Raw genomic sequence first — 111,423 nt, forward strand, 5'->3', positions numbered from 1 at the left:
TCACCGGCGCGGCACGCCGTCGCGCCATTCGCCCCAGTGCGTGACGATGTCCTGAACGAGCGGATTGCCCGCGCGGTACAGGTTTTCGGTCGCCGGGGCGAAGCGTCGGCCACTACGGCATATTTGTGCCGTAGTCACTGCACCAGTGTAGCGACACAATTGGTGACGTTATCCAAGGTCAATCCAGCGACCAAGTCGCATCCATGCCCGATACAGCGATTGACACGAGCTGATTAGTCTGCCGGTCGCGCTTGCCGTCGTAGTCGATGGTCGATCGGCTGCATATTGCATGTCCAGCGGGCTCAATCCAGATCATCACGCCGGTTGAGCCAGCGAAAGGTTGCTTGTTCGCCGCAAGAACCCGCCGTCTTTCCCACCTTCCATTCACACTTCCCAATACTCATTCGTTGCATCGACCGAAATCTGGTACACCTTCGGTCCTACTTCAGGCACTTAGCATCAGCACTCCAAATGATATCCATATGGAGAGTGCCTATGACAACATCGCCACTGCCTGGTGTATCTCTCGATGGACCACCCATCTGTCCGAACATGACGGACGCGGCGTTCAGGAAACGGATGCTCGAATTGCGGGACGAAGCAGTCGAGATCACACTGCGACGGCGCAGGGAACTGATGCTCTGGAACCCGGCCACGGAAGCACGAGTGATCGAGTGGTTCGGCTCGGCAAATAGCGATACAAGACGCAGACTTACTTCAGGGCTCGACGCCCTCGCCAGGGTGATGGCCACGCTCGGGCCAGAAAATTTCGTCCGCATCGGTTCCGATGCCGACCGCGCAACAGGATGTCTTCCAAACATGAAACATCTCGACGCCGAGGTCGCGCATGTCTGTCGCTCCGACACCGCAACTCATACAATCGCCATCAATCTCCCGTTCTGCTCGCTACCCGAGCGATCAGCCGGGAACCTCTCCTCGCAGCAATTGACCATCGTTCACGAATGCGCGCATTTTGCAGACACTTTCGACGCGGGCGACCATCCAGCGGCATACGGTCGACGGGCCAGCGCCCAGTTCGCGAAACGCTACCCGGGCATGGCGATCGGTAATGCAGACAACATCGCGTGGTTCATTCTGGCACGTTGAATCGGAGCAACTCATGCGACGTGCCCTCTCTGTCATATTCGGCGCCCTCCTGTCACTCCCGATACAGGCCAATGCGTGCAAGGTCCTGTTGACCGACAGCATGGAACTGCCGCTGAATTCGACCGAAATCGCCAACAGCGACAGACTCTCCGTCGTCAGACACTACCTGACCGCCAGGGAATGGACGCGCGAAGGGGCGGCGGTCTCGATCGACGCGACGGCCTACGATTGGGAAAGCCGCCCTAATCAACTCGCGCGGCAACGCGGTGCGCAGATGAAATCGTTTCTCGTGCAACTCGGAATGTCGCCCGACGACATTTACATCGACGAGCGAATCGTGTCGCGCAGGAACGGCAAGCTCGATCCCGATGACAGGAAGCAGCTTTGGGTCCAGTTCGTCCCGAAATGCCCGCCTGCGGGCTGTCAGAGTCGTTGCAACTCGGCAGGTACGCCCGGTGTCGCCAGTCATGCACCGACACCCGAAATGCCGGGGCCCGAGCCCGACTCGAGCCGCTTTTCATGCGGCGACAGTCGGGAACCCACGTCGGCACGTTTCGTGACAACGGAGCGCTGGACCGCACGCACGCGCAACCAGACCTTGCTTTTGCGAAATCAAGACCACCGGCTGCTAACGCATACCTGCTACCGGATCAGCACCAGTGCCACGCAATACATCGGCATGACGGACGAGCACGGTGAGACTGCGCCCATGCAGCTATTGGGGCCGGAATATACGCGCATCGAACTCAAACTCGCGCGCCCCGGCCCGTGATCCTCCGCAGCCGGTCCCGCGGGCCCCAATCCGGTCGCTCCAGGCGATATCGACTCGCCCGGAGCCCGGCCACGCGTGAATGATCGAGTGACTCCAGCGCGGCGCTACCCCCTCACCGGCGCGGCACGCCGTCGCGCCATTCGCCCCAGTGCGTGACGATGTCCTGAACGAGCGGATTGCCCGCGCGGTACAGGTTTTCGGTCGCCGGGGCGAAACCACCCTGGTCCGCATAGTTCAGCAGATTGTCCGCGCTCGTCTGCCCTGCATACGGCCGGTCGAAATCGGAACCCGTGCGCAGCACCGCGACGCGCGACAGGTCGACCCGCTTCACGCTCGCCGCGCGCTTGAGCGCTTCATACGTCGCGTTGTCTTCCTGCGCGGTCATGCAGTAGGTGCCCTTGCCGTCGGTGAGGATCTTGGTCCACTGGCGCGCGCGCTCGCCGATCAGCGTGCCCGAGAACCACGTATTGCCCGATGACGTGTCGCACTGGATCACCGTCGGCGGCCGATTCGCCGGCGCATACGTGAACTTCGCGCGCGCGGCCTGGGCCTGCGCGCTGTCGGCGAGCACGACGTTGCGCGACAGCGCATACGCGGCATCGGTCAGCTGCGGGTTGAGCTGGAATACTTCGGTGCGGTAGTCGGGCGGCGGCTTGTCGTTCGGGCTCTTCGTATTGATGCCGAGAAAGCCGGTATTCCAGCCTGCTGGAATCTCGCGCGCATCGAGTTCCCACTGCAGGCTGAAGTCGACCAGGTATTTCGACCAGGCGGCGGAACCGACCGTGCCTTGCGCGGGGTCGACGCCCGCGATGCCCGACACGAGGAAGTACGTGCGGCGCAGGTCGAAACGCTGCGAGAACGTGAGCGCCATGATCGTCGCGGACGCGTTCGCGTAGCCCATGCCGGTCGTCACCACGCACACGTCCTGCTTGTTGCAGTGAACGGCCGGATAGTCGGGCGACAGGCCGGGCACGGTGATGTCGCGCCACGGGCCGAGCCGGTCGAGCCATGCCTGGCCTTCCGGACCGAACATCGTGATGATCATGACCTTGACCGGGCGGCCCTGTGCACCGGTCTCGGCGAATGCAGCGTTGCCCCCATCGTTGCCCTGGTTGTTCTGCGCAATCGACGGCGCGGTCGCACAGGCGGCAAGCGAGAATGCAGCTGCGGAAAGGATGGAGCGAGTCAGCATCGGCGTTCCTTGTTTCGGTGATGTTGGGTGAGAACGGCTCTCGGAGACTGCGCGAGGGAGTATAGAACGCGTGTGTGCGATGCGGAACCCGACTACGAAACGGCGGGCGGTGTGCGCGACTCCAGGATTCGCATGAAACGCGGACGGGATCGACATGCGCGCCGCGCAATAACATCAGGAATACTATCTGATCGACCGACGCACGAGTCGACGTCGATGCGAATGACTGGATGCAAACCACGACGAGCCTTGTGTTTCTCGATCCACGGCCCGAACAGGAAATCGTTCATCGGTCGTCGATGCCTTCGAGGGAAGGCATCGATTCTAGCGACCGACAGCGATCCAGCGTGAAAAAAACCGCGTCAGGCGACGTCGACGCGCGCGGGCCCGTCCACCATCTCGCCGATCACGGCCGCACGGTCGAAGCCGTCGGCGCGGAAGCACGCGAGCACGTCGTCGACGGCATCCGGCGCGCACGCGACCAGCAGGCCGCCGGACGTCTGCGGATCGGTCAGCAGCGCCTGCGCGACGGGCGGCAGCCCGTCGGCGAGCCGCACGTCGGCGCCATACGCGGCCCAGTTGCGGCCCGATGCGCCGGTGAACACGCCGTCGGCGACGAACGCCTCGACGCCCGCCAGCCACGGCAGCGATGCGTAATGCACGCGTGCGGTCAGCTTCGCGCCGCGCGCCAGTTCGAGCGTATGGCCGAGCAGCCCGAAGCCCGTGACGTCGGTCAGCGCATGCACGCCCGGCAGCGCGGCGAGTTCGGCGCCCGGCCGGTTCAGCTTGGTGGTCGTCGCCACCATCTGCGCGTAGCCCGCGTCGTCGAGCTGGTTCTTCTTCAGCGCGGCCGACAGCACGCCGACGCCGAGCGGCTTGCCGAGCACGAGCACGTCACCCGCGCGCGCGGCCGCGTTGCGCTTCACGCGCGACGGATGCACGACGCCGATCGCCGCGAGCCCGTAGATCGGCTCGACCGAATCGATCGAATGGCCGCCCGCGACCGGAATGCCGGCATCCGCGCACACCGATTCGCCACCGCGCAGCACGGCCGCGATCGTCTCGTGCGGCAGCACGTTGATCGGCATCCCGACCAGCGCGAGCGCGAGAATCGGCTTGCCGCCCATCGCGTAGACGTCGGACAGCGCGTTGGTGGCCGCGATGCGGCCGAAGTCGAACGGATCGTCGACGATCGGCATGAAGAAGTCGGTCGTCGCGACGATCGCCTGCTCGTCGTTCAGCCGATAGACGGCCGCGTCGTCGGAGGTCTCGGTGCCGACCAGCAGGTCCGGGAACAGCGCGGGCGGCGTCGCCCGCTTCAGCAGCTCGGACAGCACGCCCGGCGCGATCTTGCAGCCGCAGCCGCCGCCATGCGACAGGCTCGTTAGGCGCGGAACGGCGGGCGGGGTGAGGGGGGCTTCGGTCATCGTCGGCATCCGGTGAATAACAACGTTCTATTATCGACAATTCCGCGCGAGCGCGCCCGGCACCCACATAATTGACGCCGCCCGCCCTCGTCCGCTCGCTCATTCATGGATCACCTGTTCATCGGCCTCGTGCTGTGCTCCGCCCTCTTGCACGCGATCTGGAATGCATTCCTCCACGTGAGCGAAGACCGTCTCGTCCAGCTCGGCACGATGTCGCTGCCGTATCTCGCGTTCGGCATCGCGGGCGTTGTACTGCTGCCCGCGCCAGCGCCCGCCGCGTGGCCGTATGTCGCGGCGTCGGCCGTGCTCGAGGTCGCGTACTGCTTCACGCTGGCGCGTGCATACCGCAACGGCGAGTTCGGGCAGATCTACCCGATCGCGCGCGGGATCTCGCCGCTGCTCGTATCGGTGCTGGCGCTCGCGATGCTGCACGAGCGACCGACGCCGTTCGGCTTCGCAGGCATTGCGCTCGTGTCGTTCGGCATCATGTCGCTCGCGTTGCGGCGCGGCTTCCGGTTCTCCGGCGAAGGCGTGCCGTACGCACTGCTCACGGGCGTGTTCATCGCCGCGTATTCGATCTGCGACGGCATCGGCTCGCGTGTGTCGGGCAGCGCACTCGGCTATATCGCGTGGGTTTATCTGCTGTGGAGCGTGCCGCAGCTCGTGCTGGTGTGCGCGATGCGCGGCGGCCCGCGCGTGGTGTTCGGTTCGCGCGCGTCGCTGCGGCAAGGCGCGATCGCCGGCACGATCTCGCTCGCCGCCTATGGAATCGTGATTCTCGCGTACCGGCATCTGCCGGTCGCGACGGTATCGGCGCTGCGCGAGACAAGCTCGATCTTCGCGGTCGCGATCGGCTGGTTCGTGATGCGCGAGCGGCCCGGCGCGCAGCGGCTCGCCGCATGCGCGCTGGTGGTCGCGGGCGCGGCGTTGATCCGGCTTTGACGCGCGTGCGTACGCCCTCAGGAAGGACCGGCAGTCACGGCAGGTCCGGTGCACTCGGCAGTCGGGCCGTTGTGTGCTTGCAGCCGAGGTTTTTCCAGGCGAGGCAATTGTCTCCACACCGCGGAGACAATTGCCCTGGACCTGCTTGAAAACGCTGATCCATATCGACTCCCTCTCATACGTGACTTTCGCATCGCGCTCTGCCGTCTCGAGCGTGGGTCGTCACCTCAACTGCCGCACACGTCAAGCCGCCGCAATCATCCCGTCGAACGCCCGCTCGTCGATCGCCTCGGCCAGCGTCGCGAACGCCGTCGCGATCTCGTCCTCCGGCACGCACGCATAGCCGAGCAGCAACCCCGACGCCGCGCGCTCGCGCTCCGCGTAGTAACCGGACAGCGGCCGCACGACGATGTTGCGTTCGAGCGCGGCCTGCGCGACCGCGCGATCGTCGACCCCGTCCGGCAGCCGCGTGACGAGATGCAGCCCCGCATCGCTGCCGAGTGCCTGCAGCGTGTCGCCGTAGCGGCGCGCGACCGCATCGAGCAGCACCTCGCGGCGCTGCCCGTACAGCGTGCGCATCTTGCGGATATGCGACACGAAGTGCCCTTCCGCGATGAACTCGGCGAGCACCGCCTGCTGCAGCAGCTGCCCTTCGCGATACAGCTCGGCGCTCGCGGTCGCGAAGCTTTCCGCGAGCGGCTCCGGCGCGACCAGATAGCCGACCCGCAGCCCCGGGAACAGCGTCTTGCCGAAGCTGCCGACGTAGATCACCTGCCCGGCCGTATCGAGCCCCTGCAGCGACGCGAGCGGCCGGCTGCCGTAGCGGAATTCGCTGTCGTAGTCGTCCTCGATGATCCAGCAGCCGTGCTGGCGCGCGTATTCGAGCAGCATCCGGCGCCGCGCGAGGCTCATCACCATCCCGAGCGGATACTGGTGCGACGGCGTGACGAGCATCAGCTTCGGCGGCTCGGCGAGATCGGCGGCCGACGGCGCGATCCCTTCGTCGTCGACCGGAATCGGCCGCGTGGTCAGCCCCGACACGTTCAGCACGCTGCGCACGCCCCAGTAGCACGGATCCTCGGTCCAGATCGCGTCGCCCGGATCGGTCAGGAGCCGCACCGCGAGGTCGATCGACTGGTGGATCCCGGTCGTGATCACGATCTGCTCGGGTGTGCAACGCACCGAACGCGACGTGCGCAGGTAGTCGGCCAGCGCCTCGCGCAGCAGCGCGAGCCCGCCGCCCGGCGCGTAGGTGAGCAAATCGGGGCGCAATCTCCGCCAGTACTTGTTGTGCAGCCGCGTCCACACGCGCGCCGGAAAGCGCGACACATCGGGCACGCCGGGCATGAACGCGCCACCCTGGCGCTTCGACACGCCCGCGCCCTCGACGAGCCGCGTGCCGCGCGCCGACAGCCGCCGCGCGGACGATGGCGCCACCGCCGGGCCGGCGGCCGGGTCGGGCGACGCGCCGACGATCTCGTCCGGCGCGCTGTCGGCGACGAACGTGCCGCGCCCCGTCGCCGAGTTCACATAACCTTCGAGCGCAAGCTGTTCGTAAACCTGCGTGACCGTGTTGCGGGCGATCCCGAGCTCGGCCGCCAGCAGCCGCGACGACGGCACGCGCGTGCCGGCCGGCAGTTCGCGCGACAGGATCGCCTGCTGCAGCAGCCGGTGCAGCTGCCGGTAGATCGGCTGTTCGCCGCCGCGCACGAGGCGCTGCGCCAGCCAGTCCGACAACACGCTTGCGCGCATGATTGGCTCCTGAATATTTATTGAAATGGCTCTGATTGCCAGAGCCAAATGTGATTATAGTCGCCTCCATGGGCTGCCAATGCGGCCGATTTTTATCCCACCGGACAGAACATCAAGGAGATGACCGTGAAGAATGCCGACCTGCAGGCCCGCAAGAACGCCGCCACCCCGCGCGGCGTCGGCGTGATGTGCGATTTCTACGCAGCCCGCGCCGAGAACGCGGAGCTGTGGGATGTCGAAGGCCGCCGCTTCATCGATTTCGCCGCCGGCATCGCGGTGCTGAACACGGGCCACCGCCACCCGAAGATCGTCAAGGCGATCGCGGATCAACTGAACAGCTTCACGCACACCGCTTACCAGATCGTCCCGTACGCGTCGTACGTCGAGCTGGCGGAAAAGATCAACGAACGCGCGCCGGGCGACTTCCCGAAGAAGACCGCGTTCTTCACGACCGGCGCCGAAGCCGTCGAAAACGCGATCAAGATCGCGCGCGCCGCGACCGGCCGGCCGGGCGTGATCGCGTTCTCGGGCGGCTTCCACGGCCGCACGATGATGGGCATGGCGCTGACCGGCAAGGTCGCCCCGTACAAGCTGAACTTCGGCCCGTTCCCGGGCGACGTGTTCCACGCCCCGTACCCGAACGCGCTGCACGGCGTGACGACGGCCGACTCGATCAAGGCGATCGAGATGCTGTTCAAGGCCGACATCGATCCGAAGCGCGTCGCCGCGATCATTTTCGAACCGGTCCAGGGCGAAGGCGGCTTCAACCCGGCGCCGGCCGAGTTCGTGCGCGCGCTGCGCAAGATCTGTAACGAGCACGGCATCCTGCTGATCGCCGACGAAGTGCAGACTGGCTTCGCGCGTACCGGCAAGCTGTTCGCGATGCAGCACTACGACGTGCTGGCCGACCTGATCACGATGGCGAAGAGCCTCGCGGGCGGCATGCCGCTGTCGGGCGTCGTCGGCCGTGCGGACGTGATGGACGCAGCGGCGCCCGGCGGCCTCGGCGGCACCTATGCGGGCAACCCGCTGGCCGTCGCGTCGGCGCACGCGGTGCTCGAGATCATCGACGAAGAGAAGCTGTGCGAACGTGCGACGCAACTCGGCGACGTGCTGAAGGCGAAGCTGAATTCGCTGCAGGCCGACGTCCCGCAGATCGCCGACGTGCGCGGCCCGGGCGCGATGATCGCGGTCGAGTTCCTGAAGCCGGGTTCGGGCGAGCCGGACGCGGAATTCACGAAGCGCGTGCAGACGCGCGCGCTCGAGCACGGGCTGCTGCTGCTCGTGTGCGGCGTGTACTCGAACGTCGTGCGCTTCCTGTTCCCGCTGACGATCCCGCAGGCCGTGTTCGACGAAGCGCTCGTGATCCTCGAGGAAGTGCTGAAGGAAACGGTCGGCGTGCCGGCCTGAGTTCCGGTCCACGTCAACCGAATGCGCCGCCGCCGTCGTCAGGACGGCGGCGGCCTTTTTATCCGTCATTTTCAAGGCAGGCGATTCATATGAGCACCGTTCAGGAAACCCTGGCACTGAAAGATCCGTCGCTGTTCCGCCAGCAGGCGTATGTCAACGGCGAATGGCAAGGCGCGGCGAACGGCGAGTCGTTCGAGGTCCGCAATCCGGCAACCGGCGGCCTGCTCGGCACCGTGCCGGCGATGGGCACGGCCGAGACGCGCCACGCAATCGAGGCCGCGAACGCCGCATGGCCGGCATGGCGCAAGAAGACCGCGAAGGAGCGCGCGGCGATCCTGCGCAAGTGGCACGACCTGATGATGGAAAACGCCGACGACCTCGCGCTGATCCTGACCACCGAGCAGGGCAAGTCGCTCGCCGAGGCGAAGGGCGAGATCGGCTATGCCGCATCGTTCCTCGAGTGGTTCGCGGAGGAAGGCAAGCGCGTGTACGGCGACACGATCCCGACGCCGGCGAGCGACAAGCGCATCGTCGTGACGAAGGAAGCGATCGGCGTGTGCGCGGCGATCACGCCGTGGAACTTCCCGGCGGCGATGATCACCCGCAAGGTCGGTCCGGCGCTCGCGGCAGGCTGCCCGATCGTCGTGAAACCGGCCGAGGCGACGCCGTTCTCGGCCCTCGCGATGGCCGTGCTGGCCGAACGCGCGGGCGTGCCGGCCGGCGTGTTCAGCGTCGTCACCGGCGACCCGAAGGCGATCGGCGGCGAGCTGACGTCGAACCCGATCGTGCGCAAGCTGTCGTTCACCGGCTCGACGCCGGTCGGCCGCCTGCTGATGTCGCAATGCGCGGCGACGGTCAAGAAGGTGTCGCTGGAACTCGGCGGCAACGCACCGTTCATCGTGTTCGACGACGCCGATCTCGATGCCGCCGTGCAGGGCGCGATCGCATCGAAGTACCGCAACAGCGGCCAGACGTGCGTGTGCACGAACCGCTTCTACGTGCACGAAGCCGTGTACGAGCAGTTCGCGCAGAAGCTCGCGGCAGCGGTCGGCCAGCTGAAGGTCGGCCGCGGCACGGAGCCGGGCGTCACGCAGGGTCCGCTGATCAACGAAGCGGCCGTGCTGAAGGTCGAGGCGCACATCGAGGACGCGCTCGCGAAGGGCGCGACCGTCGTGACGGGCGGCAAGCGCCACGCGCTCGGCCACGGTTTCTTCGAGCCGACTGTGCTGACGGGCGTCACGCCGGCGATGAAGGTCGCGAAGGAAGAGACGTTCGGGCCGCTCGCGCCGCTGTTCAAGTTCGGCAGCGACGACGAGGTGATCCGCCTCGCGAACGACACCGAGTTCGGTCTCGCCGCGTACTTCTACAGCCGCGACATCGGCCGCGTGTGGAAAGTCGCCGAAGCGCTCGAGTACGGGATGGTCGGCGTGAACACGGGCCTGATCTCGAACGAAGTCGCGCCGTTCGGCGGCGTCAAGCAGTCGGGCCTCGGCCGTGAAGGCTCGCACTACGGCATCGACGACTACGTCGTGATCAAGTACCTCTGCCTCGCGGTCTGACGGTTCGGGGCCTGGCGCTTCGGCGACAGGCCCTGACCGCCCGGCCGGAACCGGGCGGTCACGACGCGGGCCGGTACCTCCTCTCCGCCGTGCCCGCGTCACCTTGCCGTGCGCGATGTCGCACCGCTCTGCGCGCCCGATGTCGATCGCCGCATCCGCCGATACGTCATATCGCGCGCGAATTTCGTTCAAGTCTCACTTCGTTGCCAGCCGCCAGATCGAGCGCTCCACCTCGATCCGGTTTGCACGCGCATGAATACTTCACCCCACGGCCCCGTATAAGCAGAGTCAGCGCACGCAGGTACCGCTACAGCCGGTTGTGCCGTAACACACATTAACAGTCGTCGGCATGACATACGGGCGGACAACCGCCCAACCGCGTTCTGCTCGATCCCCTTCGTCTCAGCCTCGATGATCGTTTCACATCATCAACTTTTGTCGGATTCCAAAATACAACTCGTACTCGTTCTATAGACAGAAAAAATCTTACTGCCCACTGTCTATAGCTCGTCCATACACAAGGTATCCGAGTCCATGGAAGAGGAATATGCGGCCTGCCCTTACTTTCTTCACTCGTCGATCCGGCTTTACGCGATGGTGCAGCAGCTACACACGCCGCCGCCCGATATACCCGACTCGATCGATCCGACGTATAGCGGCAACATGCAAATGATCTGCACGCGCGATCCGTTCATTTGCACCTATCTCTCTCCACTTGACGCGGTCATAGGCTCGAGAGCGCTCGCGCGCGACGATGACCACTATTGGCCGATCGATTTTCAACAAGTCGATACCCGTCGCTTCATGGAACAGCATGGCCGGCTACTGGTCGCCGTGAACTATGCATACGGGGCGACCAATGGACGTCTGGTCGTTTCCGATGCAGGGCATCCCTTGATGGTCTACTTCGCTTCGTCATTTGATGTGCCTGTCGCTCGACGTGGCCATTTCGCGATCCGCTTCGCCGATAACGTGGCCGAGCAGATCGAAACAGCCCATCTGCGTGCCGGGCTATCCACGTTGAGTGCGACGCTGGACTCGATGCACGAGTGGACCGCCGAGCAAATAGCCGATGCAGAAGCCGAAGCATTGGCGCGCACGCCGCGGACCATCGCCGTTGAAGATGCCGCGATCGATCAGTACGCGATTTATGACCCGGAGTCAGCCGATTGGGTCGTTACCAACTTCGATTGAGGACATAGCCATGAGCCGACGAGCGATCAGGAACGGCGACGCGACGACTACCGATGGAATCGTCATCGCGGGCACCGCAAGCATATTCGTGAACAACAAGCACATTGCCCTGGACGGCGACAAAGCGACATGCGGAAACTGCGAGGGCATGTTTCCGATAGCAGGAAGCGCGGTATCCGTTGTCGGTAGCGGACGTGCCGTAGCCGTCGAAGGCGACGCGGTACTTTGTCCCTGCGGGCAAAACCTTTTGGTCGCGGGAAACGACTGCACGTTTTTCATTGGCGGGGATGGCGGTCATGACTCGGCGCGGCCCTTCACCGGTTATCCGGCATTCGCACCCACGCGGTACGCGCCTGCATCGGACATTCACGACGATCAATTCGTGATCCGCGACGTGAGGACGAAGCAACCTTTAAGCAACGTGCGCTATTCGATCAAGGATCGATCCGGGAACGTGCTTGCGTCCGGCGTGAGTGATCGGCACGGCTGTACCGTGCGCGTGCGAACCGAACGCGCGCGGACGTTGCAGCTTGTAATCGAGGACTGAAACGATGGGAAACCAAACTATCGTCGCCGAGACGACAACAAACACCATCGTGGGATCACGGACATTCGCGGATGTTGACTTGCGACCGATCTGCGAAAACATGACCAACTCGGAATTCCGCAAGGTTTTTGCCGTGGCGCAAGGGCGCGCGGTTGACCGATTGACGATCCGCATTGCTGACTTGCAAAAGTGGTCGGAGGTCGACAAGGGTCGGGTATTCAAGTGGTTCGGTCGAAACGACGAGCGCACGCGTATGCACCTACTCACCGGCCTAACGAAAGTGCTTGCCGTGGTTCGAGCATTCAACGAAAACAATGTGGTTCGAAGCGCCAGCGCTGGCGATCTTGCGACGGGTTGCACGCCTCACCCACGAGGAACGACGAACGAAGCCGCCCACGTATGCGCGCCGGACACGGCAACACATACGATCGCCATCAGTGGGCGATTCTGCACGATGCGCCCGTGGACAGCGAACGCTGATTCACACGTGTCAACTATCATTCACGAAGCCACCCATTTTCACGACACCATGTCGTCAACCGATGATCAATACACGATTACCCCCTTGCTCCCCGGTTGGGGACGTTCAAACCCTGACTTGGCAATCAACAACGCCGACAGCATCGCGGGCTACGTCGTTGACATTGAATAAATTCGTCACTGCCGTCACGCTCATGTTGAGCTGCGCACATACGGCATTCGCGTGCGATGGTCCGTCGAACATGCCCGGTTGGGATTTCGATGTTCGATTCGACAACAATTCAAGCGACATATCCACCTCCGAACTGACAAAGCTTTCCGTATGGTCGAACGACATGCGCAATCGCTTCCGCATTGTCGATGTGGTGTCAGTTGTCGGATTAGCCGAACCGACGGAACGAAACGCGCAACAGCTTGCGCACAGACGTGCAGCGAACGTTAAGGGCGCGTTAGATCAATTTTTGATTCGGGGCGAACGAAATTCGATGATCTCGCGAATCTACAAATTGCCGTTTCCCGCGAGCGAATTCGACGACAATGGGCGACGCGTCGAGATCACGTTCGGTCCCGGATGCCCTAACCACTGTTGCCCGAATCTGAATCCCATACCCAGGGCAAAATGAGGTAGCACGCCCCTCCAAGGCGGCCCGCATAATGCGGGCCGCCTTCCTCCTGCCGCCCCCTTCCCCGCTCATCACCGAAACACGTTCACCGCATCCACAAGCCGCGTCGCCTGCTGCTTCAGGCTTTCCGACGCGGCCGCGCTCTGCTCGACCAGCGCCGCGTTCTGCTGCGTGATGTTGTCCAGATGCACGACCGCCTGGTCGACCTGCGCGACCCCGGTGCTCTGCTCGGCCGTCGACGAGCTGATCTCCGCGATCAGGTCCGACACGCGCTTCACCTGCGTGACGATGTCCTCCATCGTCTTGCCCGCGCCGTCGACGATCCGTGCGCCCGATTCGACCCGCTCGACACTCGCGCCGATCAGTGTCTTGATTTCCTTCGCCGCGTTCGCGCTGCGTTGCGCGAGGGCCCGCACCTCGCCGGCGACCACCGCGAAGCCGCGCCCCTGATCGCCCGCACGCGCCGCCTCGACCGCCGCGTTCAGCGCGAGGATGTTGGTCTGGAACGCGATGCCGTCGATCACGCCGATGATGTCGGAAATCTTGTGCGAACTCGCCGTGATGTCGCTCATCGTCGTGACGACTTCGCTCACCGCCCGTCCGCCGCGCTCGGCCGCCTCGCTCGCCGAAACCGACAGCTGGTTCGCCTGCAGCGCCGTCTCCGCGTTGCTCGATACGGTGGCCGTCATCTCGGCCATCGACGCGGCCGTCTGCTGCACGCTGGTCGACGCCTGTTCGGTGCGCGCGCTCAGGTCGTTGTTGCCTTGCGCGATCTCGTTGCTCGCGCGTTGCACGTTGTGCACCTGCTCGCTGACGTCGTCGACGAGCCAGCGGAACATCAGCCCGAGCTGGTTGATCGTACGCAACGTCATGCCGATCTCGTCGACGCGGTTCATCGCCACGCCGGTGCGGCTCTCGCCGGTCGCGACGCGCAACGCCTGGTCGCGCAACTGAATCAGCGGACGCACGATCTGCGCGTCGAGCCACAGGCCGGCCGCCACCGCCACACCGACCGCCGCACCGGCAAACGCCGCGAGCCCGCCGCCGGTCAGCCCGCACGCCCACCCCGCGCCGACGACGGCCGGCGCCAGCACGCACAGGGTCGAATGAACGCGCGCGCGCACCGACATCGTCTGGAACAGCGACGCGACACGCATCAGCCCGGTACGGACGATCAGCCCCTTGTGGAAACGGCGATTGCCGGCCTTGCCTTCGCGGAACGCGCGATACAGCGCGTCGGCCGCCGCGATCTCGTCGCGCGACGCCTTGGTGCGCACCGACATGTAACCCGTCGGCTGCCCGTTGCGCATCACCGGCACCGTATTCGAACGGACCCAGTAATGATCGCCGTTCTTGCGACGGTTCTTCACGAGCGCGGTCCACGGTTCGCCGTTCTTCAGCGTCGCCCACATGTCGGCGAATGCCTCCTTCGGCATGTCCGGGTGCCGCACGACGTTGTGCGGCTGACCTTCGATCTCCTCGGGGGAAAATCCGCTGACCTGAATGAACGCGGCATTCGCGTACTTGATGTAACTGTCCGCGTCGGTGGTCGACATCAGCGTCGCGCCGTCGGGAAAATCGAATTCGCGTTGCGTGACAGGCTGGTTATTGCGCATGGTGTGGAGTTCCCAGGTTGCGGATCTTGGCGTCCGCTTGTGGATTGAACCGAGACCGTCCGCATCGCGGTCGTCCCGCATGCGTTCGATCAGACTCCTGCGCTTTCGGCAAATCCGGCGAAAACATTATGCCGGCTTCGGGTAAATATGCATGAATTTCGCATCATCTTGATCCAGCCGAACATTTTGTTTATATGTAAATAAAATCCAGCTTTATCAAATACTTGCGCCATCAATCATCTGACCATTCCGGCGCTTGTTCCGACGGGATTCACGAATCGATCTGGAATCGAGAATGCGAATCTCTCTCGTTTAATTCATGTAAATCGAAACGAAAATCGGGGATTTCGCCGCCTTGCCCCGATTTGCTTCGCGTTGCCTCGCAGTGGCGGGAGCGCGCCCCCGACGATCACCGAAACACGTTCACCGCGTCCACGAGCCGCGTCGCCTGCTGCTTCAGGCTTTCCGACGCCGCCGCGCTCTGCTCGACCAGCGCCGCGTTCTGCTGCGTGATGTTGTCCAGATGCACGACCGCCTGATCAACCTGCGCAACCCCGGTGCTCTGCTCGGCCGTCGACGAGCTGATTTCCGCGATCAGATCCGACACTCGCTTCACCTGCGTGACGATGTCCTCCATCGTCCTGCCTGCATCGTCGACCCGCCGCGCCCCCGACTCGACCCGCTCGACACTCGCGCCGATCAGTGTCTTGATTTCCTTCGCCGCGTTCGCGCTGCGCTGCGCGAGCGCCCGTACCTCGCCGGCGACCACCGCGAAACCGCGCCCCTGTTCGCCCGCGCGCGCCGCCTCGACCGCCGCGTTCAGCGCGAGGATGTTGGTCTGGAACGCGATGCCGTCGATCACGCCGATGATGTCGGCGATCCTGCGCGAGCTGTCGGTAATGTCGTTCATCGTCGTGACGACTTCGCTCACCGCCTGCCCGCCGCGCTCGGCCGCCTCGCTCGCGGACACGGCGAGCCGGTTCGCCTGCATCGCGGTCTCCGCATTGCTGTCGACGGTGGCCGTCATCTCGGCCATCGACGCGGCGGTCTCCTGCACGCTCGACGCGGCCTGTTCGGTGCGCGCGCTCAGGTCGTTGTTGCCCTGGGCGATCTCGTTGCTCGCGCGTTGCACGTTGTGCACCTGCTCGCTGACGTCGTCGACGAGCCAGCGGAACATCAGCCCGAGCTGGTTGATCGTACGCAACGTCATGCCGATCTCGTCGACGCGGTTCATCCGCACGCCGCGGCGGCTTGCGCCGGTCGCGACGCGCAACGCCTGGTCGCGCAACTGAATCAGCGGACGCACGATCTGCGCGTCGAGCCACAGGCCGGCCGCCACCGCCACACCGACCGCCGCACCGGCAAACGCCGCGAGCCCGCCGCCGGTCAGCCCGCACGCCCACCCCGCGCCGACGACGGCCGGCGCCAGCACGCACAGGGTCGAATGAACGCGCGCGCGCACCGACATCGTCTGGAACAGCGACGCGACACGCATCAGCCCGGTACGGACGATCAGCCCCTTGTGGAAACGGCGATTGCCGGCCTTGCCTTCGCGGAACGCGCGGTACAGCGCGTCGGCCGCCGCGATCTCGTCGCGCGGCGCGCTGGTGCGCACCGACATGTAGCCCGTCGGCTGCCCGTTGCGCATCACCGGCACGGCGTTCGCGCGCACCCAGTAGTGATCGCCGTTCCTGCGGCGGTTCTTCACGAGCGCCGTCCACGGTTCGCCGTTCTTCAGCGTCGCCCACATGTCGGCGAACGCCTCTTTCGGCATGTCCGGGTGCCGCACGACGTTGTGCGGCTCGCCGACGAGTTCGTCGGTCGAGAAGCCGCTCACATACGCGAACGTCGTATTCGCGTATGTGATGATGCTGTCCGCATCGGTGGTCGACATCAGCGTGACGTCGTCGGGAAATTCGAATTCTTGTTGGGTGACAGGCTGGTTGTTGCGCATGCAGGGCTCCGAAAGGCGGATCCGGCTGCAGGATCCGCGCAGCGCGAAAATCACGCTCAGTAGCCGAAAAACGGTTTATCGCTTTACGACGGTCTCGTCCTTGCTGTCGGCACCCTCCGGAAAAACCTTAATCCGGAAGCGCATGAAAGATCGAATTCGGTCATCTGCATGATTTCGATCAAGTCATCCGGCGATAATCACATCCGACGCTTTGCGAAAGTGAACCGATGCTTTATGGAATAACCCCGCGCAACGAGCCAATCTGCGCAGCCGTTGCGCGCAGCGAAACGACTCTGCCTGATCTGCTCCATTCGACCGGCATTTGAACTCGATGAAAAAATCCCGGCTGCAATTGAATCGGCCGCCCCGGAATACGGCACGGCCTGCGCATGACGGCGATAGACACGATCAGGCCGCGCTTTTCCGCGATCGCGACACGATGCGCGTTCCGCAAACGCACGACATGCACAACATGCGCGGCGCCGCAGCAGGCACGCGGCCGCCCCCACCCGACCACACGCAACGCGCTGCACACCGGACCACCGCATGACACGCCGCACCTCCACCGAACGCGACGCACTCTCGGCACGCCTGCTCACCCGCGACGAACTGCCGCTCGTCTGGACCATCGACCGGCGCGAGATCATCCATCATCTGTACGCGCTGCGCGACGGCGAACTGCAGCTCGTCCCCGACTTCTACGACGTGCGCGGCTGGCCCGACGGCGAAGCCGAGCATTACACGCCGATCCTGCTCGACTGTCACGATCGCGGCGGCTGGTGTCTCGGCATGTTCGACGGCGCACGGCTGGTCGCGGCGGTCATCGTGGACGCCGATCCGCTCGGCCCGCGACGCGACATGCTGCAGCTGAAGTTCCTGCACGTGAGTCAGGACTGGCGCGGTTGCGGGCTCGGCGAGCATCTCTATCGCGCGGCCCGCGCGCAGGCACGGACGATGGGCGCCGCACGGCTCTACGTGTCCGCGACGCCGTCGCAGCGCACGATCGACTTCTACCTGCGCCTCGGTTTCACCGTCAGCGCATCGCCCGACCCGGCGTTGTACGCGCTCGAGCCGGAGGACATCCATCTGGAAGCGCCGACGGCCTGACGCGCGCGAACGCCACCTGCGCGCAGCATTTCCGCTCGCCCGACAACACCCGCACGGAGAACGACATTGCAGAACCCGCCGCAGCCGCCGGTCACGCCGAAGATCCTCGTCAGCATGTGCGTGCTCGGCCACCCCGTCCGTTACAACGGCTCGGCGAGGACCGCCGCGCATGAAACGCTCGCACGATGGCGGCGTGAAGGGCGCCTGGTGCCCGTGTGTCCGGAACTGGCAGGCGGATTGAGCGTGCCGCGTCCGCCCGCCGAGATCGCGGCAGGCGAATCGGGGCAACGCGTGCTGTCGGGTGCCGCGCGCATCGTCGACGTGCACGGCACCGACGTGACGGCCCCGTTCGTCGACGGCGCGCACACCGCGCTCGCGCTGGCACGCGCGCACGACTGCCGCTTCGCGATCCTGGCGGACGGAAGTCCGTCGTGCGGAAGCAGCTTCATTTACGACGGGAGTTTTGCGGGCCGGCGGCATGCCGGCGCCGGTGTGACGGCGGCGTTGCTGCGCCAGCATGGCATCGAGGTGTTCGCGGATACCGAGATCGACGCGCTCGCGGCGCGCATCGCGCGGCTATCACGAGGCTGAATGACGATGTGGCCGACACGACGATCTTCTCGTGCCGGCCACATCGTCCGGAAAGGTACGGCCAAGCGGCGCGCATTCCGCGCGCTTCGCCGCATCGCGCGATCAGACGCGCTCGATCGCGATCGCGATACCCTGGCCGACGCCGATGCACATCGTGCACAGTGCGAAGCGGCCGTTGGTGCGATGCAGCTGGTACATCGCGGTCGTCACGAGACGCGCACCCGACGCGCCGAGCGGATGGCCGAGCGCGATCGCGCCGCCGTTCGGGTTCACGCGCGGATCGTCGTCGGCGACGCCGAGCATGCGCAGCACCGCGAGACCCTGCGACGCGAACGCCTCGTTCAGCTCGATCACGTCGAACTGATCGATCGTCATCCCGAGCCGCGCGAGCAGCTTCTGCGTGGCCGGCGCCGGGCCGATGCCCATCACGCGCGGCGCGACGCCAGCCGTCGCGATACCGAGCACGCGCGCACGCGGCGTCAGGCCGAAGCGCTTCGCGGCTTCCGCGTTCGCGAGCAGCAGCGCGGCGGCGCCGTCGTTGACGCCCGACGCGTTGCCGGCCGTCACCGAGCCGTCCGGGCGCACGACGCCCTTCAGCTTCGCGAGTGTCTCGAGCGACGTTTCGCGCGGATGCTCGTCACGCGCAAAGACGACCGGATCGCCCTTCTTCTGCGGAATCGTGACCGACACGATTTCCTCGGCGAGCGTGCCGTCCTGCTGCGCACGCGCGGCCTTCTGCTGGCTGCGCAGCGCGAACAGGTCCTGATCGGCGCGGCTGACGTTGTAGTCGACAGCGACGTTTTCGGCCGTCTCCGGCATCGAATCGACGCCATGCAGCTGTTTCATCAGCGGATTGACGAAGCGCCAGCCGATCGTCGTGTCGTAGATGTCGGCCTGGCGCGCGAACGCGCTGGCGGCCTTGCCCATCACGAACGGCGCGCGCGTCATGCTTTCGACGCCGCCGGCCACCATCAGCGCGGCCTCGCCCGACTTGATCGCGCGCGCGGCCACGCCGACCGCGTCCATCCCGGAACCGCACAGGCGGTTGATCGTCGAACCCGGCACGCCCTCCGGCAAACCCGCGAGCAGCGCAGACATGCGCGCGACGTTGCGGTTGTCCTCGCCGGCCTGGTTCGCGCAGCCGTAGATCACGTCGTCGATCGCCGTCCAGTCGACGTCGCGGTTGCGCTCGACGAGCGCCTTGAGCGGCACCGCGCCGAGGTCGTCGGCGCGCACGCCGGACAGCGCGCCGCCGTAGCGGCCGATCGGGGTACGAATCGCATCACACAGAAAAGCTTCGGTCATCAGTGTCTCCGGTCTCATGCAAGCTGGGAAGTGAGTGAAACGCGCCCCTTGCTTTGCCCGCCGGGATGCGCTTAAATGTTCTATATACGAACATAAGATCGTGTATCGAACGTTCAACGCATCATAGGGAGTGCGGGGACGACCTGTCAAGCGCCCGGTCCGCCGTGCGGTTGGCGTGTCAGGCCCCATGCGCTATCTTCTCGGCTGCACGACAATCCGACCGTTCATGACAACCGAAGACATCCAGACGAAACCGGGCGACTCCTATGTGCAGTCGTTCGCGCGCGGCCTCGCGGTGATCCGCGCATTCGACGCCCAGCGCCCGGAGCAGACGCTCACCGAGGTCGCCTCGTCCACCGGGCTCACGCGCGCCGGCGCACGCCGGATCCTGCTGACGCTGCAGACGCTCGGCTACGTCGAGGCCGACGGCCGGCTGTTCCGGCTCACGCCGAAGATCCTCGAGCTCGGCTTCGCGTATCTCACGTCGATGCCGTTCTGGAATCTCGCCGATCCGGTGATGGAGCAGTTGTCCGCGCAGATCCACGAAAGCTGCTCGGCCGCCGTGCTCGACCGCACCGAGATCGTCTACGTGCTGCGCGTGCCGACCCGCAAGATCATGACGATCAACCTGTCGATCGGCAGCCGTCTGCCCGCGTACTGCACGTCGATGGGCCGCGTGCTGCTGTCCGCGCTCGACGACGCGGCGCTCGACGAAACGCTCGCGCAGAGCGGCATCCGCGCGCATACGCCGCGCACGATCACCGACATCGGCGAACTGAAGGCGACGATCGCACAGGTGCGCCAGCAAGGCTGGGCCGTGGTCGACCAGGAACTCGAAGTGGGCTTGATGTCGATCTCCGCGCCGATCCGCAACCGGCGCGGACAGGTGATCGCCGCGATGAACATCAGCGGCAACGCGCAGCGGCACACCGCGAAGCAGATGGTGAGGGAGTTTCTCGGGCCGCTGCAGCAGGCCGCGCAGACGGTGTCGGAACTGGTCGCGCGGCGCGGGTGAGCGGTGACTTCGCCCGCCGGATCGGCAACACGGTCATTCGCGCATATAAACGCGGATAGCGCGGATATAAAGACGGGCGGCATAAGCCGCCCGCTCAACCCTCAGACTCTGCTTGCAACGTCCTTCTCTCGGAACGCGGAGCTCCCTCCGCATCGCCCAATTTAAGGATGCGGCACAGCCCCGTCAATTTGACGAGAACGAAATTGCACCGCGTCGCTTCGGACAGCGGCATCCCGCATCAGTCCATCGACTCGCGCGCCGTCTCGCGCAGCATCGCGACCGCGATCAGCGACAGCACCACGCACGCGGCCACATAGCCGGCCGGCGCGAGCTTGCTGCCCGTCGTCTTCACCAGCCAGGTCGCGATCAGCTGCGCGGTGCCGCCGAAGATCGTCACCGCGAGCGCATATGCGATCGAAATGCCCGTCGCGCGTACGTGGCGCGGCAGCGATTCGCACATCAGCGCCATTTCGGAAGCCGACCCGAGCGAATAGAACAGCAGCATCAGCGCGGTCAGCGGCAGGATCACCGACAGCGTCGGATGATGGTTCATCAGCCAGAACGCCGGGAACAGCAGCAGCACCAGCACGCCGCGCCCGACGAAGATCGGCAGGCGCCGGCTGCCGAGGCGGTCCGACAGCCAGCCGAACAGCGGACACGTCACCAGCATCACGCAGCCCGACGCGACGCCGACGAACATCGACAGCTTCATCGGCAGCCCGAGCGTGTGGATCGCATAGGTCGGCATGTAGAAGGTCAGGATGTAGGTCGACACCGTGCCGCCCATCACCGTCAGCATCAGCAGCAGCACCGTGCGCGTGTGCTGCGAGAACAGTTCGCGCAGCACGCCGCGTTCGATCCCGTGATGGTTGTCGCCGGGCGCATCGTCCGCGAGCCGGCGCCGCAAGTACATGCCCACCGGCGCGATCAGCACGCCCACGAGGAACGGCAGGCGCCAGCCCCAGCCCTCGAGCGCGTCCTTCGTCAGCGTGTTCGACAGCAGCGCCGCGAAGCCCGAACCCATCAGCGCCGCGCCGCCCTGCGTCGCGAGCTGCCAGCTCGCGCGGAACGCGCGATGCGACGTGCCGCCCTGCTCGATCAGCGTGGACGTCGCCGCGCCGAACTCGCCGCCCTGCGAGAAGCCCTGCATCAGCCGCGCGAAGACCACCAGCAGCGGCGCGGCTACGCCGACCTGCGCGTAGGTCGGCGCGATCGCGATCAGGCCGGTGCCGAGCGCCATCAGCATGATGGTCAGGTTCAGCGCGGCCTTGCGGCCCTTGCGGTCCGCATAGACGCCGAGCACGACGCTGCCGAGCGGCCGCGTGAAGAAACCGGCGGCGAACGTCGCGACCGACAGCAGCAGCGACGTGGTCGGATCGCTCGACGGGAAGAACAGCTTGCCGATCAGCACCGCGAAAAAGCCGTACACGGTGAAATCGAAGAACTCCAGCCAGTTGCCGATCACGGCCGCCGCGATCGCGCCGCGCTTCGTGACGGCCGGCGCGCCATGCGCATCGGTTGCGGCGGCGCCCGTCGACGCGGGGTGCAGCGCGAGATGGTCTTTCTGCATCGTTCGTCTCTCCTCTCAATGCGGCCGGAAGCGCCGGCCGCTCGTCGCGTGTCGCCGCCGGGGTTACTGCCCGAGGTAACGCTCCACGAGGCGCGTCCAGAACGCCGCGCCGATCGGCAGGTTGCGATCGTTGAAGTCGTACTTCGGGTTGTGCACCATGCAGCCGTCCTCGCCTTCGCCGTTGCCGAGCCGCACGAACGAGCCGGGCCGCTGCTGCAGCATGAACGCGAAATCCTCGCTGCCCATCAGCAGGTCGGCCTGCTCGACCACATGCGCGTCGCCGACCAGTTCGCGCGCGACCTGCGCGGCGAAATCCGTTTCGGCATCCGTATTGACGACGACCGGATAGCCTTCGATGTACTCGACGTGCGCGGTCGCGCCATAGCTCGCGGCCTGCGACTCGGCGAGCTCGACGATGCGGCGCTTGAGCAGCGCGCGCACGTCGGGGCTGAACGAACGCACGCTGAGTTCGAGACGCGCGCCGTTCGGGATCACGTTGTTCGCGGTGCCCGCGTGCATCGAGCCGACCGTGACGACCGCCGGCTGCGACGGGTCGACGTTGCGCGCGACGATCGTCTGCAGCGCCATCACGATGCTGGCCGCGACGACCACCGGATCGACCGTCAGGTGCGGCCGCGCCGCGTGGCCGCCGACGCCCTCGATCGAGATGATCGCCTTGTCGCCGGCCGACATGAACGGGCCGCGCCGCGTGAGGAACACGCCGGGTGCCGCGCCCGGATGGTTGTGCATGCCGAACACCGCATCGCACGGAAAGCGCTCGAACAGGCCGTCGTCGATCATCTTCTTCGCGCCGCTGTCGACGCCGTGCTCTTCCGCCGGCTGGAAATACAGGTGCACGGTGCCGGAGAAATTGCGCGTCTTCGCGAGGTGCTGCGCGGCACCGAGCAGCATCGTCGTGTGGCCGTCGTGGCCGCACGCGTGCATCTTGCCGTGCGTGCCGCTCGCATACGGCAGGCCGGTCGCCTCGAGGATCGGCAGCGCGTCCATGTCGGCGCGGATGCCGATGCTGCGCGTGCCGTCGCCCGCGCGCAGCGTGCCGACCACGCCCGTCTTGCCGACCCCGCGCGTTACCTGCCAGCCCCACTGCTCGAGCTTGTCCGCGACGAGCGCCGCCGTTTCGTGCTCCTCGTACGCGAGTTCCGGGTGGCGGTGAATGTGATGGCGGATCTCACGCAGCCCGCCGGCGGCGGGCATCAGATCCTCGATTTCGGTGAATCGGGCGTCGGTGGTCATCAAGCGGCTCCTGCTGATCGTCAGCGTGTCAGCCGCACGCAAACGGTGCGTGCGGGAAAGCGAGCCACTATAGCGAGCCGATATCGGTTCAATAAGATGCGGAATTTTTCACCGCGATAAGCTTTATTAATCAGGGTTAACGCGGGCAAAGGTCGTCGGCACGCGTTCGCCCGGCGCGATCGACACGCCCGCTATTGATTTTTGAGACGAACGGTCTATTATTCGCCCATGGACGTTCGAACCGATCCGCCGCGCCGCCGCGGCAGGCCACCGAAGCAGCACGAAGACCTCGTCGCGACACGTGACATGCTGTTGCGCACCGGGCTGGAGGTGCTCACCGAAAAGGGCTTTTCCGCCACCGGGCTCGACGAGATCCTCGGGCGCGCCGGCGTGCCGAAAGGCTCGTTCTATCACTACTTCGACAGCAAGGAGGCGTTCGGCCTCGAGCTGATCGATCGCTACGCCGAGTTCTTCGCGCGCAAGCTGGACCGTCATTTCAGCGAGACTGAAGCAACGCCGCTGGCGCGCGTGCGCGCGTTCGTCGACGATGCGCGCGACGGCATGGCCCGCTACGAATACAGCCGAGGCTGCCTGATCGGCAACCTCGGCCAGGAAATGGGCGCGCTGCCCGAGCGTTTCCGCGCGCGCCTGCGTGAGACGTTCGAGGATTGGCAGCGCCGTCTGGCCGACTGCCTGGTCGCGGCACAGCAAGCCGGCGAACTGGCGGCCTCGGCCGATCCCGCCGAGCTGGCCGCGTTCTTCTGGATCGGCTGGGAAGGCGCCGTGCTGCGCGCGAAACTCGAACGCAGCGACGTGCCGCTCGCACTGTTCGCACAGTTTTTCTTCGATGGATTGCCTCGCCGCTGAGTTTTTTTGCCATTAACTAGACGATCGGTCTAGAAAGGAGGACGGATGTTCCAGGGCATCGTGATCGACAAGGACGAGACCGGCCAGCACGCGCGGCTGCAGACGCTGGACGACGCGCAGCTGCCTGCGGGCAACGTGACGATCCGGGTCGGCTATTCGACGTTGAACTACAAGGACGGGCTCGCGATCACCGGCAAGAGCCCGGTGGTCCGCAAATTTCCGATGGTGCCGGGCATCGACCTCGTCGGCGAGGTCGAACACAGCACGCACCCGGACTACCGGGCAGGCGACCGCGTCGTGCTGAACGGCTGGGGCGTCGGCGAAACGCATTGGGGCGGCCTCGCGCAGAAGGCGCGCGTCGACGGCGACTGGCTGGTGCCGCTGCCGTCCGCGTTTTCGCCGCAACAGGCGATGGCCATCGGCACGGCCGGCTACACCGCGATGCTGTGCGTGATGGCGCTGGAACGGCATGGCGTGCGCCCGGACGATGGCGAGATCGTGGTGACCGGCGCGGCCGGCGGCGTCGGCAGCGTCGCCACCGCCCTCCTCGCGCGGCTCGGGTATCGCGTCGTCGCCGTGACCGGCCGCCCGGCCGATGCCGACTATCTGCGCCAGCTCGGCGCGGTTGAGATCCTCGACCGTTCGCAGTTCGGCGCACCCGGCAAGCCGCTCGGCAAGGAACGCTGGGCCGGCGCGGTCGACGTCGCCGGCAGCCATGTGCTCGCCAACGTGTGCGCGACCACGCGCTACCGTGGCGTGGTGACGGCCTGCGGCCTGGCCGCCGGCATGGACTTCCCCGCGACCGTCGCGCCGTTCATCCTGCGCGGCGTGACGCTCGTCGGCATCGACAGCGTGATGTGCCCGCGCGCCGAGCGTCTGGAAGCATGGCGCAGGCTCGCGTCCGATCTCGACGTCGAGAAACTGGGCACCATCAGCCATCAGGTCGGCCTCGCAAATGTCATCCCGCTCGCCGAGGACCTGATCGGCGGCAAGGTGCGCGGCCGCATCGTCGTGGACGTCAACGCATGACGCCGGCGACGGCGACGGCGACGGCGACGGCGACGGCGACGGCGACGCATCGTTTCATACCCGGCCGGTGGCGCGCGCATCGCGTTCGCCCGTGCCGCTTTATCCAGGAGACCTCATGACCGCTGCAGACCACGCGCCCGTCAGCCGCTTTCCGGTGCCCGCGCTCGAAGACCTGCCCGACGACATTCGCGAACGCATCGCGGCCGTCCAGGAAAAGTCGGGCTTCATCCCGAACGTGTTCCTCACGCTCGCGCATCGCCCGGACGAGTTTCGCGCGTTCATCGCGTATCACGACGCGCTGATGGACAAGCCGGGCAACCTCACCAAGGCCGAACGCGAAATGATCGTCGTGGCCACCAGCAGCGTGAACCAGTGCCAGTACTGCGTGATCGCGCACGGCGCGATCCTGCGCATCCGCGCGAAGGATCCGCTGATCGCCGACCAGGTCGCGACCAACTACCGCAAGGCCGACATCACCGCTCGACAGAAGGCGATGCTCGACTTCGCGATGAAGGTTTCGCAGACTGCACACCAGGTGGGCGAAGCGGACTTCGACACGCTGAAGTCGCATGGCTTCACCGAAGAGGACGCGTGGGACATCGCGGCGATTTCGGCGTTCTTCGGGATGTCGAACCGCATCGCGAACGTGACGAACATGCGGCCGAACGCGGAGTTCTACGCGCTGGGGCGCTGAGGACCGCCGGCAACGGCGATCGCCGTCGAAGACCGGGGCGTGCATGCGCCCGGTCTTCCTCGGGTCGCCGCGCGCAATTGGCGTCGGCGTCGGCGTCGGCGTCGGCGTCGGCGTCGGCGTCGGCGTCGGCATCTGCATCTGCATCTGCAATCGGCAATCGGCAATCGACGACACGGCGCGACGCTCGCGCGAACCCGCGCTGCCCCGGCTCCCGCGCTTACCCGACCTGCTTCAACGCCTGCAGCCCATCCGGCAGCTTCGCGTCCGGGAACATCGTCGACAGCGTCGTATCGCGCCACCGCGCCGCCTCCTCTGCGCGCTGCGCTTCCGCCTGCTCGCACACGAACAGCGCATCGCCGCCGAGCAGCAAGCGCATCGGCACGTCGTCGCGACGCGACAGCTCGACGATCAGCGCCGCGATCCGCGCGGGATCGCCGACCTCGTGACCGCCGTACGCGCCGAGCAATTCGAGCATTTTCCCGACTGACGGCTGATAGTCGGGCAGCAGGCCGTCGACCGCACGCTTCGCCTCCGAGGCCCATTCGGTGCGCATCCCGCCCGGCTCCAGCGTGCAGACGCGCACGCCGAACGGCGCGACTTCCTTCGACAGCACGTCGCTGAACCCGCCGACCGCCCACTTCGCGGCCTGATACGCGGACAGGCCAACCGTCGCCGTGCGCCCGCCGACCGACGAAACCTGGAAGATGTGGCCCGCGCGCTGCGCGCGCATCGTCGGCAGCACCGCGCGCGTCAGGTTGACCACGCCGAACAGGTTCGTTTCGATCTGGTCGCGGAAGTCGTCGGCACCCATCTGCTCGAACGGTGCCGTATGACCGTAGCCCGCGTTGTTCACCAGCACGTCGATGCGGCCGAACGCGTCGCGGGCCGCCGCCACCGCATGCTCCGCCGCCGCCGCGTCGGTCACGTCGAGTTCCATCGGCAGCAGCCGGTCGCCGTACCGTGCTTCCAGATCCGCGAGCCGCGCGGGATCGCGCGCGCCGGCCACCAGACGATCGCCCGCCGCCAGCACCGCTTCCGCGATCGAGCGCCCCAGGCCGCGTGCGGCCCCCGTTACCAGCCAGACTTTCGACATTTTTCCACTCCTCGACAAAGTTGAAACCAAAAATGAATGATTACTCACTCATTAATATGGGCGACGAGACGATCGTTTTCGCCGCGCGTCGCCCTGCCTGAAACCGCCTTCCGTCGGTGCGGCAGCGCCCGAACCCAAGGCGCCGCCGATCACCCGTCTTCAGCTTTCCGTCACGCCGATCGCCACTCACACCGCGTGCAACACGGCCCACAGTGCGCGAAACCCGGCCTCGCGGTACGCATCGGCCAACGCCGGGTCGCGCGCGATCGACTCCATCGCCGTTTCCGCGATCGACGTGAACAGCGCCGCGCAGAACGCGTGCGCGTCGTCGGTCTTCAGCCCGCCCGCCGCGGCGACTTGCGCACGCAGCAACGCGCTGATCGCGCCGAAGCCTTCGGTACCGGCCGCGCGATGCGTGTCGTCGATACGGCCGCTCACGCCGAGCTGCTGCAGCGCGCGCCGCCCGTCCGGGTTCGCGACGCCCCACGACACATAGCCGTTCCACGCATGCCGCATCGCCTGTTCGGCCGGCGCGTGCTCCGGAAACCCGGTCATCATCGCGTCGCGCAGGCCGGCCTTCAGGCTCAGGTACAGCGCGTTCAGCAGCGCATCCTTGGTCTCGAAATAGGTGAACACCGTGCCTTCCGCCACGCCGGCGAGCCGCGCGATGCGCGCGGTGGTCGCGCCCGCGCCGTCCTCCGCGAGCGCGCGGGCGGCAGCGGCGAGGATGGCGTCGTGCTTGTCGGGACTGCGCGGTCGGGCCACGTTCGACTCCTTTAATGAGTGAGCGCTCAATCATAATCGCACCAACGCAGGTCATGCAAGCCCTGTTACATACGCGGGAACCGATCCGCAATCGATCAAAAGCGTGCACTATTAGTGTTTTCACGTACTGGCGCGCCAACCCACCGGCGCCCGGCGCTCGCCGTTCGTTCCACGCTCACACCGCTTCAGACCGCGAACCACTCATGACGAATAAGCCCAACCAGACCGAAGCCGACCAACCCGTCGACATGATCATCTTCGGCGGCGGCGGCGACCTGGCCGCCCGCAAGCTGTTGCCCGCGCTGTACATGGCGCACCTGCACTGCAACCTGCCGCCGGAGACGCGCATCATCGCGGTCGGCCGCCGCGACTGGGGCATCGACGGCTACCGCAAGTTCATGGACGAGCAATCGCGCCCGTTCATCGACGACAAGGCCTTCGACGCCGACGCGTGGAGCCGTTTCCTCGACCTGTTCCAGTACGTGCTGATCGACGTGAGCGCGCCGGAAGACTACGCGCGCCTCGCCGAAGCGGCGCGCAGCGACGCGATCCGCGTGTTCTACCTGTCGACGTCGCCCGAGCTGTTCACGACGATCTGCGACAACCTGTCGGCCGCGCACCTCGTCGATGCGCGCTCGCGCGTCGTCCTCGAAAAGCCGCTCGGCCACGATCTCGCGTCGGCGAAGGCGATCAACGATGCGGTCGGCAAGCATTTCGCGGAATCGCAGATCTACCGGATCGACCATTACCTCGGCAAGGAAACCGTGCAGAACCTGATGGTGCTGCGCTTCGGCAACCCGATCTTCGGGCCGCTGTGGCAGGCGCCGAGCATCCGCAGCGTGCAGATCACGGTGGCGGAGACGGTCGGCGTCGGCAGCCGCGCGGGCTTCTACGATCACACCGGCGCGCTGCGCGACATGGTGCAGAACCACCTGCTGCAGCTGCTGTGCATCGTCGCGATGGAGCCGCCGGTGTCGCTCGACCCGGACGCGGTGCGCGACGAGAAGCTGAAGGTGCTGCGCTCGCTGCGGCCGATGGCGCTGTCGGACGTCGCGCGCGATACCGTGCGCGGCCAGTACACGGCCGGCGCGGTCGACGGCCAGCCGGTGAAGGGCTATCTCGACGAGGAGAACGTGCCGGCGGACAGCCACGCGGAAACCTTCGTCGCGCTGCGTGCGCACATCAACAACTGGCGCTGGGCGAACGTGCCGTTCTTCCTGCGCACCGGCAAGCGGCTGCAGCGCCGCCAGTCGGAAATCGTGATCGAGTTCGCCGACATGCCGTTCTCGATCATCCCGACCGGCCCGCGCCACTACAGCAACCGCCTCGTGATCCAGCTGCAGCCGGAAGAGTCGATCCAGCTGCAGATGCTCGCGAAGGAGCCGGGCAGCGGGATGAAGATGGTGCCCGTGAGCCTGAACCTCGACCTGCAGCAGGCGATTCCGGAACGGCGCGCGGAAGCGTACGAACGGCTGCTGATCGACGTGATCCGCGGGCGCCTCACGCACTTCATGCGCCGCGACGAACTCGAGGCCGCCTGGTCGTGGGTCGAGCCGATACTCAACGGCTGGAAGCAACTCGGCGACCGTCCGCGCCTGTACACCGCAGGCACGTTCGGGCCGGCGGCATCGTCGGCGCTGCTGGCGCGCGACAACATGTCGTGGTCCGAGGAGGCGTAAGAAGCTTAAGAAGCGCAGCACACGATGGCATGCCGGCGACGCGAGCGCCGTTGGCATGCCGGGTCACATCAGGGGCGCCCGCCGCACACCGCCCGCCTCCCGGCCGTAACCTTCGGCCAGAGAAAATCGCCTGAGCCGTCCTGCGCGGGAACGGCACCCGGCGGCGACGACGCAGCCGTCCCGGCTACACCGTCCCCATCCACGCCGCCTTGCACCGCGCCGGCGCATCGCTGCCGCCGCTCCCGCCGCCCAGCACCTCGATCATGTAATCGACGAACGACGCGATCCGCGACGAAATCGCGGTATTCCGGTAATACACCGCGTTGATCGGCTGCTCGACGTCGAGCGTCTGCCGCGCGAGCACCTGCACGAGCCGCCCGGCCTCGCGATCCTGCGCGGTCATGAAATCCGACAGGCACACGACGCCCGCGCCCTCTAGCGCGAGCTGCCGCAGCGTCTCGCCGCTCGACGACCAGATACCGGGCTCGATGCGGCTCGGCTCGCCGTCCGCGCCGAGGATCGGCCACACGTTCAGCGATTCGGGCTGCGTGAAGCCGAGCAGCGTGTGCTTGCCGAGATCCTCGACCTTGCGCGGCTGGCCGTGCGCTTCGATATAGGCTGGGCTCGCGAGGATGCGCAGCCGGCTGTTGCCGATCCGCCGGCTGTGCAGGGTCGAATCCTTGAGCCGGCCGATCCGGATCGCGACGTCGGTGCGCCGCTCGAGCAGGTCGATGATCCCTTCGTTGCTGTTCAGCTCCAGGTCGACCTTCGGGAAGCGTTCGCGGTAGCCGCGCACGAGCGGCACGATCACGTGCAGCATGAACGGCGTCGCGGCATCGACGCGCAGCCGCCCCGACGGCATCTCGCGCCGCGCGAGCATCTGCTCCTCGGCGTTCTCGACCGATTCGATGATCGCGCGCGCCTCCTGCAGGAACGCGCGCCCCTCTTCGGTCAGTTCGAGCCGGCGCGTGGTCCGGCGCAGCAGCGTGGTCTTCAGCTTCTCCTCGAGCCGCGCGAGCGTGCGGCTCGTGGCCGACACGGTGAGGTCGAGCTGCTGGGCGGCGGCGGTGATCGAACCGGTGTCGACCACGGCGGCAAAGGCCTGGAGTTCGTCGAGGGTGATCTTCATTGTTGATCTGAAATCAAAACAATTTGGTTTATAGACCAGTTTTTCCGCAAAAGTAAAGGCGGCACACTGCGATCCATCCTCACTGGAACCAGGATCCCGCCATGCCACTCGCCCTGCTTGCGCTGACCATCAGCGCCTTTGCCATCGGCACGACCGAATTCGTGATCGTCGGGCTGATCCCGACGATCGGCGCCGATCTCGGCGTCAGCCTGCCGTCGGCCGGCCTGCTCGTCAGCCTCTACGCGCTGAGCGTCGCGATCGGCGCGCCGCTCCTCACCGCGCTCACCGGCCGCGTGCCGCGCAAGACGCTGCTCGCCGCGCTGATGGCGCTCTTCACCGTCGGCAACCTCGTCGCCTGGCAGGCGCCGGGCTACGAATCGCTGATCGTCGCGCGCGTGCTCACCGGCCTCGCGCACGGCGTGTTCTTCTCGGTCGGCTCGATCATCGCGACCACGCTCGTGCCGAAGGACAAGGCCGCCAGCGCGATCGCGACGATGTTCAGCGGGATGACCGTCGCGTTCGTCGCCGGCATTCCGCTCGGCACCTTCATCGGCCAGCACTTCGGCTGGCGCGCGACGTTCCTGATCGTCGCGCTGTTCGGCCTCGTCGCGTTCCTCGGCGCGGTGGCGTTCGTGCCGCGCGGTCTTCCGCAAACGCCGCCGGCGCCGCTCGCCCGCCAGTTCCGCGTGCTCGCCCAGCCGCGCCTGCTGCTCGTCTACGCGATGACGGCGGTCGGCTACGGCGGCTCGCTGATCGCGTTCACCTACATGGCACCGCTGCTCGAACAGATCGCCGGCTTCACGCCGTCGCAGGTCAGCCTCGTGCTCGTCGGCTACGGCGTGTCGGTCGCGGTCGGCAACGTGTGGGGCGGCAAGCTCGCCGACAGCGTCGGCCCGGTCAAGGCGCTCAAGCGGATCTTCCTGCTGCTCGCGATCGTGCTGCTCGCGCTGACCTTCACGGTGCACGTGAAGTGGCTCGCGGTGCTGACGATGCTCGCGTGGGGCGCGGTCGCGTTCGGCAACGTGCCGGGCCTGCAGGTGTACGTCGTCAAGCAGGCGCGCCACTTCGCGCCGGACGCCACCGACGTCGCATCGGGCTTCAACATCGCCGCGTTCAACCTCGGCGTCGCGGGCGGCTCGTCGCTCGGCGGCCTGATCGTCGCGAACGTCGGCCTCGGCCATACGCCGTGGATCGCCGCCGCCGTCACGCTCGGCGCATTCGCGCTGACCGCGCTGAGCGGCCACCTCGACCGCGGCCAGGGCCTGCCCGAACGCACGGCCGAACCCGTCGAACTCGCCCATTGAACGTCAACCTTTTGCAGGAGCTACTCAGCATGAACGCATCGACCCAACGCCCGCCGTTCGCCGGCAAGACGTTCGAAGTCCGTTACGAGGGCCTCACCGCGCTCAACGCCTATGACGAAGACGGCCTCCGCATGCGCTACGAAATCACCGAAGGCGCATACGCCGGCGCGAAGGGCGAAGTCGCCTGCACGTGGCAGCACGTCGCCGGCGAGACCTATGCGATCTCGTGGCAGGAAGCCGACCGCGCCACCGTGGTGCACATCGACGACTTCGCGGCCGGCACGTCGCGCTCGTTCTTCACCGCGGCGTCGCTCGATTTCTACCGGCTCGAAGGCAGCCTGCGCGCGATCTGAACGGAGACGCCCGATCATGTCCACCTCACTCGACAAGCTCACCGCCGGCGGCTTCAGCATCGGCATCGAACTGCCGCTCGACAACGACTGGTCGCCGGCCGGCGACGCGAAGCGCCAGCACGACGGCCGCCGCCCCGGCGTGCCCGACCTGGAAATTCACGCGGAACTCGCGCAACTGGCCGACACGCTCGGCTTCCGCGCGCTCTGGGTGCGCGACGTGCCGGTGTACGACCCGTCGTTCGGCGACGCCGCGCAGGTATTCGAGACCTTCTCGTATCTCGGCTACCTCGCCGGCATCACGCGCGACATCCTGCTCGGCACGGCGGCCGTCGTGCTGCCGCTGCGCGAACCGCTGCTGACGCTGAAATCGGCCGCGACGATCCAGGAACTGAGCCGCTCACGCCTGCTGCTCGGCGTCGCGAGCGGCGACCGGCCGGTCGAATATCCGCTGTTCGGCCGCGACTTCGCATCGCGCGGCGCGAATTTCCGCGACCAGATCGCGCTGCTGCGCGACGGCGCGCGCGCTCACCTGCCGCCGGGCCTCGACGTGCTGCCGGCCGCGCGCTCGCCGGTGCCGCTGCTCGTCGCGGGTCTCGCGCAGCAGACGCCCGCCTGGATCGGCGAACACATGGACGGCTGCCTCGCGTATCCGGGCACGCCGGACGATCACCTGAAACGGGTCGCGAACTGGCGCGCGGTGGCCGGCAACAAGCCGTACGTGAGCTTCATCCACCTCGACCTCGCGGACGATCCGCACGAGCCGCTGCAGCGGCACCGCTTCGGCGCGCGCGCCGGGCGCATCGCGCTGACGGAGGAACTCGCGGCGATGCGCGACGCGGGCGTGCAGCACATCGGCCTGCATTTCCGCCGCAACCGCCGTCCGCTCGACGAGACGATGGCCGAGATCGCGTCGGACGTGCTGCCGGCATTCCATGCGAATGCGAACGACGCTGCCGACACGAGCGCGCACACGGCCACGGCCTGACGAAGGCACGCCGGCAGCCGGCTCGACCCACGACCGATATTTGACTTTAAATCAAATATTTTTGACCTCTAAAGGCGTTTATCTCATCAGTATCAAACGCCAGAATGACTCCCATACCGCAATCGGTCCACCTATCCCAGGAGCACAAGATGAGCAACATTCCCGCATTCGGCCTCGGTACGTTCCGCCTGCAAGGCCAGGTTGTGATCGACTCGGTCCGTAACGGCCTCGAAGTCGGCTATCGCGCGATCGACACCGCGCAGATCTACGGCAACGAAGCCGAAGTCGGCGAAGCGATCGCCGCGTCGGGCGTGCGCCGCGAAGACCTGTTCCTCACGACGAAGATCTGGGTCGACAACTACGCACCGGAAAAGCTGGTGGCGAGCCTCGAGGAGAGCCTGCGCAAGCTGCGCACCGACTATGTCGACCTGACGCTGATCCACTGGCCGGCCCCGGACAACGGCGTGTCGCTCGAGGCATTCATGACTGCGCTCGCCGAAGCCAAGGCGAAGGGCCTCACGCGCCAGATCGGCATCTCGAACTTCAACATCGAACTGACGAAGCAAGCGATCGCGGTGGTCGGCAAGGATGCGATCGCGACGAACCAGATCGAACTGAGCCCGTACCTGCAGAACCGCAAGCTGGTCGAGTTCCTGAACGCCGAAGGCATCCACGTGACGTCGTACATGACGCTCGCGTACGGCAAGGTGCTCGGCGACCCGGTGATCGGCGCGATCGCGCAGCGTCACGACGCGACGCCGGCGCAAGTCGCGCTGGCCTGGGCACTGCAGCTCGGCTACTCGGTGATCCCGTCGTCGACCAAGCGCGAGAACCTCGCGAGCAACCTGCTCGCGCAGACGCTGCGCCTCACCGACGAAGACATGGCGCAGATCGCCGCGCTCGAGCGCAACGGCCGCGAAGTCGATCCGGCCGGCCTCGCGCCGACGTGGGACTAAGCGCGCCGCACCCTCAATCGACCCGTCCGCGGCCAGCCGGCCGCGGCACCGACAGGAATCCATCATGACCCAGGACCCGCTGTTCCAACCGCTGCAATTCGGCGCGCTGACGCTGCCGAACCGCATCGTGATGCCGCCGATGACGCGCTCGCGCGCGAGCCAGCCCGGCGACGAAGCCAACGAACTGATGGCCGCGTATTACGCGCAGCGCGCGAGTGCGGGCCTGATCGTCAGCGAAGGCACCTACATCGCGCCGCTCGGCAAGGGCTACGCATGGACGCCCGGCATCCACACGCCGTCGCAGGTCGCCGGCTGGCGCAAGGTGACGGACGCCGTCCACGCCACGCACGGCCGCATCTTCGCGCAGCTGTGGCACGTCGGCCGGCTGAGCCACACGAGCCTGCTCGGCGGCCGGCAACCCGTGTCGTCGTCGCCGCTCCAGGCGAAGGGCGTGAACGTGTTCATCGCCGGTGAAGACGGCAGCACGCCGGGCTTCGTGCAGGCCTCCGAGCCGCGCGCGCTGTCCGTCGACGAAATCCGCGAGATCGTCGATCAGTACCGCGCCGCCGCGCGCAACGCGATCGAGGCAGGCTTCGACGGCGTCGAGCTGCATGGCGCGAACGGCTATCTCGTGAACCAGTTCATCGACTCGAACGCGAACACGCGTACCGACGCGTACGGCGGCTCGCTCGAAAACCGGCTGCGCTTCCTGCGCGAAGTCACGCAGGCGCTGATCGAAGGCACCGGCGACGCATCGCGCGTCGGCATCCGCCTCGCGCCGTTGACCACGCTGAACGGCTGCGTCGACGACGATCCGGAAACGACCTACCTCGCCGCCGCGAAGCTGCTCGGCGAACTCGGCGTCGGCTACCTGCACATCGCGGAAGCCGACTGGGACGATGCGCCGCTGATGCCGGTCGAATTCAAGCAGCAGCTGCGTGCCGCGTACCCGGGCGTGCTGATCTACGCCGGCGCATATACCGCAGAGCGCGCCCGCGAAGCGATCGCCGCCGGCTGGGCCGACCTCGTCGCCTTCGGCCGCCCGTTCGTCGCGAACCCCGACCTGCCCGAGCGCCTGCGCACCGGCGCCGCGCTCACGCCGCACGACCGCAATACGCTGTTCGGCGGCGGCGCACAGGGCCTGACCGACTATCCGACGCTCGCGCAAGCCGCGGCGTAAACGATCCGAAGGAATCCTGCATGAAAGCAACGCTCGCCCGGCTCGCGCTCGCCGCGATCCTGCCGTTCACGGCGGCCCAGGCGGCGCGCGCCGCGCGGCCAGCATGCTTGCAACGTCTCGCCGCTCAGCCGATCCGCATCGACAGCTCGACATCGCCGCCGAACGGCACCGACAGGTAGCCGTTCTCCGGCGCACGCACGTAGGCCAGGTAGTCGGGGCTGTATTCCGCGTTGTCGGCGACGACGAACGCGCCGGGCCGCAGCCGCGGCTCGACCCGCGCGAGGATCTCCGGATACAGCGCCTTCGCGCCGTCGAGCAACACGAGATCGACGGTCTCCGGCAGATCGGCCGCCAGCGTGCGCAGCGCATCGCCCACGCGGATTTCCACCAGATCGGCCAGCCCGGCCGCCGTCAGATTCGCGCGCGCCCGTTCGACCTTCGACGCTTCGAACTCGCTCGTGATCACCCGGCCGCCGCCGTTGTCGCGCAGCGCGGCCGCGAGGTGCAGCGTCGAGATGCCGAACGACGTGCCGAATTCGACGATCGAGCGCGCACCGCAGCCGCGCGCGAGCATGTACAGCAGCGTGCCCGTCTCGCGCGACACCGCGAGCGGATAGTCCTTCAGGCGTGCATAGAAATCGGCGTAACCGGTCTTGCTGCGCATCAGCCGCGCGTGCTCGTCGTGCGACAGGTCGGCGAAGTCCGGGCTCGACGCGGGCGACGATGCCTCGGCTTCGTCGAACAGGCGCGCGAGCAGCGCCGCCAGCGGGTCGTGAATCAGGGTGGTCATGCGAATCTCCGGTGTCAGGTTGAGTGCGTCAGGGCGCCCGACTAGAATATGACGAACTATTCAGGTTTTACTATTCGCATTGGCAGACCCGTCATGACCGACCGCCGCAACACCCCGATCGCCTCGCGCAGACTGCCTCGGCAGGCCCGCTCGACCCAGCTCGTCGACGCCGTGCTGCAGGCCGCTATTCAGGTTCTGGCGACCGAAGGCGCGCAGCGCTTCACGATGGCGCGCGTCGCCGAGCGCGCCGGCGTGAGCGTCGGCTCGCTGTACCAGTACTTCCCGAACAAGGCGGCCGTGCTGTTCCGGCTCCAGCACGACGAGTGGCGGCAGACGTCCGGGATGCTGTGCGCGATTCTGCAGGACCCGCGGCAGACGCCGCCCGAGCGCCTGCGCACCGCCGTCCACGCGTTCATCCGTTCTGAATGCGACGAAGCGCCCATGCGCATCGCACTCGATGATGCCGCGCCGCTCTATCGCGACGCCCCCGAGGCGCAGGAAGTGAAGGCCGCGTGCAACCGGATCTTCAGCGCGTTCATGCGCGAAGCGCTGCCCGACGTGCCCGACGTGCCCGACGCCACGCATGCGCTCGCGTGCGAATTGATCATGACGACGCTCACGACGGGCGGCAAGGCATTCTCCGAAACCGCGCGCACGCCTGCGGAAATCGACGCATATGCGACCGCGATGGCCGACATGTTCTGCACGTACCTCGCGCATCTCGCGCGTGTCTGATGCAGTGGCAGGCCAGGACGAGCGCGGGCGCGGCCCGCGCGCGGCACCGGCATCATCCGGATGCGGGTTGCGCACGGCCGCGTTTTCACATCCGGCGCGGCTGTTTCCGCGCGCCCGCGCAGCCTCTCCGAAAGTCCTTCGTAAGAGTCGATGCATCACCCGCTCCCGCCCCGCCCGCCGACCCTGCATTCAAATAGTCGCCTTAACGGATTCGAACTAGGCGTATACACGCGTTCCGCGACCACGAAGCCCCGTTGCACGCCGATATAAGCGCTGCGACATGCGCTGCATGCTCATCCCCCAATGGGACGTGACGGGCCGTTCGCCTAACCTTCGCTACGGCAAAGCACACGTGACAGGATCGACCGCACCACGCGTCGCACGACGCGGCATACGCGCCCCCTTCGACGCGCGTACGACGACACGACTCACGCGTGAAGCGTCCCCACGACGCCGCCGAACATTCCAACCAGATTCGAGACACCCTGACGACGGTCCGCCACGGGCCGTTTCAGCATGCTGATAAAGGAGCAAGCTCATGAGTGATACCCCGGTGCAGCCGACGGTCGGCGTCGGCGCGGAAGAAACGGACTTCGGCGCCAAGGGAGTCATCGACCGGTACTTCGGCATTTCGTCGCGCGGCAGCACGCAGCGTCGCGAAATCGTCGCGGGCGTGACCACTTTCCTCGCGATGGTCTACTCCGTGTTCGTCGTGCCCGGCATGTTCGGCAAGGCCGGCTTCGACACGAGCGCGGTATTCGTCGCGGTCTGCCTCACCACCGCGTTCGGTTCGCTGTTGATGGGCCTGTGGGCGAAGCTGCCGATCGCGATCGGCTGCGCGATTTCGCTGACGGCGTTCACCGCGTTCGGGCTCGTGCTCGGCAAGGGCCTGCAGCCGGCCGTCGCGCTCGGCGCCGTGTTCCTGATGGGTCTCGTGTTCACGGGCATCTCGGTCACCGGCGTGCGTTCGTGGATCCTGCGCAACCTGCCCGCGGGCGTCGCGCACGGCACCGGGATCGGCATCGGCCTGTTCCTGCTGCTGATCGCGTCGAACGACGTCGGCCTCGTGATCAAGAATCCGGGCGCCGGCCTGCCGGTCTCGCTCGGCCAGATCACCGCGTTCCCGGTCATCATGTCGGTCGTCGGCCTCGCCGCGATCTTCGGGCTCGAGAAGCGTCGCGTGCCGGGCGGCATCCTGCTCGTCGTGGTCGCGATCTCGCTGATCGGCCTCGCGTTCGATCCGGCCGTGAAGTACCGCGGCATCTTCGCGCTGCCGTCGCTGAGCGCACCGGGCCACGCGTCGCTGATCGGCGCGATGGACATCAAGGGCGCATTGTCGATGGCCGTGCTGCCGAGCGTGCTGGCGCTCGTGATGACCGCCGTGTTCGACGCGACCGGCACGATCCGCGCGGTCGCGGGCCAGGCCGGCCAGCTCGACGAGAACGGCCGCATCATCAACGGCGGCCGCGCGCTGACCGCCGATTCGGTCAGCTCGATCTTCTCCGGCTTCCTCGGCGGCGCGCCGGCGGCGGCCTACATCGAGTCGAGCGTCGGCGTGGCGGCCGGTGCGAAGACGGGCCTCGCGGCCGCGGTGGTCGGCGTGCTGTTCCTGGTCGTGATGTTCTTCTCGCCGCTCGCGGGCCTCGTGCCGTCGTACGCCACGGCCCCCGCGCTGATGTACGTCGGCCTGCTGATGCTCGGCAGCGTGAGCAAGCTGCACATGGACGACATGGTCGACGCGATGTCGGGCCTCGTGTGCGCGGTGTTCATCGTGCTGACCGCGAACATCGTGACGGGCATCATGCTCGGCTTCTCGACGCTCGTGATCGGCCGCGTCGCCAGCGGCGAATTCCGCAAGCTCAACGTCGGCACCGTGCTCATCGCGGCCGTGCTCGTCACGTTCTATCTCGGTGGCTGGGCGATCTGACCGCGGATCATGCGCGACGTCGCCTGCCGAAGGGCGGCGCGCATCGGGACGGCATCGTCTCCTCCACCATCGTCGTTGATGGTCTCCAGGCTCGGGAACGTACGTTTCCGGGCTTTTTTTCGTCGGTGCGACGGGGGTTCCGGCGGGCCCTCCGGCCGGGACGGGAAACCGCGGCAGCGTGCCGCGCATCGCGAATCCGCACGCGGTGCTACGATCGCGTTTTATCCTCCGGAACGCTCATGAATCCGTTCGGCATCGTCTCCGAATCAGACACGCGGACCGCGGCGCGCAAGCCACCGTTCATCCCGTCGTTCGGTTTCGTCGAAGTTCATGAATCGCGGCCGATCGACGCGCCGCCGTCGCGCATCATCGATGCGGTGGCCACGCTCGACATGCGCGCCGATCCCGTCATCGACGCGCTGCTTGCCGTGCGCGAAGCGCCGGCGGCCATCGCCCGCGCGCTGGGCCAGCGTCCGGACGACGCCGCCCGCGAGCGCTTCGGCTTCGATTCGTTCACGCTGCTGCATCGCGACGACACGTCGCTGTCGCTCGGGCTCGTCGGACGCTTCTGGCGTCCGACGCCCGACGTGCGCACGATCGACGACGCCGCGGCGTTCGTGCGGCACGACGATCCGGATGACGCGAAGCTGGTGTTGCGCTTCGAGGTCGTCGGGCTGTCGTCAGGCGCGCGGCTGCTGCGCACCGAAACCTTCGTGCACTGTCCGAGCGCGCGCACGCGCCTGCTGTTCCTGCCGTACTGGCTCGCGATCCGGCTCGGGAGCGGCTGGATCCGCCGCCGCACGCTCGCGGCCGTCGAACTGGCGCTCGCCTGACACGCCGGGACGCCGTCGAACGGAAACGCGATGATGTCGTATCGCGGCATACATCGACGGCATCTCGAACACGCACGCAACATCATCTGCAATCCTGATCGGTTTACCGCCGCACACAACGAAACGGCGCCGCGCACCGCCGCGCGATTTTTGTTCCGCCCCGCGGCCGCCGTCACCTCGCGCTACCCTATCGATCTTCGCGCCGGCGCCCCGGCCCGCCGCCAGATCCGAACCGATCGATGACCCGCATCCGCAACCACCTGAACATCGCGCAGCTCCAGGCCTTCGTCTCCGCCGCGCATCACAAGAGCCTGCGCGCCGCCGCGCGCGAGCTCGGCGTCACCCAGCCCGCGATCACGCACACGATCCGCGAACTCGAAACGGCGCTGAACGCGGAACTGCTCGTGCGCAGCGTGCGCGGCGTCGAGCTGACCGCGTGCGGCCACGCGCTGCTGCCGCGCGCCGAGCAGCTGCTCGGCGACATGCGCCGCACCGTCGAGGCCGTCGAGCAGGTGAAAGGGGAAATGTCGGGGCGCGTCGCGGTCGGCACGATGCCGTCGATCGCGCTGACCGCGCTGCCGCACGCGGTCACCGCCTTCCGCCGGTCGATGCCGAACGTGAACCTGCATCTGGAGGAAGTGACGGTGCCCGACGCGCTCGCGCAGCTGCGCAACGGCACGCTCGACATCGCTGCGATGCACCATGTGCCCGCGCTCGACCGCGATTTCACGCAGGTCCCGCTGCTGTCGACCGAGTTCACCGTCGTGATGCGCGAAGGCCACCCGCTCGCGCACGCGCGCCGATTAGAGGAATTGCTCGACGCGGAATGGATCGTCACGGTCGGCGCCGAGCAGTTTCCGCACAGCGTGATGGTCGGGATGTTCGAGGCGCGCGGGCTGCCGCTGCCGAAGCGCCTGCTGCGCTCGCCGATGTCGTTCGCGGTGACGCTCGGGCTCGTCGCCCGCTCCGACGTGATCGGCTGCTTCACGCGCCCGCTGGCCGCGATGGTGGCGCCGCTCGGGATCCGCACGGCCGATCTCGACGAAAGCATGCCGCGCTTCGACCTGTCGATCATCGCGCGCCGCGACCTGCTGCCGACGCCGGCGGTATCGCAATTCGTCACCTGCCTGCGGCGCGCGGTCAACGAAACGCTAGGTTGAATCGTTCCTTCCTCTGAAACGGTCGCGCGCCGCATGCGCAGCCGTCGGGTCCGGTATCGGGGCTTGTCCTAGGCGCCCTGCCGGTATTTTGTCTTGATAATCTTGCGCACGTCGCGCGCCCGCATCGGGCAGCGAAACGGACAGTCCGACGCGAAGCCGCGCCGGGCCGAAGGCTTACGGCGCGGCACAACCGCGCACCCATCGAACAAAACGAGGAGTCACCGAGTGAAAAAGATTCTTGCGGCTGTGACCGTGGCCCTGCTCGCCGTATCGGCCGGCACTGCATACGCGAAGGACTGGACGACCGTACGCTTCGGCGTCGACGCAAGCTACCCGCCTTTCGAATCGAAAGGGGCTGACGGCAAGGTGGTCGGCTTCGACGTCGATCTCGGCAACGAAATCTGCCGCCGCATCAACGCGAAGTGCGTGTGGATCGAGAACGACTTCGACGGGATGATCCCCGCACTGAAGGCTCGCAAGTTCGACGGCGTCCTGTCGTCGATGTCGATGACGCCGGCACGCGAGGAACAGATCGCGTTCTCGTCGAAGCTGTTCAACACGCCGACGCGCCTCGTCGCGAAGAAGGGCGCCGGCCTGATGCCGACGGCCGAATCGCTGAAGGGCAAGTCGGTCGGCGTCGAGCAGGGCACGATCCAGGAAACCTACGCGAAGACGTACTGGGCCTCGAAGGGCGTGAACGTCGTGCCTTACCAGAACCAGGACCAGGTCTACGCCGACCTGATCTCGGGCCGTCTGGACGGCGCGCTGCAGGACGCGGTGCAGGCTGAAATCGGCTTCCTGAAGACGCCGCGCGGCGCGAACTTCGATTTCGCCGGCAAGGACATCGACGATCCGAAGACGCTCGGCAACGGCGCCGGCATCGGCCTGCGCAAGGAAGACACCGACCTGAAGGCGAAGATCGACGGCGCGATCGCCGGCATGCGCAAGGACGGCACGTACGACAAGATCGCGAAGAAGTACTTCGATTTCGACGTGTACGGCAAGTAACACCGCGCAACGCGCGCCTCGCGACCGCGCAGACGGGCTCCGCAAGGAGCCCGTTTTTTTTGCTCGCGCGCGGCGAAAGGCCGCTCGACACGCGTGGACGAAGGGCTGCGGCGCCGTTATTTTTTACGCGCCAACCCGATGATTCGTAAAGGAAATCGACATGGCCGGCGCGCGGTTTGATAGGTTCGCGGAAGGCAACGTACAATCGATCTTCCACGCATACCGGATCACTCGCGGCTGCGCCGCCCTCCCCTCATCATGCAAACGCAGACCCATCCGCTGATTTCCCCCGCCGTCGGCACCGAACGCCAGATCACGAGCTTCCACTACGGCCCGCGCGGCGGCAGGAAGGTCTACATCCAGTCGTCGCTGCACGCGGACGAACTGCCCGGCATGCTGGTCGCCGCGCTGCTGCGCCGCAAGATCGCCGCGCTCGAGACGGCCGGCAAGCTGCGCGGCGAAGTGGTCATCGTCCCCGTGCCGAACCCGATCGGCCTGTCGCAGCACGTGTTCGGCGATCACCTCGGCCGCTTCGAGCTCGGCTCGATGCAGAACTTCAACCGCAATTTCTACGATCTCGCGGCGCTCGTGCTGCCGCGCATCGAAGGCCGCCTGACGAACGACGCGCAGCGCAACCTCGCCGCCGTACGCGCCGCGATGCGCGAGGCGCTCGACGAACAGAAGCCGCGCACCGAGCTCGAATCGCAGCGCCTCGCGCTGCAGAAGCTGTCGTTCGACGCCGACATCGTGCTCGACCTGCATTGCGACAGCGACGCGGTAATGCACCTGTATACGAACCCCGATCTGTGGGAAGACGTCGAGCCGCTGTCGCGCTACCTGGACGCGCAGGCGTCGCTGCTCGCGCTGAATTCGGTCGGCAACCCGTTCGACGAGATCCACAGTTTCTGCTGGTCGGATCTGCGCAACCGGTTCGGCGATCGCTTCCCGATCCCGAACGGCGCGATTTCCGTCACGGTCGAACTGCGCAGCGAGCGCGACGTGTCGTACGAACTCGCGGAGAAGGACGCGCAAGCGATCGTCGAATACCTGACCGAGCGCGGCGTCATCGACGGCACGCCCGCGCCGCTGCCGCCGCTCGCGCATCCGGCCACGCCGCTCGCGGGCACCGATCCGCTCGTCGCGCCGGTGTCCGGCGTGATCGTGTTCCGCACGCCGGTCGGCGCATGGATAGAGGCCGGCCAGGATGTGGCCGACATCGTCGATCCGCTGACCGATCGCGTGATCACGCTGAAGAGCAGCGTGTCGGGCGTGCTGTACGCGCGCCAGATCGTGCGCTTCGCGACCGCCGGGATGGAAGTCGCGCGGATTGCCGGCGCGAACCCGATCCGCACCGGGTCGCTGCTGTCGGCCTGAGTCGCCTCCGGTCCGGGCCGCCTGAACGGCCGGCCCGCGCGCCGCATCGCGACGCGCACCAACGAAATCGCCCGCTTGCGCGGGCGATTTGCTTTTCGGTCCGGCGGCATGCCCGGCGACGTGGCCGGGGGGCAGCCGGGCGCAGCGTTCAGAACGCCGGCACGATCGCGCCGCCAAACTTCTGGTCGATGAACTTGCGCACGTCGTCCGATTCATAGGCCGCGACGAGCTTCTTCACCCACGGCTTGTCCTTGTCCTGCGCGCGCACCGCGATCAGGTTCGCGTACGGCCCGCGCAGGTCCTCGATCGCGATCGCATCCTTCACCGGCGTGAGCCCGGCCTTCACCGCGTAGTCGGTGTTGATCGATGCGGCGTCGACATCGGGCAGCGCGCGCGGCAACTGCGCGGAGTCGAGTTCGACGATCTTGATCTTCTTCGGGTTCTCGGCGATGTCGAGCGGCGTCGCGTTCACGCCGTTGCTGCCCACGCCCGGCTTCAGCTTGATCACGCCGTACTTCTGCAGCAGCAGCAGCGCGCGGTTGCCGTTGGACGGATCGTTCTGGATCCCGACCTTCGCGCCGGCCGGCAAGTCCTTCAGCGACTTGAGCTTCTTCGAATAGAAGCCCATCGGCGCCGTGTAGGTCAGCCCGACGTTGACGATCTTGTAGCCGCGCTGCTTGATCTGGCTGTCGAGAAACGGCTGGTGCTGGAAGCCGTTCGCATCGAGGTCGCCCGAATCGAGCGCCGCGTTCGGCTGCACGTAGTCGTTGAATTCGATGACCTTGATCGCGAGCCCTTCGCGTGCGGCGACTTTCGTCACCTCGGTCCAGATCTGCGCGTCGGGGCCGCTCATCGTGCCGATCTTCAGCGTCTGGGAATCGGCGTGCGCGCCGGGCGCGGCAAAGGCCAGCACCGCGGCAAGCGCGCCGAGGCCGGTCAGGATCGAACGTCGCATGGTGTCCTCTTCTCCCGTGTCGTTGTTGAAGCGCGCATCGTGGCACGGGGCCGGACCGGCACCAACCAAGCTTATTTCATGTGCATATTCCTCACTCCGATCGAATCTCAGGCGGAATCGGTATAACTCCCTGCTGTACAACCGGGCAGAATCCAATGTCGCATCGGCACCACAGATTCGTAATATGACAAGGCTGTCACATTCATTACGTCGCCCGCCGATAAAGTTGCGACCGGTCCGTGAAAGCGCCCATAGAGAGCGCCGGAACCGCAACTGGACACGCCATTTACTCGCTCGGAGAATCCTTTGAACAAGAAACTGTTGACCATCGCCATCCTCGCAGCAACGGCTGGCACGGCGCACGCACAAAGCAGCGTGACCCTGTACGGTGTCATCGATGCCGGTATCAGCTACGTGAACCACAGCAAGACCGCGAACGGCGGCAGCGGCAAGCTGTTCAAGTACGACGACGGCGTGGCCCAGGGCAGCCGTTGGGGCCTGCGCGGCACCGAAGACCTCGGTGGCGGCCTGAAGGCGATCTTCGTGCTCGAAAACGGCTTCAACAGCGGCAACGGCACGATCGGCCAGGGCGGCGCGATCTTCGGCCGTCAAGCGTACGTCGGCCTGAGCCAGGCGCAATACGGCACGGTCACGTTCGGCCGTCAGTACTCGTTCTCGACCGACATCCTCGGCTCGAACTACTCGACGGGCGGCAACACGGTCGCGGGCAACTACGCGTACCACGTGAACGACGTCGACCAACTCACGTCGAGCCGCATCAACAACTCGGTGAAGTTCCAGAGCGCGAACTACGCCGGCTTCACGTTCGGCGCGTTGTACGGCTTCTCGAACTCGACCGACTTCGCAGGCGCACCGTCGACCACGACGGGCACCACGACGACGGCCGGTTCGTCGCGCGCATACAGCTTCGGCCTGAACTACGCGAACGGCCCGTTCGCACTCGGCGCCGCCTACACGGACATCCGCTTCCCGAGCCAGTCGACGCCGGCATTCTCGACGTCGATCGCGAACATCGCGCTGACGAACATCCGCGACCTGCGCACGTACGGCGTCGGTGGCCGCTACCTCTTCGGGCCGGCAACGGCATGGCTGCTCTGGACGCGCACGCAGTTCACCCCGATCGCGGCTGGCGCATCGGGCACGTTCTACAACGCGTATGAAGCGGGCGTGAAGTACGCGATCACGCCGGCCCTGTCGGCAGCCGTCGGCTACACGTACACGAACGCCACGCAAAGCGGCAACTCGGCACACTGGAACCAGGGCAACATCGGCCTCGACTACGCACTCAGCAAGCGTACGGACGTGTACGCGCTGGTCATCGGCCAGAAGGCGTCGGGCAACAACGTGCAAGCGCAGATCGGCTCGAGCACGAGCTACTTCAGCACGTCGGGCAACGGTGCGACGAACCAGATCGCCGCGCGCGTCGGTATCCGCCACAAGTTCTAAAGCATCCGCTTAACTCGTCCGCTCATCGCGCGGATGACGACGGCACGAAGCGCCCCGCTCCATGCGGGGCGCTTTTTTATGGGCTTTTAAGTTTCGCTTAATTCTGGGCTGAGAGGATGCTCTCACCCCCCCTGTTGGCCGCCTGAGCATCGGCGGCTTCTTTTTTTTGAGACCCACTACGGCACCGCCATCAACTGCCCGCAAGACAGGATCGGAGGCCAAGATGATCGAAGATACCGTTTTCAGCCATCTGCACGCGATTCTGACGCGTCAGCATTCGCTACCGGTCCAGAGCTGCCGCGTGTCGGTGGCGATGCAGCGCCCATGGGGCCGCCCGTACCGGCTCGTCGAATGGACGATGCATCTCGACGCGCCCGCGCGGCGCCAGATCGTACCGGCCGAATCGACCGACGAAGAGATCGCCGAGGTCGTCGCGTCGCACGTGCCGGGCCGCCTGTACGGCGACGGCCAGCTGCAGTTCTGACTTCCCCCTCGTTACGCCTCGTTACCCGTCACTGCCCGCAGCGCGGCCGGCCCGCACGCATCGTGCGGCACTCGGTCTCGTTTGACGCGGCAACGAAGTCTGCTACGCTGCGCGTTTTCGTCCACGCACCATACGATGGAAAACGCATTCAACGAACGCGGCGTGATGGTCACGCGCAACGGCCTGTCGGCCGCCGGGCAGGTCTTCCCGCTGCGTGACATCCGCAACGTCGACGTCGTCAAGATCCCGAAGAATCGCCTCGTGCCGTCGCTGATCTCGCTGATCGGCGTGGTCGCCGCCATTGCCGGCGGCATCGGCGGATCGAGCGCCGCGCTGGTCGTCGGCGTGATGCTCGCCGTCGTCGGCTATCTCGCCTGGACCACGCAGGACATCACGTACCGGCTGATGATCGAGATGCCCGACGGCAAGCGCGAAGCGCTGTCGAGCGTCGACCCCGAATTCGTCGAACGCGTCGCGCAGGTCGTGCGCGATGCACGGACGGCGACGGCCGCCGGCTGATTTCCGCTGCGCGCGCCGACCACCTACTATGAAATGAGCGGCACGCCGCCGCGTCGTTCGAGGAGGTCGGCATGAACCCCCAATCGCTGTCCGGCATGCTGCGCGCGCAGGAACTGCTGCTCGTCACGATGATCCGCGCGCTTCCGCCCGACGCACGCAGCGCGCTCGTCGACCTCTACGCCGAACAGCTCGCGTTCGCCGAACAGGCCGGCTTCGAAGGTCACGGCGATCGCGCGACACACGACGCGTTCATCGCGCATGCGCGCAACCTGCTGATTCGCATCGAATCGCTCGCATAGGGCCTCTGCTCACGCCGATAACGGACCCGCGCCGGCCCGCTTCTCCCGAATTTGCCCCTGCGCGGCGCGTCCGGTCCGCGCCGGCGGCGTACGTCCGCAGACGCCGCTTTCCGTTCTTGTATTGATAATAGTTCTCATTTACACTGAACGAATCATCAATTCCCTTTCAATTCGCCGTTCGCCGCCTGCCGCGCGCGAACGAGCCAGCCAGGTGAACGCGTCACCCAGCCAGCCTTCGGGCTAGTCATCGTCAATGGGAGACCACCTGTGCATTGCTATCCGCTGGCGCGGCGGCCGATCTGTGCCGCGCTGTTCGGCGCGTTCGGCCTGTCCGCCGCCCCGGCTTACGCCGATTCGTTGCCGCAAGGCGCCAACCCTTCATCTGCCGTGCTGACCACCGCCGCCGCATCCACGCGCGGCAATGCGGCGCTGCTCGACCCCGTCACCGTCACGGCCACCCGCACCGCCACCGCCGCGAGCCGCACGGCCGCGTCCGTGTCGGTCATCACCGACGACGATCTCGACGAGCAGCAGGCGACCAACATCAAGGACGCGCTGCGCTACGAGCCGGGCGTCACGGTGCGCCGCACCGCGTACCGCCCCGGCAGCGCCGCGCTCGGCGGCGGCCGCGACGGCGATTCGAGCATCAACGTCCGCGGCCTCGAAGGCAATCGCGTGCTGCTGATGGAAGACGGCATCCGCCTGCCGAACGCGTTCTCGTTCGGGCCGCTCGAAGCCGGCCGCGGCGACTACGCGGATCTCGACATGCTCAAGCGCATCGAGATCCTGCGCGGGCCGGCATCGGCGCTGTACGGCAGCGACGGGCTGACCGGCGCGGTGAACTTCATCACGAAGGATCCGCGCGACCTGCTGTCGATCTACGGCAAACCCACCTACTTCTCGCTCCGGCCGGGTTACGACTCGGCCGACCGCAGCGTCGGCGCGACGGTGTCGGCCGCGGGCGGCAACGATCGCGTGCAGGGGATGATCATCGCCGACGGCCGGCGCGGCCATGAGGTCGACACGCGCGGCAGCGACAATTCCGCGAGCACGCTGCGCACGACGTCGAACCCGCAGGACGTCTATTCGGAATCGCTGCTCGGCAAGCTCGTGCTGACACCCACCGCGGGCGACACGATCAAATTCACCGCGGAAACCGTGCAGCGCCGCGTGAGCACCGACGTGCTGTCGGCGATCAACCCGCCCGGCACGCTCGGGCTCACGACGCACGACCGGCTCGAGCGCAACCGCTTCAGCATCGACTACGACTTCCGCGACGATGCGTTGCGCTGGTTTCAGAACGCACACGTTCAGTTCTACTACCAGGATGCGAAGCAGGATCAATACGCGTTCGAGACGCGCGGCGCGCCGCTGAAATCGCGCTCGCGCGACAACCAGTACAAGGAGCGCACGTTCGGCGGCGCCGCATTCGCCGAAAGCGGCTTCTCGACGGGCCCGCTCGCGCACAAGCTGCTGTATGGCGTCGACGGCAGCGTGTCGCGCGTTACGAACCTGCGCGACGGCACGGTGCCGGGCGTCGGCGAAGCGTTCCCGAACAAGGCGTTTCCCGATACCGACTACACGCTGTTCGGCGCGTTCGTGCAGGACCAGGTCGGCTATGGCCGCCTGCTCGTCACGCCGGGGCTGCGCTTCGACACGTACCGGTTGAGCCCGACGCGCAACGATCCGCTGTTCACCGGCACCGCGGTGTCGACGAGCGCGAACGAAGTGTCGCCGCGCGTCGCGGTGCTCTACGAGATCACGCCCGCGCTGATTCCGTATGCACAGTACGCGCACGGCTTCCGCGCGCCGACGCCCGACCAGGTGAACAGCAGCTTCTCGAACCCGGTGTACGGCTACACGTCGATCGGCAATCCGAACCTGAAGCCCGAAACCAGCGACACATTCGAAGCCGGCCTGCGCGGCAAGGCCGGCACCGGCTACGGCGTCCTGCGCTACAGCGCGGCCGCGTTCACGGGCCGCTACCGCAACTTCATCGCGCGCACGACGATCGCGGGCGGCGGCCGGCCAACCGACCCGTTCGTGTTCCAGTACGTGAACTTCGCCGACGCGCGCATCCACGGCCTCGAAGGCCGCGCCGAATGGATCATGCCGAACGGCGTCACGCTGAAGACCGCGATGGCGTTCACCAGGGGCTCGACGCGGAACGACGGCGCGGCGAGCCAGCCGCTGAACACGGTCAATCCGTTCTCGGCGGTGTTCGGCGTGCGCTACGAACCCGGCGAACGCTGGTTCGTGCAGACCGACCTGCTGTTCCAGGCCGCGAAACGCGACAAGGACATCGACAAGTCCGACTGCTCGAACAAGGCGTGCTTCGCGCCGCCGTCGTCGTTCGTCGTCGACCTGCGCGGCGGCTACCGCTTCAACAAGCATGTGAGCGCGACGATCGGCATCCGCAACCTGTTCGACCGCAAATACTGGAACTGGTCGGACGTGCGCGGCATCGCCGCCGATTCGCAGGTGCTCGACGCGTATACGTCGTCCGGACGCACCGTCGCCGTCAGCATGAAAGTGGATTTCTGATGCGCGCGATCGCGCGTTCCTGCCCAACCGTTACTTGAAGGAGTCCGACATGATGCATTTCGACCTTCCCGGCCAGCCGGCCACGCCGGCCCGCGCGCCCGCCGCGTTGCGCGACGCATTCGTCAAGCTCAAGGCCGAGCGCCAGCTGCGCAACCGCGACGTCGCGCAGGCGCTCGGCGTCAGCGAAGGCGAGGCGCTCGCCGCGTTCGTCGGCGAGCACGTGGTGCGGCTCGACGCGCGCTTTCCGGCGATGTTCGAGGAAATGCCGCGCCTCGGCCGCGTGATGGCGCTCACGCGCAACGACACGGCCGTCCACGAGAAGGACGGCGAATATGCGCAGATGAGCCACGACGGCCAGGTCGGCCTCGCGCTCGGCGACATCGACCTGCGCATCTTCTACCGTCACTGGGCGTCCGCGTTCGCGGTGCGCGACGAAACCGCGCACGGTCCGCTGAAGAGTTTGCAGTTCTTCGACGCGCAGGGTCATGCGATCCACAAGGTCTACCTGCGCGCGCACAGCGATCACGCGGCGTACGACGCGTTCGTCGAACGCTGGCGCGCGGCGTCGCAGGAGCCGGGGCTCGACGTCGTGCCCGCCGCACCGAAAACGCCCGAGCGGGCCGATACCGGGATCGACGTCGCAGGCTTTCGCGTCGCATGGGACGCGATGACCGACACGCATCAGTTCTTCGGCATCACGCAGCGCTTCGGCGTGAGCCGCATGCAGGCGCTGCGCCTCGCCGAGCCGCGGTACGCGTATCCGGTCGAGGCGACGCGCGCGCTGCGTCACGTGCTCGAACGGGCAGCGGGCAGCGGCCAGCCGATCATGGTGTTCGTCGGCAATGCAGGGATGATCCAGATCCACACGGGCCCCGTCGCGAACGTGCGCGAGGTCGGCACATGGATCAACGTGCTCGACCCGGGCTTCAACCTGCACGTGCGCGAGGACCTGATCGCCGCCGCGTGGGTTGTGAAGAAGCCGACGAGCGACGGCATCGTCACGTCGCTGGAGCTGTTCGACCGGCAGGGCGACCATGTCGCGCTGCTGTTCGGCGAACGCAAGCCCGGCCGCGTCGAACGCGACGACTGGCGCGCGCTCGTCGCGACGCTGCCGTCGGCGGCGCGCGGAGACGCGCGGTGAGCGCGCGATCGTTCCTGCCGCGACGCCGCGTCGTGCTCGCGAGCGCGGTGGCCGGTGCGCTCGCGGGCGCTCTGCCGGTGCGCGCGCTTGCGCAGGCCGGGCCGAAGCGCGTCGTCGTGATCGGCGGCGCGCTCGCGGAAACCGCGTTCGCGCTCGGCGGCGCCGACGCGCGCGGCTACCGGCTCGTCGGCACCGACACGACCTGCACGTATCCGGACGCCGCGAAGCGCCTGCCGAAGGTCGGCTACCAGCGCGCGCTGTCGGCCGAGGGGCTGCTGTCGCTGCGGCCCGATCTCGTGCTCGCGTCGGCGGAGGCCGGCCCGCCCCCCGCGATCGCGCAGGTGAGAAGCGCGGGCGTCGCGGTCACGACGTTCGACGAGCGGCACGACGTCGATTCGGTGCGCGCGAAGATTACCGGCGTCGCGCAGGCGCTCGACGTGCGCGACGCGGGCACCGTGCTGCTGCAACGCTTCGATCGCGACTGGCAGGCCGCGCGCGACGCGGTCGCCGCGCGCGTGCCCGACGGCGCGCAGCCGCCGCGCGTGCTGTTCGTGCTGAACCATACCGGCAACCAGGCGCTCGTCGCCGGCCAGCGCACGGCCGCCGACGCGATGCTCCGCTACGCGGGCGCGCGCAACGCGATGCAGGGTTTCGATCACTACAAGCCGCTGACGACCGAGGCGCTGGCCGCCGCCGCCCCCGACATCGTGCTGATCTCCGACGAAGGGCTCGCGGCGGTCGGCGGCCGCGCCGCGCTGCTCGCCGCGCCCGGCTTCGGCGCGACGTCGGCCGGCCGCGCGCGGCGAGTCGTGTCGCTCGATGCGCTGTTCCTGCTCGGCTTCGGTCCGCGCCTGCCGCTCGCCGTCACGACCCTGCACCGGCGCCTGTCGGATGCGCTCGCCTGATTCCGGAGCGTCCCGATGCCTGTTCATGCTTCGCCTTTACCCGCGCGGTCGCACGTATCGCATGCCGGTGCCGCGCGCGTCGGCGCGTCGCGCCGCCTCGTACCGTTCGCGCTGGCCGCGCTGGCCGCGCTCGTGTGTGTCATGTCCGTCATCGCGCTGTGCGTGGGCGCGTACCGCATTCCGTTGGCGGAGGCCTGGGCCGCGCTGAGCGGCGACCCGGCCGCCCGGCAGGCAGGCGCGGTGCTGTTCGACATCCGCGCGCCGCGCGTCGTGCTCGCGCTGCTGGTCGGCGGCGGCTTCGGCGCGGCCGGCGCCGCGATGCAGGCACTGTTCCGCAATCCGCTCGCCGACCCGGGGCTCGTCGGCGTGTCGAGCGGCGCGGCGCTCGGCGCAACGACGACGATCGTGCTCGGCCCCGCGTTGTTCTCCGCGCACGCGAGCGCGGCCGTGCTGCCCGTCGCTGCGTTCGCCGGCGCGCTCGCGGTCGCGGCGCTCGTCTACCGGCTCGCCGCGTCGCGCGGCCGGCTTGCGCTGCCGCTGCTGCTGCTCGCCGGCATCGCGATCAACGCGCTGGTCGGCGCGGCGATCGGCCTGCTCACGTTCGTCGCCGACGACGCGCAGTTGCGTTCGCTGACGTTCTGGAGCCTCGGCAGCCTCGGCGGCGCGCAATGGTCCGCGCTGGCGGCCGTCACGCCGTGCGTCGCGATCGGCTGCGTGCTGCTCGCGCGCGACCGTGACGCGCTCAACGCATTGCAGCTCGGCGAAACCGAGGCGCTGCACCTCGGCGTGCCCGTGCAGCGGCTCAAGCGGCGCGTGCTCGTCGCGGTCGCGCTCGCGGTCGGCGCGCTCGTGTCGTGCGCGGGCATCATCGGTTTCATCGGCCTCGTCGCGCCGCACTGCGTGCGCCTCGCGTGCGGCCCCGACCAGCGCGTCGTGCTGCCCGGCGCCGCATTGCTCGGCGCGCTGCTGACGCTCGCCGCCGATCTCGCCGCGCGCACCGTCGCCGCGCCCGCCGAGATTCCGCTCGGCGTGCTCACCGCATTGCTCGGCGCACCGTTCTTTCTCGCGCTGCTGTGGAAAAGCCGCGGCGCGCTCGGCGGCTGATCCTTCATGCACCCATCATGCTGACTGCCCATCATCTCGGCGTCGCCCGCCGGCACCGCACCGTTCTGCACGACCTGTCGCTGTCGATCGAACCCGGCCGCGTGACCGCGCTGCTCGGTCGCAACGGCGCGGGCAAGAGCACGCTGCTGAAGACCCTGGCGGGTGAACTGACCGGCAGCGTCGCGCCGAACGGCGTGCGCGTGACCGGCGACATCACGCTGAACGGCGAACCGCTCGCGCACATCGACGCGGCGCGGCTCGCGTGCCTGCGCGCCGTGCTGCCGCAGGCCGCGCAACCGGCGTTTCCGTTCAGCGTCGACGAAATCGTGCTGCTCGGCCGCTATCCGCATGCGCGGCGCGGCGGCCCGCGGCACGTGATCGCGCATTGCGATCGCGACATCGCATGGCAGGCGCTCGAACGCGCGGGCGCCGACGCGCTCGTCGGCCGCGACGTGACGACGCTGTCGGGCGGCGAGCTCGCACGCGTGCAGTTCGCGCGCGTGCTCGCGCAGTTGTGGCCGGACGACGACGCGCCGCCCGGCCCGCGCTACCTGCTGCTCGACGAGCCGACCGCAGCGCTCGATCTCGCGCACCAGCACCGGCTGCTCGATACCGTGCGCACGGTCGCGCGCGAGTGGCGGCTCGGCGTGCTCGCGATCGTCCACGATCCGAACCTCGCCGCGCGGCACGCGGATACGATCGCGATGCTCGCGGACGGCACGATCGTCGCGCAGGGTGCGCCGCGCGACGTGATGACGCCCGGCCATATCGCGCAGTGCTACGGATTCGCCGTGAGGATGGTGGAAACGGGCGACGGGGCGCCGCCGCTCATGGTGCCGGCGTAGAACACGCGTATCGTCGCGTCCGTGCGGCACCCTCGCTCAACGCTCGACGTCCGCGACACCGAACGTGCGCATCTTCCACCCGAGCCGTACGGCCAGCATCCGCATCGCGAAGCCCGCCGCCAGCGCAACCGCCGTCGCGAACCCGGCGTCGATGCCGAGATGCTGGATTCCGACGTACAGCGTGCCCGTGAAGAACGCGACGCTCGCGTACAGTTCGTCACGCAGGATCAGCGGCATCTCGTTGCACAGCAGGTCGCGCAGCATCCCGCCGCACACGCCGGTGATCGCACCGGCCAGCACGACGATGATCGGCGCGGCGCCCGTCGACGCGCCGATGTCGCAGCCGATGATCGTGAACGCCGCGAGGCCGATCGCGTCGACGGTGACGAACAGCGTCTTCATGCGCGCGACGTGCCGCGCGGCCCACGACGCGACGGTCGCCGCGGCGAGCGTGATCACGAGGTACTCGGGATGCGCGATCCAGCCGAGCGGATAGTGGCCGAGCAGCACGTCGCGCACGGTGCCGCCGCCAAGCGCCGTGACCGCGCCGACGAGCGCGAGCCCGAAGCGGTCCATCCCGCGCCGCATGCCCATCAGCGCGCCCGACATCGCCTCCGCGACGATCGCGATCAGATAAAGCGTATGCATCGCGCGCCTCAGTCTTCGGTACGGAACAGGTCGAGCACGCGTTCGCGTTCGGCCGCGTCGACGGCGGCCGGCATCGGCTCGCCGGACACGCCGCGCCCGTCCGGCGCATCGGACGCCGGCGCACCGCCACAGGCAAAACGGCTGCGGATGAACGGCGGCATGTCGGCGGTGCAAGTGCCGCGCATGTATTCGGCGTACACGAAATCGCCGTCGACGAGCGCGACGTCCTGCGGCGGCGTCGCATCGACCGGCGTACGTCCGTCGACGGCCGTCTTCATGTAGTCGAGCCAGACCGGCAGCGCGAGCGTCGCGCCGGTCGCGCGCCCCATCGGGCGCGGCGTGTCGTAGCCGAGCCACGCGACCGCGACGATGCCCGACGAATAGCCGGCGAACCACGCGTCCTTCGAGCCGTTCGACGTGCCCGTCTTGCCGGCCGTGTCGTCGCGGCGCAGCGCGAGCGCGCCGCGCGCGGTGCCGGCCCGCACGACGTCGCGCAGCATGCTGTCCATCACGAACGCATTGCGCACCGACACGACGCGCGTGCCTTCAGGCGTCGTCGCCTCGTACATCGCGCTGCCATGACGCTGCTTCACCGACAGGATCAGCCGCGGCACCATCCGTATCCCGCCGTTCGCGAACACGCCGTACGCGCTCGCGAGTTCGAGCGGCGTCACGGCGCCCGCGCCGAGCGCGAGCGGCAGCGACGCCGGATTGCGCCGCGCGTCGAAACCGAAGCCCACCGCATGCTGCTGCACGTAGCGCGCGTCGGCCGCCTGCATCAGGTTGACCGCGACGAGGTTCTTCGAGCGCACGAGCCCGCGCCGCACCGGGATGAAGCCCTCGTATCGGTTGCCGAAATTGCGCGGACGCCACGGCCGCGCGCCGGTTTCCGCATGCGTGAGCGTGCGCTGCGTATCGTCGACCAGCACGCCCGGGAAGTAGCCCTTCTCCAGCGCCGCCGAATAGACGAACGGCTTGAAACTCGACCCCGGCTGGCGATACGCCTGCAATGCATGGTCGAACACGTTGCGGCCGAAATCCGCGCCGCCGACGAGCGCGAGCATGTCGCCCGTCGCCGCATCCAGCGACACGAGCGCGCCTTCGAGCCCGTTGCGCACATCGCGCTTGCCGGGCTGGCGGCGCAGCGTGCGCCCGAGCGCGGCCTCGGCCGCGCGCTGGTCGCGCATCGAGATCGTCGTCGTCACGTCGAGGCCGAGCGTATAGGCGTCGTCGTGAAAGCGCTCGACCATCATCCGGCGCGCGCGCTCCGCGACGTACGGCGCCGCGACGATGCCGGGCGGCGGCGTGGTCGCCAGCACGATCGGCAGGTCGACCGCCTCGCGATAGGTCGCCTCGTCGAGTTCGCCGAGCGCGTGCATGCGGCCGAGCACGTAGTTGCGCCGCGCGGTCGCTCGCGCCGGATTGACGACCGGGTTGAACGCGGACGGCGCCTTCGGCAATCCGGCGAGCACGGCCGCCTCGCCCGCGCTCAGCGCGTCGAGCGGCTTGCCGAAATACACGTTCGCGGCCGCCGCGAAACCGTACGCGCGCTCGCCGAGATAGATCTGGTTCATGTACAGCTCGAGCAGCTTGTCCTTGCCGTATTCGCGCTCCAGCTTGATGGCCATCAGGATCTCGGCGAGCTTGCGGCTCAGCACCTTGTCGCGTGTCAGGTAGAAATTGCGCGCGACCTGCATCGTGATCGTGCTGCCGCCCTGCCCCGGCTGCCCGGTCACGACGTTCGCGAAGGTCGCGCGCGCGAGGCCGCCGACGTCGATCGCGCCGTGCTGGTAGAACTTCGCGTCCTCGGCCGCGAGCAGCGCGTGGCGCATCAGCGGCGGAATGCGTTCGAGCGGCACGAACTCGCGGCGCTCGACGCCGTACTCGGCCAACAGGTCGCCGTCGCGCGAAAAAATCCGCAGCGGCAGCGCGGGACGGTAGGCGGCCAGATGTTCGACGGACGGCAGTTGCGTCCAGATGCGGTGAATCGTCCATGCGCCGATGCCCGCGCACGCGAGCGTCAGGCCGAGCAGCGCGCCCGCGAGCATGCGCCATGCGCGGCGGCGTGGCGGTGCGGACGGCGGTGCGGACGGCGGCGCGGGGGGCGGCGATGGGTTGGCGGTGGGGTCGGTCATGTCGGGCTCCTTCTTCAGTGCCGCGACGGCCGGCGCGCGAGCGGCGCCGATCGTCGCGAAAGGCGCGCATTGTCGAAGGGATGGCGCGAAACCGGAACATTCTTCAGCCAAAGTTTGGCTGGCTAAATTTTATTTAGGAAAGCGCGGCGGGGACCGCTCGCGCGGTGCACGCAGGCCTATGGCATGTCGTCACGGCCGAGCGCACCGGGCGCGCGAGCCGGTTCGCTTGTACCATCGTCGGATGTTCGATCGATACCTCGACCTGTGGGGCCTCGTTCCCGACGGCGGCCCGATCCTGACCGCGAGCGGCGGCCTGTTGCCCGTCGTCTGGCGCACACGGCCGGCAATGCTGAAAGTCGCGACCTGCGACGAAGAGCGTCGCGGCAATGCGCTGATGACCTGGTGGAACGGGGATGGCGCCGCGCGCGTGTGGTTGCACGACAGCGACGCGGTACTGCTCGAACGCGCGCAGCCGGCGCCGACGCTCGCCGGCTTGTCCGCCGCGGGACACGATGACGACGCGATCCGGATCGCATGTCGCGTGGTCGCGCGGCTGCATGCGCATCGCGCACCGGCACCGCCCGCGGCCGTGCCGCTGCCCGACTGGTTCCACGCGCTGCTGTCGCACGACACGGACGACGACGTGCTGCGGCGTTCTGCCGAGACGGCGCACCGGCTGCTGGCCGTGCCGCCCGTCGATGACGTCGTGCTGCACGGCGACATCCATCACGGCAACCTGCTGTATTTCGGCGATCGCGGCTGGCTGGCGATCGACCCGAAGGGGCTGCGTGGCGACCGCACGTTCGACTACGCGAACCTGTTCTGCAATCCCGCGCACGAGATCGCTGTGGATCCCGCGCGTTTCGAGCGTCGCGTCGTGCTCGTTGCGGATGCCGCACAGCTCGACCGGCGGCGGTTGCTGCAATGGATTCTCGCGTGGTCGGGGCTGTCGGCCCTGTGGTTGATGGAAGACGGCCTGCCGCCCGATACGCGGCTGCAGGTTGCGCAACTCGCGGCAATCGCGCTCGGTCCGTAGCAATGTGCACGACCATGAAAATATGGTCCATAGCGGATTTCCGAGGGAAAGCGGCGAAGACCACCGTATCCGGCCAGAAGCGGTCGCTCACGCAAGTTGGCCGAGTGACCGCTTCGCTCCGCTTAACCGCCAAACCGCTTCGTGCACAGGCATGCGACGTGAACAAGCGTCACTTCAGATGTTTTCGGTCATCGTCAGAATGATCTTTCCCACGTTCACGGCCGACTCCATCCGTCGATGGGCAGCCGCGGCATTGGCGAGAGGAAACACGCTGTCGACGACCGGCTCCAGGCCCGCCCCTCCCGCAAAGCGGTCCAGCCAATGTTCGCGAAACCGCCGAACCATCGCGTGCTTCTCGCGCTGGTCGCGCGACTTCATCACCGTGCCGATGATTTGCAGATGACGGTACAGGACCTGTTCGAGACTCACGCTCACGTCACCGCCGCCGCCGAGTATGCCGACCTGCACCAGCCGGCCGCCGTTTGCCAATGACGCGACATTCCGGGAAAAATACGGCGCGCCCACGAAGTCGATAACCACGTCGACGCCGCGTTTGTCAGTCCTGCTTGCGACGACTTCCGAAAAGTCCTGCGTCTTGTAGTCGATCGCATGGTCCACACCCAGTTGAACGATCCGTTCCAGCTTCGAGGCTTCGGCGGTCGCGAATATCGTCGCGCCGGTTGCGTAGGCCAGCTGGACCGCCGCGGAACCCACCCCGCCCGCCGCTGCGTGAACAAGCACCGAATCGCCACGCTGCAAGCGGCCAAGATGCAACAACGCTTCGTGCGCCGTGACGAAGACTTCCGGTATCGCAGCCGCGTGCACGTAGTCGATCGTTGCCGGAATGGGCATCGCCATTCTCCAGTCAATGCGCGCCAGTTCTGCATAGGCCCCGCCGCCCACGACGCCCATTACACGATCACCGACCTTGTAACCCTGCACGGAAGGTCCAGTCTCGATCACCTCGCCGGCGATTTCGAGCCCCATGATCGTCGAGTCGCCGAAGTTCGGACGGCCGTATCCTCCTCGCCGATGCGTAAGATCCGCGCGATTCACGCCTGCGGCATGGACGCGTACCAGCAGATCGTCGGGGCGAACCTCGGGAGCCTGAACGTCGGCGAGCTGGAGAACCTCGGCCTCGCCGAATTCGTTGAATGTGATGGCTTTCATTTCAAACCGTCCTGCGTCGTGGATGAATGGCCGGCGAAATCGTCGGACCGGGGTTGCGCGCCGAGCGTTGCCTGCGCCGCGGCCGATGCCGAGATTGCCGCAGGAAACCCCGCATAGAACGCGAGGTGAGTGATCGTCGCGGCGAGTTCTTCGCGGGTTACGCCGTTTGCCAACGCGCGGCGCAGGTGCGCCGGCAACTCGTCGAGATGGCCCCCCGCGATCAGCGCGGCGACGGTCACGAGGCTGCGGTCCCGCGGCGAGAGCGCCGGATCGCTCCAGATCCGCGGATAGAGCGTGTCGTCGACGAATGCCGAGAGCTTCGGCGTGAAGGCACGCGCGGCCTCGCGCGGACTGTCGAAATGCGTATGAGACATGGCGATCCCCCTTCAAGCCTGGCTGATGAACTTGCGCGTGAGGTAGTACTCGATGCCCTCGGCGCCGCCTTCCGAGCCGTGGCCGCTTTCCTTCATGCCGCCAAACGGCAGTTCGGTCGAAACGATGCGGTACTGGTTGATGCCGATCATGCCGGCTTCGAGACCGTCTGCTACATCAATGGCCGTGCGCGCACTGCGCGTGAATGCGTAGGCGGAGAGCCCGTATGGCAACCGGTTCGCTTCGGCGAGCCCGTCGGCAAGGGCATCGAAGCGCATCAGCACCGCGATCGGGCCGAACGGTTCTTCGTGCATCACACGCGCGTCGTTCGGTACGTCGGCGAGGACCGTGGGCTCGAAGAAATACCCTTCTCCCGCGATGCGCTTTCCGCCGGCGAGGACCCTTGCGCCACGCTCCACCGCATCGGCGATGAGTTCCTCCATCTTGGCAAGCTGGCGCGGATTTGCCAGCGGCCCGACCTGCGTGCCCGCATCCATGCCGTTGCCGACCTTGAGCGCGTTGGCTGCGCGCACGAAGTGCCCGACAAACTCGTCGTAGACGTCGCGTTGGATCAGGAAGCGCGTCGATGAGATGCAGATCTGGCCCGTACCGCGAAAGCGATTCGCCGCGCCTTCGACCGCGGCCTTTTCGACATCCGCATCGTTGAATACGAGGACGGGCCCGTGGCCGCCCAGCTCCAGCGTGATGGGTTTGACGCCTTCGGCTGCGCGCGCCGACAGCAGACGGCCGATCGGCACCGAGCCCGTGAACGTCACCTTCCGGATGACCGGGGAAGCGATCAGCTGCTTCGACACCTGGTCGGGCACGCCGAATACGACCTGAAGCACGCCCTTCGGCAAACCGGCGTCGTCCAGTGCGCGTGCCAGCGCGAGCGCCGTTGCGGGGCTTTCCTCGCCGGGTTTGATGATGACACTGCATCCGGCGGCGAGTGCGGCGGAGAGCTTGCGCGCCGGGGTGATCGCGGGAAAATTCCACGGCGTGAATGCGGCGACGGGCCCGATCGCCTGTTTCTTCACGAGCTGTTGCACACCCGGGCGGTTGGACGGCACCACACGGCCGTCGATGCGGCGCGCCTCTTCGGCGAACCATTCGAAGTAGTCCGAGGCACGCAGGACTTCGTCACGGCTTTCCGCCAGCGGTTTGCCTTCCTCGAGCGTCATGACGGTGGCGATGTGCTCGGCGCGCTCGCGCATCAGTTCCGCCCCGCGCTTCAGAATGCGCGCGCGTTCGGCTGGCACGGTGTTGCGCCAGACGTCGAACGCCTGTGCAGTGACCTGCAGGGCGCGATCCAGGTCGGCTGCCGTCGCCAGCGGGACGCGGCCGATCTCGATTTGCGTGGCGGGGTTGATCACCGGCGCCGTTTCGCGTTCGCTCGCGCCGATCCATTCGCCGTTGATGAAAAGATGAAGTGCGTCGTAAGTGATGTCCATGGTATTAACCTTTATGGTTAGGATTGCGATTCAATATGTGTTCGCCGCGAGCCGGATTGGGGGACCGTGCCGCCACGCCGTGCCGGGATGATTCGCCGTGTCGGGCTGGGCTCGGGTATGAAACGTCCGTGTTCCGACTGCCTGACTTCGGGACCAAGTCTAGACGTGAAGCGGACGGCAACTTAGGGGGGCCGGAAAGAATGAATCTTGTCTCCGGAGAGAAAATCCCCGATCAACATGAAGGCATATTGAAAGGATGCGCAAAAACGACACGCGGTCGCACGCTGACTGCACGAAACAGGCGCGGGCCCTATGATCACAGGCTCGCGCGGGCCGAAACGCAGCGATTCGACGAAAAATTCAAAGCCAGGGATGCGTAATGGACAAGGTTCACACCATGTCGGTGTTTGCGAAAGTGGTCGAGATGGGCAGTTTCACGGCTGTTGCAAACCACCTCGATACGACTGTCGGCAACATTTCCCGAGCGGTCTCGGTACTTGAGGACAATCTCAACACGCGGTTGCTGCAGCGCTCGACGCGACGGCTCGTAGTCACCGATGCGGGGCGACGTTTCTACGAGCGCAGCGTTGCGATCCTGTCGGACATCGAGCGGGCAGAAGCAGAAGCCCGCGATGCGCTGCTGGAGCCGCGTGGTGTATTACGCGTGCACACGGTTCCGGGATTGGGCCGTCAGCTTGTTTCGCAAGCCGTGCTTGCCTATCGAAGCGCATACCCGGAAGTATCGGTCGATCTTATGCTGTCGCAGCGGATGCCGAATCTGCTCGAAGAGCAGCTCGACGTTGCGATCGTGATTGCGCGCACACTGCCGGACTCGGCGTATGTGAGCCAGAAGATCGGCGCCAGCCATTGCATTCTGGCGGCGTCGCCCGATTATCTGGCACGGCATCCGGCTCCCGAGTGTGTGGAAGATCTTGTCGATCACACATGTGTGCTCCTGAGCACGGTCGATTACGCACCGGACGAGTGGCATCTGCAAGGCAGGGCCGGCGAGGCGGTGTATCGTCCAACGGGATCGCACTTCAGTGTCAACGACATGGACGCGATGTCCACGGTGCTGCAGGAGGGCGCGGGAATCGGGCTGATCGCCGCTTTCTCGGCAATCGACGATTTGCGTAAAGGGTCGCTCGTTCGCGTCCTGCCTGAATTCCACACCGCTCAGCGCAACGTGTACGCGGTGTATTCGTCCCGCCAGTTCGTCGACGCGAAGATCAAACGGTTCATCGATACGCTGAAGGTGCGGGTAGGTGACCGGTTGAATGCGTATGCGGAGGAACTCGCCATCACGGTCGTATGACCGACTTTACAGTCGGCATCGTCGGGGAAAGTGTCCGATTTCCCGGCGCCGAGAGTCGTATCCGCGATCCGGATCGCATGCGGGGTGCTTCGTGCGAAGGTGGTCGGTCAACCGTGGAGCGTCGACCGCTGAATCAACCGATTCACGCCCCATACGATCAGACCCGCGATACCAAGGCAAACACCGAGAACGAGAAGGAGCCCGACTCCTTCAACATCATCGGCATGTGCGATCGTGTCGACGCCGAAAAGCGCCATCACCGATTCGATGGTTGACGGAATCGACGTCTCGATTGGAAGTCGGACGAACCAGCGCGCGAGCAGCACGCCGAGAGCACCCGTTGCAAGAACATTGATGCTGAAGCGGAGCGCTTTCATTACCTGACCTCGACGATTCCATATGCCTCGATGGCGGTGCCCGGAATCGGAACCGTTGCGCCGTGCGCGCGAAATCATGAAGCCGTCCCAAGCGACCGCCAGTCTGTCTGTCGACAATGTAATAGAGGCCACGCGGTAGCGGGCCTGATTTCGGTTTAGCGACCGGTTCTGCTTCCGCTCGATTCCTTGCTCCATCCGGCGCTTCTTCGCGTTCGCAAAAAGTGTCAATCTGTTTCAGGTCGGGTCAATGAACCAAATTAAAAAACCCGCCGGCATGCACCAGCGGGTTTTCGAGTCCGACGCGCGCGACGCTTAACGCGCCGGATTCAGCGTCAGGTTCATGTGACGGTTCACGTCTTTATACAGCAGGTAACGGAAGCGGCCGGGGCCACCCGAATAGCAAGCCTGCGGACAGAACGCGCGCAGCCACATGAAGTCGCCCGCTTCCACCTCGACCCAGTCCTGGTTCAGGCGATAGACGGCCTTGCCTTCGAGCACGTACAGGCCGTGCTCCATCACGTGCGTCTCGGCGAACGGAATCACGCCGCCCGGCTCGAAGGTCACGATGTTCACGTGCATGTCGTGACGCATGTCGCTCATGTCGACGAAGCGCGTCGTCACCCATGCGCCGTTGGTGCCCGGCATCGGGATCGGCTCGACGTCCTGCTCGTTGGTCACGAACGCTTCCGGCAGCGGAATGCCGTCGACGACCTGGTAGTGCTTGCGGATCCAGTGGAAACGCACGGCGGCATCGCTGACGTTGTGCAGCGTCCAGTCGGCGCCCGGCGGAATGAACGCGTAGCCGCCCGGCTTCAGCGTGTGCTGCTTGCCCTGCAGCGTCAGCTCGGCCTCGCCCTCGACGACGAACAGCACGGCTTCGGCGTTCTTGTCCTGCTCGGGCTTGTCGCTGCCGCCGCCCGGGTTCACTTCGACGATGTACTGCGAGAAGGTTTCGGCGAAACCCGACAGCGGACGCGCGATCACCCACAGGCGCGTGCTGGTCCAGAACGGCAGCCAGCTCGTGACGATGTCGCGCATCACTCCCTTCGGAATGACCGCGTACGCCTCGGTGAACATCGCGCGATCGGTCAGCAGATCGGTCTGCGGCGGGTGGCCGCCATGCGGCGCGTAATACGTTGTCTTAGACATAAAGCATCCAGGCAATGGGTTGGTCCGGCCCCGGGTCGCAACGGCAGGCGCGGCACGCGCGTGGGGCACGCATGCGGCGGCGGGACATCGTTGCCGAGGTGGCTTGAAAGCGCGGGCGCCTTCGTTCGGTCGGCCAGGCTTCGCGACGGGTCCGCCCGGTTCAGCGGGCGGGCGCCCCATGCTTGCGGGTCCGGCGGCCGGGCCGCGGACACTCGGGGTGATGCGGCGGGGCACGGGGGACGGCACGGTTCGAGTCCGTACGCGGGCAGCGTTGACGATAGCGAAGTCGATCCTGATCGACCAATTAAATGTTGCGATGCCATCCATTCGATTTCCCACTACCCGCCGCGGTGCGCGACGGCCGGCGAACGCGTGCCGCGGATGCGTCGGCGCATGAGGGAAATCCTGATGACCGGACGCTAACGCGTCGATCAGCAATATCGAAACGGGGTCGGCCGAACCTGCCCGGCTGCATGTCGATGCAACGGGAGATGCCGTCTACAAGCGGGAAAAGTCAGGCGGGAGAGAAGGCGCCAAGCCGTCGAACGAGGCTGGGCATGAACTGCCGAAGGGGAGAAGGTGCCGGTCTTGCCGGCGACGGCCGCCCGGCTGAAGCTGCCGGGCCGGCTGTCGGAGGGTGCCGCCGCGTCGGGCGCGCCGGTGCGCAAAGCGCGCACCGTGCCGCGCCCGCGGGGATCAGTCCCAGTCGCGGTGATGGCGATGCTTGCGGTGACGATGGCCGCGATCGCCATAGTCGCCGCGGTCGTACGAGTTGCGCGACAGGTTGCCGCCGAGCGCCGCGCCGGCGCCGCCGCCGACGGCTGCGCCCAGCAGGCCGCCCGTGCGGCCGCCCATCGCGTTGCCGGCCGCGGTACCCGCGCCGCCGCCGAGTGCGCCGCCGATGATCGCGCCGGTGCGTTCGCGACGGTTCGACGTCACGGCACCACCCGCGCCGCCGCCGATCGCGCCGCCGATCACGGAGCCCGTGCTGCCGCCGACCGCGCCGCCGACCGCTGCGCCGGCAACCCCGCCGAGCGCGCCGCCAAGCGCGTTGTTCATGTCACCGGCCATTGCCGGCAGTGCGGTCGCGCCGGTCAGCACGGCGACGACGAGAGTGGGGGCGATTTTCTTCCACATTCCCGTATTCTTCCTTGTTCGCAATCTGGTTATCAAAGGTCTGCTCGTTACGACGATCTGAATCGATCGACGTCGATGCCGGCATTGTGCCGAATCCCGGACCAATTCATTTCAATGAGCTTGCGGCGAAGAATAGCACCGGTCGTGTCCCCTTGCCGTCGACATTCTGGTAACAAGTTGTTTACCGCAACAGGACCGGAAAAGGTTGCCGAAAACCGCCTGCAAAGCCCGCCGGCACGGGCTCCGGCCGTGGGCCGGCCGCACTCGAAGGCGGTGCCGGAAGCGCCCGTCGCGCGGGTTCGGACACACGTGGCAACACATCGCGGGTGCGCCACGAGGCGGCCGGGATCGATCGGGCCATCCAGGACGAACGAGGGTCAGTACACGCCCGGCAGCAGCCGCCACGTGTGCGCGCAGTACGCGTCGTATTCGGCACCGAATTGCGCGCGCAGCAACGCTTCCTCGGAACGGATGCGGGCGACCAGCGGGATCATCGTCAACGCGACGAGCAGCAGCCCGATGCCCGAGCGGAACGCGCACGCCCAGCCGGCCGCATTGACGAGCAGGCCGAGATAGCTCGGGTTGCGAATTCTCCGATAGATACCGTCCGTCACCAGCGTGTGGCCCGGCTGGATCGCGACGAGCCCGCTGAAGCGCTTGCCGAGCACGAACACGGGCCAGATGCGCAGCACGCCGCCCGCGACGTACAGCACGACGCCGATCCAGCGCACCGTGTCGCCGCCGAAGGTCCATACGTCGAGCCGGTCGGTCAGCGCGGGCAGGTATGCGAGCAGGAACCCGCTGGCCGCAAAGGCCGCGAGCACCCAGCGGTTGTCGCGGTTCTCGCGTTCGCCGGCGCTCAGGTTGCCTTCGGTGAACAACGCGGCGACGGCCAGCGCGAGCGTCGCGACGGCAATGACGGTCAGTTGCGGATGCGAGAAGAAGGCGGCGAACCCGCCGATGCCGAGCACGGCGAGCCCGAGATAGACGAGCGTGGAGACGCTCGCCACGATTGCGACCTTGCGCGTAACGGCCATGGCTGCCTCGCCGGAGTGGGCTTTCCTGTGAAGTATAGGAACCCGGGCGGGCCATGCGCACGCGCGCCGTCATGAGGCGCGCGAGTCGTCCGTGCGGGAAGCGGCGGCCAAGCGTCGAACGACGGGGCCGCTCGACGTGCGGGCGGCGCCCGCGCCCGCCGCCCGGTCAGCGAATGCGGAAGTTGCCGCCGATGCCGACGCTGACGGGCGGTGCGTAATAGGCGGGCGCATAGCCGTAGTAGGCCGGCGCGGGCGCGTAGTAGCCGTAAGGCGGCGCGACATAGCAGCCGGACAGGCCGCCGATCAGCGCAAAGGTGATGAGGATTTTGTACATGACTCGATTCCCGGCGAAGAGGGCACGTTGCATCTCGCGAAAACCACGCCGTCGCAGCCTGCGACGGCCGGCACGGAAGAGACAACCGGCCCTTCCCGTCGCTCGATGCGGCAATGCGCGGAGTCTAGCGCCGGGGCCACCGGGACACGTTTCGCGAGCGGTTACACGTGTTACGTGGTGTGACCGCTGAAACAGGCGCGCACGGCGTCGCGGCACGCGCCCGCTGGCGCCGCCCGAACCACGCGCCGTCTGCGCGTTACACGAAACGCGCGCGGATCCGCTCGGCGACCGATTCGAGCGTCGCCGAATCGGCGATGTCGCGTGCGTGCATCCGCAGCTCGACGCCTTCCCAGCGCGGAATCACGTGGAAATGCACGTGCGGGACCGTCTGGCCCGCCGCCGCGCCGTTGAACTGGCCGATGAACACGCCGTCCGGCCCGAGCGCCGCGCGCACGGCCGCCGCGACGCGCTGCGTCATGCGGATGCCGGCCGCGGCCGCGTCGCCGGACAGCTCGAAGATCTGCGCGGCCGGCTCCTTCGGGATCACGAGCACGTGACCGTCGGCCTGCGGCATGAGATCCATGATCGCGAGGGTCGCGTCGTCTTCGGCGACCTTCACGCACGGCAGTTCGCCGCGCAGGATCCGGGCGAACGGGTTGTTGTTGTCGTAGGACATGGGCGTTTTCCGATGTTTGCGATTGCGGTTTGACTGGGAACGATGCCGGACGATTATCGGCCGACGGCGGTCCGGATTTCAACTTGTCAGGCCGTGTCGCCATGGCGGCGAACAATGCGCGCCGACTCGCGTGCAATGCCCGCCGCCGGATGGAATATCCGGCCGTCGCGATCCGTTTATCTCGAGTGCGGACTCGCACGGCAAGACTGCGGATCCGCGCCGGACATCCGCGCGCTGCGCAGGCCGGCAGCCGGGATGACTGCTCGCGATCATCAACCGGAGTCATGCCATGGACCCTCTCCCCTCCTGTCGTTCGCCCGCCCCGCCCGTGTTTGACGCCGCGTTTGCCGATCACCCGCCGATCCTCGCCCACGCCTGTCGCACGATGGCGCGCACGCTATGCCGCGCGGCTTGCGGCGCGGGACTGATCGCGTTGTCGTCGGCTTTCGCGTGGGCCGGCGGCGGCAATTCGATCCTGCCGGTCTCGTCGGTCACGGCGTCGACCGTGCCCGCCAACGGCGACGTCAATCCGTACGGCATCGCGTTCGTGCCGCGCGGCGTGCCGAGCTGGAGCACGCTGAAACCGGGCGACGTCGTCGTATCCAACTTCAACGCGGCATCGAACACGCAAGGCACCGGCACGACGGTCGTCAAGCTGTCGCCCGGCAAGACGCCGGCAACGTTCTTCCAGGGCAGCAATGTCGGCCTGACGACCGCGCTCGCGGTGCTGCGCAGCGGCTTCGTGCTGGTCGGCAACGTGCCGGCACCGGACGGCAAGACCGTGGTCCCCCCGGGCTCGCTGCTCGTCATCGGTCCGCAAGGCAATCTCGTCACGCAACTGTCGAGCACCACACTGCTCGACGGACCGTGGGACATGACCGTGATCGACCGCGGCCAGCGCGTGACCGCGTTCGTGTCGAACGTGCTGAACGGGACGGTCGCACGGATCGAGCTGATGATCGGCAGCGACGGCGTCAGGATGCTGCCGGGCTCGCAGATCATCGCATCGGGCTACGTGAACCGGACCGATCCCGCTGCGCTCGTCGTCGGCCCGACCGGCCTCGCGTACGATCCCGACATCGACGTCCTGTATGTCGCCTCGACCGGCGACAACGCGGTGTTCGCGATCCAGAATGCCGCGACGACGCATCGCAACGGCGGCGTCGGACGGATGATCTACTTCGATGCGGCGCACCTGCACGGCCCGCTCGCGCTGGCGCTCGCGCCGAACGGCCATCTCGTGACCGCGAACGGCGACGCGGTCAACCCCGACCCGCTGCAACCGAGCGAGATCGTCGAATTCACGGTGGACGGGCGCTTCGTCGCGCAGATGCAGGTCGATACCGTGCCGGGCGCGGCATTCGGGCTCGCGTTCGGGCGCGGCAGCAAAGGCCAGCCGGAATTCGCGGCCGTCGACGACAACACGAATACCGCGACGGTCTGGACACTGCGTTCGGACAACGGCAACGCACAATGACGCATCACGCGAACGGGCCGCGTGCGGCCCGTTCGAACCTGCGCGATCGACACATGCGATTCGCAGACGCCGGGCACCATGCCGCCTGACCGACGCCGCCCGGCGTCACCCGCCCCCACGATTGCCACCGCTCGCGCGAACCTGCGACACTGCCGGATCGTTGCCATCGTTGCCGGCCGGCACGCCACCGAGGACGCTCGCGCATGACGATCCCCTTCAAATCGCTGATCCTGCGCGGTGCCGCCGTCGCGCTCGCCGCCGCGCTCGGCTACACCGGCTACATGCTGTCGCGGCTCGCGCCCATCGCGACGGGCTATGCCGCGAAGGCGCTGTGTTCGGGCGTGTTCGTGTCCGGCCGTCCGGCCGCGTCGGTGATCGACGTCGACATCATGGCCGGCGTGCATCCGCTGCTGAAGCTGGTGCGTCCGTCGATCGATCCCGAGCATCATCGTGCCGTCGCGACCTTCGCCGGATTCGCGCAACGCGAGGCGGACTTCCGGCCCGGGCTCGGCTGCACGCTCGCGCTCGGACCGTCGCCCGGCGGGCTGCCGGCCGCGCTGCCGCCCGTCCCCGATCCGCCGCCCACGCACGAAGCGGCGCCGGCCGCACCGCCCGCCGGCATCGACGCACGCAAGCTGCAGGCCGCGCTCGACCGCGCGTTCGACGAACCCGATCCGGCGCGGCCGCGGCGCACCCGCGCGGTCGTCGTGATGTGGCGCGGCCAGGTGATCGCCGAACGCTATGCGCCCGGCTTCGCGGCCGACACGCCGCTGCCCGGCTGGTCGATGACGAAGACCGTGACGGCCGCGATGGCCGGCATGCTCGTCGCGCAGCACAAGCTGTCGCCGGACGCGTCGGCGCTGCTGCCCGAATGGCGCGACAGCGGCGATCCGCGCGCGGCGATCACGCTCGACGAGCTGCTGCGGATGACGAGCGGCCTGCAATTCAACGAGGACTACGACGACCCGCTGTCCGACGTCGCCGTGATGCTGTTCACGCAGCCGGACACCGCGCGTTTCGCGTCGGCCATGCCGCTCGCCGCGCAGCCCGGCACGCAGTGGTACTACTCGAGCGGCACGAGCGCGATCGTCGCGCGCGTGATGCGCGAGGCGATGGGCGGCACCGAAGGCGACTACCTCGCGTTTCCGCGCCGCGCGCTGTTCGCGCCGCTCGGCATGCGCAGCGCGGTGTTCGAGCCCGATGCGGCCGGCACGCTCGGCAGCGCGTCGTTCATGTATGCAAGCGCGCGCGACTGGGCGCGCTTCGGGGAGCTTCTGCGGCAGGACGGGGTGTGGGACGGGCAGCGGCTGCTGCCGCAAGGCTGGGTGCGCTACCTGACGCGCGCGACGCCGCTGTCGACGCGCCAGGAATTCGGCGCGCATCTGTGGGTGAAGGTGCCGGAGCCGTTCAACGATCGCGATGCGCACGCGAGCCCGCTGCCCGTCGACGCGTTTCATGCGGTCGGCCATGAAGGCCAGTTCGTGAGCGTGGTGCCGAGCCGCGAGCTGGTGGTCGTGCGGCTCGGGCTGTCGCGGCCGGAATCCGCATGGAATCACGAGGCATTTCTCGCGCGCGTGCTCGAGGCCGTACCGGCATCGGGCTCGTGACGGCCGCGGCGCGGCGGCGATGCGGCGGCACATCACGCCGCCGCGCCGCGCGCGACATGCGATGCGTTACGGGTTCGCGCTGCCCGCGTACTGCTGGAAACCTTCGCGCGTCGCCAGGCGCTCGATGTAGCGCTTCACTGCCGGGAAATCCGGATGCTCGAACGGCGTGCCGAACCAGCGGTTCACCGACAGGCCGATCGGAATGTCCGCGAGCGTGAAGCGGTCGCCGGCCACGAACGCGCCGGTCGCTTCGAGCTGCGCGTTCAGTATCTGCATGTGCTTCGTCCAGCCCGCGATCGACTGCGCGATCGCCGCCGGGTCCTGGTGATCCGGCGACTTGCGCACGAGGCCGAGGAACGCGCCGACCCACGAGCGGTTCAGGTCCGTGCCCTGCCAGTCGATCCACTGATCGACCCGCGCGCGCGCCTGCGGCTCGGCCGGATAGAGCGCGTCGCCGCCATAGCGGTTCGCGAGATAGCGGATGATCGTGTTCGACTCCCACAACACGAAGTCGTCGTCCTTGATGACCGGCACGAGGCCGTTCGGATTCAGCGCGAGGTAGGCCGGGTCGTTGGTCGTGCGAAAGCCCGCGCCCCAGTCTTCCTGTTCGAACGGCAGGTTCAGTTCGGTGCACAGCCACAGCACCTTGCGGACGTTGATGGACGGGATCTTGCCGAGGATGTGCAGCATGCAGGCTCCTTGTGAGGTCGAATGCGAAGCGTTCGGGAGGCGCGACACGGCCCGGACGCGCTCCCGTCGAAGTTATACACGAGCCCGCGAGAATCGACAGCGCGTCAGGCGAAATCGCCGTTGCAGGCCCCACTGCCTCGCTCACATCGGCTTGAGCACCATCAGGAAATAAACGCTCAGCATCGCGAAGAACGCCGGATAGCCGAGCAGCTCCCAGCGCTTCGCATAGCGCCAGTACCGTTCCGGCAGCGCGGCAGCGCCGTTCGCATGCGCGAGCTTCGCCATCGCGGCCAGTTCGATCTGCAGCCATACGACCGGCAGCCAGCACGCGCCCGCGACCGCATACAGCACGATCGACGCGACCAGCCACGGCGTCGTCCACGGCCAGCCGGCCGTATGCGCGAGCCACAGCCCGGATGCGGGCTGGAACAGCACGGCCGGCGTCGTGAACCACCAGTCCGCGCGCACGACGAGGCGCGACACGGCGGCGATCGCCGGCACCGAGCGCGTGCGGTTCGCGAAGAACAGGTAGAACGCGGTGCCGAAACCCGTGCCGACCATCAGCACCGAGGACAGGATATGCAGCGTCTTGATCACGAGATAGGTGTTCATGCGTGTTCTTCTTCTGAAAAGAGGATCAACAGGATCGCCAGAATCGGCACGTTCTTGAGCACGGGGCCGAACGGCTCGGCGAGCAGGCCGGGCATCGTGACCGCGATGACGGCCGAATACGCGACGATCAGCGCGCCTTGCGCGGCCCACAGCCGGCGGGACGGCGCGACGACGGTCGCCACGCCGAACGCGAAGTCAAGCGCGCAGGCCGCGTAGAGCGCGATCAGCGCGGGCAAGCCAGTCAGGTGCGCGCGGGCGAGCATCGCGAGGCTGTCGTGCCGCGGATGGATGAACGCGCTGACGATGGCCGTCCAGATCCAGACGATCGCGAGCGCGCCCAGCAGCAGCGGCCGCCGCCACATCGCGAGCGCGTCGCGGCGCAGCGCGGGCGCGTCCGCGCCGATGAAATGCCGCAGCCCGCGCGGCGGCCGGCCGAGCACGGCCGCGAGCGCCGCGGGGTCGCCGGTGTTGCCGCCGCGCAGCATCGTCCACGTGTCGCGGGTCAGCATCGCGCCCGGCAGCGCGCCGAGCAGCGCGGCCGCCGCCCCGACCAGCGGGCCCGGCAGCGCGATGCGCGCCGCCGGCGGGAAGCCCAGCGCGGCGCGATAGACGCTCAGCATCTCGCGATACTCGACTTCGTCGCCGCCGACCGCGTCGATGACCGGGTTGCCGGCCGCCGGCGCATCGACGAGCCGCGCGACGAGTTCGGCGAGATCGTCGATGTGCACGGGGCGCAGCCGCTGATGGCCGCCCGTCGGCAATGCCTGCACGGGCAGGCTCGCGAGCATCCGGAAGAACCGTGCCGACGTGCCGGAAGCGCCGTAGACGAGCGCCGGGCGCACGATCCGGTAATCGAGCGGCAGCGTCCGCAGGAAGGTGTCGGCTGCGTATTTGCTGGCGAAATACGACGTGTCGCCGCGCTCGACGCCCAGCGCCGAGATCTGGATCACGCGTCGCACGCGGGCACGACAGCACGCGGTGAAGAGCGCGCAGGGCGCCGCGCGATGCACGGCGTCGAAGGTCGCGTCACGCCGGTCCGCAAGGATCCCGACCGCATTGATCACCACGTCGACGCCGTCGAGCCGGGCGAGCCACGCATCGGGATCGACGTCCTTCGTGAAGTCGATCGCGACGTCGTGCGGACCGACCGCATGCCGCACGCCGCGCAGCACGCGATGGCCGCCGGCTTCGAGCCGCGCGCCCAGCGCCCGCCCGATGAAGCCGTTCGCGCCGCAGAGGAGGATGTTCATGTCGCACTCCGCGGTGCGGCATGCCGGCGGATCGATCGCGATGCCCTGTTCATTTTCGTCCTTTACCTACAGTTATTTCTGTAAAGACAGAAATTTCACTTTCAAAAAAAGCGGGCTGCGTGCCCGCACGTCCGGTACCGCTTACTTCGACGACTTGCGCCTGACCGTCTGGCTGATCTTCGCGCCGATGCCGAGCGCCTTCATCAGCGTGTCGGGCTTGAGCCGCAGCATCTCGTCCGACCAGGTCGTGAGCGTCTCGACGAACTGCAGCGTGTCGCGGATGCGCTGTTCGGTTTCGCGGCTCTCGTCGGCGATCTCCGGGCTCGTCAGGCAATCGCGCAGCACCGTGAGCGTCGGTTCGATCTCGCGCTGCCGCCGCCCTTCGACGATCAGCTTGAACAGTTCCCAGATGTCGGTCGACGTCTCGAAGTGGTCGCGCCGGTCGCCCAGCACGTGCACGACCTTCGCGAGCCGCCATGCCTGCAGTTCCTTCAGGCTCGTGCTGACGTTGGAACGCGCGACGTTGAGCGTCTCGGCGATCTCGTCGGCCGCAACCGGCCGGCCAGCCAGGTACAGCAGCGCGTGAATCTGCGAGACGGTGCGGTTGACGCCCCAGCGCGAGCCCATTTCGCCCCAGTGGAGGATGAATCGTTCGGCAATCGGTGTGAGTTCCATGTCGGGGAATTTAGTTTTTTCAGTTATTTCTGTCAAGAGAGAAATAACGGGCGGCGACGCGAATGGCTGCCTTGACGGTCCCGCCCGCGGGCGACTGCGACCGCGGCCACGGCTCACCTTTCCCGCCGTTGCGCCCGCTTCCATTACAATGCGCGGGATTTTTCCGATTTCAGGCCGTCCGCGCCTTTCTGACTAGAGGTTCTCCCATGATCATCAAACCGCGCGTGCGTGGCTTCATCTGCGTGACGACTCATCCGGTCGGCTGCGAAGCCAACGTCAAGGAACAGATCGACTACGTGACTTCGCACGGCCCGATCGCCAACGGTCCGAAGAAGGTGCTCGTGATCGGCGCGTCGACCGGCTACGGCCTCGCCGCCCGGATCTCGGCCGCATTCGGCTCGGGCGCGGACACGCTGGGCGTGTTCTTCGAGCGCGCCGGCAGCGAGACGAAGCCGGGCACCGCCGGCTGGTACAACAGCGCCGCGTTCGAGAAATTCGCCGCCGAAAAGGGGCTCTATGCGCGCAGCATCAACGGCGACGCCTTCTCCGACAAGGTCAAGCAGATCACGATCGACACCATCAAGCAGGATCTCGGCAAGGTCGACCTGGTTGTCTACAGCCTCGCGGCACCGCGCCGCACGCACCCGAAGACGGGCGAAACGATCAGCTCGACGCTGAAGCCGGTCGGCAAGTCGGTCACGTTCCGCGGCCTCGACACCGACAAGGAAGTGATCCGCGAAGTGTCGCTCGAGCCGGCGACGCAGGAAGAGATCGACGGCACCGTCGCCGTGATGGGCGGCGAGGACTGGCAGATGTGGATCGACGCGCTCGATGAAGCTGGCGTGCTGGCCGACGGCGCGAAGACGACCGCGTTCACGTACCTCGGCGAGCAGATCACGCACGACATCTACTGGAACGGCTCGATCGGCGAAGCGAAGAAGGATCTCGACAAGAAGGTGCTGTCGATCCGCGACAAGCTGGCCGCGCATGGCGGCGACGCGCGCGTGTCGGTGCTGAAGGCCGTCGTCACGCAGGCGAGCTCGGCGATCCCGATGATGCCGCTCTACCTGTCGCTGCTGTTCAAGGTGATGAAGGAAAAGGGCACGCACGAAGGCTGCATCGAGCAGGTGTACGGGCTCCTGAAGGACAGCCTGTACGGCGCGACGCCGCACATCGACGAGGAAGGCCGCCTGCGCGCGGACTACAAGGAGCTCGACCCGCAAGTGCAGGACAAGGTCGTCGCGATGTGGGACAAGGTCACCAACGAGAACCTGTACGAAATGACCGACTTCGCGGGCTACAAGACGGAATTCCTGCGCCTGTTCGGCTTCGAGATCGCGGGCGTCGACTACGACGCGGACGTGAACCCGGACGTGAAGATCCCGGGCATCATCGACACGACGGTCTGACGAAACGCCCGCCGCCGCGCTCACCGAGCGAGCGGCGGGGTCGCGCTGCCGGCCGCGTCAACGCGGCGCCGGCTCCTCCAGATAGACGCCCGACGACAGCGTGGCCTTCACCTGCCGCGTGAACTCGTCGGTCGACACTTCCTCCTCCCCTGCTTCGATTGCCTCGTAGGCCTGGCGCACGACGTCGGCCGGCGTGGCCTTCGGCACGTCGAGGCCGGCCGTCAGGTCGGTATCGATGAACCCCGCATGCAGCCCGACGACCCGCGTATGCTGTTCGCGCAGCGAATGGCGCAGCCCGTTGGTCAGCGCCCACGCGGCCGACTTCGACACGCCGTAGCCCGACAGGATCGGCCGGTTCACCCAGCTCGCGACCGACAGCACGTTCAGGATCGCGCCGCCGCCGTGGCCGGCCAGCGTTCCCGCGAAGGCGCGCGACATCGCCAGCATTCCGAACACGTTGGTCTCGAAGTGATCGCGCAACGCGTCGAGCGCGCCGTCGTCGGTCAGGCTGCCGAGTCGCGCGATGCCCGCGTTGTTGATCAGCAGCGTGACGTCGCGCGCGATATCGGCGGCCGCGGCGACCGTCGCCGGATCGGTCACGTCGAGCCTCACGGGCACCACGCCCGGCAGCGTCACGCTGGCCGGATCGCGCGCGCCCGCATAGACCTTGCGCGCCCCGCGTTCGAGCGCCTGCTTCGCGAACTCGCGGCCGAGCCCGCGGTTCGCGCCCGTGACGAACACCACTGCACCTTCGATCTTCATGCTCGTTCCTTTCGGAGAAAGGATCCCGCTCGCGCCGGTTCGCCGCGCGCCCGGGATCCGGTGATAAACCACGCCGCCATCGCGGACCGAACCGTTGCTCCGCCGGTGCCGTGCCGGAAGCCGGGCAGTCCGCCGCCCACGCCACGCCGCACCGGGACCGATATCCATCCGTGCCGCGTCGGTCGCTTCGCTTCATTCGCGAAGTCGGCTACACTCGATGTCAATGTCGATCACCATTGTCTTTGCGGTGCATTGTGTCAGCGCGATTTCGACACGTCAATGGCGATCACCATTGTGTTTTTCAATCGACGCAATTGCCGGAATGAGGGAGGGATCGATGGGCGTCTCGAGACAACAGGCCGCCGAAAACCGCAACGCGATCGTCGCGGCCGCCGAGCGGCTGTTCCGGGTGCGCGGTGTCGACGCGGTGGGGTTGACGGAGCTGATGAAGGAAGCCGGCTTCACGCAGGGCGGCTTCTACAACCACTTCAAATCGAAGGATGCGCTGGTCGCCGCGGTGATGGAGAAAGCGATCCAGGACCGTGCGGATTCACCGAACGCCGGCAGCGTCGCGAAGCAGGCGACGGCGTACCTGTCGGCCGCGCATCGCGACAACGTCGAAGCCGGTTGCCCGCTGTCGGGTTTCGCGGGCGATGCCCCCCGGCTGACCGACGCGGCGCGCGCGTGCTACGCGCACGGCGTCGCCGCGTATCTCGACCGGCTGGAACGGATGGTGGCCGCCGAAGGCCCGGCCGCGGCGGACACGCGCCGCGACGCGATCGCCGTCTTCAGCCAGATGGTCGGTGCGCTCGTGCTGTCGCGCGCGATCGCCGGCACCGATCCGGCGCTGGCCGACGAGATCCTCGACGCGGGTCGGCGCACGCTCGGCGCGCAACCCGACGATCCGGCCGTGCCGGCGTAGCGGCACGACGGGCGCCGGTGGCACGCGATCGCTATTGCACGGCCCTGGCGGCATCCCACAACGGCCGCTGGCCGAGCGCCGCATGCCACGCCGCGAATTGCGTGCGCCACGACTCGAACGGCTCCTTCAGCGGATGACGCGGATCGTCGCTCAACGCATACGCCATCCCCTCGATCAGCCAGCGCGGCTTGGTCGCGACCGCGAGGTTGCCGAGCACTTCGGCCTGCCGGTGGTGGATCAGCTCGTGGGCGAGAAAGTAGGTCTGCCAGCCGCGCGGCGCGACGACCACGCCGAAATCCCCGAGCGTCAGTGCCGCCCGTTCGCCGAGACCGAACTGGTCGGCGCACGCGCGCGTCGAGCAGAACACGACGCGCGGCGCGTCGCGAAACGGGCCGACGGCCGCGGCCGCGCGCGCGTAGCCGTCGCGATAGAGCTGCTGCGCGATGCCGAGCTTCGCGGCATCGTCGGTGCAGATGTCCGCGCTCGGGCATGACACGCCGGGCAGCAGCGCGGGCGCGACGACGCGCAGCGGCTTGACGAGCGCGTAGGCGGCGATCGGCACCGCGACGAGCAGGCCCGTGAGGGCGAAGGCGATACGGGAGCGTTTCATCGAGGCGGCAATTCCGTTGGCGTGGCGGTGACGTGTTCCAGCACGAATATATCGGAGCCGCGGCGGCGGCGGCCGGCTTTTCTGGTTCGCCTGGCTTCCGGCGGCGGTACTGCCGCGCCGGTCGCGACCCGGATCGCGACCGCATCCGGCCCCGTTACGCGAGCTGCTTGTGAAAATAAGTCGTCGCGCACAACGCGCCGTCGGGCATCAGCGCATAGTTCGGCACGACGCCCACGCGCTGCCAGCCGGCCCGCTCGTACAGGCGCTCGGCATCGCCGCCCGTCACGGTGTCGAGCACGAGCACGGTCTTGCCGGCGGCGCGCGCGGCGTCGTCGGCGGCCGCCATCAGCCGCGCGGCGACGCCCTGCCGTCGCGCATGACGCGACACGAGCATCTTCGCGAGGTCCGCTCGATGCGGCTGGTTCTCCGGCTGCGCGACCACGAGTTGCACGGTGCCGACGATCCGGCCGGCCGCGTCCTCGGCGACCAGCAGGATGCGCTCGCCGCTCGCGACGCCGGCGGCAACCCTCGTCCAGAACGCGACGGCCGTCGAGCGTTCGATCGGCAACATGAAGCTGACGGACGCGCCGCCTTCGACGCAATCGATCAGCACGTCGGCCAGCGCGCCGATGCAGGCGCGGGCTTCGCCCGCGTCGACGCGGCGGACGGTCACAGGTTCTGTCATACCCTCTCCGGTATATCAGGCGGGGCACGCGTTCGGCCGACGTGCGCCCGGATCGAATGGAATGCCGCCGTGCGGTCGCACCCCGCGCAACATCGGCGGATGCCCGGCAACACGACGCCCGGCCCGGTCGGCGGGTGTTACCTCCCCATCATCCTAAGCGACGAAAATTCTCGTTGCATTGCCTATACTTAGCCGCATGGCTAACTTTGAACCCGGCATCACCGACGTATTCCAGGCGCTCGCCGATCCGACGCGCTGCGCGATCGTCAGCGCGCTCGGCAACGGCGTGCGGACCGTTTCGGAACTGGCCGCGCCGTTCGACATGGCGCTGCCGTCGCTGATGAAGCATGTCGCGGTGCTCGAGCGCAGCGGCCTCGTCACGACCCGGAAAACCGGCCGCACGCGCACCTGCGAGCTGGTCGGCGGCAGGCTGGCCGAAGCCGAGCAGTGGCTCGCCGCGCAGCGCGCACTGTGGGAAGCGCGCGCCGATCGCCTGGTGGAATTCGTCGAACGCCGCCACCAGGAGGAGCACGCGCATGTCAACCCGCCACGTCGACCCCGCCGAAGCTCATGACCTCGTCATCACACGCACGCTGCATGCACCGCGCCAGGCGCTCTGGCGCGCGTGGACCGATCCCGAACTGCTGAAGGAATGGTGGTGCCCGAAACCGTGGATCACCGAAGTCCGCGCGTTCGACCTGCGCCCGGGCGGCGCCTTCCACACGTTCATGCGTGGCCCCGACGGCGGCACGAGCGACAACCCCGGGTGCTTCCTCGACATCGTGCCGGAAGCGCGCATCGTGTTCACGTCGATGCTCGCGGGCGGCTGGCGGCCGCAGGTGCCGTGGCTGGGCTTCACGGCGATCATCACGATGGCGGATGATGCCGCCGGTTGCCGCTACGACGCGCGCGTGATGCATCCCGACGCCGCGACGCGCGAGCGCCACGAGGCCCTCGGCTTCTTCGAGGGCTGGAACACCTGCATCACGCAGCTCGACGAATTCGCGTCCGCATTGCGCTGAATTAGCACGTGCGCGGGCCATTGCATGCCGCCGCGCGCGCGCCTAGGATTCCTGAAGGAAGCGTGACGACACGCCGGCATCCGGCGTGCACCGTCGCGCGCGCTCCGCGGGAGGCCACATGCTGCAGATGCACACGCATTCCACCCGGGTCAGCCGGCACCTGAACGCACCGCGCGGGCGCGTCTACCGCGCGCTGCTCGATCCGCACGCCGTCGAACAATGGAAGGTGCCGGACGGCATGACGTGCCGCGTGCTCGCCTACGACGCGCGCGAAGGCGGCGCGCTGCGCGTGTCGCTGAGCTACGACGAACCGTCGGACGGCACCGGCAAGACCACCGCGCACACCGACACCTATCACGGCCGCTTCGTGACGCTCGTGCCCGACGAACGGATCGTCGAAATCGACGTGTTCGAAACCGACGATCCGATGCTGCGCGGCGCGATGACGATCACGATCACGCTGTCCGACGAAGCTGGCGGCACACGCGTCGACGCGGTGCACGACGGTGTGCCGCCCGGCGTGCCGGCGGCCGACAACGAGACCGGCTGGCGCATGGCGCTCGCCCGGCTGGCGGCGCTGGTCGAGACGGGCTAGCAGCGCGACGCGACGTGCTCGGTATGCGTCAACCGAGCCGGTACGCGTGCGAGACGGTCCCGCGGAACAGCGCATCGCGCTCGTCCGGGCTCGCGTGTGCGGTCAGCCGCTTGAACGCGTTCCAACCGTTCACGTACGAATACGAGCCCTTGTCGACCGGAAAATTGCTCTCGAACATGCAGCGCTTCGCGCCGAACGCCTCGATGCACGTGAGCATCCACGGCTTCCACGCGGCGGCGAGCTGTTCGGAAGACGGCGGCCGCGCGCCCTTCTCGAAATCGAACCCGTTGATCCGCATGCCGAGGCCCCCGACCTTCACGAATACGTTCGGCAGCTGCGCGAGTTCGCGCATCGACGCGGACCAGCGCTGGAAGACTTCCGGCCGCTGGTCCGCGTAGCTCGCGATCCGCACGACGCCGCCGCAGTGATTGACGACGATCCGCGTGTCGGGGTTCGCCTTCGCCAGATCGAACAGCTCGGGCAATTGAGGAAAGAACAGCCACGCGTCGTACGACAGTCCGAGCGGCGCGAGCTGCGCGACGCCGGCCCGGTACGCGGGGTCGAGCAACAGCCCGCGCGGCACCGCCGACAACGGGTTGGCGAGCGTCGGATCGGCATCCCAGGTACTCAGGTGTCGAACGCCGCGAAAGCGTCCGCGCCCCGCGTCGACATGCGCTTCGAGCACGTCGCGCACGCGCTCGCCGAGCCGCAGGTCCGCGTGCCCGACGATGCCTTTCGCGACGGCCGGGCCGCTGCGTTGCAGCGGCTCCGTCACGCCGGCGACGTAGGCCGTCTCGCCGACCGGCTTCAGTTCGGCCGGGACCGCGTCGCGATAGCGCGTCAGCGCCTGCATGTAGACGGATGCCTGGACGTTGTGGCCGGATCGCGCGTCCTGCAGATAGTCGTCGAGCATGTAGATCCAGCCCGGCCGCTCGTAGAAGTGATGATGCGCATCGACGATCGGCAGATCCGGATCGAGTGCGGGTTCGAGCGCAGATGCGAGCCAGTCGCTTCGCACCGCGAGATAGTTGCCTTGGGTCGTCATGCGGGAGGGTCCGTTTTCAGCCGGCGCGCGCGTATCGGCCCATGCAGGGAGCGCGAGCGATGCGGCGGCCGCACCGAGCAACCGGCGTCGTTTGATCGAAATGGTCGCATCCATGTCATTCGCTCCGGTCGAATGCGTACAGCGACAGCGTGAGCAGCGTCGTGATCGCCAGCACGATCGCGAGGCCGAGCATCCCGGCCGTGAAGGTGCCGAAGCCGTCCTTCAGGTAGCCGACGAGATAAGGGCCCGCGAATCCGCCGAGCGCGCCGATCGAATTGATCAGCGCGAGCCCGCCGGCCGCCGCCTGGCCGGACAGGAAGCGTGAAGGCAGCGTATAGAAGATCGTGCGGCCGGCAATCGTGCCGATCAGCGCGAGCGTGATGCCGACGAGCGCGGGCCCGAGCGTCAGGAAGTGGGTCGACACGCCGAGCGCCACCGCGCCGATGGCCAGCCCGATCGCCAGGTTCGCGACCGGGCCGCCGCGCCGGTCCACCCGCTTCGCCCACCACAGCAGCGCGACGGTCGCGAAGAAGTACGGCACCGCGGAAAGCCAGCCCGTCTGCATCGTCGACATGCCGTGTGCCTTGAGCATCTGCGGCAACCAGATGCCGATCCCGTAAGAACCCATCGTGAAGCCGAACGAGATCAGCGCGAGCACGTACACGCGCACGTCGCGCAGCGCGACGCCGAAGTGCTTCTTGCGGCCGGCGGCCGCGCCTTCGCGCTCGAACGCGCGCTGCAGCGCGGTACGCTCGTCGCTCGACAGCCACGCGGCATCCGCGGGCGAATCGGACAGCAGCTTCAGCACGAGAAAACCGAGCGCGCACGCGGGCAGCCCTTCGACGATGAACATCCACTTCCAGCCCGCAAGGCCGAGCACGCCGTCGAGCTGCAGCAGCCACGTCGACAACGGGCCGCCGATCAGCGACGACAGCGGTGTCGACACGGTGAACCACGCCAGCACCCGCGTGCGGTAACTCGCCGGAAACCACACGGCGAGGAAAAAGATCACGCCCGGAAAGAAGCCCGCTTCGCCGATGCCGAGCAGCAGCCGGATCGCATAGAAACTCGTCGGCCCGGTCGCGAGCGCGGTCGCGGCCGCCATCAGCCCCCACGTGATCATGATGCGCGCGAGCCAGCGCCGCGCGCCGAAGCGGTACAGCGCGAGATTGCTCGGCACCTCGAACACGCAGTAGCCCGCGAACATGATCCCCGCGCCCCAGCCGAACTGCGTCGCGGTCAAGCCGAGGTCGCGGTTCATGGTCAGCGCCGCGAACCCGACGCTCGTGCGGTCGAGGTAGTTGAAGAAGTACGCGAGCGCGAGCAGCGGAATGAAACGCCACGCGGCCTTGCGCACGGCCCGTTGCTCGATCGACGCGTCGGTTTCGCGATCGGCGGCCAGCGCCGGGGAAGCGGATGTCATGGTTGTCTCCGTGGATACGGCGCTCCTCGCCCGCGCGATCGCACGGGCACGACGCCTGTTGTTCGTTCGATGGATCGCGGCGGCGCTACGCGCTCGCCACTTCGTTCGCCGAAGGCACATCGGCCGCCACGCCCGGCGGTTGGACGTCCGCACCATGTCCGTGCGACCCGGCGACGACGCCGGCAGCGATCAGCGCCCGGGCCTCGTCCGGCGTATAGCCGAGCTCGCCGAGCAACGCGCACGTGTCCTGACCGAGCGCGGGCGGCGCTGCGCGCAGCCGCAGGCGCTCGCCCGCGAGCGTGAGCGGCAGCAGCGCGGTGCGCGTGTCGACCGGCCGGCCGGCGCTGCTCGCGTCGGCCGGCAGCGTCACGGCTTCGAGCCCGCCCGTCGCGAGCAGATGCGGATCGTCGAACAGGTCCTGCGGCTTCGTGATCGGCGCATACGGCAGGCCGATCGATTCGAAGATCGCGCCGATCTCCGCGGCCGAATGCGCGGCGAGCCGCGCACGCAGTTCGGGCAGCAGCCACTCGCGGGCCTGCACGCGCAAGTTGTTGGTTGCAAGACGCGCATCGTCCTTCAGCGCGGCAAGGCCGAATGCATCGCAGAACAGCGCCCATTGCGTGTCCGATACGACCGCGAGAAAGATCTGCTCGCCATCCTTCACCGAAAACACGTCATAGACCGCCCACGCGGAAATGCGGCTCGGCATCGGCGACGCGGCCTGCCCCGTCACCGCGAACTGCATCATGTGCTGCGCGACGAGGAACACGTTGTTCTCGAACAGCGAACTCTGCACCTGCTGGCCGCGGCCGGTGCGTTCGCGCTGCGCGAGCGCGGCCATCGCGCCGATCGCGCCGAACATCCCGCCCATGATGTCGTTCACGCTCGAGCCCGCACGCAACGGCCGGCCTTCGGGGCCCGTCATGTACGCGAGCCCGCCCATCATCTGCACCACTTCGTCGAGCGCGGTGCGATGTTCGTACGGCCCCGGCAGGAAACCCTTGTGCGACACGTACACCAGGCGCGGATTCAGCGCGGACAACGCGGCATGGCCGAGCCCGAGCCGATCCATCGTGCCGCTCTTGAAGTTCTCGCTGAACACGTCCGCCGTCGCGACGAGCCGCCGCACGATCTCGAGCCCGCGCGGATCCTTCACGTCGACCGCGAGGCTTTTCTTGTTGCGGTTGAACATCCCGAAGAAGCCCGCGCCGGAACCGCGCAGCGCACGCGTGCTGTCGCCCGCGATCGGTTCGATCTTGATGACTTCCGCGCCGAGATCGGCGAGCAGCATGCCGCAGGTCGGGCCCATCACCATGTGCGTCATCTCGATCACGCGCACGCCTTCGTACGGCAGCGCCGCAGCCGCTTGGCGATCGTTCATTGCGCGACTCCCGTCAGGCAACCTTCCGGCTGGGCCGCCGACGGCGCACGGCCGTCCGCGTAACGGAATCCCTTCGGCAGCCGGGCGTCCGGCACGTGGCCGTACAGCGGCTCGGCAGGCAGCGCCGCGTGCAGGATCGCGCGCGCGGCGAGCAGCGCATCGGCGTCGATGCCCGTGTCGATCCCCATCGACTCCAGCAGGAACACGAGATCCTCGGTGACGATGTTGCCGGTCGCGCCCGGTGCATACGGGCAGCCGCCGAGACCGCCCTGGCTCGCGTCGATCGTCGTCACGCCGGCGTCGAGCGCCGCGACGACGTTGGCGAGCCCCTGCCCGCGGGTGTTGTGGAAGTGCGCGCCGCCCGCCTTGTCGCCGACTTCGCGTTGCAGGCGCGTGAACAGCCGGCGCACCTGCACCGGATTCGCATAGCCGCTCGTATCGGACAGACCGATCTCGTCGACCCCGCATTCGGCCATCGCAGCCGCCATCGCGATCGTCTCGTCGTCGGAGACGGCGCCGGCGATCGTGCAGCCGAACGCGACCGACACGCCGGCCTCGATCTGCACCGACGGAAACCGCGCATCGCGCAGCGCGACGATCGCGCGCACCTCGTCGATCATCTGCGCCGGCGTCTTGCGGATGTTCGCCAGCGAGTGCGCCTCGGTCACCGAGACCGGCAGCGTCAGCTTGTGGACGCCCGCCTCGAACGCGCTTTCGGCGCCGCGCAGGTTCGGCGCGAGCGCGGCGACGTGCAGCCCGGGAATCGCCAGCGCATGCGCGACGACTTCCCGCACGTCGGCCATCTGCGGCAACAGCCGCGCGGGCACGAACGACCCGACCTCGATCTCGCGCAGGCCGGCCGCGGCGAGTGCGGTGATCCAGCGCCGCTTGTCGGCCGTCTGCATCACGGCCTTGATGCTCTGCAGGCCGTCTCGCGGCCCGACCTCGCTGACCAGCACCTCTGGATACCCGGAAACGCTCATTCGACACCTCATAGTTCTATCTAAAAGAACATCGTTCTGTTTGACGGAACTTTAGAGGCACGTCGAATCGGCTGTAAGCGGGGTATACCCGTGAAATTGCGATTTTCTGGAACTTGTGTTCTATCAGGCAGAACGATATAGTGGATCGACCGTCACCCAAGGACCTGCAAGCCGTGCCTCCGACCTCGCTCCCCGCAGAACCCACCGGCACCGCCGCCGACTCGTCGGCCGACGCCTCCAGCGGCGTCGCCGTCCTCGATCGCGCGTTCGCGATCCTCCATGCCTTCGGGCAAACCGACGACCGGCTGTCGCTCGCGGAACTGTCGCGCCGCACCGGGCTGTACAAGAGCACGATCCTGCGCCTGCTCGCCGCGCTCGAGCACGGCGGCTTCATGCGCAAGCTCGACGACGGCCAGTACGCGGTCGGACACGAGCCGCTGCGGCTCGCCGCGCTGTACCAGCGTTCGTTCCGGGTCGGCCCGGTCGTCGAGCCGCTGCTCGAGACGCTGAGCCGCGAACTCGGCGAAACGGCGTCGTTCTACGTGCGCCACGGCGAGATGCGCTCGGTGCTCTATCGTGTCGAACCCACGCGCACGGTGCGCGTGTCGATCCGGGTCGGCGAGGAGTTTCCGGTTCACCAGGGAGCGTCCGGGAAGGTGCTGCTCGCGTTCACCGACCCGCACGATGCGCGCTGGAACGACGTACGCGAACAGTTGTGGGCCGCGTCGTACGGCGAGCGCGACCCGGAGACGGCTTCGGCGTCCGTGCCGGTGTTCGGCGCGGCCGGCGATTGCGTCGGCGCGCTCACGGTGTCGGGCCCGAAATCGCGGCTGGCCGCCGCGCCGGCGATGGCCGCGGCGCTCGCGCTGCTGTTGCCGCTCGCGCAGAAGGCGACCGTCGCGCTCGGTGGCACCGGCGCGCGCTACGACGCGCAGGCCGTGCGCGACAGTCTCGCGCGCTTCACCGCGGCCGCGGACGAACCCGCGCAGCCCTAGCCGGCACGCGCGTCCGGCGACGCGGCAGCGCAAACGCCGGCCGCATGCGACACTGGCCGCTGCCGCATGCAGCGCGCCGCCCGCCGGCGCGGCACATGCCACTGCCGTCCGGACACGCACAAGGGAACCCACGATGAACGCCCCGCGCACCGCCACCTGGTATTTCGATTTCGTCTCGCCGTTCGCCTACCTGCAGCAGGAACGGTTCGACGAGTTGCCGCCGGCTGCCGCCTACGAGCCGAAACCGATCGTGCTCGGCGCCGTGCTCACGCACTGGGGCCAGAAAGCGCCGGCCGAGATCGCGGCGAAGCGCATCTTCACCTATCGCCACGCGCAGTACCGCGCGGACAAGCTCGGCATTCCATTCCGGATGCCGCCCGCGCATCCGTTCAACCCGATCCGGCCGCTGCGTCTCGCGATCGCGATGGGCAACACGCCCGATGCGATCCGGCGGATCTTCCGGCACATCTGGCGCGACGGCCAGGACGTATCGACGCCAGAGGGTTTCGCCGCGCTGTGCGAGGCGGTGGGCTTTCCGGAAGGCGTGACGGCCGTCGACGCGCAAGCGGTGAAGGACGCGCTGCGGGCGAACACCGATCAGGCGATCGCGCATAGCGTGTTCGGCGTGCCGACCTTCGAACTCGATGGCGACCTGTTCTGGGGCGACGATGCGACCGACATGTTCGTCGATTGCGCGACGTCCCGCGCGTGGCTCGACTCGCCCGAAGTGCGCCGCATCAGCGCGCTGCCCGAAGGCATCCGGCGCGGCTGACGGCGCGCCTCGGCGCTGGCGGCTCACGTGTCGCGTCGTTCGACGCGCAGCCGCCTCGACGCGGTGCTGTTCTCGGCATGTTCATCGGGATGACGAGCGGCGCCGCGCTCGGCGGTTCGTTGCTCGCGCAACTTGACCGGCATGCGGTGATCGCGCCGGCGCCGACAACGTCGCCACCGGCACTGGCCGTGCGCACGCGGCGCCGTCGATTTTCGGCAGTGCGATTGCACGGCAGGCGGGTCCGCAGGGCTTGCCCGCCTTTTCTTTTATTTTCGATCGGTGCTGTGCGGCCCCGCGCGGCACGGCCGATTCGTGCGAGAGACAGCCGGCATTCGTTCATCCGATGCAATACTCGGAACGCGTCGCCGGGTTGCGCAGTTCAACCGATTATTTTTTCGCCCGCGCCCGGCCCCCGCGCGCAATCATCGGATCATTTCTCACGGCCGCACCGCACGGCCCTCCCGAATCCGGCCCCATCGGCAAAGTAGGTTTTCTCAGGGGATTCCCGGTATTTTTTCCCATTTTCTTCGAAATTACCGGTGACATACTTGCCCCCCATTGCGCTCCGGTGCGAGCGCGCTTCCTGATCCCTGCCGGTCGCATGTCCTGCGCTGCGTGTCCGCCGGGGTCGCAGAACATGAACAATTTCGACACCACGATCCAGATCTTCCTCACCCACATTACGTTCGGACCGCTGATGAATCATGCGATCCGCGTGATCGCCGGCCTCTATACGTTCAAGGGCTTCGTCCTGATCCCCGTGCTGTGCTGGCTGTGGTTCCAGCCGGGACCGCAGCGCGAACGGCAACGCGAACTGGTCATCGCGACGGTCGCGAGCGGGCTCGTCGCGCTCGCGTTCGGCCGGTTGCTCGCGAAAGTCCTGCCGTTCCGCGTGCGGCCGATCTACAACCCCGACCTGCACCTGCACTTCCCGTCCGAGGAATTGCGTGCGGCCACGCTGCAGGCCTGGAGTTCGTTTCCGAGCGATCACGCGATGCTGTGGATGGCGATCGCGACGGGCATCTTCATCATCGCGCGACGCGCCGGCGTGTTCTCGCTGCTGTACGCGGTCGTGTTCATCTGCGTGCCGCGCGCGTATCTCGGCTATCACTACCCGACCGACCTGATCGCCGGTGCCGCGATCGGCATCGCGCTCGCGTGGCTGCTGACGCGCGATGCGATTCGATCGCGCTTCGCGCCGCAGGTGCTGGAGGCGATCCGGCGCTTCCCCGCGCCGGCCTATACGCTCGCGTTCCTGCTGTGCTTCGAGCTGATCACGCAGTTCGACGAACTGCTGACGCTTGCGCAGTCGGTCAAGCATACGGCGATGTAACGGGACGGCGCCGCCATGCATCCGCTGCTGTCGACACGACGCCCGGGCACACGCTGCCGGCCCTGCGCGGCGGCATCGCGCCCGGCGCGCGCCGCCGCCCGGATCGTCGCCGCCGCGGCGACGGCGGCCGCGCACGTCAGTCGCGGTCGGGCGCCCCGAGCGGGAAGAACGCGCGATACGGCCGCGCTTCGTCGACCGCACGCGCGAACGACGGCCGCGCAAGCAGCCGCCGGCGATATGCGATCACGTTCGCGAACGACGGATCGATCCGGTGCGTCCAGTCCGCGTAGAACAGGAACGGCGCCGCGCCGCAGTCGGCGAGGCTGAAGCGGTCGCCGACCGCCCATTCGCGATCGGCCATCGTGCGATCCAGCCATGCGTACGACGTTTCGAGCATCGCGCGCGCATCGGCGACACCCCACGCATCGCGCTCGTGTTCCGGCCGCAACGCATCGAACACGACCTTCTGCTGCGGGGTCGCGACATAGTTGTCGAAGAAACGATCCATCATCCGCACTTCCAGCGCCGCGCGCCGGTCGTCGGGCACCAGCCGCGCGGGGCCCGGATGGTAGAGATCGAGATACTCGACGATGATCGTCGCCTCGATCACGGTACGGCCCGCGTCGACGAGCACCGGGAAGCGCTTCAGCGGCCACAGCGCGGCCAGTTCCTGCATCGGCTTCGGATCGTCGTGCGCGAGCACGCGATAGTCGAACGGCGTGCCGTTCTCGTACAGCGCGGTCAGCGCCTTCTGGCAATAGGACGAAAAGGGGTGGGCGTAAAGCGTCGGTGTCATCGCGGGTCTCTCGGGGTTTCGGCGCCGCGTCATGCGGCGGCACGTGATCGGATACCTTGACGACGAACGGCCCCGGGCCGATTCGACACAGATCCGAACATTTTTTTCCGTTGCGCGGCATCGCGCCGCTACGACCGGCCATCCATCACGACGCGGCCTTCGCCGCGCCAGCGCAGCATCCCGCCGCCGAGGTTCGCGACGGCATCGAAGCCGGCCTTCAGCAGGATCACGGTCGCCTGCGCGGAGCGGCCGCCCGCGCGGCACACGGTCACGATCGGCCGGTCGCGCGCGAGTTCGCCGGTGCGCGCGGCCAGTTCGCCGAGCGGAATCGGCGTCGCGCCCGGCAGGTGGCCGAGCGGGCCGGTGAATTCGTCCGGCTCGCGCACGTCGACGACCTGCACCGCCGGCAGGTGATCCTCGAGCCACTGCGGATCGATTTCCCAGAATCCGGCGAACGTATAGACGAGCGGCGCCCAGTCGGGCGCCGCCTGCACGTCGGGCGCATTCGCGGCGAGTCCGCACTGCAGATTCGCGGGCACCGCGACGTCGATCTGGCGCGGATGCGCGAGCCCGAGGTTGCGCATGTAGCCCGCGAAATCGTCCTCGCTGAGATCGCCGCCGAGGCGCGGATTGAAACGCCGCTCCTCGCCGACGCTCGTGACCGTGAGCCCGCGATAGTCGTGCGCGGGATACAGCAGGCATGCGGCCGGCAGCGTGAAAAGCCGGCCGTGCACCGCGCGATACAGCGCGCGCGGGTCACCCTGCTGGAAGTCGGTACGGCCGGTGCCGCGAATCAGCAGGCAGTCGCCGGTAAACGCCATCGATTCATCGTCGAGCACGAGGCTGATGCAGCCGCTCGTGTGGCCCGGCGTCGCGCGCACGGTCAGGTAGCGCGGGCCGAATGCGCAGCGATCGCCGTCGTTCAGGTAGCGGTCGGCGCCCTGCGCGCCGCTCGCGGCCGAAATCGCGATCGCGCTGCCGGTGCGCTGCTTCAGCAGCCACGCACCCGTCACGTGATCGGCGTGCACGTGCGTATCGACGGTCGCGACGAGCCGCAGCCCGAGCTCGTCGAGCAGCGCCGCATCGCGGCGCACCTGCTCGAACACCGGGTCGATCAGCAACGCTTCGCGCGATGGGCGGTCGGCGAGCAGGTACGTGTAGGTCGACGATTGCGGGTCGAAGAGTTGCCGGAAGATCATCGCGAAATCGCTCCGTCGGCTGGGCGTGTCGGTCGGGTGAAGGGTGCGGGTCGTGCAACCCGCATCGCGTGTGGCGCCGGCTCGCGGCGCACACGTTCATACAGCGTAGTTCAAAACACGCGCGCCACCGGCGTCGTTGCACGCGGCGAGACGTCACGCCGCATCCGGTCCGTCGCGCGTGCTGCCTTACACTACCGCCTGTTCTCGTCTTACGTTCACAAGAATTGCGTCGACATGTCTCTGACGATCGATCCGAAGCAAGCCGCCGCGCTGCTGGCCGTCGCCGACACCGGCAGCTTCGAGCAGGCCGCCGTGCGCCTGCACGTGACCGCGTCCGCCGTCACGCAGCGGGTCCGCGCGCTGGAGGCGAGCCTCGGCGCGCCGCTCGTGCTGCGCACGCGGCCGTGCCGGCCGACGGCGGCCGGGCAGCGCGTGCTGCAGCACCTGCGCCGCGTCGCGCTGCTGCAGGCCGACCTGCAAAGCACGCTCGCGACCGAGCGCGAATCGCCGATCTCGGTCACGATCGCGCTGAACTCCGACAGCCTCGGCACCTGGTTCCTGCCCGCATTGACGTCGGTGCTCGCGGGCGAGCGCATCCTGTTCGAGCTGATCGTCGAGGACCAGGACCACACGTTCGCGCTGCTCGAAAGCGGGATGGCCGTCGGCTGCGTGACGACCGAGCCGAAGCCGATGCGCGGCTGCGTCGCGACGCCGCTCGGCACGATGCGCTACCGGCTGCTCGCGGCCGCCGCGTTCGCGCTGCGCTGGTTTCCGCGCGGCCTGAACCGCACGGGCGCGCGCCATGCGCCGGTCGTCGCGTATTCGCGGCGCGACACGCTGCAGTCCTCGTTCCTGAAGGAGAAGTTCGGGTTGCCCGAAGGCGCGTATCCGTGCCACTACGTGCCGGGCACGCACGCGCATTTCGCGGCGGTGCGGCACGGGCTCGGCTACGCGATGGTGCCGGAACCGCTGCTCGGCGGCGCACCGCTCGACGCGCAGGGGCTCGTCGATCTCGCGCCGCTGCATCCGACCGACATCACGCTGTACTGGCACGCATGGACCGTGCAATCGCCGACGATGGCGTCGCTGTCCGCACGGGTGGTCGAAGCGGCGCGCCGGTTGCTCGCGCCGCTGCCGTGACGAACGGGTGATCGACACCGCCGGCGCGGCATGCGCGGCATGCGTGGCCAAGAGAAACGCCGCCGCGCCGCCTATACTTTTTCCATCGGCCCCGCGAACGCGCCGCGCGGCCGATCACGCACATCCGGCCGTTCCCTTTCCCGTGAGGAGAACATCATGCCCCGCCGCTATATCGATTGCCGCGAGTTTCCCAGCGCGATGAATTGCTCGGTCGCAATTTCCGCCGACTCCGACGACGAACTGCTGGAGGCCGCCGTGCAACACGCGGTCTCGGTGCACCAGCACACCGACAGCGCCGAACTGCGCACGCAGCTGAAAACACTGTTCCGCGACGGCACGCCGCCCGCCGACATGCTCCGGCAAGCGTAACCCGCCGGCACGCCAGATATCGACAGACGGGCTGCATCGCCGCCCCCGTCGCCTCCCTGCTCCTGCTTCGCGCCACGACGCGCCGGCGCCCCCGCCGGCCGGCGCATTCGGCTCTTACGTACGCCGCTGCGCGAAATACGCGCCGACCGCATCGATGAAGGTATCGATGTCCGCGCGCGACACGTCGCAGTGCGTGACGAAGCGCGACGCGTACAGCATCTGCGTGAGGATCCCGCGCGCCTTGAGCCATGCCTCGAGCGGCGCGCAATCGGCTTCGGGGAATTGCGCGAACACCATGTTCGTCGCATGCGACAGCACCTTCACCGGCTCGATGCGCGCGAGGCCTGCCGCGAGATGCGCGGCGTTCGCGTGATCGTCGGCCAGCCGCTCGACATTGTGGTCGAGCGCATACAGGCAGGCCGCCGCGAGAATGCCAGACTGCCGCATCCCGCCGCCCAGCACCTTGCGCCAGCGCTGCGCGCGCTCGACCAGCGCGCGATTGCCGACCAGCACCGAACCGACCGGCGCGCCGAGCCCTTTCGAGAAGCAGATCGACACGGTATCGAACGGCACGCACAGTTCCGCGATCGGACGGCCCGACGCGACGGCCGCATTGCACACGCGCGCGCCGTCGAGGTGCGTGGCCAGCCCGCGGCTGCGCGCGAGCGCGACGGCTTCCTGCACATAGCCGTCCGGCAACACCTGGCCGCCGATCGTGTTTTCGAGCGCGAGCAGGCGCGTGCGGGCGAAGTGATTGTCGAGCGGCTTGATCGCCGCGGCGATCTTCGCGAGCGGCAGCGTGCCGTCAGGCGCGTTCTCGATCGGCTGCGGCTGGATGCTGCCGAGCACGGCCGCGCCGCCGCCTTCGTACTTGTAGGTGTGCGCGAGCTGGCCGACGATGTATTCGTCGCCGCGTTCGCAATGGGCCATCAGCGCGGCGAGGTTGCTCTGCGTGCCGCTCGGGAAGAACAGGCCGGCTTCCTTGCCGGCCCGCTCGGCCGCGACCGCCTGCAGGCGCAGCACGGTCGGGTCGTCGCCCCATACGTCGTCGCCGACTTCGGCGGCAGTCATCGCGGCCAGCATCGCCTGGCTCGGACGTGTCACGGTATCGCTGCGTAAATCGATCATCTTCGTGCCCTGAGTGAACGCGGACCGGTACCGATGCGCCCGGCCCTGCCGAAACGAGACTCAGAGTGTACGCAATTCGCGCAGCGCTTGCCGATGCTTCGCGCCGGGCGAAAGCCACGTGACCGGGCGCCGCAGGTGCACGATCCGGATACAACCGGCACGACGCGACGCGGTCCACGCCGGCGCGGCATCGTCAACAACGCGGCGGCGGCCGGACACCCGGCATAGGCATAGGCATAGGCCGCGCGTGCCAACGCGCGGCACCTTCGCGCACGCCGCATCGTCCCCGTGATGCGACGCGCCATATTGCCGCACGTGCGGCAGACCGCCACGCCACGGTCGCCTGCGGCGCGCGCCGCGATCTTGATACGAATCAACGATTTATCTCGAAACCGCGCGCGCCGGGCTGGACATCTGCGACGAGTTGGCGCATTTCGCGGCGCAACATCGCGGCACATACTCCAGCCAACCCCGATGCCCCCTCCGGCCGGGGTCCGCCGGCACCCCGCCGGCGGGTATCGTCAAGCCTCGGTCAACTGGTATGGACACCGCATTTTCGGCCCTCGATCTGGCCCGCCTGCAATTCGCGTTCACCGTCTCCTTTCACATCGTCTTCCCGGCGCTGAGCATCGGCCTCGCCAGCTTCATCGCCGTGCTCGAATATCGCTGGCTGAAGACCGGCAAGCAGTACTACAAGACACTCTGCCTGTTCTGGTCGAAGATCTTCGCGGTCGCGTTCGGAATGGGCGTGGTTTCCGGCGTCGTGATGAGCTATCAGTTCGGCACCAACTGGTCGGGCTTCTCGAGCTTCGCCGGCTCGGTCACCGGCCCGCTGCTGATGTACGAGGTGATGACGGCGTTCTTCCTCGAAGCCGGCTTCCTCGGCATCATGCTGTTCGGCTGGAACCGCGTCAGCCCGCGCGCGCACTTCGGCGCGACGCTGATGGTCGCGATCGGCACGCTGATCTCGACGTTCTGGATCCTCGCGTCGAACAGCTGGATGCAGACGCCGCAGGGTTTCGAGATCGTCGACGGCCGCATCGTGCCGACCGACTGGTTCGCGATCGTCTTCAATCCGTCGTTCCCGTACCGCCTGTTCCACATGGCGATCGCCGCGTTCATCGTCGCCGCGCTGGTGGTGGCCGCGACGGGCGCGTGGCACCTGCTGAAGGGCCGCCGCGACAAGGGCGTGAAGAAGATGTTCTCGATGGCGCTGTGGCTGCTGCTGGTGCTCGCGCCGCTGCAGGCCGTGATCGGCGACCAGCACGGCATCAACACGCTGAAGCACCAGCCCGCGAAGATCGCCGCGATCGAAGGGCTGTGGGAAACCGAAAAGGGCGGCACGGCGCTCAACCTGTTCGGCATTCCGGACATGAAGGCCGAAACGACCCGCTACGCGGTGCAGGTGCCGCACCTCGGCAGCCTGATCCTCACGCACAGCTGGGACGGCGAGATCCGCGGACTGAAGGAATTCCGCCCCGAGGATCGTCCGAACTCGACGGTCGTGTTCTGGAGCTTCCGGATCATGGTCGGCCTCGGCTTCGCGATGATCGGCCTCGCCGCGCTCGCGTGGCTGCTGCGCCGCCGCGGCAGCCTGTATGAATCGAAGTGGTTCCAGCGCCTCGCGCTCGTGATGGGCCCGACCGGCTTCGTGTCGCTGCTCGCGGGCTGGGTGACGACCGAAGCGGGCCGCCAGCCGTGGGTCGTGTATGGCGTGATGCGCACCGCGCAGGCCGTGTCGCCGCTGTCGGTGCAGCAGGTCAGCCTGTCGATGATGACGTTCGTGATCGTCTACTTCCTCGTGTTCGGCACCGGCGTGTACTACATGCTGAAGCTGATGAAGGCCGGCCCCGCGCTGCCCGACGTCAAGCACGACGCGCGGCACGGCGAGCCCGACACGCGCCCCGATCACACCGCGCGCCGCCCGATGTCGGCCGTCGACGAGCTGATCGAGACCGTCTGAGCCCCCCACTTTCGCAAACGAGAAAACCTATGGACGTCACCGTAATCTGGGCCGCGATCATCGCATTGGGGCTCTTCATGTACGTCGTGCTCGACGGCTTCGACCTCGGCATCGGCATCGTCTTCCCGTTCTTCCCGGACGAGAAGGAACGCGACCTGATGATGAACACCGTCGCGCCCGTGTGGGACGGCAACGAGACGTGGCTCGTGCTCGGCGGCGCCGGGCTGTTCGCGGTGTTCCCGATCGTCTATTCGACGGTGCTGTCGGCGCTGTACCTGCCGCTGATCTTCATGCTGGTGTGCCTGATCTTCCGCGGCGTGTCGTTCGAGATCCGCGCGAAGGCGCGGCGCACGAAGCAGCTGTGGGATCTCGCGTTCATCGGCGGCTCGGCCGGCGCGACGCTGTTCCAGGGGATCGCGCTCGGCGCGTTCCTGCAGGGCATCGACGTGAAGGACGGCGTGTACGCCGGCGGCGCATTCGACTGGCTCACGCCGTTCAGCCTGCTGACGGGCCTCGGGTTGATCGTCACGTACGCGCTGCTCGGCTGCTGCTGGCTCGTCGCGAAGACGGAAGGCGACCTGCAGCGGCGCCTGCATCGCGTCGTGTGGCCGCTGACCGTCGTGCTGCTCGGCTTCATCGCGGTCGTCAGCCTGTGGACGCCGCTGCAGGATCCGGCGGTCGCGCAGCGCTGGTTCGATTCGGGGCTGTTCTGGCGCCTGCTGCCGGTGCCGTTCCTGGTCGCCGGGTGCGCGGTGTGGATGCGTCGCGCGGTACGCAACCGGCACGACATGACGCCGTTCGTGCTCGCGCTGGCACTCGTGCTGCTCGGCTACGTCGGCCTGCTCGTCACGATGTTCCCGTATGCGATTCCTCAGACGATGACGATCTGGGAAGCGGCGGCGCCGCGGTCGAGCCAGACCTTCACGCTGGTCGGCGCAGCGGTTATCCTCCCGATCATCATCGCCTACACGACGATGGGTTACTGGGTATTCCGAGGCAAGGTGCGCCATGAAGACCAGCATTACTACCACCACTGATCCCGCCGCCCGACGGCCCGACGCGCCGCGGCCGCGGATGCGCGGCTGGATGTGGTTCGTCGTCCTGTGGGCGGGCGGCGTGCTCGGCGCTGTCACGCTCGGCTATGCGTTCAAGATCTTCATGAACCTGACGCTGTTCGCGGTGAAGTAAAAGGCAGCGCGCCGGCCGGGCGATCGCGTCACGCGCGCGGCCCGGGCGCGGCGCGCATCGATCGCCCGATGGATGCGTGATCCGCTGCCTCTTCCTCCGCGTGCGTTATTGCGGCGCCCGCCGCACGACGCCGAGCTTCAATCCCAGCATGCCGAATATGCGGTTCATCGTCTGAACCGTCCCGTCGCTGCGGCCCTGCTCGATATCCTGAATCGTCTTTGTCGACACACCGGCGAGCTTCGCCATTTCGGCGCTCGTCAGCCGCATCGTCTGCTTCAGATGACGCACGGATTCGCGCAGCGACCACTCGGGATGCGCGAGAACGTCCTCGATCGCTTGCCGGCGCAACGCGAGCTGATCGGGAAGCGACATCGCGTTATAGCGTTTGTCCATCGTGTCGCCCTCGCCTAGCGCAGTGCATCCAGTTCGCGGGCGAGCCGCTCGATGCCCGGTTTCAGGAAAGCATGCACATCGTGCTCCAGTCCGAGATCGACACCCCGATCGGCGATCTCCTGCAAGCGCGGCGCCATTGCGTGCAGCCGTGCCCGCAATGCGTCGCGATCCAGCGCGGCATGCGCCTCCCCCGCCTGCGGCTCGCTCGACCGGACGACCGCATCGAGTACCCGCGCCCAGTCTGGCTGACCACCGTCATTTCCTTCCCAGCGGATGCGCCGTGCGATGCCGTCGGGATGCAGATACATCGGTGCGAAGTCGTACAGCGGCGTCAACGCAACGCGTCCATCGAAGTCGCGTTGCAATGCCGTGTTCCGTGCATGATTGTCTTTGTTCCCCAACGCGAGATTCGCGACGTCGCGGCACAGATACTCGGCCACCTCGGCTTGAGGATCCGTGCATCGGCGCACGAGATGCCCGCACACCTCGTCGTGACTCGGCACGACGCCGAAGCCGGCTTTTCCGGTCAGCGACGCAATACTTTCCTGAGCGAACCGGACAACGCTGCCACCAACGCGCGCGCGATCGAACCGCGGAATGAATAGCGACCGATCGCGCAGCGTCAGCGGCGCATGCACGCGCAATCCAAGACGCTGGGCCAATGCCATGTAGGGCGCTTCGTGACGAAGGATTTGTGCAAGACGCTCGTTCGTGCCACGTCCGAACTTGACGATGTAGTGCGCGACCGCGCGCGCATCGGGCAGCGTGTGATCGAGATAGAGCAGTCCGTCGTCGGCACGGGTCAGCAGCAGCTTCGGCCACTCGCCCTGCACACCCGAGGAGCCCGCGACGAAGAATCCATGTTCGGCGAGGTATTCGCTGAATGCGTCTCCGCGTGCGACAACGTCATCGTCGGTAAATCCTTGCCGCGGCCCATGGCGCTCGGCGAGCCACTGCGCGGCTTCCTTGATCCGCAGATTGCCGATCGAGTTACCGGCTCCCGCGAGCAGCAACGGCCAGTCGGCACGCTCCTCGGCTGTTTCCGGCAGATCGAGGCGGCGCAACAACTCCTGACGGCCGAAGCCTTGCGGCAGCAAATCGATCAGGAAAATCGGCCAATGGGGCGTCACCAGTGGCTCGAGATCGACCGGAAAACCGCATGCCATCGCGTGCGCATCGCGGGCGAATTGATGTCGAACGATCCATTCGACGTCGTAACCCGTATAGGCACGACTGCGCCAGCTCTCGTCAGGCTCGCCGAAAAGGGTGACGACGCCGACGTCGCGCCAAATACCATCGGCGTGGAGCTGGATCGTGCAGGAAGCGTTCATTTCAGTAGAAATCTATACAAATCGTGCCGTTCATCGTAGCTGAATTATATAAATTTCTACCGAAATAGGAATCGAGCCCCTTGAACTGCGGAAGCAGCGGTCGAGGGAAACGGCCGCCGCTTACCGCCGCTCGCGCAGCGCCGCCTCGATCTTGCGATCGGTCTTGTACTGGCTCAGCGCATACACCGACCAGATCGCGGCCGGCAGCCAGCCGATGATCGTGAGCTGCAGGATCAGGCAGATCACGCCGGCGATCGGGCGGCCGATCGTGAAAAACTGGAACCACGGCAGCAAGAGGGCAAGCAGCAGACGCATCGGATTTCCTTTTCGCATCGTTGAAGAACAGCGTACGCGGCCAATATGGCGCGTCACGCACCCCATTTCAAGCCGGCGCGCCTGGCACGCAGCCGACGCTCCGCGCCGGAACGTCAGCGCCCCCACCTTCTTCACCCGCCGGCCGCAAAAAAACGGCCCTCGCATCGCGCGAGAGCCGTATCGAAATCGCTGGAGAAGACACCGCGCCGGATTCGGAACGTATGCCGCATGCCGCTCCGCACGAGCGTCTGCGTGCTCCCGTCAGCCGGAATGCCGACCTACGCCGAACCGGACAGCCACTGCGCGACCCGCGCGACGAGCAAGTCCGCTTCGTCGAAGTTCTCGACGCCCGCGACCTGCGGCGCGTCGCAGATCGCGAACACCGGCTTGCCCCATTGCAGCCCCAGCGCGATTTCGGACAGCGTGCCGAGACCGCCGCCGACCGCGATCAGGCACAGCGACGCGCGTGCGATCAGCGCATTGCGCGTGATGCCGAGCCCGGTCGGCAGCGCGACCGACAGGTACGGATTCGCGTCCCGCGCATCGTCCTCGGGCAGCAGCCCGATCGCGCATCCGCCCGCGGCCCGCGCGCCGCGCGCCGCGGCCTCCATCACACCCTGCTTGCCGCCGCCGACGATCGCGATGCCCGTCCCCGCGATCGCGTGCGCGATCCGCTCGGCGACGGCGAGCTGCGCGTCGGTCGCGTCGCGCGGCCCGATCACGCCGACCGGCATCCGGTGCCGGCGTGCGCCGCGCTGTCGCTGTGCGAGCTGCGCCAGCGCGCCGCGCGTGTCGTCCGACCATTCAATGACGTCGTTGCCGTGCAAGTCCTTCCCCCAGTGCAAGAACGCAGGTGCAAAGCGCCGTCAGCACGATCGACAGTACGGCGGCCTGCGAGAAATCGGTCTGTCCGTCGGACAGCTTAAGGTACATCAGCAGCGGCAGGATGTTGACCTGCGTGCCGGCCAGCGCGAGCGCCGTGCCGTACGTGCCGAGCGCGATCGCACCGACGAGGCACCACGCCGACGCGATCGACGGCCACAGCTCGCGCCACGCGACGTCGAACCACGCGCGCCACGGCCGGGCGCCGAGCGTCAGCGCCGCCTCGAGCGGCCGCCGGTCGAGATTCGCGAGCGCCGGGTAGAGCATCAGCGCGACGCGCGGGATCAGGTAGTACGCGTAGGCGAACGCGAGCCCCGGCATCGTGTAGATCGCGCCGCCGACCACGGTCGGGTCCGCGCCGAGCGACGCCAGCAGCATCGTCACGAAGCCGGCGCGGCCGAACACGAGGATGAAGCCGTACGCGATCACGAGGCCGGAGAAGGCAAGCGGCACGCCGAGCAGCGCGAGCGACCAGCGGCGCCGCGCCGGCGACTGCCCGGCCAGCACGAACGCGACCGGCACGCCGACGGCGACCGACAGCGTGCCGGCGCCGATCGCGAGCGCCAGCGAGCGCACGATCGCGTCGGCGACGAGCGGATCGCCGAACACCGCGGCGAACGCACGGCCGCCGCCGTCGAACGCGGCGCCGACGAGCGCGGCGAGCGGCAGCACGAAGCACACCGCGAACAGCCCGGCCGCCGGCACCGCGCCGTAGCGGCGCAGGACGCCGCGCTGCATGGACGAAACCCGCATCGCGCGCCCCTTACTTGCCGAGCGTGGCCTGCGACCAGAGCTGGTCGACTTCGGCCTTGTGCGCCGCGGCCTTCGCGACGTCGAGCGGACGCACCTGCGGCGCGTTCGGCAGCTTCGCGGCGACATCCTGCGCCACCGGCGTGCCGGGTACGGCCGGACGCACGAAGCCCTGCGCGAACAACCCCTGCCCAACGTCGCTCATCACGAGGTTGAGCCACAGCTGCGCGGCGGCCGGATTCGGGCCGTTCTTCACGAGACTCATCGCGTACGGCGCCGACACGCTGCCGTCCTGCGGAATCACGACTTCGGCCGCGTCACCCATGCCGTCCGCGTACTTGGCCTTGAGCCCGTCGTTCTCGTAGCCGATCAGGACCGGAATCTCGCCCTTGACGAATTTCGCGTACGGCGTCGTCCCCTCGACGCGCAGCACGTTGCCCGCCTGCTTGAGCTTGCCGAAGAAATCCGCGCCCGGCTTCGGGTTGTCGACGCTGCCGCCGTTCGCATAGGCGGCGGCGAACACGGCGACCTGCCCCTGCCCGGTCGAGCGCGGATCGAGATAGACGACCGCATTGCGATATTCGGGCTTCAGCAGGTCCGACCAGCGCTGCGGCACGTTCTTCACGAGCTTCTTGTTGACGAGCAGCGCGATGTTCAGCGAATGCACCGCGAACCAGCGGCCGTCGGCCGCGCGGAACACCGTGGGCAGCTTGTCGAAATTGACCGGCTTGAACGGCGCGACGACGTCCTTGGCCGTCGCATCGAGCGCCGACGCCGCGAAGTAGTACGCCGTGTCGGCCTGCGGGCGGCGGCGCGACTTGTCGAGCGCGACGACCGTGGCCGCCGAGCCGATGTCGTTGTACGTGATCTCGACCTTCGGGTAGCGCTTGCGGAATTCGGCGAACAGCGACTTCCAGTTCGCCCATTCCGGGCCCGTGTCGAACGACACGACGAGCCCTTCGTCGGAGGCCTTCTCGTACAGCGCGTCCTCGCCGGGATACAGCGGCGCGGCATGGGCCAGCGCCGGCGCGAGGGTCGCGAACGCGCAGAGCGCCAGCAGGCGGCGGCGCATCGCATGAAGGAAATGGCGGCGTGCAGACATCGTGATTCTCCGTTGAATGAATGGGTCGCCCGCGCTCACGCGGCGGGCAGCACGAGCAGATGGCGCGGCTCGATCGACACGCAGCGCGCGGGCAGCTCGCGCCCTTCGCCGAGCAGTGCGTCGGTCGCGCCGGCCGGTACGAAGTCGAAGCGCTGGGTCGCGCCGAAGTAGCGCACCTCGCCGACCCGGCCGTCGATGCGGTTCGCGACGGACTCGGGCGGATCGGGCTGCAGGTGTTCCGGCCGGATCAGCACCTCGACCGGGTCGCCCGGCCGGTGCGCACCCGTATCCGCGCGCAGCGTCGTGAACCGCACGTCGACCGCGCCATGCGCGAGCACGCGGCCGCGCAGCAGCGTCGAATGGCCGACGAACCGCGCGACCTGCGCGGTCGCCGGACGCTCGTACAGGTCGCGCGGGGTGCCGGCCTGCAGCATGCGTCCGCCGTCGACGATCGCCACGCGATCGGCCATGCTGAGCGCTTCGTCCTGGTCGTGCGTGACGAGCAGCGTCGTCGCGCCGCATGCGCGCTGCAGCGCGCGGATCTCGTCGCGCAGCTGGTGGCGAATGCCGGCGTCGAGCGCCGCGAGCGGCTCGTCGAGCAGCAGCAGCTTCGGTTCGATCACGAGCGCGCGAGCCAGCGCGACGCGCTGCTGCTGCCCCCCGGACAGCAGCGCCGTGCTGCGTCCGGCCTGCGCGGCGAGGCCGACGCGTTCGAGCATCTCGAGCGCGCGGCGGCGGCGCGGCGCCGCGGCCATGCCGCGCATCTTCAGGCCGTAGGCGACGTTGTCGACGACCGACAGGTTCGGAAACAGCGCGTAGTGCTGGAACACCATTCCGACCTCGCGCTGCCACACCGGCACGCCGGCCATGTCGCGGCCGCCGATCGCGATACGGCCGTCGTACCCGTCGAGCAGGCCGGCGGCGAGGCGCAGCAGCGTCGATTTGCCGGAGCCGCTGCGGCCCATCACGGCGAGCAGTTCGCCCTGGGCCGCGGACAGCGTGACCGCGTCGACGCCGTGACGGGCGCCCGGATACTGGAAGCTGACGTTTTCGAAATCGAGACTCATGACGGTTTCACTTCAGGCGTGGCACGGTGAGGACGGAGGCGAGCGTCGCGAGCACGGCAAGGACGAGCAGCACGACGGTGGCCGCGCAGGCCATCCCGGACGCGCCGTAGAACGCCTGCAGCAGCACGATCGGATAGTTGCGGTAACGGAAGCCTGCGATCAGGTTCGAGATCTGGAATTCGCCGATCGACAGCGCGGCGACCATCACGAGGCCGGAAAACAGGCTGTGCCGCAGGTTCGGCAGCACGACCGTGAAGAACTGGCGCAGCGGCGTCGCACCGAGCGTCGCCGCACACGCCTCGAGATGCGCGAGCCCCAGGTGGCGCAGGTCGCTCAGCAGCGTCTGCAGCAGGTACGGCAGTGTCAGCACCGCGTGCGCGGCGATCATCAGCGGCAGCGTGCCGAGCCACGGCAGCGCATCGCCGCTGAAGATCGCGATGTAGCCGAACCCGAGTGTCAGCGCCGGCACCGCGATCGGCATCAGCATCACGATGCGCGCCGCGAAGCCGCGGCCGGCCAGTGCGCGGTGATGCAGCGCATAGGCGAGCGGCAGCGCCAGCACGGCATTGATCGCGCAGCAGGCGAGCGCGACGACGAGGCTCGTGCCGAATGCGCGGGTGAAGCTGCGATTCGCGGCCAGGTCCGCGAACCAGTGCGACGTGATGCCGGTCGGCAGCAGCGTGTTCGTCCACGACTGGCCGACCGAGCCGATCAGCAGCAGCACGATCGGCAACGCGAGGTACAGCCCGAAAACCGCGACGAGCGCCTGCAGCAGCAGACGTCCCGCGATCGCGCGCGGCCGTTTGTTACGACGAATCGGAATAGCTTCGGCAAGGGCCGGAGCGGCTGGCGGATGCATGGCGAATCTCGCTGACGGACACGGAACGGGTCACGCAACGCCCGCCGGGCAGGGCCGGCACGCGTTGTCATGACGGCCGCAGTGTGCGGATCCGACATGGCATCGTCATGAAAAAAACGTACAACGCCCGCATCGATCTGTGCGCGCAAGGAATAGTTCGCCGTGAAGCACCTGTTTCCCAACGTCGCGGAGTTGCACGCGTTCGCGACGTCCGTGAAGTACCTGAACTTCTCGTATGCGGCGCGCGAGCTCGGCCTGACGCCGAGCGCGGTCAGCCGGCAGATCGCGAATCTCGAGACGCTGTTCGGGGTGAAGCTGTTCGTGCGCGAGGGGCGCAATCTCGCGCTCACGCGGGCCGGGCAGGTTTATCACGCACGCGTGATCGGCCCGCTGCGCGAGATCGGCAACGCGTCGATCGAATTGCTGAGCGCGCGCGAGGACAGCGACCTGCTGACGATCGCAAGCGTGCCGACCTTCACGACGAAGTGGCTGGTGCCGCGCCTCGCGCGCTTTCTGGCCGGCGCGCCGGACGTCACGCTGAGTTTTCGCCGCCATCTCGCGCACGGCGACGTGTTTCCGTTCGGACTCGATGCGGCGATACGCTATGGCGACGGCGCATGGGAAGGCGTCCGCTGCGATTACCTGGACGGCCGCACGTTCGTGCCGGTCTGTTCCCGCGAATTCGCGGCGCGACATGCGCTGCGCACGCCCGCCGACACGGCCGCCGCGCCGCGGCTCGTGCATGAGCAGGCGGAAATCGCGTGGTCGCTCTGGGCGGAGCGCCATCGCGTCGCCCGGATGAACGCGCTGGCCGGGCCGCGCTTCGAACAGTATTCGGTGCTGATCCAGGCCGCGCAAGCCGGGCTCGGGCTCGCGCTCGTGCCGCGCTTCCTGATCGTCGACACGCTCGCGAGCGGCGCGCTCGTCGAACCGTTCGACGCGCCCGTCGACGTCGACGCGCAGGGGCACTACCTGTGCTATGCGCCGGAGCGCCTGGAGACGAGCGCCGCGTTGCGGCGCTTCAGGGAATGGATCCTCGGCGCATGCGCGGAGCGCTGAGCGTGCCCGGCATGGCCGGGCACGCCCGGACGGCACGGCGGCGCCCGCAGCGCGGCGCCGTGCCGTCCGTGCCGTTGCGTCAGTGGTCGATGCCGAGCCCCGGCAGCACGTGCGTGTTCTCGGCCACGACCGCGTGCAGCAGCTTCGGTTCGGCGCCGAGCAGCCCGAGGATCGTCGGCGCGACCTGCTTCGTGCCGACCACATCGCTCACGGTACGCGCACGATGGAGGCCCGGGTACGACACGAGCAGGCCGAGGTGGCTGTCGTCCGGCGCGTTGCCGCCGTGTTCCTCGTCCTTCTTCGTGCTCGACGTGTAGATCACGCCCGGATTCGGCTGGACGATGATGTCCGGCGTGCGGCCGTTGGCCGGATCGCCGAACCGGTCGGCCAGCGCCGCGCCGTACAGGATGGATGCCTGCGGGCCGTCGGCGCAGATCCCCGGCGCGTTGCAGCCGAGGTTCGACTTCAGCGTCTGCACCACGGCCGCGCGCTGGCTGCGGTCGCGCAGCCAGATCAGGCCGACGTCGTCGGTCTGCACGAAGCCCGTGCCGACCAGGCCCGAACCGTCGTTCAGGTTGCCCGTCGTCGTGTTGTTCTGGCCGAAGTTGCCGTTCGGGTCGACGTAGTTGTTCGCTTCGAGCAGCTTCGTCAGCGTGTCGCCGTTCTTCACGAGCTTCGTGTGATCGGTCGGCGACTGGCCGTGCTTCGCCGTGACGATCACGGCCGTCGACGTGTACAGGTTGCGCTGCTTCAGCTCGGCGACGATGCGGCCGATCGAGTTGTCGACGTACGTGATCGCGTTCGCGACCTGGCCGTTCGGCGTGAAGTTCGCGTCGAGATAGCCGCCGCCCTTCGCGACCGGCGCCTTCTGCGCGACGCTCAGCGTCTGGAAGTTGGCGCCGAACAGCGTCGGCACCGGCGCGTTTTTCGTGCCCGTCGAATCGCGGCCGTCGATCTGGTTGACCAGCGCCTGCACGTGCAGGTTGTCGAAGCGCGCCGTGTGCGAATAGACGTCGGTGTAGGCGGTGTTCGTCGCCGGGTCGATCGAGTTGATCTCGGTGCGCATCAGATCGTCGACGCCGGTGCCCGACGGGCCGTTCAGCCAGTCGTAGCCCCACGCGTGCTTGTCCGCCCACGCGGTGTAGGCGTTCGGCACGCCGGCCTTGACGGCCTCGAACACCGTGTTGGTCTTCACGTAGTTGTGCGGATAGACCGGCACGCACTGGCCGCCGACCTTCGCATGCGGAATCGCCTGCGGGTTGAATGCGCCGCCGCCGTCGAGGTGCACGAGCGCGCCGCCGTTGAACGCATCGATGCCGGTCGTCTCGTCGAACACGACGTTCCAGCCCTGCTTGCCCGAGCAGGTCGTGTCGCTCGGCGCGTACAGGTTGCGGTCGTACGACACGTCGTAGAACAGGCCGGCCGTCTTCGGCGAGCCGCCCGTCACGAGCGCGGCGAGCCCCGGGAACGAGTCCGACAGGCCGGGCGTGTAGGCGTTCGTGTACGTGACGCCGCTTTGTGCGAGCACGGCGAGGTTCGGACACGTGTTCGCGCCGATGCAGCGCGCGAGATCCTGCTCGTGCAGGCCGTCGACGCTGATCAGCAGCACGTGCTTCACGACGCGCCGGCCGTGGCCGGCGTCATCGCCCTGGCTGTTGCCGTCCTGCTGCGCCGCGTAGGCGCCGGCGCTTGCGAGCGCCAGCGCGCCCGCCACCATCACCGCCATTTTTCGTTGCTTAGCGAACCTGGAAATCATCACCCCACCTCATCGATTGACGTTGAACTGCGTGACCTGCCATCAGGCGCGCAAAATATCGCCGCGCCGTGGGGCGCTCGCGTGAAGCGGGGCTTTCTGTTTTCTGTCAAACGTAACCAATCGCAAGTGACACGACGCGGTCGCAAAACGAGGCGACCCGGCGCACGCCGCGACGTGTGCGCGCGAGGTTCGCACCGGGTCGGTGCATCGGGCGCGCCGTCGCCCGCCGCGCGAATTTTTTTCACGCTTGGCGTATGACTATTGGCGTGTGATAAAGGGTTTTCCCTGACCCGGAGCACGAGTATGTCGACCCTGGAAGCTCTCCGGTTCGTGCTGGACGATGCACGCACCCCCGAAATCATTCGCCACCACGTCGTCGACGCGCTGCAGTACGCGTTGCGCAACTACGGCCAGGTGTTCACCGCGAAGGAAGTCGAATGGCTCACGCATTGGGACGATGCGCGCCTGCCGCTGGCCGCGAGGAAGGAACTGGACAAGCGCGAACCGGCGATCGAGGTGCGCTGACGGGAAGCGCGCCGCCGCGCCCGATTGCCGATCGGACGCGGCGGCGGCGGTTGAGGGCGTAACGCTTACTGCAGGCCGAAGTCGACGCGCGTCGTCGCGCCCTTGTCCTCGATGCCCTTCGCATCGAGCTTCGGCGCCACGACGAACATGCGGCTCGCATCGATCTTGCCGTCGAGGTACTGGCGCACGGCCTGCGCGCGCTGCTGCGCGAGCGCACGCAGCGCGTTGTCGTCGGCCGGCGCGTGATCGGCGAGCGCCTGCTTCATGTCCGCATCGGGCAGCGTCTTCTGCAGGCCGATCAGGTTGCGCGGCTTCTTGAAGTCGGCGTCCTTGTAGGCGCGCGTCAGGTACTTGGTGTACTCGGCCGGCTCGACCTTCACCGACATCGGATCGATGCTCTCGCCCTGGCCGACCACGTCCTTCAGCTTCTGCTGGCGAACCAGCCGTTCGACGTACGCGTCGCGCAGCCCCGGCGTGTCCTTCGCCGGATCGACGCGGCCGATCAGGTCCAGCCGGATCGACGGCTTCTCGGTCAGCATCTTCACGACGGTATCGAGCTTCTTCTGCTGCGCGTCGGTCAGCTCGTACGCGCCCGGCGCGAACTCGACGTAGCCGAGATCCTCGCCGCCGCTGCCGCCGAACGCATTCGCGAGCAGCGTGAACGGCGACGTGACGGCCTTCGCGATCAGGTTCAGCACCGCGCGCCAGATCAGCCCGCCGACGCTGAACTCCGGATTCGACAGCGAGCCCGACACCGGCAGGTTCACGTCGATCTGGCCGCGCGTGTTCTTCAGGAGCGAGATCGCGAGCTTCACCGGCAGCTTGGTCGCCGTGTCGTTTTCGACGTGATCGCCGAACGTGAGCTGGTCGATGAAGATGTGGTTGTTCGCCTGAAGCTGGTCGTTCGCGAGCTGGTAGTGCAGGTCGACGTTGAGCTTGCCCTTCGTGATCGGGTAGCCGGCGTACTTCGCCGAATACGGCGTCAGGTTGGTCAGCTCGATGTCGTGCGCGGTCGCCGTGAGATCCAGCGCGGGCTTGTCGATCAGCGGGTTCACCGAGCCCTTGATCGAGATCGGTCCGTTGCCCGCGAGGTTCGCGGCGACGTCGACCGGCGCGGACGTCGTCGAGTCCGTGCCGAACGCGCCGACCGTCCCCTTGATCGCGACCAGATTCGCCGTGTAGTTCGGCTTGATGAAGTTGTCGGTGTAGGTCACGCGGCCGTCCTGCAGCAGGAGCTCGCCGAAATGCATGCGCACCGGATTCTGCGGCGGCGGCGCGGCCTTCACGACGACCGTCGCCGATGCGGCGGCCGGCGCCGACGCCTGCTGCGCGGCCGCGGCCGACGAGGCCTGCGCGGCGGCGGCCGGCGGCGTCATGCCCGGCGACAGCGGCACCGGTTCGGGCTTGCTCGCGTCGCGCGTCAGCGACTGCGCGGGGCCCGTCTCCTTCGCGACGACGTCCTTCAGGTTCAGCCGACCCTGCGCATCGAGCAGCACGCGGCCGTAGAAGTTCGAGAACGTCACGCGCGCGGCGTCGACGTCGGTGCCCTTCTCGTCGTGGTTCACCTTCAGGTTCGACAGCGCGAGCGAGCGCCAGCCGGCGAACGGGTCGGACGTCGCCTTGTCGAGCATCCGCACGTCGACCAGCGCGACATCGCCGCGATAGGTCGCGCGCGGCGTGTCCTTCACCTGCGCGAACGTCAGGTTGCCCTGCGCGTTGAGCAGCGCGCTCGCGATGGTCGCGTTCAGCGCGCTGCCGAAGTACGGCTCGAACGCGGCCGCGTCGAGGCGGTTGCCGTTGATCTTCAGGCCGAGCTTCAGCGGCTGCGCGGTCACGTCGCCCGACACGTTCACCGAGCCCTTGCGGTTCAGCGTCGCCTTCAGCTGCACCGGCAGCGGCTTCGTCAGGTCGTCGCTGATCTTCTGCACCGACAGGTCGAGCGGCTTGATCGCGAGCTTCACCGGGCGCGGCGTCGACAGGTCCGTGAAGTTCGCGGACGATTCCTTCACGTTCAGCGCGTCGATCCGGTAATGCCACGACGGCGCGGCCGCCGCGGCCTTGCGCGCGACCGTGCGCCTGGGCACCACCGCCTGCGCGGGTTCGGCGAGCGCCGCCAGGTCGATCTTGCCGTCCTTCAGGCGCTTCACGTCGAGCGCGAGCCCGGTCGCGTCGACGCTCGCGATTTCCGCGCTGCGCGCGGCGACGTCGACCTTCGTGATCTTCGCGCTCGCGTCGGGCAGCACGATCGCGGGCGCCTTCGCGTCCGGGGTCGCGAGCTTCAGCGACTTCAGGCTCACCGTGCTGTCGGCGACCTGCGCGTCGAGCGGCGTCTTGCCCCAGTCGGCCTTCGCGTTGACGCTCGCGCCGAGCGAGCCATCGAGCACGCGCGCGCGGGTCGCCTCGCCGAGATACGGCTGCAGCGCCGGCAGCGCGAGCGCATCGACCGTCAGCTTCGTGTCGGCCTGCTTCGCCGCCAGGCTGAACGCGCCTTCGGCCTTCAGGTCGCCGCCGCGCGACAACGACGTCGACAACGTGTATTTCGCGGGCGTCTTGCCCTGCAGCGTGAAGCCGTCGAGCGTCGCGGCCAGCTTCGTCAGCGACAGCGCGGTCGGCGTCGCCGGCACGCGGTCGTCGACGTTGATCGTGCCGCCGTCGATCGCGAAATGACGGATCGTCAGATCGAGCGGCGGCGCTTCCTTCGCGACGGCTTCGGCCTTCGCGCCGCTCGCGGCGGCGACGGCGGCGGCGGCTTCGCTCGATGCGGCGGCACCCGATGCGGCAGCGGCCGACGAGGCGGCGGCCGGCTTGCCGGCGGCCGCCTTCGGCGCGGCAGACGGCTGGCCGGCGAGCTTCTCGACGTTCAGCACGCCCTGCTTGTCGCGCGCCAGGTCGACGACCGGCTGGTCGAGCCGGATCTCGTCGAAATGCAGCACGTTGCGCAGCGGCTCGAGGCCGGCGGCCGCGACGTGCACGCCGCGCGCGGCGAACAGCGGCGCGGACGCGCGGTCGGTCACCTTCGCGTCGTTGAGATCGACGGTGCCCGACACGCGCAGCGCGGGTGTGTCGCCGCTCATCACGAAGTGCAGCTTCAGGTCGCTGCTCAGGAGGCCGCTCGTGACGATCACCGGCAGCTTCGCCGGCGCGTACGAAATCAGCTTCGGCACGTCGAGCCGGTCGAACGTCAGCGCGACTTCCGACTCGCGCGACTGCGCAAACGGCTTCGTCCTGCCGTCGATCGCGATCGGGCTGCCGTCGAACCGCGCGCGCAGCTTCGGCTGCACGAAGATGTCGGTCTTCGACGGCAGCGTCGCGATGAACGGGATGCCGAGCATCCAGTTGTCGACCACGTGCTTTTCGTTCAGCAGGCGGTCGTCGAAGTCGATCCGGCCGTCGTTGACCTGGATGTTCGACACCGAGAAAAGTGTCGGCTTGCTTTCGGGTTTGGACGGCGTCGAGAACTTCTCGATCAGGTCGGTGAAGTTGAAGCGCTGCGCGTCGTAACGGACGATATGGAAGCGCGGCGAGTCGACGCGCACTTCGTTGACGATCGGCGCGCCGCGGAACAGCGACGACCACGACGGCCTGACGACGAGCTTGCCGATGTCGATGAAGTCGCCCTGGCCGCCGCGCTCGCCGACGTGCACGCCGTCGGCTTCGAGGTTCAGCGTGTACGGGTTCAGCGCGACGCGCTGGACCGTGGACGGCCGGCCGAGCTGCTGGCTCAGTTGCTGTTCGGCGATGTGGCGGATCAGCGGCGGCGCCGCGAAGAACCCGAGCAGTCCGAATAAAACGAGGAAGATCAACACGCCGAGGCCGATACGCCGGGTCCGGCGCGAGCGTGCAACGCCGCCGAGGGCATGGAGGGTCGAGGGTACGGTTTCTTTGTCTGCGCTTGCCATGCTTGGATGCCTCGGGAATGGATGCCTGGCCGCGCCGGAAAACCGGCACGGCCGTGCACGCTATCCCGAAAGTATAGGCTCAGGTGGTAACGGAACGACGTTCGGGCGCGGCCGCCGCGCCCGCGGATCGGACAGCGGCGGCGCCCGTCGGTTCATTTCCGGACGACGACGGGCGGCATCCACGAGCCGTCGCTCGCTTGCGGCTTCGGCGCGTACAGCCGCAGCGCGAGCGCGAAATCGGTGCGCGGCGCCGGCAGCCAGTTGGCCGCATGCGTGCCGCCCGGCGATGCCGACACGACCACGTCGATCGAGCCGTCGTGGTTGCGGCGCAGCCGGTCGCGGTCGCCGAGCGAGCGGCGCGCCGAGCCGACGTCGGGCAGCGCACCGTTCGTCGCGTACGGCGTGAGCGTCCAAAACCCGCGCACCGGCGGCAGCGCGCCCGGCGCGAAGTGCAGCACGTAGCGGTTCGCGCCGTTCAGCGCATGGCCGTCGCTGTCGACGCGCACGAACGCGAGCGTCTCGTCGTCGCGCGTCGCGGTGCCGAACTGCGTGTAGGCCGCGTACGCGCGCAGCGTGTAATCCTGACCGTACTTGCCGGCCGTGTCGCCGATCCAGCTCCAGCCGTTCGCGTTGAGCAGGTTCGACGGCGGTGTCGCGAGCCGCGCGCGCGCCTCGGCGACGCCGGCCGTCGCGGCGTTCAGGCGATCGCCCGTCCACAGCACCGGGTAGCCGGCCGTCACGCCGATGTCCTTCAGCTGTTCTTGCGCGTGCGCATCGTCGGCCGGTGCCGGGTTGTCCTGCAGCGCCTGCGCGAAGCGCGTGAAGAACGCCTTCGGGTCGAGCGCGGCCACCTGCTCGGCCGGCGTGCCGCCGCTCGCCGCTTCCGACGGCGCGCTGCCCGCATGGACCGCGACCGACGCGCCGCGCGCGCTGCCCGTATAGACGGACAGCGGCACCACGCGGATCGTACGCTGCAGTTTCTTCACGTTCGTGAGGTCGCGCCCGCCGCTCGTCTGCAGCCGCACTTCGAGCCACGCGTTGGCCGACGGCACGTCGATCCGCAATGCGCCCTTCGGCAGCGTGCCTTGCCAGTCCTTCGCGGCGAAGGCAATCGTTTGCGCTCGCACGGCGCCGCGAGCGCCACGCGCCGCCACGCTCGACGCCGACCACAGCACGTTCGTCCACATGTCGAGCGCGCGCGCATCCCAGTAACGGCCGCGGGTGTCCGGCAGCGTCACGATTACCGGCTCGGCGCCGACGTCGAGCCAGCCGGTCGAGTCGAGCGTGTCGACGCCCGGCAGCGGCGGGTTCAGCGCGCCGACGGGCGGCAGCGCCTGCGCGTGACGCAGCGTGTTGAGCGGCGCCTGGCCCGGCTGAGCGCCGTCGCCGCCCGTCGCGGCTTCCTTCGCGACGTCCATCAGCACGAGCGGATACGCGTATACATAAGAGTCGGCCACTTCGGCGCGCATCCAGCCGGTTTTCCGCTGGATCGCATCCGGTTGCGACGCGCATCCTGCCAGCAGCGTCGCCAGGGCCAGCGACGCGCCTGCCGCGCGCCGCAGAGAAATTGATTCTCGTAGGTTTTCAATCATTGAGTACTGGCCGAATATCGTTCTTGTCAGTCAACGCCTTGTTCGACTCACGATCGGCGAAGGCAAGGCACCCCAGCCTGCCCGGTCGCCGGTTCGCCAGGCGGACGCTGATGTCAGGCCGGTATCATAGCGCCTAAGGGCATCCCCCAATATGCCGAATAACGGGCGCAGCAGTAGCCGGCCTGTCGTCAGCCTGAATTTCCGCTGATCCGACCCCTTGTACGAAGCGGTCCGCCGCCTGCGCTGGCCGGGCATGACAGGCGAGAATGCGTTGGCCGTCGACACGATCCTGTATTGCATCCCCCCTTGACCTTCCCATCATGGGAATGTTGATACTGACATCACTCGCGGCTCGATCCGCGCTCCTGGGGAATCCGACATGACTGAACCACTCGCCTCCGCAGTCCTGCAAACGGTCGAACTGACCGTCGACGGCATGCATTGCGGCGGCTGCACCGGCCGTGTGCAACGTGCGCTGGCTGCGGTGCCGGGCGTCGTCGAGGCCACGGTCGATCTCGACGCGCATGCGGCCACGGTCACCGCGCATGATGTGGTCGAGCCGGCGCAGCTCGTCGATGCGGTCGGCGCCGCCGGATATCGCGCTGCCGTGCGCGAAGCGACGGGCGCAGCCGTGGCGGCCTCGCCCGCGGGGCACGCGACGCGCGTCGCAGCACCGCCGGTAACGGCAACGGCATTGCCCACCACCGCCACCGCCACCGCCACCGCCACCGCCACCGCCACCGCCACCACGATCGAACTCGATATCGACGGCATGACCTGCGCGTCGTGCGTGTCGCGCGTGGAGAAAGCGCTCGCGAAAGTGCCGGGCGTCACGCGCGCAACGGTCAACCTCGCGACCGAACGCGCGACGGTCGACGCCGCAGCGGACGTTTCCGCGTCGCAACTGGCGGATGCCGTCAGGCAGGCCGGCTATGGTGCGACGCCGCTCGCGCCGGATACCGCCGCCCTCCCTGCCCCGTCCGCGTCTCCGGCATCCGCCAGCCTCGAACTCGCCATCGACGGGATGACCTGCGCGTCATGCGTGTCGCGCGTCGAAAAGGCGCTGGAGAAGGTGCCGGGCGTCACGCATGCGTCGGTCAATCTCGCGACCGAACGCGCATCGGTGCATGGCACCGGCGCGCTCGACGCCGCCACGCTGATCGCGGCGGTCACGACGGCCGGCTATCGGGCGTCGCTCGCCGCCTCGCCGGACGCGGGCGCCTCGGCCGACGCCACCGCCCGCGCCGGCAGCGGCGTCGCCGCGCAAGCCCCCGACGCCCGCAAGCAACGCGAAGCGATCCGCGAGCGCAATCTCGTGATCGGCTCGGCCGTGCTGAGCGCGCCGCTCGTCGTGCCGATGCTCGTCGCGCCGTTCGGTTTCGACGCGATGCTGCCCGGCTGGCTGCAGCTCGTGCTCGCGTCGATCGTCCAGTTCGGCTTCGGCGCGCGCTTCTACCGCGCCGCCTGGCATGCGGTGAAGGCAC

General features: G+C 67.6%; 107 protein-coding genes and 1 pseudogene (1 of these 108 only partly in view). 58 read left to right on the forward strand and 50 right to left on the reverse strand.

The features are described 5' to 3' along the window. A complete protein-coding gene (locus DIE17_RS38420; RefSeq protein ID WP_185702671.1) occupies positions 1–159 on the reverse strand; it encodes a hypothetical protein in 159 nt (52 codons plus the stop codon). A 336-nt stretch (positions 160–495) separates the two neighbouring features. Between DIE17_RS38420 and DIE17_RS16320 the strand changes: the two genes are divergently transcribed. Both DIE17_RS16320 and DIE17_RS16325 read left to right on the forward strand, forming a co-directional pair. Next, positions 496–1,107: a M35 family metallo-endopeptidase gene (locus DIE17_RS16320; protein ID WP_260426217.1), complete on the forward strand. Its 612-nt coding sequence runs from the start codon at positions 496–498 to the stop codon at positions 1,105–1,107. Positions 1,108–1,120: 13 nt separating this feature from the next. Next, a complete protein-coding gene (locus tag DIE17_RS16325) occupies positions 1,121–1,879 on the forward strand; it encodes a hypothetical protein (protein ID WP_124921114.1) in 759 nt (252 codons plus the stop codon). Positions 1,880–1,991: 112 nt separating this feature from the next. Here DIE17_RS16325 and DIE17_RS16330 read toward each other — a convergent pair whose 3' ends face one another. Together DIE17_RS16330 and selD are read right to left on the reverse strand one after the other, a co-directional pair. Then, positions 1,992–3,071: a purine nucleoside permease gene (locus tag DIE17_RS16330; RefSeq protein ID WP_124921115.1), complete on the reverse strand. Its 1,080-nt coding sequence runs from the start codon at positions 3,069–3,071 to the stop codon at positions 1,992–1,994. A 362-nt stretch (positions 3,072–3,433) separates the two neighbouring features. Further along, on the reverse strand, positions 3,434–4,498 hold the full coding sequence (selD, locus tag DIE17_RS16335) for a selenide, water dikinase SelD (RefSeq protein WP_124520046.1): 1,065 nt from the start codon (positions 4,496–4,498) through the stop codon (positions 3,434–3,436). Between the two features lie 105 nt (positions 4,499–4,603). Between selD and DIE17_RS16340 the strand changes: the two genes are divergently transcribed. Beyond that, positions 4,604–5,440, forward strand: a complete 837-nt coding sequence (locus DIE17_RS16340; protein ID WP_124486154.1) for a DMT family transporter — start codon at positions 4,604–4,606, stop codon at positions 5,438–5,440. A gap of 243 nt (positions 5,441–5,683) precedes the next feature. On the opposite strand, the gene DIE17_RS16345 is transcribed toward DIE17_RS16340, so the two are convergent. Then, positions 5,684–7,192, reverse strand: coding sequence for a PLP-dependent aminotransferase family protein (locus DIE17_RS16345; RefSeq protein WP_124486153.1), 1,509 nt, complete (start codon positions 7,190–7,192; stop codon positions 5,684–5,686). 126 nt (positions 7,193–7,318) lie between these two features. On the opposite strand from DIE17_RS16345, the gene DIE17_RS16350 reads away from it, so the two are divergent. From DIE17_RS16350 to DIE17_RS16375, 6 genes are all read left to right on the forward strand, one after another. Beyond that, the gene (locus tag DIE17_RS16350) at positions 7,319–8,602 is read left to right on the forward strand and encodes a 4-aminobutyrate--2-oxoglutarate transaminase (RefSeq protein WP_124921116.1); all 1,284 of its coding nucleotides are present in this window, start codon (positions 7,319–7,321) and stop codon (positions 8,600–8,602) included. Between the two features lie 89 nt (positions 8,603–8,691). After that, entirely contained in the window at positions 8,692–10,161 is a 1,470-nt protein-coding gene (gene gabD, locus DIE17_RS16355) for an NADP-dependent succinate-semialdehyde dehydrogenase (RefSeq protein WP_124486151.1), read from the forward strand. A 534-nt stretch (positions 10,162–10,695) separates the two neighbouring features. Next, on the forward strand, positions 10,696–11,355 hold the full coding sequence (locus DIE17_RS16360; RefSeq protein ID WP_260439249.1) for a hypothetical protein: 660 nt from the start codon (positions 10,696–10,698) through the stop codon (positions 11,353–11,355). Between the two features lie 10 nt (positions 11,356–11,365). Beyond that, on the forward strand, positions 11,366–11,902 hold the full coding sequence (locus tag DIE17_RS16365; protein ID WP_124921118.1) for a PAAR domain-containing protein: 537 nt from the start codon (positions 11,366–11,368) through the stop codon (positions 11,900–11,902). A gap of 4 nt (positions 11,903–11,906) precedes the next feature. Beyond that, positions 11,907–12,554: a M35 family metallo-endopeptidase gene (locus DIE17_RS16370; protein ID WP_124921119.1), complete on the forward strand. Its 648-nt coding sequence runs from the start codon at positions 11,907–11,909 to the stop codon at positions 12,552–12,554. Continuing rightward, positions 12,547–13,005, forward strand: coding sequence for a hypothetical protein (locus DIE17_RS16375; RefSeq protein ID WP_260439250.1), 459 nt, complete (start codon positions 12,547–12,549; stop codon positions 13,003–13,005). The genes DIE17_RS16370 and DIE17_RS16375 overlap by 8 nt, the downstream gene beginning before the upstream one ends. 71 nt (positions 13,006–13,076) lie before the next feature. Here DIE17_RS16375 and DIE17_RS16380 read toward each other — a convergent pair whose 3' ends face one another. Next, a complete protein-coding gene (locus DIE17_RS16380) occupies positions 13,077–14,621 on the reverse strand; it encodes a PAS domain-containing methyl-accepting chemotaxis protein (protein WP_044845772.1) in 1,545 nt (514 codons plus the stop codon). Positions 14,622–15,030: 409 nt separating this feature from the next. Continuing rightward, positions 15,031–16,575, reverse strand: a complete 1,545-nt coding sequence (locus tag DIE17_RS16385) for a PAS domain-containing methyl-accepting chemotaxis protein (protein ID WP_124921120.1) — start codon at positions 16,573–16,575, stop codon at positions 15,031–15,033. A 546-nt stretch (positions 16,576–17,121) separates the two neighbouring features. On the opposite strand from DIE17_RS16385, the gene DIE17_RS16390 reads away from it, so the two are divergent. Together DIE17_RS16390 and DIE17_RS16395 are read left to right on the forward strand one after the other, a co-directional pair. After that, positions 17,122–17,682: a GNAT family N-acetyltransferase gene (locus DIE17_RS16390; protein ID WP_124921121.1), complete on the forward strand. Its 561-nt coding sequence runs from the start codon at positions 17,122–17,124 to the stop codon at positions 17,680–17,682. Positions 17,683–17,796: 114 nt separating this feature from the next. Next, positions 17,797–18,273 (forward strand): DUF523 domain-containing protein, encoded by a 477-nt coding sequence (locus DIE17_RS16395; protein WP_409362693.1) that lies wholly within the window; start codon positions 17,797–17,799, stop codon positions 18,271–18,273. A gap of 102 nt (positions 18,274–18,375) precedes the next feature. Here the strand turns inward: DIE17_RS16395 and pcaF are convergent, their stop codons facing one another. Next, a complete protein-coding gene (gene pcaF, locus DIE17_RS16400) occupies positions 18,376–19,578 on the reverse strand; it encodes a 3-oxoadipyl-CoA thiolase (RefSeq protein WP_124486146.1) in 1,203 nt (400 codons plus the stop codon). Between the two features lie 226 nt (positions 19,579–19,804). On the opposite strand from pcaF, the gene DIE17_RS16405 reads away from it, so the two are divergent. Further along, positions 19,805–20,593, forward strand: a complete 789-nt coding sequence (locus tag DIE17_RS16405; RefSeq protein WP_185733741.1) for an IclR family transcriptional regulator — start codon at positions 19,805–19,807, stop codon at positions 20,591–20,593. Positions 20,594–20,831: 238 nt separating this feature from the next. On the opposite strand, the gene DIE17_RS16410 is transcribed toward DIE17_RS16405, so the two are convergent. Then, complete coding sequence (locus DIE17_RS16410; protein WP_044845778.1) at positions 20,832–22,163, reverse strand: MFS transporter; 1,332 nt, start codon at positions 22,161–22,163, stop codon at positions 20,832–20,834. Positions 22,164–22,226: 63 nt separating this feature from the next. Next, positions 22,227–23,417: a M20 aminoacylase family protein gene (locus DIE17_RS16415; RefSeq protein ID WP_044845779.1), complete on the reverse strand. Its 1,191-nt coding sequence runs from the start codon at positions 23,415–23,417 to the stop codon at positions 22,227–22,229. A gap of 228 nt (positions 23,418–23,645) precedes the next feature. Between DIE17_RS16415 and DIE17_RS16420 the strand changes: the two genes are divergently transcribed. The 3 genes from DIE17_RS16420 (at position 23,646) to DIE17_RS16430 (ending at position 26,007) form a co-directional block, all read left to right on the forward strand. Next, entirely contained in the window at positions 23,646–24,284 is a 639-nt protein-coding gene (locus tag DIE17_RS16420; protein ID WP_124530125.1) for a TetR/AcrR family transcriptional regulator, read from the forward strand. Positions 24,285–24,329: 45 nt separating this feature from the next. Further along, complete coding sequence (locus DIE17_RS16425; protein ID WP_124486143.1) at positions 24,330–25,313, forward strand: MDR family oxidoreductase; 984 nt, start codon at positions 24,330–24,332, stop codon at positions 25,311–25,313. Between the two features lie 115 nt (positions 25,314–25,428). Then, a complete protein-coding gene (locus DIE17_RS16430; protein WP_044845836.1) occupies positions 25,429–26,007 on the forward strand; it encodes a peroxidase-related enzyme in 579 nt (192 codons plus the stop codon). A 217-nt stretch (positions 26,008–26,224) separates the two neighbouring features. Here the strand turns inward: DIE17_RS16430 and DIE17_RS16440 are convergent, their stop codons facing one another. Both DIE17_RS16440 and DIE17_RS16445 read right to left on the reverse strand, forming a co-directional pair. Then, positions 26,225–27,100, reverse strand: a complete 876-nt coding sequence (locus DIE17_RS16440; protein ID WP_124486141.1) for an SDR family NAD(P)-dependent oxidoreductase — start codon at positions 27,098–27,100, stop codon at positions 26,225–26,227. A gap of 186 nt (positions 27,101–27,286) precedes the next feature. Further along, complete coding sequence (locus DIE17_RS16445) at positions 27,287–27,865, reverse strand: TetR/AcrR family transcriptional regulator (protein WP_124486140.1); 579 nt, start codon at positions 27,863–27,865, stop codon at positions 27,287–27,289. A 203-nt stretch (positions 27,866–28,068) separates the two neighbouring features. Here DIE17_RS16445 and zwf point away from each other — a divergent pair, with 203 nt between their 5' ends. After that, a complete protein-coding gene (gene zwf, locus DIE17_RS16450; RefSeq protein WP_124530123.1) occupies positions 28,069–29,544 on the forward strand; it encodes a glucose-6-phosphate dehydrogenase in 1,476 nt (491 codons plus the stop codon). Between the two features lie 184 nt (positions 29,545–29,728). Here the strand turns inward: zwf and DIE17_RS16455 are convergent, their stop codons facing one another. Continuing rightward, positions 29,729–30,673 (reverse strand): LysR family transcriptional regulator, encoded by a 945-nt coding sequence (locus DIE17_RS16455; RefSeq protein WP_124921124.1) that lies wholly within the window; start codon positions 30,671–30,673, stop codon positions 29,729–29,731. Between the two features lie 101 nt (positions 30,674–30,774). On the opposite strand from DIE17_RS16455, the gene DIE17_RS16460 reads away from it, so the two are divergent. The 5 genes from DIE17_RS16460 (at position 30,775) to DIE17_RS16480 (ending at position 35,451) form a co-directional block, all read left to right on the forward strand. Further along, positions 30,775–31,977, forward strand: coding sequence for an MFS transporter (locus tag DIE17_RS16460; RefSeq protein WP_124921125.1), 1,203 nt, complete (start codon positions 30,775–30,777; stop codon positions 31,975–31,977). 29 nt (positions 31,978–32,006) lie between these two features. Further along, entirely contained in the window at positions 32,007–32,330 is a 324-nt protein-coding gene (locus DIE17_RS16465; protein WP_124486136.1) for a MoaF-related domain-containing protein, read from the forward strand. A gap of 16 nt (positions 32,331–32,346) precedes the next feature. Further along, positions 32,347–33,315 (forward strand): LLM class oxidoreductase, encoded by a 969-nt coding sequence (locus tag DIE17_RS16470; protein ID WP_124530120.1) that lies wholly within the window; start codon positions 32,347–32,349, stop codon positions 33,313–33,315. Between the two features lie 149 nt (positions 33,316–33,464). Beyond that, entirely contained in the window at positions 33,465–34,271 is an 807-nt protein-coding gene (dkgB, locus tag DIE17_RS16475; RefSeq protein ID WP_044845844.1) for a 2,5-didehydrogluconate reductase DkgB, read from the forward strand. A gap of 64 nt (positions 34,272–34,335) precedes the next feature. Then, positions 34,336–35,451 carry an alkene reductase gene (locus DIE17_RS16480; protein ID WP_124486133.1) on the forward strand — a complete coding sequence of 372 codons (1,116 nt, stop codon included), beginning with the start codon at positions 34,336–34,338 and terminating at the stop codon, positions 35,449–35,451. 124 nt (positions 35,452–35,575) lie between these two features. On the opposite strand, the gene DIE17_RS16485 is transcribed toward DIE17_RS16480, so the two are convergent. Further along, positions 35,576–36,241 (reverse strand): O-methyltransferase, encoded by a 666-nt coding sequence (locus tag DIE17_RS16485; protein ID WP_124486132.1) that lies wholly within the window; start codon positions 36,239–36,241, stop codon positions 35,576–35,578. A 48-nt stretch (positions 36,242–36,289) separates the two neighbouring features. Between DIE17_RS16485 and DIE17_RS16490 the strand changes: the two genes are divergently transcribed. The 7 genes from DIE17_RS16490 (at position 36,290) to DIE17_RS16520 (ending at position 43,278) form a co-directional block, all read left to right on the forward strand. After that, positions 36,290–36,976, forward strand: coding sequence for a TetR family transcriptional regulator (locus DIE17_RS16490; RefSeq protein ID WP_124921126.1), 687 nt, complete (start codon positions 36,290–36,292; stop codon positions 36,974–36,976). 538 nt (positions 36,977–37,514) lie between these two features. Further along, positions 37,515–38,903 carry an NCS2 family permease gene (locus DIE17_RS16495; protein ID WP_124921127.1) on the forward strand — a complete coding sequence of 463 codons (1,389 nt, stop codon included), beginning with the start codon at positions 37,515–37,517 and terminating at the stop codon, positions 38,901–38,903. A 239-nt stretch (positions 38,904–39,142) separates the two neighbouring features. Further along, entirely contained in the window at positions 39,143–39,736 is a 594-nt protein-coding gene (locus tag DIE17_RS16500) for a hypothetical protein (RefSeq protein WP_124921128.1), read from the forward strand. 30 nt (positions 39,737–39,766) lie between these two features. Beyond that, a complete protein-coding gene (locus tag DIE17_RS16505; RefSeq protein ID WP_124530117.1) occupies positions 39,767–39,979 on the forward strand; it encodes a hypothetical protein in 213 nt (70 codons plus the stop codon). Beyond that, positions 39,976–40,896 carry a LysR substrate-binding domain-containing protein gene (locus tag DIE17_RS16510; RefSeq protein ID WP_185702668.1) on the forward strand — a complete coding sequence of 307 codons (921 nt, stop codon included), beginning with the start codon at positions 39,976–39,978 and terminating at the stop codon, positions 40,894–40,896. Before DIE17_RS16505 ends, DIE17_RS16510 begins: the two co-directional genes overlap by 4 nt. Positions 40,897–41,121: 225 nt before the next feature. Then, the gene (locus DIE17_RS16515) at positions 41,122–41,904 is read left to right on the forward strand and encodes an ABC transporter substrate-binding protein (RefSeq protein WP_044845853.1); all 783 of its coding nucleotides are present in this window, start codon (positions 41,122–41,124) and stop codon (positions 41,902–41,904) included. A 258-nt stretch (positions 41,905–42,162) separates the two neighbouring features. Continuing rightward, positions 42,163–43,278 (forward strand): succinylglutamate desuccinylase/aspartoacylase family protein, encoded by a 1,116-nt coding sequence (locus DIE17_RS16520; RefSeq protein ID WP_124921129.1) that lies wholly within the window; start codon positions 42,163–42,165, stop codon positions 43,276–43,278. Positions 43,279–43,426: 148 nt separating this feature from the next. On the opposite strand, the gene DIE17_RS16525 is transcribed toward DIE17_RS16520, so the two are convergent. Then, the gene (locus tag DIE17_RS16525) at positions 43,427–44,233 is read right to left on the reverse strand and encodes a MetQ/NlpA family ABC transporter substrate-binding protein (protein WP_124921130.1); all 807 of its coding nucleotides are present in this window, start codon (positions 44,231–44,233) and stop codon (positions 43,427–43,429) included. A gap of 306 nt (positions 44,234–44,539) precedes the next feature. Here DIE17_RS16525 and DIE17_RS16530 point away from each other — a divergent pair, with 306 nt between their 5' ends. From DIE17_RS16530 to DIE17_RS16570, 9 genes are all read left to right on the forward strand, one after another. Beyond that, positions 44,540–45,700, forward strand: coding sequence for a porin (locus tag DIE17_RS16530; RefSeq protein WP_124486126.1), 1,161 nt, complete (start codon positions 44,540–44,542; stop codon positions 45,698–45,700). A 223-nt stretch (positions 45,701–45,923) separates the two neighbouring features. Then, a complete protein-coding gene (locus DIE17_RS16535) occupies positions 45,924–46,184 on the forward strand; it encodes a DUF2866 domain-containing protein (RefSeq protein ID WP_044849042.1) in 261 nt (86 codons plus the stop codon). A 135-nt stretch (positions 46,185–46,319) separates the two neighbouring features. After that, complete coding sequence (locus DIE17_RS16540) at positions 46,320–46,703, forward strand: DUF6232 family protein (protein ID WP_124921131.1); 384 nt, start codon at positions 46,320–46,322, stop codon at positions 46,701–46,703. A 71-nt stretch (positions 46,704–46,774) separates the two neighbouring features. After that, positions 46,775–47,002 carry a hypothetical protein gene (locus DIE17_RS16545; RefSeq protein WP_124486124.1) on the forward strand — a complete coding sequence of 76 codons (228 nt, stop codon included), beginning with the start codon at positions 46,775–46,777 and terminating at the stop codon, positions 47,000–47,002. A 267-nt stretch (positions 47,003–47,269) separates the two neighbouring features. Continuing rightward, a complete protein-coding gene (locus DIE17_RS16550) occupies positions 47,270–49,546 on the forward strand; it encodes a TonB-dependent hemoglobin/transferrin/lactoferrin family receptor (RefSeq protein WP_124921132.1) in 2,277 nt (758 codons plus the stop codon). A 49-nt stretch (positions 49,547–49,595) separates the two neighbouring features. Continuing rightward, positions 49,596–50,687, forward strand: a complete 1,092-nt coding sequence (locus tag DIE17_RS16555; protein ID WP_124921133.1) for a hemin-degrading factor — start codon at positions 49,596–49,598, stop codon at positions 50,685–50,687. After that, positions 50,684–51,592: a hemin ABC transporter substrate-binding protein gene (locus DIE17_RS16560; RefSeq protein ID WP_124921134.1), complete on the forward strand. Its 909-nt coding sequence runs from the start codon at positions 50,684–50,686 to the stop codon at positions 51,590–51,592. The genes DIE17_RS16555 and DIE17_RS16560 overlap by 4 nt, the downstream gene beginning before the upstream one ends. A 15-nt stretch (positions 51,593–51,607) precedes the next feature. After that, complete coding sequence (locus tag DIE17_RS16565; protein ID WP_124921135.1) at positions 51,608–52,696, forward strand: iron ABC transporter permease; 1,089 nt, start codon at positions 51,608–51,610, stop codon at positions 52,694–52,696. A 17-nt stretch (positions 52,697–52,713) separates the two neighbouring features. Further along, a complete protein-coding gene (locus DIE17_RS16570; protein ID WP_124921136.1) occupies positions 52,714–53,541 on the forward strand; it encodes a heme ABC transporter ATP-binding protein in 828 nt (275 codons plus the stop codon). Positions 53,542–53,577: 36 nt separating this feature from the next. On the opposite strand, the gene DIE17_RS16575 is transcribed toward DIE17_RS16570, so the two are convergent. Together DIE17_RS16575 and DIE17_RS16580 are read right to left on the reverse strand one after the other, a co-directional pair. Continuing rightward, the gene (locus tag DIE17_RS16575) at positions 53,578–54,189 is read right to left on the reverse strand and encodes a trimeric intracellular cation channel family protein (protein ID WP_124921137.1); all 612 of its coding nucleotides are present in this window, start codon (positions 54,187–54,189) and stop codon (positions 53,578–53,580) included. A gap of 8 nt (positions 54,190–54,197) precedes the next feature. Next, positions 54,198–56,324 carry a penicillin-binding protein 1A gene (locus DIE17_RS16580; protein ID WP_124921138.1) on the reverse strand — a complete coding sequence of 709 codons (2,127 nt, stop codon included), beginning with the start codon at positions 56,322–56,324 and terminating at the stop codon, positions 54,198–54,200. A gap of 241 nt (positions 56,325–56,565) precedes the next feature. Here DIE17_RS16580 and DIE17_RS16585 point away from each other — a divergent pair, with 241 nt between their 5' ends. After that, positions 56,566–57,360 (forward strand): aminoglycoside phosphotransferase family protein, encoded by a 795-nt coding sequence (locus DIE17_RS16585; protein ID WP_124921139.1) that lies wholly within the window; start codon positions 56,566–56,568, stop codon positions 57,358–57,360. Positions 57,361–57,534: 174 nt separating this feature from the next. On the opposite strand, the gene DIE17_RS16590 is transcribed toward DIE17_RS16585, so the two are convergent. Genes DIE17_RS16590 through DIE17_RS16600 form a run of 3 tightly spaced genes read right to left on the reverse strand, consistent with a single transcriptional unit; the run spans position 57,535 to position 60,353 of the window. After that, positions 57,535–58,530 (reverse strand): NAD(P)H-quinone oxidoreductase, encoded by a 996-nt coding sequence (locus DIE17_RS16590; RefSeq protein ID WP_124921140.1) that lies wholly within the window; start codon positions 58,528–58,530, stop codon positions 57,535–57,537. Further along, the gene (locus DIE17_RS16595) at positions 58,527–58,904 is read right to left on the reverse strand and encodes a carboxymuconolactone decarboxylase family protein (protein WP_124486114.1); all 378 of its coding nucleotides are present in this window, start codon (positions 58,902–58,904) and stop codon (positions 58,527–58,529) included. Before DIE17_RS16595 ends, DIE17_RS16590 begins: the two co-directional genes overlap by 4 nt. Positions 58,905–58,916: 12 nt before the next feature. After that, positions 58,917–60,353, reverse strand: a complete 1,437-nt coding sequence (locus DIE17_RS16600) for an NAD-dependent succinate-semialdehyde dehydrogenase (protein WP_124921141.1) — start codon at positions 60,351–60,353, stop codon at positions 58,917–58,919. A 379-nt stretch (positions 60,354–60,732) separates the two neighbouring features. On the opposite strand from DIE17_RS16600, the gene DIE17_RS16605 reads away from it, so the two are divergent. Further along, positions 60,733–61,668: a LysR family transcriptional regulator gene (locus tag DIE17_RS16605; RefSeq protein ID WP_124486112.1), complete on the forward strand. Its 936-nt coding sequence runs from the start codon at positions 60,733–60,735 to the stop codon at positions 61,666–61,668. Between the two features lie 107 nt (positions 61,669–61,775). On the opposite strand, the gene DIE17_RS16610 is transcribed toward DIE17_RS16605, so the two are convergent. From DIE17_RS16610 to DIE17_RS16635, 6 genes are all read right to left on the reverse strand, one after another. Next, positions 61,776–62,240: a hypothetical protein gene (locus tag DIE17_RS16610; RefSeq protein WP_124921142.1), complete on the reverse strand. Its 465-nt coding sequence runs from the start codon at positions 62,238–62,240 to the stop codon at positions 61,776–61,778. Positions 62,241–62,357: 117 nt separating this feature from the next. After that, the gene (locus DIE17_RS16615; RefSeq protein ID WP_124486110.1) at positions 62,358–63,194 is read right to left on the reverse strand and encodes a bifunctional allantoicase/(S)-ureidoglycine aminohydrolase; all 837 of its coding nucleotides are present in this window, start codon (positions 63,192–63,194) and stop codon (positions 62,358–62,360) included. A 696-nt stretch (positions 63,195–63,890) separates the two neighbouring features. Next, on the reverse strand, positions 63,891–64,331 hold the full coding sequence (locus tag DIE17_RS16625; protein WP_124486109.1) for a hypothetical protein: 441 nt from the start codon (positions 64,329–64,331) through the stop codon (positions 63,891–63,893). A 377-nt stretch (positions 64,332–64,708) separates the two neighbouring features. Continuing rightward, positions 64,709–65,368, reverse strand: coding sequence for an isoprenylcysteine carboxylmethyltransferase family protein (locus DIE17_RS16630; RefSeq protein ID WP_124486108.1), 660 nt, complete (start codon positions 65,366–65,368; stop codon positions 64,709–64,711). 166 nt (positions 65,369–65,534) lie between these two features. Further along, positions 65,535–65,702, reverse strand: a complete 168-nt coding sequence (locus DIE17_RS37450; RefSeq protein WP_185500310.1) for a hypothetical protein — start codon at positions 65,700–65,702, stop codon at positions 65,535–65,537. Between the two features lie 256 nt (positions 65,703–65,958). After that, on the reverse strand, positions 65,959–66,378 hold the full coding sequence (locus DIE17_RS16635) for an HIT family protein (protein ID WP_044848523.1): 420 nt from the start codon (positions 66,376–66,378) through the stop codon (positions 65,959–65,961). Positions 66,379–66,667: 289 nt separating this feature from the next. Here DIE17_RS16635 and DIE17_RS16640 point away from each other — a divergent pair, with 289 nt between their 5' ends. Together DIE17_RS16640 and DIE17_RS16645 are read left to right on the forward strand one after the other, a co-directional pair. Further along, on the forward strand, positions 66,668–67,855 hold the full coding sequence (locus DIE17_RS16640; protein ID WP_185500309.1) for a hypothetical protein: 1,188 nt from the start codon (positions 66,668–66,670) through the stop codon (positions 67,853–67,855). Between the two features lie 203 nt (positions 67,856–68,058). After that, a complete protein-coding gene (locus DIE17_RS16645) occupies positions 68,059–69,462 on the forward strand; it encodes a serine hydrolase (protein WP_124921144.1) in 1,404 nt (467 codons plus the stop codon). A 66-nt stretch (positions 69,463–69,528) separates the two neighbouring features. On the opposite strand, the gene DIE17_RS16650 is transcribed toward DIE17_RS16645, so the two are convergent. The 4 genes from DIE17_RS16650 to DIE17_RS16665 all read right to left on the reverse strand — a co-directional run bounded on the left by DIE17_RS16650 (position 69,529) and on the right by DIE17_RS16665 (position 72,689). Next, entirely contained in the window at positions 69,529–70,152 is a 624-nt protein-coding gene (locus DIE17_RS16650; RefSeq protein WP_044848521.1) for a glutathione S-transferase family protein, read from the reverse strand. 141 nt (positions 70,153–70,293) lie between these two features. Beyond that, a complete protein-coding gene (locus DIE17_RS16655; protein WP_124486106.1) occupies positions 70,294–70,764 on the reverse strand; it encodes a DUF2269 family protein in 471 nt (156 codons plus the stop codon). After that, the gene (locus DIE17_RS16660; RefSeq protein ID WP_124486105.1) at positions 70,761–72,014 is read right to left on the reverse strand and encodes an SDR family oxidoreductase; all 1,254 of its coding nucleotides are present in this window, start codon (positions 72,012–72,014) and stop codon (positions 70,761–70,763) included. The genes DIE17_RS16655 and DIE17_RS16660 overlap by 4 nt, the downstream gene beginning before the upstream one ends. A 141-nt stretch (positions 72,015–72,155) precedes the next feature. Further along, positions 72,156–72,689: a GbsR/MarR family transcriptional regulator gene (locus tag DIE17_RS16665; protein ID WP_006760784.1), complete on the reverse strand. Its 534-nt coding sequence runs from the start codon at positions 72,687–72,689 to the stop codon at positions 72,156–72,158. Between the two features lie 206 nt (positions 72,690–72,895). Between DIE17_RS16665 and fabV the strand changes: the two genes are divergently transcribed. Beyond that, a complete protein-coding gene (gene fabV / locus DIE17_RS16670) occupies positions 72,896–74,098 on the forward strand; it encodes an enoyl-ACP reductase FabV (RefSeq protein ID WP_124529225.1) in 1,203 nt (400 codons plus the stop codon). 57 nt (positions 74,099–74,155) lie between these two features. On the opposite strand, the gene DIE17_RS16675 is transcribed toward fabV, so the two are convergent. Beyond that, entirely contained in the window at positions 74,156–74,860 is a 705-nt protein-coding gene (locus DIE17_RS16675; protein WP_124921145.1) for an SDR family oxidoreductase, read from the reverse strand. A 337-nt stretch (positions 74,861–75,197) separates the two neighbouring features. On the opposite strand from DIE17_RS16675, the gene DIE17_RS16680 reads away from it, so the two are divergent. Continuing rightward, positions 75,198–75,782 carry a TetR/AcrR family transcriptional regulator gene (locus DIE17_RS16680; protein ID WP_124486103.1) on the forward strand — a complete coding sequence of 195 codons (585 nt, stop codon included), beginning with the start codon at positions 75,198–75,200 and terminating at the stop codon, positions 75,780–75,782. Between the two features lie 31 nt (positions 75,783–75,813). Here DIE17_RS16680 and DIE17_RS16685 read toward each other — a convergent pair whose 3' ends face one another. Both DIE17_RS16685 and DIE17_RS16690 read right to left on the reverse strand, forming a co-directional pair. Next, positions 75,814–76,392, reverse strand: a complete 579-nt coding sequence (locus tag DIE17_RS16685; RefSeq protein WP_124666351.1) for a hypothetical protein — start codon at positions 76,390–76,392, stop codon at positions 75,814–75,816. Between the two features lie 154 nt (positions 76,393–76,546). Next, a complete protein-coding gene (locus tag DIE17_RS16690) occupies positions 76,547–77,077 on the reverse strand; it encodes a GNAT family N-acetyltransferase (protein ID WP_124921146.1) in 531 nt (176 codons plus the stop codon). A 196-nt stretch (positions 77,078–77,273) separates the two neighbouring features. On the opposite strand from DIE17_RS16690, the gene DIE17_RS16695 reads away from it, so the two are divergent. From DIE17_RS16695 to DIE17_RS16705, 3 genes are all read left to right on the forward strand, one after another. Then, positions 77,274–77,651 (forward strand): helix-turn-helix transcriptional regulator, encoded by a 378-nt coding sequence (locus tag DIE17_RS16695; protein ID WP_124529217.1) that lies wholly within the window; start codon positions 77,274–77,276, stop codon positions 77,649–77,651. After that, complete coding sequence (locus tag DIE17_RS16700) at positions 77,614–78,099, forward strand: SRPBCC family protein (protein ID WP_124921147.1); 486 nt, start codon at positions 77,614–77,616, stop codon at positions 78,097–78,099. Before DIE17_RS16695 ends, DIE17_RS16700 begins: the two co-directional genes overlap by 38 nt. Positions 78,100–78,217: 118 nt before the next feature. Further along, entirely contained in the window at positions 78,218–78,694 is a 477-nt protein-coding gene (locus DIE17_RS16705; protein ID WP_044848511.1) for an SRPBCC family protein, read from the forward strand. Positions 78,695–78,722: 28 nt separating this feature from the next. Here DIE17_RS16705 and DIE17_RS16710 read toward each other — a convergent pair whose 3' ends face one another. The 4 genes from DIE17_RS16710 to DIE17_RS16725 all read right to left on the reverse strand — a co-directional run bounded on the left by DIE17_RS16710 (position 78,723) and on the right by DIE17_RS16725 (position 83,526). After that, on the reverse strand, positions 78,723–79,853 hold the full coding sequence (locus DIE17_RS16710) for an amidohydrolase family protein (RefSeq protein ID WP_124921148.1): 1,131 nt from the start codon (positions 79,851–79,853) through the stop codon (positions 78,723–78,725). A 1-nt stretch (position 79,854) separates the two neighbouring features. After that, positions 79,855–81,162 carry an MFS transporter gene (locus DIE17_RS16715; RefSeq protein WP_124921149.1) on the reverse strand — a complete coding sequence of 436 codons (1,308 nt, stop codon included), beginning with the start codon at positions 81,160–81,162 and terminating at the stop codon, positions 79,855–79,857. An 85-nt stretch (positions 81,163–81,247) separates the two neighbouring features. Further along, the gene (locus DIE17_RS16720; RefSeq protein ID WP_124921150.1) at positions 81,248–82,543 is read right to left on the reverse strand and encodes a CaiB/BaiF CoA-transferase family protein; all 1,296 of its coding nucleotides are present in this window, start codon (positions 82,541–82,543) and stop codon (positions 81,248–81,250) included. After that, a complete protein-coding gene (locus tag DIE17_RS16725) occupies positions 82,540–83,526 on the reverse strand; it encodes a hydroxymethylglutaryl-CoA lyase (RefSeq protein WP_124921151.1) in 987 nt (328 codons plus the stop codon). Before DIE17_RS16725 ends, DIE17_RS16720 begins: the two co-directional genes overlap by 4 nt. A 173-nt stretch (positions 83,527–83,699) precedes the next feature. Here DIE17_RS16725 and DIE17_RS16730 point away from each other — a divergent pair, with 173 nt between their 5' ends. The 4 genes and pseudogenes from DIE17_RS16730 to DIE17_RS16745 all read left to right on the forward strand — a co-directional run bounded on the left by DIE17_RS16730 (position 83,700) and on the right by DIE17_RS16745 (position 86,626). Further along, entirely contained in the window at positions 83,700–84,521 is an 822-nt protein-coding gene (locus DIE17_RS16730; RefSeq protein WP_124529207.1) for an IclR family transcriptional regulator, read from the forward strand. A gap of 133 nt (positions 84,522–84,654) precedes the next feature. Further along, positions 84,655–85,293 (forward strand): 2-hydroxychromene-2-carboxylate isomerase, encoded by a 639-nt coding sequence (locus DIE17_RS16735; protein WP_044848505.1) that lies wholly within the window; start codon positions 84,655–84,657, stop codon positions 85,291–85,293. Between the two features lie 39 nt (positions 85,294–85,332). Next, a pseudogene (locus DIE17_RS38425) lies at positions 85,333–85,499 on the forward strand (MFS transporter); the annotation flags it as partial. A 431-nt stretch (positions 85,500–85,930) separates the two neighbouring features. After that, positions 85,931–86,626: a phosphatase PAP2 family protein gene (locus tag DIE17_RS16745; protein WP_044848504.1), complete on the forward strand. Its 696-nt coding sequence runs from the start codon at positions 85,931–85,933 to the stop codon at positions 86,624–86,626. Between the two features lie 136 nt (positions 86,627–86,762). Here DIE17_RS16745 and DIE17_RS16750 read toward each other — a convergent pair whose 3' ends face one another. Together DIE17_RS16750 and DIE17_RS16755 are read right to left on the reverse strand one after the other, a co-directional pair. Then, positions 86,763–87,422, reverse strand: coding sequence for a glutathione S-transferase family protein (locus DIE17_RS16750; protein WP_124921152.1), 660 nt, complete (start codon positions 87,420–87,422; stop codon positions 86,763–86,765). 128 nt (positions 87,423–87,550) lie between these two features. Continuing rightward, the gene (locus DIE17_RS16755; RefSeq protein WP_124486093.1) at positions 87,551–88,621 is read right to left on the reverse strand and encodes an MBL fold metallo-hydrolase; all 1,071 of its coding nucleotides are present in this window, start codon (positions 88,619–88,621) and stop codon (positions 87,551–87,553) included. A 234-nt stretch (positions 88,622–88,855) separates the two neighbouring features. On the opposite strand from DIE17_RS16755, the gene DIE17_RS16760 reads away from it, so the two are divergent. After that, on the forward strand, positions 88,856–89,761 hold the full coding sequence (locus DIE17_RS16760; protein WP_044848501.1) for an HTH-type transcriptional regulator ArgP: 906 nt from the start codon (positions 88,856–88,858) through the stop codon (positions 89,759–89,761). A gap of 156 nt (positions 89,762–89,917) precedes the next feature. After that, complete coding sequence (locus DIE17_RS16765; RefSeq protein ID WP_044848500.1) at positions 89,918–90,130, forward strand: DUF1059 domain-containing protein; 213 nt, start codon at positions 89,918–89,920, stop codon at positions 90,128–90,130. Between the two features lie 114 nt (positions 90,131–90,244). On the opposite strand, the gene ltaE is transcribed toward DIE17_RS16765, so the two are convergent. After that, positions 90,245–91,258 carry a low-specificity L-threonine aldolase gene (ltaE, locus tag DIE17_RS16770; protein WP_124921153.1) on the reverse strand — a complete coding sequence of 338 codons (1,014 nt, stop codon included), beginning with the start codon at positions 91,256–91,258 and terminating at the stop codon, positions 90,245–90,247. A 541-nt stretch (positions 91,259–91,799) separates the two neighbouring features. Here ltaE and DIE17_RS16775 point away from each other — a divergent pair. From DIE17_RS16775 to DIE17_RS16785, 3 genes are read left to right on the forward strand one after another with little or no spacing between them, the layout of a single operon-like run. Next, a complete protein-coding gene (locus DIE17_RS16775) occupies positions 91,800–93,221 on the forward strand; it encodes a cytochrome ubiquinol oxidase subunit I (RefSeq protein WP_044848498.1) in 1,422 nt (473 codons plus the stop codon). Between the two features lie 29 nt (positions 93,222–93,250). Next, complete coding sequence (gene cydB, locus DIE17_RS16780; RefSeq protein WP_124486089.1) at positions 93,251–94,258, forward strand: cytochrome d ubiquinol oxidase subunit II; 1,008 nt, start codon at positions 93,251–93,253, stop codon at positions 94,256–94,258. Further along, positions 94,230–94,409 carry a hypothetical protein gene (locus DIE17_RS16785; RefSeq protein ID WP_044848496.1) on the forward strand — a complete coding sequence of 60 codons (180 nt, stop codon included), beginning with the start codon at positions 94,230–94,232 and terminating at the stop codon, positions 94,407–94,409. The genes cydB and DIE17_RS16785 overlap by 29 nt, the downstream gene beginning before the upstream one ends. Positions 94,410–94,514: 105 nt before the next feature. On the opposite strand, the gene DIE17_RS16790 is transcribed toward DIE17_RS16785, so the two are convergent. From DIE17_RS16790 to DIE17_RS16825, 8 genes are all read right to left on the reverse strand, one after another. After that, positions 94,515–94,802 carry a helix-turn-helix domain-containing protein gene (locus tag DIE17_RS16790; protein ID WP_044848495.1) on the reverse strand — a complete coding sequence of 96 codons (288 nt, stop codon included), beginning with the start codon at positions 94,800–94,802 and terminating at the stop codon, positions 94,515–94,517. A 14-nt stretch (positions 94,803–94,816) separates the two neighbouring features. Next, complete coding sequence (locus DIE17_RS16795; protein ID WP_124921154.1) at positions 94,817–96,133, reverse strand: type II toxin-antitoxin system HipA family toxin; 1,317 nt, start codon at positions 96,131–96,133, stop codon at positions 94,817–94,819. A gap of 120 nt (positions 96,134–96,253) precedes the next feature. Beyond that, on the reverse strand, positions 96,254–96,448 hold the full coding sequence (locus DIE17_RS16800; protein WP_044848494.1) for a YqaE/Pmp3 family membrane protein: 195 nt from the start codon (positions 96,446–96,448) through the stop codon (positions 96,254–96,256). 278 nt (positions 96,449–96,726) lie between these two features. Further along, positions 96,727–97,182 carry a TIGR00725 family protein gene (locus tag DIE17_RS16805; protein ID WP_124892094.1) on the reverse strand — a complete coding sequence of 152 codons (456 nt, stop codon included), beginning with the start codon at positions 97,180–97,182 and terminating at the stop codon, positions 96,727–96,729. 70 nt (positions 97,183–97,252) lie between these two features. Then, complete coding sequence (locus DIE17_RS16810; protein ID WP_124486087.1) at positions 97,253–98,083, reverse strand: ABC transporter permease; 831 nt, start codon at positions 98,081–98,083, stop codon at positions 97,253–97,255. Between the two features lie 10 nt (positions 98,084–98,093). Beyond that, on the reverse strand, positions 98,094–99,182 hold the full coding sequence (locus DIE17_RS16815) for an extracellular solute-binding protein (RefSeq protein WP_124921155.1): 1,089 nt from the start codon (positions 99,180–99,182) through the stop codon (positions 98,094–98,096). Positions 99,183–99,217: 35 nt separating this feature from the next. Next, positions 99,218–100,249, reverse strand: coding sequence for an ABC transporter ATP-binding protein (locus DIE17_RS16820; protein WP_124486085.1), 1,032 nt, complete (start codon positions 100,247–100,249; stop codon positions 99,218–99,220). Positions 100,250–100,256: 7 nt separating this feature from the next. Next, a complete protein-coding gene (locus tag DIE17_RS16825) occupies positions 100,257–101,108 on the reverse strand; it encodes an ABC transporter permease (protein WP_124529187.1) in 852 nt (283 codons plus the stop codon). Between the two features lie 162 nt (positions 101,109–101,270). Between DIE17_RS16825 and DIE17_RS16830 the strand changes: the two genes are divergently transcribed. Continuing rightward, complete coding sequence (locus tag DIE17_RS16830; RefSeq protein ID WP_044845028.1) at positions 101,271–102,167, forward strand: LysR family transcriptional regulator; 897 nt, start codon at positions 101,271–101,273, stop codon at positions 102,165–102,167. Between the two features lie 79 nt (positions 102,168–102,246). On the opposite strand, the gene DIE17_RS16835 is transcribed toward DIE17_RS16830, so the two are convergent. Further along, on the reverse strand, positions 102,247–103,923 hold the full coding sequence (locus DIE17_RS16835; RefSeq protein WP_124921156.1) for an alkaline phosphatase family protein: 1,677 nt from the start codon (positions 103,921–103,923) through the stop codon (positions 102,247–102,249). A 303-nt stretch (positions 103,924–104,226) separates the two neighbouring features. Between DIE17_RS16835 and DIE17_RS16845 the strand changes: the two genes are divergently transcribed. Next, positions 104,227–104,448 (forward strand): hypothetical protein, encoded by a 222-nt coding sequence (locus tag DIE17_RS16845; protein WP_185500307.1) that lies wholly within the window; start codon positions 104,227–104,229, stop codon positions 104,446–104,448. A 65-nt stretch (positions 104,449–104,513) separates the two neighbouring features. On the opposite strand, the gene DIE17_RS16850 is transcribed toward DIE17_RS16845, so the two are convergent. Beyond that, on the reverse strand, positions 104,514–108,347 hold the full coding sequence (locus tag DIE17_RS16850) for a DUF748 domain-containing protein (protein ID WP_124921157.1): 3,834 nt from the start codon (positions 108,345–108,347) through the stop codon (positions 104,514–104,516). Between the two features lie 152 nt (positions 108,348–108,499). Further along, a complete protein-coding gene (locus DIE17_RS16855; RefSeq protein ID WP_124921158.1) occupies positions 108,500–109,939 on the reverse strand; it encodes a DUF1254 domain-containing protein in 1,440 nt (479 codons plus the stop codon). 379 nt (positions 109,940–110,318) lie between these two features. Between DIE17_RS16855 and DIE17_RS16860 the strand changes: the two genes are divergently transcribed. Beyond that, on the forward strand, positions 110,319–111,423 hold the 5' end (the start) of the coding sequence (locus DIE17_RS16860; RefSeq protein WP_124921159.1) for a heavy metal translocating P-type ATPase. It continues 1,769 nt past the right edge of the window; the window shows 1,105 of its 2,874 coding nt (coding positions 1–1,105); the start codon lies at positions 110,319–110,321; its stop codon lies off the right edge, out of view.

Source organism: Burkholderia sp. Bp9099, assembly GCF_003857805.1.
GTDB lineage: Bacteria > Pseudomonadota > Gammaproteobacteria > Burkholderiales > Burkholderiaceae > Burkholderia.

Excerpts from the sequence above, each read along its gene's own strand:
- DIE17_RS16320 (WP_260426217.1), top strand. The coding sequence starts at position 496 with ATGACAACATCGCCACTGCCTGGTGTATCTCTCGATGGACCACCCATC.
- DIE17_RS16325 (WP_124921114.1), top strand. The coding sequence starts at position 1,121 with ATGCGACGTGCCCTCTCTGTCATATTCGGCGCCCTCCTGTCACTCCCG.
- DIE17_RS16330 (WP_124921115.1), bottom strand. The coding sequence starts at position 3,071 with ATGCTGACTCGCTCCATCCTTTCCGCAGCTGCATTCTCGCTTGCCGCC.
- selD (WP_124520046.1), bottom strand. The coding sequence starts at position 4,498 with ATGACCGAAGCCCCCCTCACCCCGCCCGCCGTTCCGCGCCTAACGAGC.
- DIE17_RS16340 (WP_124486154.1), top strand. The coding sequence starts at position 4,604 with ATGGATCACCTGTTCATCGGCCTCGTGCTGTGCTCCGCCCTCTTGCAC.
- DIE17_RS16345 (WP_124486153.1), bottom strand. The coding sequence starts at position 7,192 with ATGCGCGCAAGCGTGTTGTCGGACTGGCTGGCGCAGCGCCTCGTGCGC.
- gabD (WP_124486151.1), top strand. The coding sequence starts at position 8,692 with ATGAGCACCGTTCAGGAAACCCTGGCACTGAAAGATCCGTCGCTGTTC.
- DIE17_RS16360 (WP_260439249.1), top strand. The coding sequence starts at position 10,696 with ATGGAAGAGGAATATGCGGCCTGCCCTTACTTTCTTCACTCGTCGATC.
- DIE17_RS16365 (WP_124921118.1), top strand. The coding sequence starts at position 11,366 with ATGAGCCGACGAGCGATCAGGAACGGCGACGCGACGACTACCGATGGA.
- DIE17_RS16370 (WP_124921119.1), top strand. The coding sequence starts at position 11,907 with ATGGGAAACCAAACTATCGTCGCCGAGACGACAACAAACACCATCGTG.
- DIE17_RS16380 (WP_044845772.1), bottom strand. The coding sequence starts at position 14,621 with ATGCGCAATAACCAGCCTGTCACGCAACGCGAATTCGATTTTCCCGAC.
- DIE17_RS16385 (WP_124921120.1), bottom strand. The coding sequence starts at position 16,575 with ATGCGCAACAACCAGCCTGTCACCCAACAAGAATTCGAATTTCCCGAC.
- DIE17_RS16390 (WP_124921121.1), top strand. The coding sequence starts at position 17,122 with ATGACACGCCGCACCTCCACCGAACGCGACGCACTCTCGGCACGCCTG.
- DIE17_RS16395 (WP_409362693.1), top strand. The coding sequence starts at position 17,797 with ATGTGCGTGCTCGGCCACCCCGTCCGTTACAACGGCTCGGCGAGGACC.
- pcaF (WP_124486146.1), bottom strand. The coding sequence starts at position 19,578 with ATGACCGAAGCTTTTCTGTGTGATGCGATTCGTACCCCGATCGGCCGC.
- DIE17_RS16405 (WP_185733741.1), top strand. The coding sequence starts at position 19,805 with ATGACAACCGAAGACATCCAGACGAAACCGGGCGACTCCTATGTGCAG.
- DIE17_RS16410 (WP_044845778.1), bottom strand. The coding sequence starts at position 22,163 with ATGCAGAAAGACCATCTCGCGCTGCACCCCGCGTCGACGGGCGCCGCC.
- DIE17_RS16415 (WP_044845779.1), bottom strand. The coding sequence starts at position 23,417 with ATGACCACCGACGCCCGATTCACCGAAATCGAGGATCTGATGCCCGCC.
- DIE17_RS16420 (WP_124530125.1), top strand. The coding sequence starts at position 23,646 with ATGGACGTTCGAACCGATCCGCCGCGCCGCCGCGGCAGGCCACCGAAG.
- DIE17_RS16425 (WP_124486143.1), top strand. The coding sequence starts at position 24,330 with ATGTTCCAGGGCATCGTGATCGACAAGGACGAGACCGGCCAGCACGCG.
- DIE17_RS16430 (WP_044845836.1), top strand. The coding sequence starts at position 25,429 with ATGACCGCTGCAGACCACGCGCCCGTCAGCCGCTTTCCGGTGCCCGCG.
- DIE17_RS16440 (WP_124486141.1), bottom strand. The coding sequence starts at position 27,100 with ATGTCGAAAGTCTGGCTGGTAACGGGGGCCGCACGCGGCCTGGGGCGC.
- zwf (WP_124530123.1), top strand. The coding sequence starts at position 28,069 with ATGACGAATAAGCCCAACCAGACCGAAGCCGACCAACCCGTCGACATG.
- DIE17_RS16455 (WP_124921124.1), bottom strand. The coding sequence starts at position 30,673 with ATGAAGATCACCCTCGACGAACTCCAGGCCTTTGCCGCCGTGGTCGAC.
- DIE17_RS16460 (WP_124921125.1), top strand. The coding sequence starts at position 30,775 with ATGCCACTCGCCCTGCTTGCGCTGACCATCAGCGCCTTTGCCATCGGC.
- DIE17_RS16465 (WP_124486136.1), top strand. The coding sequence starts at position 32,007 with ATGAACGCATCGACCCAACGCCCGCCGTTCGCCGGCAAGACGTTCGAA.
- DIE17_RS16470 (WP_124530120.1), top strand. The coding sequence starts at position 32,347 with ATGTCCACCTCACTCGACAAGCTCACCGCCGGCGGCTTCAGCATCGGC.
- dkgB (WP_044845844.1), top strand. The coding sequence starts at position 33,465 with ATGAGCAACATTCCCGCATTCGGCCTCGGTACGTTCCGCCTGCAAGGC.
- DIE17_RS16480 (WP_124486133.1), top strand. The coding sequence starts at position 34,336 with ATGACCCAGGACCCGCTGTTCCAACCGCTGCAATTCGGCGCGCTGACG.
- DIE17_RS16485 (WP_124486132.1), bottom strand. The coding sequence starts at position 36,241 with ATGACCACCCTGATTCACGACCCGCTGGCGGCGCTGCTCGCGCGCCTG.
- DIE17_RS16490 (WP_124921126.1), top strand. The coding sequence starts at position 36,290 with ATGACGAACTATTCAGGTTTTACTATTCGCATTGGCAGACCCGTCATG.
- DIE17_RS16495 (WP_124921127.1), top strand. The coding sequence starts at position 37,515 with ATGAGTGATACCCCGGTGCAGCCGACGGTCGGCGTCGGCGCGGAAGAA.
- DIE17_RS16500 (WP_124921128.1), top strand. The coding sequence starts at position 39,143 with ATGAATCCGTTCGGCATCGTCTCCGAATCAGACACGCGGACCGCGGCG.
- DIE17_RS16505 (WP_124530117.1), top strand. The coding sequence starts at position 39,767 with ATGATGTCGTATCGCGGCATACATCGACGGCATCTCGAACACGCACGC.
- DIE17_RS16510 (WP_185702668.1), top strand. The coding sequence starts at position 39,976 with ATGACCCGCATCCGCAACCACCTGAACATCGCGCAGCTCCAGGCCTTC.
- DIE17_RS16520 (WP_124921129.1), top strand. The coding sequence starts at position 42,163 with ATGCAAACGCAGACCCATCCGCTGATTTCCCCCGCCGTCGGCACCGAA.
- DIE17_RS16525 (WP_124921130.1), bottom strand. The coding sequence starts at position 44,233 with ATGCGACGTTCGATCCTGACCGGCCTCGGCGCGCTTGCCGCGGTGCTG.
- DIE17_RS16535 (WP_044849042.1), top strand. The coding sequence starts at position 45,924 with ATGATCGAAGATACCGTTTTCAGCCATCTGCACGCGATTCTGACGCGT.
- DIE17_RS16540 (WP_124921131.1), top strand. The coding sequence starts at position 46,320 with ATGGAAAACGCATTCAACGAACGCGGCGTGATGGTCACGCGCAACGGC.
- DIE17_RS16545 (WP_124486124.1), top strand. The coding sequence starts at position 46,775 with ATGAACCCCCAATCGCTGTCCGGCATGCTGCGCGCGCAGGAACTGCTG.
- DIE17_RS16555 (WP_124921133.1), top strand. The coding sequence starts at position 49,596 with ATGATGCATTTCGACCTTCCCGGCCAGCCGGCCACGCCGGCCCGCGCG.
- DIE17_RS16565 (WP_124921135.1), top strand. The coding sequence starts at position 51,608 with ATGCCTGTTCATGCTTCGCCTTTACCCGCGCGGTCGCACGTATCGCAT.
- DIE17_RS16570 (WP_124921136.1), top strand. The coding sequence starts at position 52,714 with ATGCTGACTGCCCATCATCTCGGCGTCGCCCGCCGGCACCGCACCGTT.
- DIE17_RS16575 (WP_124921137.1), bottom strand. The coding sequence starts at position 54,189 with ATGCATACGCTTTATCTGATCGCGATCGTCGCGGAGGCGATGTCGGGC.
- DIE17_RS16580 (WP_124921138.1), bottom strand. The coding sequence starts at position 56,324 with ATGACCGACCCCACCGCCAACCCATCGCCGCCCCCCGCGCCGCCGTCC.
- DIE17_RS16585 (WP_124921139.1), top strand. The coding sequence starts at position 56,566 with ATGTTCGATCGATACCTCGACCTGTGGGGCCTCGTTCCCGACGGCGGC.
- DIE17_RS16590 (WP_124921140.1), bottom strand. The coding sequence starts at position 58,530 with ATGAAAGCCATCACATTCAACGAATTCGGCGAGGCCGAGGTTCTCCAG.
- DIE17_RS16595 (WP_124486114.1), bottom strand. The coding sequence starts at position 58,904 with ATGTCTCATACGCATTTCGACAGTCCGCGCGAGGCCGCGCGTGCCTTC.
- DIE17_RS16600 (WP_124921141.1), bottom strand. The coding sequence starts at position 60,353 with ATGGACATCACTTACGACGCACTTCATCTTTTCATCAACGGCGAATGG.
- DIE17_RS16605 (WP_124486112.1), top strand. The coding sequence starts at position 60,733 with ATGGACAAGGTTCACACCATGTCGGTGTTTGCGAAAGTGGTCGAGATG.
- DIE17_RS16610 (WP_124921142.1), bottom strand. The coding sequence starts at position 62,240 with ATGGAGCAAGGAATCGAGCGGAAGCAGAACCGGTCGCTAAACCGAAAT.
- DIE17_RS16615 (WP_124486110.1), bottom strand. The coding sequence starts at position 63,194 with ATGTCTAAGACAACGTATTACGCGCCGCATGGCGGCCACCCGCCGCAG.
- DIE17_RS16625 (WP_124486109.1), bottom strand. The coding sequence starts at position 64,331 with ATGTGGAAGAAAATCGCCCCCACTCTCGTCGTCGCCGTGCTGACCGGC.
- DIE17_RS16630 (WP_124486108.1), bottom strand. The coding sequence starts at position 65,368 with ATGGCCGTTACGCGCAAGGTCGCAATCGTGGCGAGCGTCTCCACGCTC.
- DIE17_RS37450 (WP_185500310.1), bottom strand. The coding sequence starts at position 65,702 with ATGTACAAAATCCTCATCACCTTTGCGCTGATCGGCGGCCTGTCCGGC.
- DIE17_RS16635 (WP_044848523.1), bottom strand. The coding sequence starts at position 66,378 with ATGTCCTACGACAACAACAACCCGTTCGCCCGGATCCTGCGCGGCGAA.
- DIE17_RS16640 (WP_185500309.1), top strand. The coding sequence starts at position 66,668 with ATGGACCCTCTCCCCTCCTGTCGTTCGCCCGCCCCGCCCGTGTTTGAC.
- DIE17_RS16645 (WP_124921144.1), top strand. The coding sequence starts at position 68,059 with ATGACGATCCCCTTCAAATCGCTGATCCTGCGCGGTGCCGCCGTCGCG.
- DIE17_RS16650 (WP_044848521.1), bottom strand. The coding sequence starts at position 70,152 with ATGCTGCACATCCTCGGCAAGATCCCGTCCATCAACGTCCGCAAGGTG.
- DIE17_RS16655 (WP_124486106.1), bottom strand. The coding sequence starts at position 70,764 with ATGAACACCTATCTCGTGATCAAGACGCTGCATATCCTGTCCTCGGTG.
- DIE17_RS16660 (WP_124486105.1), bottom strand. The coding sequence starts at position 72,014 with ATGAACATCCTCCTCTGCGGCGCGAACGGCTTCATCGGGCGGGCGCTG.
- DIE17_RS16665 (WP_006760784.1), bottom strand. The coding sequence starts at position 72,689 with ATGGAACTCACACCGATTGCCGAACGATTCATCCTCCACTGGGGCGAA.
- fabV (WP_124529225.1), top strand. The coding sequence starts at position 72,896 with ATGATCATCAAACCGCGCGTGCGTGGCTTCATCTGCGTGACGACTCAT.
- DIE17_RS16675 (WP_124921145.1), bottom strand. The coding sequence starts at position 74,860 with ATGAAGATCGAAGGTGCAGTGGTGTTCGTCACGGGCGCGAACCGCGGG.
- DIE17_RS16680 (WP_124486103.1), top strand. The coding sequence starts at position 75,198 with ATGGGCGTCTCGAGACAACAGGCCGCCGAAAACCGCAACGCGATCGTC.
- DIE17_RS16685 (WP_124666351.1), bottom strand. The coding sequence starts at position 76,392 with ATGAAACGCTCCCGTATCGCCTTCGCCCTCACGGGCCTGCTCGTCGCG.
- DIE17_RS16690 (WP_124921146.1), bottom strand. The coding sequence starts at position 77,077 with ATGACAGAACCTGTGACCGTCCGCCGCGTCGACGCGGGCGAAGCCCGC.
- DIE17_RS16695 (WP_124529217.1), top strand. The coding sequence starts at position 77,274 with ATGGCTAACTTTGAACCCGGCATCACCGACGTATTCCAGGCGCTCGCC.
- DIE17_RS16700 (WP_124921147.1), top strand. The coding sequence starts at position 77,614 with ATGTCAACCCGCCACGTCGACCCCGCCGAAGCTCATGACCTCGTCATC.
- DIE17_RS16705 (WP_044848511.1), top strand. The coding sequence starts at position 78,218 with ATGCTGCAGATGCACACGCATTCCACCCGGGTCAGCCGGCACCTGAAC.
- DIE17_RS16710 (WP_124921148.1), bottom strand. The coding sequence starts at position 79,853 with ATGGATGCGACCATTTCGATCAAACGACGCCGGTTGCTCGGTGCGGCC.
- DIE17_RS16715 (WP_124921149.1), bottom strand. The coding sequence starts at position 81,162 with ATGACATCCGCTTCCCCGGCGCTGGCCGCCGATCGCGAAACCGACGCG.
- DIE17_RS16720 (WP_124921150.1), bottom strand. The coding sequence starts at position 82,543 with ATGAACGATCGCCAAGCGGCTGCGGCGCTGCCGTACGAAGGCGTGCGC.
- DIE17_RS16725 (WP_124921151.1), bottom strand. The coding sequence starts at position 83,526 with ATGAGCGTTTCCGGGTATCCAGAGGTGCTGGTCAGCGAGGTCGGGCCG.
- DIE17_RS16735 (WP_044848505.1), top strand. The coding sequence starts at position 84,655 with ATGAACGCCCCGCGCACCGCCACCTGGTATTTCGATTTCGTCTCGCCG.
- DIE17_RS16745 (WP_044848504.1), top strand. The coding sequence starts at position 85,931 with ATGAACAATTTCGACACCACGATCCAGATCTTCCTCACCCACATTACG.
- DIE17_RS16750 (WP_124921152.1), bottom strand. The coding sequence starts at position 87,422 with ATGACACCGACGCTTTACGCCCACCCCTTTTCGTCCTATTGCCAGAAG.
- DIE17_RS16755 (WP_124486093.1), bottom strand. The coding sequence starts at position 88,621 with ATGATCTTCCGGCAACTCTTCGACCCGCAATCGTCGACCTACACGTAC.
- DIE17_RS16760 (WP_044848501.1), top strand. The coding sequence starts at position 88,856 with ATGTCTCTGACGATCGATCCGAAGCAAGCCGCCGCGCTGCTGGCCGTC.
- DIE17_RS16765 (WP_044848500.1), top strand. The coding sequence starts at position 89,918 with ATGCCCCGCCGCTATATCGATTGCCGCGAGTTTCCCAGCGCGATGAAT.
- ltaE (WP_124921153.1), bottom strand. The coding sequence starts at position 91,258 with ATGATCGATTTACGCAGCGATACCGTGACACGTCCGAGCCAGGCGATG.
- DIE17_RS16775 (WP_044848498.1), top strand. The coding sequence starts at position 91,800 with ATGGACACCGCATTTTCGGCCCTCGATCTGGCCCGCCTGCAATTCGCG.
- cydB (WP_124486089.1), top strand. The coding sequence starts at position 93,251 with ATGGACGTCACCGTAATCTGGGCCGCGATCATCGCATTGGGGCTCTTC.
- DIE17_RS16785 (WP_044848496.1), top strand. The coding sequence starts at position 94,230 with ATGAAGACCAGCATTACTACCACCACTGATCCCGCCGCCCGACGGCCC.
- DIE17_RS16790 (WP_044848495.1), bottom strand. The coding sequence starts at position 94,802 with ATGGACAAACGCTATAACGCGATGTCGCTTCCCGATCAGCTCGCGTTG.
- DIE17_RS16795 (WP_124921154.1), bottom strand. The coding sequence starts at position 96,133 with ATGAACGCTTCCTGCACGATCCAGCTCCACGCCGATGGTATTTGGCGC.
- DIE17_RS16800 (WP_044848494.1), bottom strand. The coding sequence starts at position 96,448 with ATGCGTCTGCTGCTTGCCCTCTTGCTGCCGTGGTTCCAGTTTTTCACG.
- DIE17_RS16805 (WP_124892094.1), bottom strand. The coding sequence starts at position 97,182 with ATGCCGGTCGGCGTGATCGGGCCGCGCGACGCGACCGACGCGCAGCTC.
- DIE17_RS16810 (WP_124486087.1), bottom strand. The coding sequence starts at position 98,083 with ATGCGGGTTTCGTCCATGCAGCGCGGCGTCCTGCGCCGCTACGGCGCG.
- DIE17_RS16815 (WP_124921155.1), bottom strand. The coding sequence starts at position 99,182 with ATGTCTGCACGCCGCCATTTCCTTCATGCGATGCGCCGCCGCCTGCTG.
- DIE17_RS16820 (WP_124486085.1), bottom strand. The coding sequence starts at position 100,249 with ATGAGTCTCGATTTCGAAAACGTCAGCTTCCAGTATCCGGGCGCCCGT.
- DIE17_RS16825 (WP_124529187.1), bottom strand. The coding sequence starts at position 101,108 with ATGCATCCGCCAGCCGCTCCGGCCCTTGCCGAAGCTATTCCGATTCGT.
- DIE17_RS16835 (WP_124921156.1), bottom strand. The coding sequence starts at position 103,923 with ATGATTTCCAGGTTCGCTAAGCAACGAAAAATGGCGGTGATGGTGGCG.
- DIE17_RS16845 (WP_185500307.1), top strand. The coding sequence starts at position 104,227 with ATGTCGACCCTGGAAGCTCTCCGGTTCGTGCTGGACGATGCACGCACC.
- DIE17_RS16850 (WP_124921157.1), bottom strand. The coding sequence starts at position 108,347 with ATGGCAAGCGCAGACAAAGAAACCGTACCCTCGACCCTCCATGCCCTC.
- DIE17_RS16855 (WP_124921158.1), bottom strand. The coding sequence starts at position 109,939 with ATGATTGAAAACCTACGAGAATCAATTTCTCTGCGGCGCGCGGCAGGC.